The sequence below is a fragment of the Ruegeria sp. HKCCA5763 genome (genome assembly GCF_013034545.1).
Lineage (GTDB): Bacteria > Pseudomonadota > Alphaproteobacteria > Rhodobacterales > Rhodobacteraceae > Ruegeria.
This window is the reverse complement of record NZ_WQGF01000006.1, coordinates 1-115,343: the sequence shown is the minus strand read 5'-3', so window position 1 is coordinate 115,343 and position 115,343 is coordinate 1. Positions and strand designations below refer to the sequence as shown.

Here is a 115,343-nt window from a genome sequence, read left to right as displayed (position 1 = left end):
AGTTTGGCCCCAATCATGCGGGGTCATCCCTTCGGGTAGTGACAGGAACTTGGACTGGCTAAGTAATTCGACATAATCCGAAAACCCGAGCCCGGGGTTCATCCGGTCTTGAATGTCGGGCATATGTGAACCGAAACGGCTGTTGCACAGCACAAGTTGATCATCCCGATTGAACAGAGCAAAGCCTTCCTGAACCGTTTCGATTGCGTTGGCGAGGTCGGCCCGCGCCGCCTCGGTTTCCTGATTGGCCTGCGCCAGCCTTGCGTTTGACTCGTTCAGCAGCTCAAGTGCGCGTTCCAAATCGTCTGTTCTGGCTCGAACCTCTTGCTCCAAAACAGCTGCACGCTGGAACTGCGCATATGCAGCTCCTGAAGCATCTGTCGACTCTTCGACCCGCCGCATAAGAGCTTCGACAATTTTGCGTAGCTTCTCGTTTTGACGCTCTATCGTGTCGGAGGGGTCCGTCAGGTGCTCGATCATGAGTTACTCATCCTCCGGCTGATAAATCGCAACACCGGTGAGCGTCTGGTTCACATGGATTGAATTGTATTGTTCGCCATAGGTCGAAAACCCATACACATGATTGCGCGCCAGAATATCCGAGATGTCGCGCGTCTTCTGCTTTTCCTGCGCCTCTAACCGGCGCAGGATGCAGTCACAGCCCAAAATGGTATCCGGTTGGTGCTTTTCGTTCAGCGCACTAATTTCTGTTTGCAGATGTTCGACCATGTCACGAGGTTCAGCCAGCGTCAGAACCAAACCTTCATCAATGGCCGAGAAAAAAACCAGATCCCCATTGCCAGCCACCTGTTGGATCGCGCGGACGTGATGCTGCCCGCCAATTTGCACGACCACTGGATGGGCGGCAAAGGTGAATGTTGTCAGTTGCTCGGGGTCTTTTCCAAGAATGCGCGCATATTCGCGCGCGGCTGGTTCTGCGTTGATCTCCTGTACAATCCGCTTTGCCGGATCAGCCTTGGTGACAACCATGCGCCGTTGGGCCGGCACTAGGTGATCGGTTTTGAACACTTTGATCGGACAGCGGGTACGAACCTGAGCCAGAATGGCCGCATTGCTGAGCGCACGACCTTCATGCAACACAAAAGTTTGCCCAAATCGCGTTCCATCCCCGGCCGAGCCGCCAAACAAAGGCACCGGCCCCAAGCCAACTGCAAGTTCAGAGGTCAGTGCATCTTCTTTGGTCGACAACCCGTCGATCATCAGGAATGTGAATTCATGCGCCCAGTCAGGCGATGACTCCATCATGGCATGACGATTATTAATCATCTCGTTAATAATGCTCTGCGCATCAATGTTGTTCAGATCGGAAATAAGGACAGTGCGGGCTTCAAAGTGGCTTTGCGGCATGGCAATCGCGACGATTTTGCCTTCACAATAGCCATCATTCGCCAACTCTCCGGCGGTGGTGCAGCCGACAACAGGTGTTGGCGCAAAAATACGCTGAGCTTCGGAAATGACGGCAGACGCATTTGACTTGGAGCTTACGAAAAGAATGACAAGCGCAAAAGGCCCATCACCCAAATCGCGTTCAAGTGATTTGACCGCCTGGGTGCTGTCATAATGTACAAATGCCGTTTTAACGATGCCTGGCGCACGGGCCTGAGCTGTCGCACACCCGACTGCTTGGTCCATCGTGCGTCCTCCCTCAAAGCGCGACGGTTGAATGAGACTATGCCGCTTAGCCCTGCTCTTGCAAGACGCTGGCAAACGACGCTTTCTTGGCGATCAAAACCGCCTGCGTGCGGCTTTGCACACCCAATTTCCGCATGATTGCAGTAACATGCGCCTTTACCGTGGTCTCGGCAATTGAAAGGTCATAGGCGATTTGCTTATTCAATTTGCCTTCGCAGATCAGTTGCAGTATTCGCGATTGCTGATTTGTCAGCGTCGCCAGCCGGTTTACTGCATCGCTGTGTTCGTCGTCTTCTTCCGCCTCGATCAACACGCAGCCTTCGGGCACAAAGATGTCACCTGCTTGCACCGCTTCTATTGCTGTTCGAAACACATCCCGCTGACTGTGCTTGGGCACATAACCAGACGCTCCGGCTTGAATAACTTGATTGACAACACGGCTGTCCGTCAGGGAAGACACCACAATGACCGGCACATTGGCAGCAGCTTTAAGACGCACAAGCCCGTCCAACCCGTCCACATCCGGCAGGTTCAGATCCAGCATGACCGCATCCGGTTTTAATCCTTGCGCCAGTAGATCCATGGCACCTTCCAGCCTGTCCACAGTGTGGATGTCGCCAATCTTCGCCACCGTCTGTAAGGTCATCGACAGAGCGTCGCAAAACAAAGGATGGTCATCAACAATCAGCACATTCTTGAAATCTGTCCGTCGGGCGGAATCGGCAAGCATTTGGTATCGCCTTTTGTAATCCATTTGGTCCCAGCCTAACCAATCCTAACACTCAATGAAAACCGTCCCTACTGGCCGATGGTCGTAGACAACAAATGGTTTGCTTACAGGGAAATGCAGCGTCACAGTGGTCTATATTGGCTGCGCGCAGGGCGGCGACTACACCCAAGGTCTTATAGGCAGGGCAGCCAACACCGCGTAGCGTAACAAAAAATGGTTGGAGACATTGAATGGAACTGAGTGACAGCCGCGTCATAGCTGCGCCACGATCCAAGGTCTGGGATGCGCTCTTGTCGGCGGAGGTTCTGAAAGACTGCGTTCCGGGGTGTCAGGAGATGACAGGCTCGGTTGAAGACGGGTTCGAAGCAACGGTTGTGCAAAAAGTGGGGCCTGTCAAAGCGACCTTCAAAGGGGCCGTCACTCTTTCCGATCTCGTGGCGCTTGAAAGCGTGAAGCTCTCGGGTGAAGGTAAGGGCGGAGCAGCAGGGTTCGCCAAAGGGTCTGCAGATGTGAGTCTGGCAGACGCCCCCGAAGGTACTTTGCTGACATACAGCGTCGACGCTCGTGTTGGCGGCAAGCTGGCCCAGTTGGGAGGACGGATCATCGACGGCGTTGCCAGAAAACTGGCTGATCAGTTCTTTGAGAATTTTCAGAACGCGGTCGAACCGCAACCAGCGCCCGAGGCGGAAACTTCGGATGACGGTGAGGAAAAGGAAGAAAAGAAAGGCTGGTTCAAACGCGTATTGGGCGATTGAACCAAGGGAATTCAGGGAGGAGAAATTCATGAAGATTTCAATGACCGTGAACGGCAAGGCCGTAAGCGGAGACGTTGAGGGCCGGACATTGCTGTCCGGTTTTCTGCGTGAGCATCTGTCTTTGACGGGCACCCATGTCGGTTGTGACACTGCGCAGTGTGGCGCCTGCGTCGTGCATGTGAACGGTGAGGCGGTGAAGTCGTGCAACATGCTGGCGGCTGAGGCTGACGGGGCCGACGTTGGTACAATCGAAGGCCAGGCCAATGCGGATGGATCGCTGAACGTGATCCAACAGGCGTTTCAGGACCACCATGGCCTTCAGTGCGGCTTTTGCACGCCAGGCATGGTGATGAGTGCGGCAGCACTGCTGAAAGAGAACCCGCGCCCAACCGAGGCTGAAATCCGGAAATATCTGGAAGGCAACCTGTGCCGATGCACCGGGTATCACAACATCGTCAAAGCGATCATGGCCGCATCTGGCCAAGACGTTTCCAGCATCGCCGCCGAGTGAGGCGCACAAGAATTTTCGCCGAAAATTCTTTTCCAGGGAGGAGAACAAGCAATGCCCAAAGACAGTGGCATCGGAGCCAGTTCCAAGCGGCGCGAGGACGTGCGCTTTCTGACCGGAGCAGGTAATTACACCGACGACATAAACGTACATGGCCAAGCTTATGTGCATTTTCTGAGATCTGACATTGCGCATGGTCGGATCAAATCAATAGACACCTCTACCGCCGAAGCCATGCCCGGCGTGGTCAAGGTGTTCACCGGCAAGGATTTTGAAGGCGTCGGCGGGATGCCTTGCGGATGGGAAGTGACCGACAAGCATGGCGCTCCGATGCAGGAACCTCCGCATCCTATTCTGGCGCAGGGCAAAGTGCGCCATGTGGGCGATCCGATTGCCGCAGTTGTGGCCGACAGCCTTGAGCAGGCGCGTGACGCTGCCGAAGCCATCGATCTGGACATCGAAGAGCTGCCCGCTGTAATCGACATGAAGGCTGCAGCGCAGGATGGCGCAACGCTGGTTCATGACGATCTAAAGAACAACATCTGTTACGATTGGCAGTTGGGTGAAACTGACGACGCCAAGGTCGATGAAGTCTTTGCCAATGCCGCGCATGTGACGACGCTTGATCTGGTCAACAACCGTCTGGTCGCGAACCCAATGGAACCGCGTGTCGCCGTTGGCGAATACAAGCGTGGAACGGACGAGTATACGCTTTATACCACGTCGCAAAACCCGCACGTGATCCGCCTGTTGATGTGCGCTTTTGTTCTGGGCTTACCCGAACACAAGGTGCGCGTTGTGGCCCCAGACGTTGGCGGTGGCTTCGGCACCAAAATCTTCCACTATGCGGAAGAGGCATTCTGTACCTTCGCTGCCAAAGCTTGTGGCCGTCCGGTCAAGTGGACTTCAAGCCGGTCCGAGGCGTTCATGTCAGATGCCCATGGCCGTGACCATGTCAGCAAGATCGAACTGGCGCTGGATGCAGATAACAATTTCATCGGTCTGCGTACCAACACCTTTGCCAATCTGGGTGCGTATCTGTCGACCTTCTCAAGCTCGGTTCCAACCTGGCTGCATGGGACTCTGATGGCAGGCAACTACAAGACGCCGGTCATTCAGGTGAATGTGAAAGCGATGTTCACCAACACGGTTCCGGTGGATGCCTATCGCGGTGCGGGTCGTCCCGAAGCGACGTTCCAGTTGGAGCGCGTAGTGGATAAGGCAGCGCGCGAGTTGGGCGTCGACCCGATAGCGCTGCGCCGTCAGAACTTTGTCACTCAGTTCCCCTATGACACACCAGTAGCGCTGACCTATGACACCGGGGATTACAACGGAACGATGGACAAGCTTGAGGCCGCTGCTGATCTGGCAGGCTTTGCCGCGCGTCGTACGCAAAGCGAAGCCAAAGGCAAGCTGCGGGGCTTGGGCATCAACTGCTACATCGAAGCGTGTGGCATTGCGCCATCCAACATTGTTGGGATGCTTGGGGCCCGCGCGGGTCTTTATGATGCAGCCACTGTTCGCGTGAACGCCACCGGTTCAATCAGCGTCATGGTCGGCGCACACAGCCACGGACAAGGGCACGAGACCGCCTTCCCACAGGTTGTGGCCGACATGATCGGCATTGATGAGTCGTTGGTCGAAATCGTACATGGCGATACTTCGAAGATTCCGTTTGGAATGGGCACATACGGCTCTCGTTCGTTGGCTGTCTGCGGCTCGGCTATGGTCAAGGCAACTGAGAAGGTGATCGAAAAAGCCAAAAAGATCGCCGCGCACCTGTTGGAAGCGTCCGAGGCCGATATCGAGTTGAAAGACGGTCAGTTTAGTGTAGCAGGAACCGACAAATCGGTGGCCTGGGGCGATGTAACCCTGACGGCCTATGTTCCACACAACTTCCCGCTAGAAGTGGAGCCAGGGCTGGAAGAGACTGCGTTCTATGACCCGGCCAATTTTACCTTCCCGGCTGGTGCCTACGCCTGTGAGGTTGAGGTCGATCCGGATACCGGCCAGGTCAGCATCGAAAAGTTCACGGCGGCGGACGACTTTGGCAACATCATCAACCCGATGATCGTCGACGGTCAGGTGCATGGCGGTATTGGCCAGGGCATCGGCCAGGCTCTGCTTGAGAACTGTGCCTATGATGAGAACGGCCAACTGCTCAGCGCCTCGTACATGGACTACGCCATGCCGCGCGCGGATGATGTGCCGTTTTATGGTGTTGACCATTCCAGCCAGACGCCCTGTACGCACAATCCGCTTGGAGTGAAGGGTTGTGGTGAAGCTGGTGCAATTGGCTCGCCACCTGCAGTGGTCAATGCGGTGCTGGATGCGTTGAACTCGGGCGGGAAGGCGGTGGATCACATCGACATGCCGATGAGCCCGGCTCGCGTCTGGTCGGCGATGAACAGCTGAGGTGTTGGGGTGCGAGGGGCCAGCCCCTCGCGCTCCCCGAGATATTTATAGCCAGATGAAGGGCGGATCCGCGCCTTTCGGAAAGGAAGACGAAATGTACAGTTTCGATTTTGAAAAACCCTCGACCATCGCCGATGCGGTTGCCGCGTTGGGGGCTGAGGATGCGCAGGCTTTGGGAGGCGGGCAGACACTGATCCCGACACTGAAGCAGAGACTTGCCGCGCCATCCAAGCTGGTGTCGATGAGTGGGATAGCCGAGATGCAGGGCGTTTGCGCTGAGGATGACGGGTCCGTCTCGATCGGTGGCGCGACAACGCATGCCACTGTGGAGCGTGACGCTGCCGCTACGTATCCAGCCCTGGCGGCGCTTGCCGGTCAGATCGGTGATCCTGCAGTGCGCAATCGGGGCACCATTGGTGGCTCTGTGGCCAACAATGATCCGGCAGCTTGCTATCCAGCGGGGGTTCTGGGGTCCGGGGCAACCATCGTGACAAATGCGCGTCAGATCGCTGCGGATGCGTTCTTTGAGGGCATGTTTACAACTGCGCTTGACGAAGGTGAAATCATCACCTCGATCCGTTTCCCCGTACCGCAGGCAGCGAGCTATCAAAAGTTCCTGCAGCCCGCGTCACGGTTTGCGTTGGTCGGCGTCTACCTGGCTCGTTTTGCGGATGGCGTGCGCGTTGCTGTGACGGGTGCAAGCGAAGATGGTGTCTTCCGTTGGTCCGAGGCCGAAGAAGCCCTGGACAAGGAATTCCGCCCAGATGCTTTGATGGGCCTTCGGATCAATCCGGCGAACATGATCGCCGATTTGCATGGCAGCAAAGAATACCGCGCGCACCTTGTATCGGTCATGACAAAGCGCGCAATTGAAGCCTGCATGTAAGCATTGTTGAAACGAGAGTCCGCTAAGCCCCGGTTCGCCCCGGGGCTTTTTTTGCGGAAACTCAAAGCTGGCGCGGGAACTTACGTAAAAAGTCAGGCCGCCCGTGACAGAGCGGCCTGACCAAACGATCTACAAATCGTGGGCTTACTCAGCAGCCTGTGTGCTTACAGTGCCGTGTTTGTCGCGCTGGCTGTCGCGGAACAATGCCTTGCCCAGCGAAACGCACATCAGACCCATCACCATTGTGAACGGCAGCGCGCCAATGATCATGGCATTGCGCAATGCATCCATCGGGTTGTTTTCACCCGCTGCCAGGATCAGCGCACCGATCACTGCCGTCAGGATCACGCCCCAGATAATGCGGTGCTTGACACCCGTTTCCTGGCTGCCACCGGACATAATGGTGTTCATCACCAAAATACCCGAGTCAGCAGACGTGACCAGAAAGGTCATGATCAGGATCACGCACATGACGTTCAGCATAGACAGCAAACCACCGTCGATCATGTAGGACAGCGTCACGAACAGCTTGTTGGTGTTCGATGCCCCGATGATCGCACCTTCAGCGGCGCCTGCCAGTTCCAAATCAATCGCAGTACCGCCCAATACGGTCATCCATGCAAAGCAGACCAGTGCCGGTGCGAACACGCAGCCCAGGATGAACTCACGGACAGTGCGACCTTTGGAGATACGCGCCAGGAACAGGCCCACAAAGGGCGAGAACGCGATCCACCAGGCCCAGTAGAAGGTAGTCCAACCAGCCTGCCAACCGAACTGACGGCCTTGCTCACCGGCTGCATAAGCTGCGGCCAAGGTCGCTTCGTCCAACTCGGCTGCTGCGCCTTCCAGCCCGCCCTTGAAGCCGTCAAAGCTACCCCAGGCGTTGGTTGCACCACCCATCAGGTCTGCTGCGTGAGCTTGCGCCTCGGCGGGTAGAGCCGCAGCAAATGCTTCGGCCGACAGGGGGCCGTAGGCATTAAAGCTAAGCGACAGGAAGTGAAGGATGTAGTCGATCATCGCTGAGCCATATGTGGTCATGGCAAAGACAAACGAACCGAATACGATAAATGTGCCCAGCAGGATTATCGACAGGACGAGGTTCAGGTTCGACAGGTATTTCACACCCCGGCCAACACCCGATACAGCCGAGATGATCGACAACGTCATGATGACGATCAGACCGGTGATCAGGCCAACTTTGCTGGGAGTCGGAACTTCTCCGCCCAAATCCATGACCCAGCCCATACCGGTGATGGCGTAGACGCCGTCAATAAACTGGCTGACCCCGTAACCGATAGTAACGGACACACCTAGGATCGTTGCAACAACGCCCAAAACATCGACCACATGGCCGAAAAAGCCGTTGACGAAACGACCAAACAGCGGTGTCAACGCCGAGCGGATCGTGAGCGGCATGTCGCGCGTGTATGCGTAGTAGGCCAGCGACAGACCAGTCACGACGTAGATCGCCCACGCATGGAAGCCATAGTGCAAGTAGGTGAAGCGGTAAGCCGATTGCAGGGCTTCAGGCGTGTTGCCTTCAACCGCTCCAGACACGACCACGGGGTTTGATCCCCAAAGGCCCAGCGGTTCTGCTGTGGCGAACACCATCAGGCCTACACCCAGACCGGCTCCAAACATCATGGAAAACCATGAGAAATTCGAGAATTCAGGTTTTTCTCCAGGAGTACCCATGACCCGGCGACCCGTTGCCGGAATGATGGCCACGATGGCAAGGAAGAAGAAAAACAGGCCTACAATTACGACATAGAAACTGTTGAAAACTTCGAGCAACTGTCCGTTCAGGCTGCCCAGCGTGCTATTCGCATTTGCGGGGAAAACCAGAGCCCACAAAACCAAGCCAACCATGATCGCCTTACTGATAAGGGCAATCGGGACGCTGTAGTTTTCATAGAAACCGGCATCCGCCGTTTCTATTTCAACGTCCGTAAAAGGTTCAGGTATCGACATGTTGGGTGCTCCTCCTTGCGTATGCCGTTTTGGATTATGTAACTGAGCAGGTTGATTTCCCGGGTCACTAAGCGAAACGCTCTGCTCCACAGGCCAGATCAACTGAGAACCTTGCACAGTTCAGATTTGAGCTACGGTCAATTGACCACGCTTGGCTGCATGGCTTACCGTTTATCTTCTCCCGGTTTTTTAACCACTTGCATACGCCCCTGGATTTTCCGGCATACGTTGAAGCCGCTTGACCAAAGCGCGCAAGCACAAATATTTTTGCGTTTTTCAACTTGGAATAAATATATGCTAGGTGAGGGTAGCTCAGTCAAAAAGGCGACACTTACACCTCAGTATACGACTAACACATTCGCTCATTTTAGTGTTAGCGACACCATCAAGCGCTGCAACGCGTCACTGAGGTTTTAGACAGTTGTTGTTGGGCTCTCAGTGGCGCCTGGTATTCCTTGAAGAGCATGAGAACACTTGGACACCGGGCCTTCTTGTTTTCGCGACATAGGTTTTCAGGGTGAAATTCCTGTTTAACCCCGCATGCACAGTTATTAATTGGTATTACAGGCCGCGCGCAATGAGGCGAGTACAGCGCTGGCATGGAAACGCCTGGTTCAGTCTGATCGGGCGCAGGCGCGTTTAGGCGCGACCCAAATCCGTTTCACGCCCTTGCGAGCAAGCATCCCAGCACGCCGCCTACAAAGCCTTGGATACTTCAACCAACGCGTGGTGAACTGAGATCGCATAGCTGCGCGGCGCGTACACCGAAAAGGCCATCCCAGCCTCATTGCAACGCAGCAAGCATCCCACGTGGTGAATGGCGGTACGACTGAAAGCCCCGGCGAGCATCTGTTCAACATCCAGGACGGTCAGGCGTTGTAACAGATCGACTACGCCTTGACCCGATACGTCCATCCGCACAAAGGCATCCGTCTGATCAGTGACCGAGGCGACACCTGCCAATTCATCCACGAGCCGACGGGCCAAGACCAACGGGCCGGAAAGCGCTTCTTCACACAGGTATTGATCAGCACCCAACCAATGCAAGCTTCTGTTTTCGCCTTGTTCGCTGCGCCCCGGCTTTGGAGCGACAACGGAACACACGGTCTCTAGCCTGGCTTTTAGCGCTTCTTCCTGACCCAAACGGGCAGAGATTGAAGCCAGGGCGATATCATCTCGTTCCTGAAGGGTAAGCGATCCAATCACATCTTTGCGGGGCTCAATGCCGCCTAAGGCAGTCTTGGCAACAAAATCACGCACGGAGCCTGTCTCCTTCAGGGTCAACGAAATGGGCACTGACAAGGGTTGCTTTGATGTTCGAATTGTCTACCGGGCTCACAACCTGAACAACTTCACCCAGACGTTGCGATCCGCGTTCCACAAAGGCAAGACCGATACTGCTGGACAAGTGTGGAGAGTATCCTGCTGAAGTGACATAGCCCTGATCGTTCTGCCGCAAATGCGGTGCACCCTCGGCAAAGACATGCGCCCCTGCCAACACAGTGTCAGAGTTCTCAACGGGTTGAATGCCAACCAGCGCCAGACCCTCGGGATCAACCAAAGCCGCGCGCGCGCTGAGCGGCGCGCCGATACTGTCTTTTTTGGTCGAAACCATGCGCCCCATACCCAGATTATGGGCGCTGATGGTTCCGTTCAGTTCATTCCCCGTGACATGGCCTTTTTCGATCCGCAATACGCCCAAGGCTTCCATCCCGTATGGGGTTACACCCAAGGGTTTGCCAAGTTCCATCAGATGCCGGATCAATGCGTCGCCGTACCGGGTGGGAACCGCCAGCTCAAACGCCAACTCGCCGGAAAACGAGATGCGGAACAGTCGGGCGGGGACACCGCCTGCAATGGTGATTTCTGCACAACCCATAAATGGGAATGCCTCATTGCTGATGTCAAATGTGTCATCAACAACTTGCTGCAACAGCTCTCGAGATTTCGGGCCCGCCACGGCAAACTGAGCCCAGGCGTCTGTGGTCGAGATCAGCTGCACGTCCATGTCCGGGAACAGGCATTGATGCACAAATTCCATATGGCGATAAACACCAACGGCATTGGCCGTCGTCGTAGTCACCACAAAATGGTCCTCGGCCAAACGCGCGGCGGTACCGTCATCCATAACAAGACCATCTTCGCGTAACATCAGCCCATATCGGGTCTTGCCCACGGGCAGCTTGGCAAACCCGTTGCAATAGACCTTGTTCAGAAACGCCGCTGCATCGGTGCCCTGTACGTCGATTTTACCCAGCGTGGTCACGTCACAAACACCGACGCCGCTGCGCACGGCCAGAACCTCGCGGTCTACCGATTGACGCCAATGGGTTTCACCGGACTGCGGGAACCATTGTGCGCGCAGCCAGGGGCCAACTTCGACAAACACCGCGCCCTGTTCTTCAGCCCATTGGTGGCTGGGCGTCAGACGGGTGGGCCTGAATTCCTTGCCGACCGAGCGCCCGGCCCAAGCTCCCAGCGACACCGGAGAATACGGCGGGCGGAATATGGTAGTACCGGTTTCTGGAATACTCTTGCCGGTGATCTCGGCCATCACGGCCAAAGCACCCACATTAGCCGTCTTGCCCTGATCGGTCGCCATTCCAAGCGTGGTGTACCGTTTCAGGTGTTCAACGCTGCGAAACCCTTCCTGTTCGGCAATTCTAACGTCCTTAACAGTCACGTCGTTCTGGAAATCCAGCCAGGCGCGGCCTTTGCCAGGCACATGCCATAGCGGCGTGATCCGAACCGCCTCGTCATTGCTCTTTGGCAGATCGATTGCGCTGGCTTTAAGCCCCAGCCCCTCCAGCGCCGTAAGCGCTGCGTTGCAGCCCGAAACTAACGCGCCAGCTGTGGTAAGATCACCGGCTGCTGCCCCTGCCACGTTCATGCCCTGTGGCAGATCAGCAGAAGGCACGAAAGCCGCAAGTTCCTCGGACCATTGGGGACGACCGCGCTGGTGGCATGTCAGCTGTACATTTGGGTTCCACCCGCCCGAGACGCCCAATCCACTTACTTCAATCGGCCGGGTTTTACCATCAGACAGCTGCACGGTGATCATTTTCAGGCCCAGTCGGCCCTGCGTATCCGTGACCTGTGCACCCGCCAGCAACTCGCATTCTGCAATGCGCGTGACATCGCGACGGGGATCAATCACGGCGACAACCTTAACACCGGCGCGGATCAGGTCTTGCGCAACAAAGTGGCCTTCGTCGTTATTTGTGAAGATTGCAACGCGCTGACCCGGCGTCACTGCCCAGCGGTTTGCGTATTCACGCATCGCGCCTGCCAGCATAATGCCCGGACGATCGTTATTCGCAAACGCGATGGGCCGCTCGGTCGCACCGGCGCACAGCACCGACCTTTTTGAGTAGATCCGCCACAGGATCTGACGCGGCTTGCCCACCTCGGGCGTAGCAAGGTGATCCGACACGCGCTCGAGCGCGCCAAAGATGCCATGGTCATACACACCAAACACGGTGGTACGCGTCAGCAGGCGGACATTGTCCATCGACGCCAGCTCGCCCAGAACCTGCGCGACCCAATCGGAATTCGAAACATCCTCGAACCTGTCGCTATCGGCTAGCAAGCGACCGCCCATCTGACTGTCTTCATCAGCCAGAATGACCCTTGCTCCAGCACGAGCCGCCGTCAAAGCGGCGATCAAGCCCGAAGGTCCCGCCCCGATCACCAGCACGTCACAATGCAGATACCCTTTATCGTAAATATCCGGGTCATCCTTTTGCGACAGGCTGCCCAGACCAGCGGCCCGGCGGATCATCGGTTCGTAGAGCTTTTCCCAGAACGCTTTGGGCCACATGAACGTTTTGTAGTAGAACCCCGCCGTCAGAAAAGGAGACAACCGGTCATTGATAGAGAGTACGTCAAACGCCAAAGAGGGCCAACGGTTTTGCGAGCGCGCCTCAAGCCCGTCAAACAACTCAACGGTCGTTGCCCGCGTATTGGGTTCCTGTCGGTCGCCCGTGCGCAATTCGACCAGCGCGTTGGGTTCTTCAGAACCCGACGCCAGAACACCCCGCGGTCGGTGATATTTGAAAGATCGGCCAACCAACCGCACATCATTGGCCAAAAGGGCCGAGGCAAGCGTGTCGCCCTGATACCCTTCGTATGACTTCCCATCGAAGGTAAAACACAGCTTTTTCGAGCGGTCGACCAAGCCCCCTTGCAAGCGATTTTTCTGAGTCATTTCCCGCGCCCCATCTTGCGGGCAACATCCCGCGCCAGTTCCGTTGCCAGAATTTCATGCGTCATTGTATTGCGGGTAACCACCAGCCAGGACCGGTCCCCCTGCTCATGAAACCAAAGCTCGCGATGCGTCCCCGCAGGGTTGTCTCGCAAGTAGACATAGTCGTGAAATTCGTCTTGCGCCGTTTCTGACTGCCAATCTGGCCGTTCGATCAACGCGGCATCGCCCAGATAGGTGAACTCGGATGCATCACGCGGGCCAAGCAGTGGGTGATTAATGATCATGTCCTGGCTTCCTCAGTGCAGATTCGGTTGCGCGCCCGCGCCTCTTTCGTCGATCATTCGACCCGTTCTGAAGCGGTCGAGACGATACGCGGTGGCGACTTCATGCGGGCGATCTGTGGCCATCAAATGCGCAAAGCAAAAGCCCGAGGCCGGCGTTGCCTTGAAGCCGCCATAGCACCAACCGCCGTTGAAATAGAGACCGTCTACACCGGTGTGGTCAATAAACGGCGACCCGTCCATCGACATGTCCATCACTCCGCCCCACATGCGCAGCAGGCGTGTTCGGCCGATCATCGGCATAAGGGACATACCCCCTTCAACGACATCTTCGACCACCGGCAGGTTGCCGCGTTGTGCATAGGTGTTGTAGCCATCGATATCGCCACCAAACACCAACCCCCCTTTGTCAGACTGGCTGATATAGAAATGCCCGGCCCCATAGGTGATCACACCGTCCAAAACTGGTTTCAGCCCCTCGGACACAAAGGCCTGCAGCACATGGCTTTCGATCGGCAGACGCAGTCCCGCATGGGCCATCACCCGGCCGGACGAACCCGCAACTGCAACGCCCACTTTCTTGGCGCCGATGTAACCCCGCGTGGTTTCAACACCCAGAACCTTGCCGTTCTCGATGCGAAATCCAGTGACCTCGCAGTTCTGAATAATATCGACACTGCGTTGGTCCGCTGCACGGGCATAGCCCCAGGCCACTCCGTCATGCCGCGCTGTACCACCGCGGCGGTGCAGCAGTCCGCCGAGGATCGGGAAACGTGCATCATCAAAATTCAGGAACGGATACATCGCACGCACACCGTCGGTGTCCAGCAATTCGGCCCCCGAGTCGGTGAACATCATCGCATTGCCCCGACGGCGATACGCATCGCGCTGTGAATCCGTGTGGCACAGGTTCAGAATGCCACGCTGACTGACCATCGCGTTGTAGTTAAGGTCCTGCTCAAGGTTCTCCCAGAGTTTCAGCGACAACTCATAGAACGGCTGATTGCCGTCCAGCAAGTAATTGGCTCGAATGATCGTGGTATTCCGGCCCACATTGCCACCACCGATCCAGCCCTTCTCCAACACTGCAACGCGGGCTGCATTATGTTCCTTCGCCAAATAGTAAGCCGTTGCCAGACCGTGACCGCCGCCACCGATGACGATAAAATCATAGTCCGATTGCGGCTCGGGATCCCGCCACGCGGGGCCCCAGCCCCTGTGTCCGTTCAGAACCTGTCGCAAAATAGCGAGCGCCGAATACCGCATGTGGAAGTGTTCCTAACTTTCTGTGCACCAACGCATCGTGACGCACTCCAATCGCCTCTGTCAGTGCATATTCCGTCATGCACTTTAACAACAGCGACAAATTTAGGATGTTCAGGGAACGTTCGCCGCAGAAATTAAAACGCAAGTCCTTCTTTTCGCCAAATAGTTCATTAGCTCAAAGAAAGAAGCAGAAGAGCTGGTGTCTTAGCACCACCTGACGCCCGGAAAGCCCTGCGCTTCACGCCCCGGACTTTTGCACATTCGCCGCAAAGCAATATCCGATACCGTGAACCGTCTTGATATATGTGGGGTCGGTCGGGTCGGGCTCGATCTTCTTGCGAAGACGCAAAACATGAACGTCTATTGTTCGGTCGCCTACGACAGTGTCCCGGCCCCGCGCCTTGTCCAGCAACTGATCACGGGAAAACACAATATGCGGGCTTAGGACAAACGCCTGCAAAACATCAAATTCCGTTGTGGTCAAAGGCGTTTGCTGACCACTGTCTTTGGATGTCAACGTCCGTTCATAAGGGTTCAGAACCCAGTCGCCGAACATGATCAGTGGAGACCCAGACCCATTTGCAGAGCTCACGTCCTCGTCCCCGCGGCTTCGACGCAACACAGTCCGGATGCGTGCCAGCACTTCACGCGCTTCGAAGGGCTTGGTGATATAATCGTCAGCACCAAATTCCAATCCTACAACGCGGTCAAAAATGTCGTCGCGGCCCGACAAAACGATGATCGGAATATTCGATTCGACCCGTAACTGGCGGGTAATGTCAAAACCACTGCGTCCCGGCAGGCCAATGTCCAACAGGATCAAATCCACGCCACCTTGCGCCAGGATCGCATCCATCGCATCGCCGTCCGCCGCACAGGTGACCTGACAACCCTGCTTCTCCAGATACCTCTGCAAGAACGAGGTGATCTGGGGATCATCATCAACTACAAGAATATGTTCTTTGACCATAATGGCTTTCTAGCGTTTTTTACAGGCTGGCGCTGATCCGTTGTACCGGCGGCCACCTGGGTCGTGCAAGCCGCGAACGGTAACAGAATTCCTCGCAACAAACGGCATCAGAACCGCAAAAAATGCAGCCCCTGCCCCTCGGGCATGGCTTCGATCTCTGCCGGAATTATGGCTAAACCGTCGGCTTGCGCCAACAGTGCGACGCGCCCGCTGTAGGATGGGGCCATTAACCGAAGGCGGGGCGCACCTTCTACGGACACGCCTTCGATCTGGACCGGGCGATACTCCTGACGACCCGCGCGGCGCTGAAGCGGCTCGGCCAGAACCGCCTGCTCTGGCATTTGAGGCGTGCGATGCAGCCCGGCCCGCCGCGCCATCATCTGCGATCCAATGATCTGCCAGGTCACATAGGCAGACACCGGGTTACCCGGCAGCCCGATATATAAAGCACCCTCTCGCCGTCCGAACATGATCGGTTTTCCGGGTTTCATCGCAACCTTCATCACATCAGTCTGGCCGCCTATTTCCGCGAATAGGCGTGGCATATGATCTTCATCCCCGACAGATACACCACCCGTGGTAATAATCAGATCAGAGGTTTCACAGGCTTCACGCAAGACCTGTTCCAGCAAGACCGGGTTGTCTTCAACCGGGCCCTTGTCGGTCAGCTCGATCCACGGCTTGTCCAACAATGCCAACAGCATATAGCGGTTCGAATTGTAAATCTGGCCGGGGCCCAATTCTTCGCCCGGCTGCTTCAACTCGCTTCCTGTCGAGAAGATTGTAACTTTCAGTTTGCGGACCACTTTCACCGCTCCGTACCCGGCCGAGGCCAAAGCGGCTGCTTCACGCGCCGTGATCTCGCATCCCCGGCGCAAGATCGGGGCACCTGCTTTCAGGTCCTCGCCCACGCGGCGGATATGCTGCCCTGGTTTCGGGCGGCGGGTGAACCGGATGCCGGTTTCGGTCGTCTCGCAGTCCTCCTGCATCAGCACCGCGTCGAAATCATCAGGAACCGGAGCACCAGTGAAGATGCGCAGTGCACTGCCTGCCGGGGCCGAATGCGCGCCGCTGTCGCCAGCTGCAATACGTCCAGCGACGGGCAAATCGAACAGTGGGCCATCGCTCAGATCCTGAGTCCGAACCGCATAGCCGTCCATCGCCGAATTATCAAAGGCTGGCATGTCGACCTTGCTGACACAGTCCTCTGCCAGAACCCGTCCAATCGCTTGAATCAACGGCAATGTTTCCGTGTCGGTCAACGGATCAGAAACGGCCAAACCGCGGTTCTGTGCCTGATCGACAGATAGGTACATGTGAGCGTGGCGGTCACAGGCGCATCCATCAGCCATTTTTGTTCTCCAATTGTTCGAACAGCGCTTCAAATCCAGCCTGCTCAGCCTCGCCGAGTTTGGGCAGATAGGCGCGCGCTTCTTCCAGGTTCGAGTTGGGATCGCCGACAACCAGCAGCATGACCATGCCATGGCGGCCATGCACGCGGCAGCGGATGCCATACACACCCTCTTTCTCGAAGGTCAAGTCCATCTCGGGCTTGCCTCTGATCTCGAAACTACGGGCTCTGACGGGGATCATTCGGATAATCGACGTTACCGTGTGACGCCCAGTAGACCCTTTGAAACGCACGGTTGCCCCAGCGGGGACACGCAACAGGTTCGGTTCAAACCGAAAGGTATGCGCCGGGGTATCGGCGTTCAAATCGATGATCTGATGCACAACGGCAACCTCGGGAACATCCGAGGCCTTCGCGACAGGAGCAAATGCCAATACCCCTGCCAAAATCGCTGCACATGGTTTCAGCGAAAATACCATCTGTCCCTCCGGGTTCAGGCCGCCCGTGAAGGTTCCCCCAACAAATCGGCCAGCGCGCTTATCATTACCGGCCATTCGGCGCGGTGGTCTTCGTCGCGCAACTCGGTCAGCAATTGGCGACCAATGGACATCACTGCAGGGGCGTCGTCTTTGACATAGGTCAGGATTCGTTGCTCGGGGTTGGCCAGAAGGAACGGCACAATAGCAGCGCCTGCCTGATCCGGAGCAGTTACCGACAAAAGACGCATCGCTGCTTGCCGCACCGGGGCCGAAATGTCATCCAGCAGGCTACGCGCCACGTCGGGGGTGCCATCCCATTGGGTCAGGACGTGCATGGCATCGATGCGAAAGGCGGTGTCTCCGGTTTTTACCATCGCCCGCAACTTACCTCTCAGCGCGTCTTGCGGTGGCAGATCGGCCTTTTGCAGCAATTTCAATGCTTGCAGCGAAAGTGTTGAATCTGTGTGCGAAAGCCCCTGAGTGATCAGATCGATCAGTTGCGCTTCGCCCAGCTCTAGCCCGTTGCGCACAATTGAAACGCCAAGCGCTGCAAAGGCTTGTTGTGCTATATCGCTTTCGGGGTCCTTGGCGATCTGAGCAAGCATGATCTGCATCCCGCGAATTTCGCCCAACAGGCGGATGGCGGACATGCGGGTCTCTCTGTCCAGCGCTTCGGCGTCGTCGTCCAGCGCGACGCGACGGCGCTTGGGATGACGGGTTGCCTTGGCCAACAGCGCCTGCTCGCGCGGTGTCAGGGGTTGAACCGTGTCTTCCTCGGCCTCTTGTGTCATCTCAGCGGCGATAGCGTCATGGCCGAGGATTGCACCGAGGCTTGATGTTGGACCATTCTCGCCCCCTTCTGAGACGTCCAGCCCAGCATCTTCCAGCGCGGCGATATCGTTCTGCGGGGCGTCTTCCTCGGTCTCCTCTTTTTCCGAGGCCACTGGCATCGGGGCCAACGCAAAGGACAGCAGCAACTCTCGGCCCTGTTGTTGGTTCACATGCGGGCGATCCACATCAGTAACAATCAAGGCAAGTGACGCCACAGCCTTGAGCCGAACGGACCGGAAGGGTGAGCGACATGCACGCTGCAACCATTCAGCCGCTTCGCGCAGGGGAGAAGTTGCAAGAGCATCTACGATAGCCCATTGCAGGCGCTCAGCCTTGAGGTCATCGCTTTCAACAGAAAAAAGCGCATTCAGGCGATCCGCCACCAAAGTCGGCGCCAAAGCTGACAACAGGCCCAACGCCTGCGCCGATACCTCGGGCTGTTGACCGGTGGCAAGGAAGTCCAGCACTTGCCAGCGCAAGTCTTCCTGATCCGCGATAGGCTGGCTACGATCCAGTCGATCGATCAGCGCCATTTGAACCTTGGCGCCGGGGTCACGCATCATACGGTCCAGCAGTTCGGGTTCTGAAAAACCGGACTGATTGAGCGCGGCAATCCGAATTTCTTCCACTGAGTCCGTCAATGCTTGCTCGACCAAAACCGGATCGTTGGGCATCAGTGCCTCATGGGCAATCAAACGAACAGCTCCATCCTTATCATTCAAAGCCTTGCGCAGAAGACCTTCGGCTTCGGCACCACCAATCGTTGCCAGGGTACGTAGGGCGCGGTGGCGCAGGCGGCGGTTTGAAGACTGTGTGAAAACGCCCAGAGTTGGCACGGCTGGTACGCCAATCCGTCCCAAAGCCTCGCAGGCAACATCGCCCAACTCCTGCCCGTCTTCGTCCATCAAAGCAATGACAATGGGCTCAATCGCAGTCGCATCCGCCATCTGCCCCAGCGCCCTGATCGCAGCGATCTGGGTGTCGAGCCAGTCATCCCATTCGTCCTGGTGCAACTCGTCTTCATCCCATGTAATCTCATCCCCGCGTCCGGTGACGAGGGTGCGCAGGTAAGGCGCGGCATCTTCGGCCTTAAGCTCGGCCAGGGCCGTCACGCAGGCCAGTTTGACCTCGCCACAGGGATCGTGAATCAGATTCTCAAGTAGCTGCGGGGCTGCTTCTTTCACACCCAATGCCCCCAGAGCTTGGGCGGCATCCTGCCGGACGTCCTCATCGTCGTCCAGCAGCGCTTCGATCAGGGCCGGGCTGTTGCTGGCGCCTATGGTGGTCAGGGCCTGAATCGCTCGCAGACGAATGACGTCATATTCGGATTTTGCATATTCGGAAAACAGGCCGGTGGCCTCATCTCGCAGGGCGGTATTGGTCTGAATGTTCATATCAAGCTGCCATGTTTGTGTTGGGAGGGTTGGGAAGTGGAAGGCAGGTTTCCCAACCGATACCTGCCTTCCAGGTGGTCCCTTCTGCAGTGGGACCGAACCAGAGGGGCGGCATGGCGTCCGCCCCCCGGCATGCTTTCATCAGGCGATATCGCGCGGCGCAAAGGACATCGTGCGGAACGAGGTCTTGTAGGGGCTCGGCCCCAGTTTGCGCAGCTTGGCAACGCCCATCTTGTAATTGTAGTTGCCGCTGATCCAGTCGACGATCCGGCCCTCAAGCGCGTTCGCAGGCTGCTGCATGTGCAGGAAGTCCATGTAGACCACGCTTTTCTTGATGGCGGGCGTGACCATGGCCACGGCGGTGATCGCCGCTTTGGTCAACTCGATATGCCCGTTCTCCATTAGTTTCGAGAACTGAAAGTCATCGCCCTCCACACCCAGCAGCGTGTGTTTGTTGCCCGGAACGCGTTCCGAATACACCATCACATAGTCGCCGCTTTCGATGCCGCGTTCAGCCGCATCGTCGGGATGGATTTCGACCCAGTTTTCCGGCCAGCGCTGCACGATATACGGGCGGCGACGGTCGTCGAAGCCGGACTGCCAGCGTTCGTTAATACGACCCGAAGTGGCCCAAAGCTCGCCTTCGTCCTTGTTGGGTTTCAGCCATTCCCAATAATCCGAGAACAGGCCCCACGGCGATTTCTGAATGTTGCACTTGCCGGTTTGGCTGTTGAAATGCGTCAGCTTCTTGTTGAACACATCCGCGCCGGCTGCACCGGTATCGGGCAGCGTGCGGGTTGTGTCGTGCAGACGCTTGGTTTCAATCAGCGTTACGCCATCGGCATCCAGCATGACCGGGCATTGCACACCATCAGTGCCAAACTCACGGACCTTCTGGTGCAGGCTTTTGCCCTCTTTCTTGGCCAAACGATAGACAGCGTGGAAGTCCTTGCGCGACCCGCGGGTAAAGCGCACGGCTTCTTCGGCGACTTCGTTCGAGCTCTGCCAGTCGAACCCGTCAAAACCCATCCGCTGTGCCAGTTGCGCGATGATCCACCAGTCGGGTTTTGCCGCACCGGGAGCATCATAGAACTTCTGATAGAGACGCAGACGGCGTTCACCATTGGCGCGCAAGAAGTCCTCTTCACCCCAGGTCGCTGCGGGGAACACGATGTCGGCGTAGCGGTTGCCGATCGGGTCCTGCAGATAGATGTCCTGGTTGATCACCACCATGCCACCGCTGTCGGCGCGGGCCTTCAACGTGTCGATCATCTCTTGCTTGTCGAAAGAGGCGATCTGGTGCGGGTTGCGAACGGTTAGTTCCTCGAACTTGTCGGCCAGCTGTTGGCTGCCGCACATGGCCTGGATCCATGTGGTGCCGATCACGTGGGCCATACGGGTATGACCTGCGATCAGGTACCGGTCGGTATCCATGGCGCGGCGACGGCGACCCGGCAGCTTCTCGGGCGATTTGTTGCGCGGATATTTCCCGCCCTTCACGCCGCCACGCTGGTGTCCACCGGCCCGGCCAATGACCTGACCCGGACGACCACCACAGCCACAGATGATGCCTAGCGCGGAAATCGCCTGTGTGTTGCCGGTGTTGTTGGACCAGTAGAACCCTTTCTCGATCATGACCGAGGTTTTGGGCCGCGTGCCATCCGCCTTGGGTTTGGCAAGCCATTCGGCGGCAGTATAGATTTTCTGCACATCGATTTCGGCCATGGCGGCTGCGTTCTCGGGCGAGAACTCGTCTTGCGACAGCAGCCACTCTTTCCAGTCTTCAAAGCCTTTGGTCTGGAACTTGCCCCAGGTCGTGCGCCACTGCCATGGCGTGTTCCGGGTGCCCTGACCAAAGCCGGAGGAGCTTTCCCATTTGTTGTTGACCCATTTCTTGATCCAGTCGCTGTCTTCCCAGCCATTTTCCACGATGACGCGGGCGATGGCGTTGACGACCAGCAAGTCGGTACCGGGCAGAACATCGATATGCAGACCACCCATCTTGACTGCATGGGCCACACCGGCCGAGCTACGCGGGATCAGATAGATCTCTTTCTGGCCGTTCTGCATCCCCTTCATCATCCACTGGGTATAGAGGATAGTCTTGGTCTCATATGGATCAGTGCCGCAGACCAGCAGGGTTTCCGCGTCACGCCAGTCCTCATAGGAGGGGCCAAAGTTGTCAAAGCCCGCATCCCTGAAACCGGGGGTCGAGGTCACATCGGACGGCGTGTCGTGGAAAGTGAAGTTGGCGGTGTTGATATGGCGCAGCGCGTATTTCGAGATCGCATAGGTGTTCTCGATATACTGATAGCTGAAGGTTTTCACGCCATAAGCGTTGGTGCCGTGCTTGGCGATGACGTGGTTGCCCACCTCGGCCGCCACATCCAGCGCCAGATCCCACGGAACTGGCATCAATGTGCCGTAGATCCGCATCAGCGGTGTCTTCAGACGGTCGCGTGTCGGTGTCTGCGGGTTATAGCATTTCTGCGCGATACACCCGCCCCGCAAGGAACTGTCGCCGTCAGTGTTGACGTATTGCGTGTCCTTGTCAGGAATGATCACCACATGGTGCGGCTGGCCTTTGTGCAGCACGATATTGTGCTGGTTCGGCGCGACCCAGGCACCCAGAGGTGCAACAGGGAAATCCTCGCCAAACGCGTTTTCGTCCGCAGTTGGGCCACCGGGTTTGGCCGTCACGGGCCAGCGGTAGACTTTGTAACCACAGGCCACGATGCAGTAATCACAGGCGGTCGAGATGACCTCGGCGCCTTTGGGCGGCAGCGGGACGTTTGTTTCGGGTACGTAATACGGGGTTGCCATGATACCGTCTCCCCTTATGCAATCAGGTTGTCGTAACGGCCATAGATCAGGCCGAACATGCCAACGGCGTAGATGTCATCACCGTCCAGTTCCAAAAGAACCTGCGGTAAAGACTGGTAGGCTTGCCCCGAAACGAGGATGCCGTGCCGTGTCACGTCATAGGTGGACAGGTGCAGCGGGCACGGGCCCAGCACCTTATGTTCGGGCTTGTAGCTGTCATACATCGACCCGCCCTGGTGGGTGCAGGTGAGGTTGAAGGCCACAACGTCCTTTTGCGGACCGATGCCACCGCCGCTTTCCACGCCGGTCTTGACCAGGATCGAGTCCGAATAATCGCCCTCATCCGGGTAGTAAAACTCGACCGGCTCATCCTGTTTCAGTTCGGACAGTTTGCCGATCAGCTTGCGCGGATAGGTGGATACAAGGGCGGGAACCTGTTCGGCCTGGCCGTGACGGGTGGGCATGGCCACCATCACGGCAAAGGTCGTGGCACCCGAGGCGAACAGGAACTGGCGGCGGTTCACGGTGCAGGCCTTTTTGGCCTCACCCGAACAGCTGCATCCGGTTGCGTTATGATCTTTCATGACGCTTACTCCTCTGCTGCCGCGGGAAGCGGCTGGTAATCCGGCAGATCAGGTTCTTCGACCAGAATCTCGTCACCGGACAGGGATTTCAGGAAGGCCACCAGATCCGCTTTTTCCTGATCGTTCAGGCCAAGCGGCTGGATCAGATCGGATTTGGTTGCTGCGAATTCATTTTCGCCGCCGCCCTGATTGTAGAACTCGACCACATCCTCGAGCGTCTCCAACATGCCGTTATGCATGTAGGGTTCGGTGTAGAGGGTGTAGCGCAGGGATGGTGTACGGAACTTGCCCAGATCGGCCTTTTCCTTGGTGCGGAAATAGAAGCCGGGGTCGTCTTTGGTGTGACGATAGAAATCCTCGGTCGAGCCTTTGGCATAGAGCTCATACCGGAAGGTCACTTGTGCCAGACCATCATCTTCCCAGCCGCTATAGGGCGGCACGCCGGTGTTGTAGTATTTCTCATCCGACAGCAGCGCGCCGTTGTGGCATTCGGAACATTGCGCCTTGCCGGTAAACAGCTCAAGCCCGCGTTTCTGTTCCTCGGTCAGCGCCGCATCATCCCCGCGCAGATAGTTGTCGAAGGGCGTGTCGGTCTGAACAATGGTCCGCTCAAACGCGGCGATGGCCCGCCATGCGTTGCTGATGCGCGGCCATTGATCACCGAAGACATCGTTAAAGCGTTCGACATATTCGGGAACAAAGGCCAGACGCGCCTCCATCATGTCGGCCTCGCCGTTGCCTGCTACCGCACCGCCTGCGGCGGATTTGGCCTGGCTTTCAAGGCTTTTGCTTGAGCCCGCCCAGAACAGTTTGCCGTAATAGGCCGAGTTCACGATGGTCTGGCTGTTGCGCCAGTGGGTCGTGCCCGGATAGCCGAACGAGATCGGGGCTTCGACATCCCAGCCCACATCCGGCAGATGGCAGGACGAACACGGGGTCGATGGGTTACCGCCCAGACGGGGATCGAAAAACAGCATCTTGCCCAGTTCGATCTTGGCCTCGGTCTGGGGGTTGTCCAACGGGATTGGGGGCTCACCCAATGCCACAAGCGGCGCATCAGGGTCGGGGTCTGCCCCACCGATGCCGGCCTCAATCTCCATGCTGGTTTCCGCGATAGCCTGCGAACCAAGGACCGCAAACAGGGCAGCGGTGGCGATTGTGCCTGAAAGGTAAGACTTAAGGTCTTTCATGGGTCCACTCCTCAGTTTGTTGCGTCTTGCCAGTTTTCGATCGGCGCATAGTCCGTATCGATCTCTTCGGCGACGAAGTCGGGGCCGGTCAGCGGATCGCCGGACAGTGCCTTGAGGAAGGCCACCAGCTGTGCTTGCTCGGTCTCGTTCAGGTTCAGCGGTTTGATGCGCGGATCCTTGTTTTCGTCGTCACCACCACCTGCGTTGTAGAAGGCCACCACATCTTCAAGCGTCGCGATCGAGCCGTTATGCATATACGGAGCTGTATAGGTCAGCTCGCGGAGCGTGGGTGTCATGAAGGTGCCGAACGTGTCGGCGGTGTGGGTACGGATATACGCACCAGGATCGGCGCGCAGGTTCATGTAGTTCTCGACGCCGAGGAACTTCATCATGGTCACGAAAGTGATGTGACGTTCCGGAGTTGCCCAGATATCGGGATTGTCGCCAACGCCGATATTGTGCGGCAGGTCATCGGTGAAGCGCTCGCCCGAGTGGCACGAATTACAGCCGCTCGCGTTGAACAACTCGTACCCCGCTTTGGCCTCATCCGACATCTCACCGGTGTCGAAGGGTGCCCCGCGCGAGATCAGCGTTTTTAAATATTCCGGAATCGCATTGCGGACACCGCCGTTCGAAGGCTCGCCAAAGCCGGCGGCTTCGAACATCTCGACATAGACGGGGTCCTGCTTGATGCGTTCTTGCATCAGACGCATGTCCATATTCATCGAGTATGTCTCGGTGATGCTTTCGCGGGTCACGTCGTTGAGGTTGGTGCCTATGCGCCCGTCATGGAACCACGCTGCCCGCTTGGCGCTGTTGATCAGCGTGGGAACATTGCGGAAATGCAAGCTGCCGGAATAGGCATCCGACAGGGCCTGCCCGTCGGTAAACCCGTTTTCCGGCTGGTGGCAGCTGGCGCAAGACAGCTCGGTGTCGCCGGACAGGCGCGGATCAAAAAACAAACGTTTGCCAAGGGCCGCCTTGGCGGGGTCGAACTCTATGGCTTCTACCGGTCCCGGCTCATCCGCCAGGGCCTGGTGAACCGGGAACGCGACGCTCATCGTCAGCAGCGAAGCTGTCGAAAGCGCCGAGAACCATGTTCTGGCTTTGGTCATCATCTAAAAGCCCCTTTATCGCTAATCCGATCTCTCCGGGTGATTGGGGATCGGTATGGCGAACACTAAGGGTCAGTTGTTTCGTGAGAATTTGACCTTTGTTAAGTTTTAAGAAGAGATGTTAAATAATGTTACAAACTCAGGTCATCTGAGACCGGATAATTCGGGCAAGTGACTGAATTTCAAGCGGCTTTTGAACCATGATTGGGGAAGCCCCGGCAACGGACACCTCGGCATCATCGAAATAGCTGCTGATCAGAATAGCAGGCAAGTCTGACCGGATTGCGCGCACGGATTCGATCAGGTCCGTCCCCCGCAGGCCGGGCATCATCAGGTCGCTGATCAGGATGTCATAGCTTTCCGGAGCTTCACGAAACGCCTCGCGCGCTTTCAACGGATCGGAATAAGCTTCGACACGATATCCGTATCGCGTCAGCAGCCGCCGCGTCACGTAAAGGATGTTCTCGTCATCGTCGACCAACAGGACATGTTCGTCCCCTGCCACTGCTTCGACCTCAGCCTGATCTTCGGGGCTGAGCGCGGGCATCAACGGATAGAACAAGCTGAAACATGTGCCCTTGCCCGGTTCTGAATGCAGTTCGACACGACCATGACATTCCTCGACGCTGTTGTGCACGATGGTCAGACCCAGACCTGTGCCTTTGCCGACGGGTTTTGTGGAAAAGAAAGGTTGGAACACTTGTTGCTGCAAATCCTCAGCAATGCCAGGGCCGGTATCGCTGACGTCTAAACGGATCACCCCAATAGCGCCGTCCGGCAAATCGTCCAACGCACCCTTGTCGACCAGGCCGATACGCAACGCAACCTCACCTGGCTGATCGCCCATAGCCTCAAACGCATTGTGACACAGGTTCAGAAGGGTCTGAAAGAACAGTGTGCCATCAAAATCGGAAAAGGCAGTTTCGACCTCGATATCAAAGCGCGTCTGAACGCTAGGCGGGGCAGATACCCGGATCAGATCCAGCGCTTCTTGCGTGGCTTTGACCATATCGCCGCGACGGGGGTTGCGCGGTCTTTGTCGGGCGAAGGTCAGCATCTTGCGAACCAATGCCTGAGCCCGGCGCGCAGCGATGCGAATATGGTTGACCGAGGTCTGGATGTCGTCAATCCCTTCCGCATCCAGTTCGATCAAATCGGCGTTTCCAGTGATACTCATCAACACGTTGTTGAAATCATGCGCGACCGAGCCTGCCAGAATACCCACAGCTTCCATCTTCTGCACTTGGGCAAATTGCTCATGCGTGCGCCGGGTTTCGGTAATGTCTTCGCCAATCCCGATATAGTGCGTGACTTTGCCGTTCTGATCGACCAGCGGGAAAATCGCAGTTGAAACCCAATAATGGCTGCCATCCTTGCTGAGATTCCGAAACACGCCATACCAGCTTTTACCACGTTGCAATTTCTGCCTTAGATCGGCGTAAACCCCCTGTCCCGAATGTCCCGATTGCAGCATTCTGGGCGTGTGCCCATAGACCTCATCCGCCTCATATCCGCTGAGGTCAAAGAACTTGCGATTGGCATATTCTATCTTCAGCTCGGTGTCTGTGATGATGATCGAAGCCGGACTTTGTTCGACAGCCCGCGCAAGCTTGCGCTCGGCCAGTTCCACTTGCTCGCGCAGTTCCAACTCAGCCTTCAAACGACGATTGGTCCGCAGGATGTTTGAGATCAGCAACGTGGTCAGGATGGCAATAACCCCAACCACCGCTATTAAACCGACCAGCAGAACCGAGAAGCGGCGCACCAGCTGTTCCCCTTCAGAGAACGCCTGAACCATGTCCGACAAGCTTTGATCGCGCTCGGTGATCCACAGTGCCTCCAGCGTAGAAAGCGCCGCAAGCGCGTCACTGTCGTCGACCCGCACCAAAGCATCTATTTCTTCGGCACGCAGGCCGGCTGCTATGCCCGCCTCAATCTTGGGAATATTCCCGATATATTCCAGCGCCACCCGTTCGATGCGTTGCAATGCATCCAATTCAGTCTGCGACGGCGCGGCGTTGCGGTAGGTTTCGATGGTTGTCAGAAGGTTCTGCGACTGGGATTTTAAGGTCGGCGAGTATTCTGCGTCGTGCCGCAGGACGTAGTTTTTGAAGTTGTGAATCAACCCGCCATAGCCGAAATATCCCCGGATTTCCGATATCCAATAGCCGCGAGGGGTGGTCTCGACTGAATAGCCCTGCCAGACCTTTCGCATTTCACCGATCCGGTCTGTCGTTTCGCGCGACATGTACAGGAACACCGACAGGATGAAGACCAACGCGACCCCCATGGCGATGGCCACTCCAAGCGGTGCGGCCATAGATCTTTCGGATGTTTCACCTGTGGCCGTCGCGGGAAGGCTGTGCCTGAAGACCATGATACCTCCGACCTGATCCTTGCAGTGTGCGTTTACCCTTGGTACCCGCTTCAAGCGAGTATTGCGAAGAGCCTATAGCGCGGCAAATCGCGCAGAAGTCGGGTTGCGGATTCTCTCAGACGATGCCAGCCGAATGCCAGACGTGTTTGACCGTCATGTAATTCTCAAGCCCCTCTGTTCCGCCTTCACGGCCAGAACCACTGGATTTCACACCGCCGAAAGGCGTTTCCGGCATCGACGCTTCAAGCGTGTTGATCGACAGGTTTCCTACTTCAACCTCATCGATCAATCGGTCGATGTAATCCGCCCTGTTGGTAAAGGCATATCCGGCCAGACCGTAAGGGACAGAATTTGCCTGATCGATTGCCTCATCCAATGAGGCCACGGGGTTTATGACCGCCACGGGACCAAAAGGCTCTTCCTGCATGATCCGCGCGGTATCGGGAACGTTCAACAAGACTGTAGGTTGAAAGAAATAGCCCTGATTGCCTATCGGCGCGCCTCCCGTGGCGACAGTTGCCCCTTTGGCCCGTGCATCCTCGACCAATTCGGTCAGGGCAGGCACGCGGCGTTCATTGGCCAGCGGGCCCATCTCGACCCCTGACTCCAAGCCGTTGCCGACAACTGTGGCCGCTGCCCGTTTCACAAAGTCATTGGCGTAGAGATCAAAGATGCTTTGGTACACGAAAAAGCGGGTCGGCGACGTGCATACTTGCCCGGCGTTGCGCATTTTTCGCACCGCACCAGATGTCGCCGCCGCCTGAACATCCGTGTCTTCACAGACAATGACCGGCGCGTGGCCGCCCAACTCCATCAGCACACGCGTATCATGCTGGGCCGCAAGGGTGGTCAAATGCCGCCCAACACCTGTTGAACCGGTAAAAGCCACCAGACGCACGGGGTCTTGTGGTATCAGATATCCGGACACTTCTGCTGGCTCCCCAAATACCAGGTTCAGAACGCCCGGAGGCAATCCCGCATCTTCAAACGCTTTGGCAATATGCAACGCCCCAGCAGGGGTTTCTTCCGCAGCCTTAAGGATCACCGAACAGCCCGAAGCCAACGCACCAGCGATTTTCCTTGCCGGTTGGCTCATGGGGAAGTTCCACGGGGAAAATGCTGCGACAACTCCGATTGGCAGGCGATGCACCGCGAATTTGTGACCCGGAGCCGCCGGAATGATCCGCCCATAAGTCCGCATGGCCTCGCCAGCGTCCCATTCAAAAAACTCGGCCCCGCGGATCACTTCCAGCCGGGCTTGCTTCAGGGGTTTGCCGTGCTCCAACGTCATTGAGTGCGCAATCGTGTCGATACGGTCCCGCATCAGGGCTGCGGCGCGCAGGATTGTATCCGCGCGCTCACGCGGAGACGTGCGGCTCCAAACGCGGAAACCTTTGACAGCCGCCTCCAACGCATCATCCAGATCCTTCACCGATGCGCAGGGCAACCGCCCAAGCTCTTCTTCGGTTGCCGGGTTGATCACCGGGATATCGCGGTCGGTTTTTCGCCACGTGCCATCAATGAACAGTTTAAGCTCTGGATACATGAAGCTAACACCTCTTTTAGCGTTGTTTTCAGATCGCTCGATGCTTCGCATTACTTCAAGTGAATTGAACAAATACGGGTATCACTTTGGCGAATAGCTGGCTTGTTTACCCTGCGCTGCCTTGTGCAGTGCCGTTTTAAACGCCCGCCCGGCAGGTGACAGATCATCGTCAGCACGAAAAGAAACACCGATCGGCCCCTGACCGAAGGGCACGTTCCAATCAACTTTGGCAAGGTGACCATGTTCGATATCCTGCGCAACAACCTCGGCTGGCATAAGACCAATCAGGTCGCGCGACTGCAGCAAGGCGCGGTTCGTCAGATAAGACACCGACTCGATCATGACCGGTGGCACATATTGCTGCTGCCCAACAAAGAAATGATCGACCTGACGCCGCAACGTAGTCTCTTGCGGGGGCAGTATCCAGCCAAAGGGTTTGGTTTGAGCAAACGTCACGTCTTTGCGACGGACAAGCGGATGTTGAGGGCCAACAACCGCTAAGATTCGATCCTCGAACAGTTTTTCCTGCCGAATCTTGTCGCGATGCCGGTGTGACGGCAGACGGCCAACAACCATATCGATCTCACCCGACAGAAGTCGAGGCATCAGAACTTCGTTCGTGCCCTCGTTGATCTTGACCGCAACATTCGGACGGTCTTCCAGCAACAGTTCAATGCCTGCAGGCAAGAGACTGGTTGATGCAGCAAGCAATGTACCCACAACGACACGACCCGAGTTACCCTCGTTCAGATCATCCAATTCCTGCGCGGCATTCGAAACCTGCGCAAAGATCAGTTTGCCGTGACGGATCAGGGTCTCTCCGAAAACGGTTGGCACCACCCCACGATTGGTGCGAGTGAACAGTTTGACCTCAAAATCCAGTTCAAGATCTTGGATCATTTTGGTGGCCGCAGGTTGAGAAATGCCCAACTCTCGGGCCGCGTTTTGAATGTTGCCATGCGCACCCACGGCAACCAGCAGACGCAGTTGACGCAGTTTCAGGCGTGTCAAAGCACGATCAACGATGCGAGAGTGACGCCCAACCATGGTTAAAGCACAATCGGATTATTAAGCTGGTTCAGTTTGGACAGCACACTCATCGCTGCAAGCGCCGAGCTTCTTGGATTGTCAGGCAGTGCTGTGCCACTGATCCGAAACTGAAAGGTGCCAAAATCGCCTTCAGCCTCGATCTCGTGAATGTTCTTTTGGATCGTTGGGTCTGCGATCAGACGAACTTGTGTGTCATCAAATCCCAATCCTGCCAATGCCACGGCTGCCGCGACATTTGCATTCTTTGGGTAAGACAGCGCCGCCTCGCGGGCAGAACCCTGGAAATGGGTTTTTGCGTCACTCAACTTGTCGAGATCCAGGCTGTGTTCGGCAAGCGATCCTTTCCACCCCGCTGGCGGCTTACGCCCAACATAGGTAACAGATGTGAGCGAACCGACCGCCGCTGCGCTCAGGCAATCCAAAGCGCCGATGGCACCACTGGCCAGATGCAAGTGTCCCCCACCCTGCCGTGCCGCGCTTTCCAACCGATCTGCGGTCTTCCGGTCCGCCAGTGCACCGACAGAAACACTGATGATGTCGATACCTTTAGCAAGTATGAGCGGCCCCAAACCGGCCAAGGCCTCATGCCCGGCGCAATCCAAAACCATGTCGGTGCCGTCTGGCAAGTCATCAACCGAGCCAACAAATAAAGGCGTTTTTGACTCAACACGATGTGGTCTGACGAGAAACGCCACCACTTCGTGCTCATGCTTTGGTAAGGCGCGCTGAACATATTGCGCAATTGCGCCGGTTCCAATGATTGCTATTTTCATACCTGAATCCTAGACCAGCACAGAAGAAATCTGAATTGGTAAGTTTGCGGTATAATTTTTTCAGATAACCATTTCCCCGAAATCGGGCTGGATCGACTGTCGCAGTGTGCTTTTCATGGGGCCAAAGCCACTGGGACTGCATTCTATGAAATACACCAAACACGACGCAAAAGCTTATGCCCGCGAGAACATGACAGGGATCTGGGCTGCAGCATTGAACCCGTTCAATGAAGATCTGTCCTTGGATGAACCCGGGCTGCGCGCGAATATCCGGCATTGGATAGACGATCTGGACATTCAGGGCCTGTTCTTCGCCGGCAAACAGGGCGAGTTCTTTTCGATGAGCATCGAAGAACGCAAGCGCAACTTCGAAATTGCAGTCGAAGAATGCGCGGGCAAGGCCGGGGTGATTGTCTCGGTCTCGGATCAGAACATGAATACGGCGTTGGAATTGGCCCACCATGCCCAGAACTGCGGCGCGGATTACATCGTGCTGCACGCGCCGGTTCTGAGCTTTGTGCAGGATCGCGGTGAGGTTCTTTACCAATATTACAAGCGGTTCTGTGACGAACTGGACATCGGCATCGCCATGTGGAGCCATCCGGACAGCGGTTATCTGATGCAACCCGAAGAATGCGCACGCATAGCGGACTTGCCGAATATCGTGGCCATCAAATACTCAGTCCCTCGTGAGATGTATGTGAAGCTGACACATATGGTCGGAGACAAGATCCATGTCTCAACCTCAGCCGAACATGAATGGCTGGACAATATCCTGGAACTCGACTGGAAGCTCTATCTCTGTTCCTCCCCGCCTTATCAGCTGCAAAGCAAGGTCGATCAGCGGATGAACGAATACACACATTTGGCTTTTGCCGGAAAGGCGGATGAAGCGCGACGTGTGTTTGACAGCCTCAACCCTGTCCGGGATGCCATGAAACGCACGCGCCCGGCGGGTAAACCCACGGCCTTTGGAAAATACTGGCAGGAATTATTGGGTCAGGTCGGTGGCCGTGTGCGCCCACCAATGCTGGAACTGACCGAGGCCGAGAAGACGATCATTCATAAGGCATTCGACGAATGCGGCCTTCGCGTCTGACAAGGCTGCGCACTGAGCTGTATAAAGAAATCTGATAGCTAGATCCTGAAAATTTCTTTGCCGTTGTGGAAAAACACATCAAACTTTCGACGATAGGGAGTGGGACATGTCGAAACTGCAAGCATTTAACTTCAAGGCCTGGATCGACGAACACCGCCATCTGCTCAAGCCGCCTGTGGGCAATCGTCAGGTTTGGGAAGATGCCGATCTTATGGTCACGGTTGTTGGCGGCCCGAACAAGCGAACGGATTATCACGACGACCCGGTCGAAGAGTTCTTTTATCAGCTGGAAGGCGACATGGTGCTGAAAATCTTTGATGGAGAGGAGTTCTATGACGTTCCGATCCGCGAAGGTGAAGTGTTCCTGCTGCCACCGCATGTGCGCCATTCTCCGCAACGCCCACAAGAAGGCTCTATCGGGCTTGTTATCGAACCAAAACGCCAGACGGGTGAGCTGGACGCCATCGAATGGTACTGCTTCGAATGCGGATCACTGGTGCATCGCGCAGAAATGCAGCTAAAGTCCATCGTTGATGACCTGCCTCCGGTTTATCAGAAGTTCTATGCCTCGGAAAAAGATCGCACTTGCCCAAATTGTCAGGCGGTGCATCCGGGCAAGGAACCACCCGAGGGCTGGGTTACATTGTGAAATAAGATCAAAACAGGGGAAGTCATGAAACATATTGTAAAAATTGCCGCCTCTGCGGCTGTGCTGGCAATGTCATCCGTTGCCGCTCAGGCCGAAGAGTTCCGGTTGGGCCTGATCACGCCGCCACCGCATATCTGGACCAAAGCCGCAGAGGCCTTTGGGGCTGAGTTGAATGAGGCCAGTGGCGGCACGCATTCAGTGTCGGTTTTCCCGGCGCGCCAGCTGGGGAACGAAGCTGAAATGCTGCAGCAATTGCAAACCGGCGCGTTGGACATGGCCTTCATGACAGTCGCGGAAGTGTCGAACCGCGCGCCCGAGTTGGGGGCTTTCTACGCTCCTTATTTGGCAGATGACATTGGGCACGCAGGGCGCATTCTTCGGTCTGACACAGCCAAATCCATGCTTGAGCCGCTACCGGGTCAAGTTGGCGTCGTGGGCTTGGGATATGGTATGGCCGGGCTGCGTCAGATCGTCAGCCGAGGCGAAGTTTCATCCGCCGACGATCTGTCTGGCCTGAAGCTGCGGATCACGCCGTTTACACCTATCCTCGACTTCTACAACGCGGTAGGGGCAGCGCCTACGCCGATGCCATTGCCTGCGGTCTATGATGCTTTGGCCAACGGCCAGGTCGATGCCATCGATATGGATGCCGAGTTGATTTGGGTTCTGAAGTATTATGAGCACGCTGACACCATCGTGCAGTCGGATCATATGATGTTCCCGATGGTTGGTCTGGTATCGGCCAAGGTCTGGGCGGGTTTGTCGGAAGAAGACCGGGCGATGATTTCTGAGCTGATGGCCAAACACGTCGACAGCACCATCGACGCCTATGTCGAAAACGATTCTAAATGGCTGGAGCAGATCGAAGGCACGGGCAAAGCCTACAAAAAGGTCGATGCCTCGTTCTTTGGCGATGCGATTGAAGAGTGGAACGGGATCTGGTCCGAGAAGACCTCTTCCCTTGACGCTTTGCGGCAGACTGCGGCAGAAACAAAATAACGAAAACGGCATGACGGAAAGGGCGCAGGTCGATCCTGCGCCCTTTTTCTCGGGAGAACAGCGATGTTGTATCGGCTGTCGGCTGGCTTGGCGCGGGTCGAATTGTGGTGCGCTGCCTTTCTGGCGGTCTGCATAACCGTTTTGATTTTGCTGAATGTCGTCACCCGCACGGCGGGTAACGCCCTGTTCTGGGTCGATGAACTGGCGATTTACGCGATGGTCTGGATGACCTTTCTGGGCGCGTCCGCCGCGTTGCATCATCGCAGTTCGGTGTCGATTTCCATTCTCTCCGACAATGTGCCGGATCACGCAAAACGGGTAATCCGCAAGACGGTCGATGTCGTTGTGTTCGCCTTCTCCGTCACGATGCTGTGGTTCTGTTGGCTCTGGTTTCTGCCGCTGGACATCGCGCTCAGCGGCTTTGACACCTTGGCTTTTCAAGGACAGACGTTCAATTTCATCTATGCCGAGCCGACACTGACCCTGGGCCTGCCAAAATACCTGTTCTGGCTTGTCATGTGGCTGTTTGCGCTTGGTGCAACTTTGCATTCCACCATGCACTTGCTGAGCGCCCCTACGAAGGGAACGCTAACATGAGTCCCATCGTCTTTCTGGCGACCCTGCTTCTGTCTGTCCCAGTGGCAATCGTGCTGGCCATCACCGCCATCTGGTACATCTGGGAAAGCGGCAACACTGTTCTTTATGACAGCTTCGCGCAGAAAATGTTCGGGGGTCTTGAGAACTATGGCCTTTTAGCCATTCCGCTTTTCATGCTGACCGGCGAGCTTATGAATGAGGGCGGAATGACCCGACGCCTTGTCGCGCTAGCGCGGGTGTTTGTCGGCGGGTTTCGTGGCGGGTTGGCTTATATCAACCTGCTGGCCAATATGTTCATGGCGGCGATCATCGGCTCTGCCACAGCACAGATCGCGGTGATGTCGCGCGCTATGGTCCCAGCGATGGATGAAGAAGGCTATGACAAAGGCTTTGCCGCCGCGACCACAGCCGCTGGTGGCTTATTGGCCCCGGTCATTCCGCCATCGATGATGTTCGTGATCTTTGGTGTGCTGGCCCAGATCCCCATAGGTGATATGTTCATTGCGGGTATTTTGCCGGGCTTAATTCTGGCTGGTGCTTTCGCGCTGGTCATCACTTTGATTGGTTGGCAGCAACAGTTTCCCAAAGGCCGCTGGATGACGCGGGCCGAGGCTTTCCGGTCCCTTATCAGCGCCGCTCCGGCCTTGCTGATCCCGCTGTCGATCATCGGCGGCATCCTGTTCGGGATCGCCACCCCGACCGAGTCCGCCGCGATTGCGTCCCTGATCGCCTTTCTAGTGGGCTGGTTGGTGTATGGCGATCTGAAACCGAAAAACCTAGCCGAGATGTTCAAACGCACCGCTGCCAATGCCTCGATGATCCTGTTCATGATTGCGGCCGCCAGTGTGTTTGGTTGGGTCATTATCTACGAAGAGATACCGCAGCATCTGGCCGGTTTGATCACATCCGTCACCTCGAACCCCTTTGTATTTCTGCTGATTGTAAATCTGGCTCTGTTGCTGGTTGGAATGGTGATCGACGGCATAGCAGCGATTATCCTGATCACACCTATCCTTCTGCCCATTGCAACCGGGTCCTATGACATCAGCCCCTATCAATTCGGCATAGTTGCCTGTTTGAACCTTGTGCTTGGCCTGCTGACACCGCCTGTCGGGATCGGATTGTACATCGCCTCATCTATGAGCGGTACCACACCGGGCTCAATCCTCAAATCGCTCTGGCCCTTCCTGATCGCGGTGACATTGGTTCTGCTTTTGCTCAGCTATTTCCCCAGCCTGTCGACACTGCTGATCTGAGGGGGAACCAAACGCTCATCTTCGCGACAGGAAAAACTTGCGCTAAACTTTACAAAAGTTGTCCGCTAGATTGAACCTAACGCCGTTCTTAGCACTCGCAGGGAAGAACATGCTGCTAGACACCCCAATCTGCAATTTTGGCTGGAAGGCCCCGGACTTCACGCTGAAGGATCCCAACGGCCAACTTTTCACGATGTCCGATCATCTGCGAAACGGACTGTTGATCGCCTTTATTTGCAATCATTGCCCATATGTTAAAACGCTGGCAGATCGGCTGACGCAGGACATGGACCTGTTAATGTCAAAGGGGATTGGAGTCTTGGCGGTGATGTCGAACGACTATCGCGACTATCCTGAAGATGCACCGGATAGAATGTTGGAATTCGCGCGCGAAAACGGGTTTAACTTCCCGTATCTGGTCGACGAAGAACAAACCGTTGGCCGAGCATATGGCGCAGTCTGTACACCCGATTTCTTTGGACTGAACGCAAATGGCTTGCTGCAATACCGTGGACGTCTGGACAATCTGCGCCGCGGCGAAACCGGAGCGCGCGTGCCGGAACTTGTCGATGCGATGCTTCGAATCGCCGAAACCGGCCAAGGCCCTCAGGATCAGACACCATCGATGGGTTGTTCGATCAAATGGACCCACGGAAGCGTTTAGGAGCAACGCGATGAACGTGCAGTACCTTGTTGCCACAACACACTCTTGACCCGCGCGGCCCTGTCGTTCTTGATAAGATCAATCGTCCCGCGCGGCCCAGACGCCGATCTTAGGGATCATACGAAAACGCGAAGAGCTTGGCATCGTCGCGTCTGAGTCATTCGCGAGGTCACATGGCAGATATCTCAGACTGGCTGAGCAAGCACGGCTTATCCAAATATGCCGACGCCTTTTCCCGGCATGAGATCGAGTTGAGCGATCTCTCGGAACTCAACGATGACGACCTGATCACAATTGGATTGCCGTTGGGTCCAAGACGGCGCTTTTTGAAGGCCATCCGCGAAGGCACGCAGGGACGTTCAGTTCCCGAACGCAATATTGTCGCCGAACGCAGGCAGCTGACGGTGATGTTCATAGATCTTGTGGGCTCGACGCCGTTGTCGCAACAGCTCGACCCCGAAGATCTGGCCGAAGTTTTAAGGCTGTTCAAGGAAACCTGCGCCGCAGCCGTCGCCGCATATGACGGACATATCGCCAGCTATTATGGCGACGGCATCATGGTGTTCTTTGGGTTTCCTCACGCGCATGAGGATGATCCCGAACGCGCGATACACGCGGGCTTGCGGATCATTCGCGAAATCCCCAACTTGCAGACCCACGCACAGCTTCAGGTGCGTATCGGTATCGCCACCGGCCTGGTCGTCGTTGGCGATCTGCGTGGTGAAAAGATGTTCGAGGATGGCACAGCGATGGGCGAAACCCCAAACCTCGCCGCGCGATTGCAATCCATGGCCGACCCAGGCGCCCTAATCATTGCGCCAACGACACACGAGCTTGCGGGCGATACGTTTGAATATGAACGTCGCGGTACATTTCAGTTGAAAGGTTTCGCCAAAGAGGTTGAAGCCTGGCAGGTCACCGGTACGCGCCAAACTCTCAGCCGGTTCATGGCCTCGGATGACACAGCGATGAGCTCGCTTGTCGGTCGAACGCTTGAATACAAAACCCTGCACAGCAAATGGGATTTGGCCCGGCAAGGGCATGGTCAAGTGGCGCTAGTGTCAGGCGAAGCAGGGATCGGAAAATCCCGCCTGATCGAAGAGCTGAGCCGATCGATTCCCGAAACCAAGTTCCAGCACATCCGGTTTCAATGCTCACCTTATCACGATGCCAGCGCACTGTACCCCGTCATTCGCCAGCTTGAGGCCGCGGCAGAATTGCGAGTGGACGACAGCGCGACGGAGAAACTGGACAAGTTAAAGCGCTTGTTTGGCGCACCGTCTGACCTCACGCTGAAACTGGCTGCATTACTTCTGTCGGTTCCATTCGAGGATCAGTTGGGTCCGCTGGATCTGACGCCTGATCAGTTGATGAAACAGACGCTGGACATGCTGGTGGATCATCTGCTTGAAACAGCCGGGAAGACTCCGCTGCTTGTGCTGTTCGAAGATGCGCATTGGATCGACCCAACAACAAAATTGATGCTCGACCTTGTTGTTGAACGCCTCGCTGATGCACCTGTGCTGATGGTGATGAGTTATCGCACGGGCTTTGATCCGGGTTGGACCTTCACCTCAAATCTAACTCATGTCGACTTGAAGCAGTTGGGTTTTGAACAAATCAAAGAAATCGTGGACGGCGTCGCCAATGGCAGACCTGTTCCAAAAGCGGCTTATGATGTAATCGCGGCCCGTTCCAACGGCGTTCCACTTTATGTCGAAGAAGTCACCAAGGACCTTATTGAGACCAACTTTCTGATTGATGGCACCGACACCTTAGCGGCTGGCGGTGCGTCGGCCTCATCTTCCGTTCCCAAGACACTGCATGATGCCTTGATGGCCCGGCTAGATCGACTGAGTTCGGCCAAAGAAGTGGCCCAGATAGGGGCGGTGATCGGACCAAATTTCTCGTTTCCTCTGATCGCCCAGGTTGCGCGGTTGGACGAAAGGGCGTTGCGGGCAGGTCTGGATTTGCTGGTGGAGGCAGACATCGTGAACAGCTCGGGCACGGTTCCAGAGCAGACCTTTACCTACCGTCACGCCCTCATTCGCGACACGGCGTATAACAGCCTTCTGAAACGCGAACGGCGAGGGCTGCACGCCCGCGTGGTCGAAGCATTGAAACAGACCAAACATCAAGACGCAGCAGTCGGCCCCGAGATACTTGCCCATCACTACACGATGGCAGACATGCCGAAGGAGGCGATCGATCATTGGTATCTGGCTGGGCAACGCTCTGTCGAACGGTCGGCTGCGGTCGAAGCGGTGACACAATTGGGCCGGGCCGTCGCCTTGCTTGAAAAGATGGACGACTCTGTCGACCGGGATCGAAACGAGACCCGCATTCAGGTTCTGCGAGCAGGCGTTCTCCGTTCGACTGCAGGCATTGCGGCCGATAAAACGGGCGCCGCTTACGCGCGAATACGCGACCTGTGCAACCGGCTGGGCGAAACCGAACAGCTTTTCCCGGTTCTCAATGGCCTTTACGCTTATCATTTGGTGCGGGGTGAATACAATCTGGCCAAGGACACTGCAGCGCAATTGCTGGATCTGGCAAAACTTGACGAGGAATCGCATCACACCATGATCGCGCATCGGGCCATGGGCGCCGTGTTGCTGCATATCGGGCATCTGGAATCTGCTTGTGATCACCTAAAACAGGCGCTGAGTTTGTATGATCCGGAACAGCACAGCCGACTGGCCTATGTCTATGGCACTGATCATGCCGCCATTACGTCCTGTTTTCTGAGCATAGCGGTCTGGCTTCGCGGCGAGCCAGACCGTGCCCTTGACATTCAGCTTCAGGCTGTGTCGGCGGCACAGGATTTGAAACATGCACACAGCATGGCGCAGACATTGACCTATCTTTGCATGCTTCATTTGCTGAGGCGCGACCCCCAACAGGTCTATCCTGTTGTGGCACAGCTGGAAGCGTTGGCTGTCAAACATGCGTTCCCGTTTATGACTTTAACAGCCAATGTCTGGCGCAGTTGGGCAGACGCACAGACAAATCCCAACCCAGACACCCTCAGCGTGATGCGCGACGCAGCCGAGGCTTGGTGGGCCAGTGGGGCCGGAAACTACAAACCCTTGTTTCTGACCGCGATGGCCGAGGTTGCTTTGAACGCGCAAGATTCAAGGTCCGCGCTGGACCTGCTGAACGAAGCACGTGCGCAGCAAGATTTAACCAATGAAGGGTGGGCGCAGGCTGAAACAGATCGAATCGAAGCGCTGTTACAGTCCTCGGACAAGCCAGCCGACCACCTGTTTTCGCACGCCCTGCAATCTGCGCGCGATCAGCAAGCCAGAATGTTCGAGCTTCGCGTGGCCGTAGATTATCTGCGGACCTGTCAGCGCTGCGGGCGTGCGCCCAAGGTTCCCCCTGACATCGAAGGCATACTAGACGCGATTACCGGCAGCACGCAAAACAGAGATGTCGCAGACGCCTTGGTTCTGCTCGAAAATACGCGACCTTCATAAGATCTGGCACCTGCTTTTTGCGTGAAGATGCTTGCGAAGGAGTGGCCCCGACCGAGAATAATCAGTCACTACTGTCACCAAAAGACAGACCTGCCGCCACACGGTTGGATCACTGATCCATGCGTCCTGCATTGTTGTGAACAGAGCCGATCAATCAATCCTATCCGGGTTGGCGCTATCTTTCGCTCGGATCGTTTTCAGCATAATCACGCAGAACGTCGATGTCCGCGATATCGGCGTGGTTCCTGTTGATCTTTACGCCAACTGTTTTCAAACGCGAAAACGCGCGGCTCAGACTTTCGGGTTTCATACCCAGACGCCCGGCAATCAACATCTTGTCATAGGGCAATTCAACTTCGCAGGTGCCACTTTCGACTTCACACAAATTCAGCAGGAACTCAGCTACGCGCTGCGCGCCTGTCTGCGCCTTGAGTTGCTCAAGCTGAGCGACCAGTGAATGCAGATGCGTAAAGGTAGCCGCCAGAATTGAGACACCTATTTCCGCGTCCTCTCGCATCAACGACAGCAACACGGGGCTTGGGATGTGCATAACTTCACAGGGGGACACGGCCTCGGCGGATACAGGGTATGGCACATCACGCAGGGCCACGGCCTCACCAAAGCTGTCGCCTCTGGTGAACACGCTCACCACCGCTTCGGCACCTGTCGGAGTAACCCGGAACAGTTTGACCCAACCGGCCAGAACAACATGGACTGCCTTTGCTTCTTCTTCCTGAAGAAAAATTGTCTCACCCCGGTCGTATTGTCGCCAAACGGCCTGACGCAGCAAAGTGTCGACATGCTGCTCAGGCAGGCTGCGCAAAAGCAGTGACTGGCGCGCAATTGCCTTTTGAGCCTCATGTGGCATGCAGGCGTCCCCCTGTTTGTCCGTTCCGGGCAGCGCCCGAATGATCAACCTTGACCAATGCTATGCCAAAGCCCGTTGCGGCGTACCACCCCTATTCTTGTCCCCAAACTTGACAATTGTCATGTCACGACCAGATCAGCTGACTTAAGCTCTGCTCAAAGCCAGTTATCCCGGGAGATGTCAGATGGACTTCGAGCGATTTTTCAGCCAGAGCCTCGATACTTTGAAGAACGAAGGCAATTACCGGGTTTTTATCGATTTGCAACGGCGTTGCGGGGCTTTTCCGAACGCCCGGCAGACCGACGGGCCAGTCCAGCGGGATGTGCGGATCTGGTGTTCAAACGACTATCTGGGCATGGGCCAGCATCCGTCGGTAATCACGGCTATGCACGATGCGCTGGACCGCTGCGGTGCTGGCGCGGGCGGAACGCGCAATATCTCGGGGACCACGCATGACCACGTGCTTCTGGAAGCTGAATTGGCTGAACTGCATGGCAAAGAAGCTGCGCTTCTGTTTACCTCGGGTTATGTTTCCAATTGGGCTGCGTTGGGAACGCTGGCTGCGAAAATTCCGGATCTGATTGTTTTCTCCGACGCGTTGAACCATGCCTCGATGATCGAAGGCATTCGCCACTCACGGGCGCAGAAGGTGATCTGGAACCACAATGACCTTGAGGATCTGGAGGCTAAATTGGCCGCCGCCGACCCCAACGCGCCCAAGATGATCGCATTCGAGTCTGTCTATTCTATGGATGGCGACATTGCCCCGATCAAAGAGATTTGCGATCTGGCCGACAAATACGGCGCAATGACCTATCTCGACGAAGTCCACGCCGTCGGTCTTTATGGCCCTCGCGGAGGCGGCATTGCCGAGCGCGAAGGGCTGATGGATCGGCTGACCGTTATTGAAGGCACATTGGGCAAGGCCTTTGGTGTGGTGGGCGGCTATATCGCGGCCTCTGCCGCGCTGTGTGATTTCGTCCGCAGCTTTGCCAGCGGGTTCATCTTCACCACCGCATTGCCGCCGTCGATCGCGGCTGGGGCTGCGGCCTCGATCCAGCATCTGAAACAATCGAGCGCGGAACGAGACTTGCAAAAACAGCGGGTGGCGCAGGTTCGGGCCCGTCTGGATGCCGAAGGCATTCCTCATTTGCCCAACCCCAGCCACATCATCCCGGTGATGGTGGGCGATCCGGTGAAATGCAAGTTCATCTCGGACACGCTGCTGGAAGAATTCGGCATCTACATTCAGCCCATCAACTATCCCACGGTTCCCAAAGGCACCGAACGCCTTCGGATTACGCCGTCTCCGGTTCATACGGACGAGGATATCGACCATCTGGTCGGTGCGCTTTCAGCCCTGTGGCAGCGCTGTCAGATCGCGCGCATGCCAATGGCCGCACAATAGTTCAAAGCACCCCTTTGCTTGAAAAACTGCCGCCCTTCGGGGCGGCACATTTTTGTTCAGAGCAGATAGAGGACGAAGACGATCAACGCAAAGCCCGTCAGAACCCCGGAAAACCCACGCAGCAAGGCCGGGCTGGTCGCGAGATCCAGATACTGCGCCAGAATGATGCGGCACTTGAGCAGCGCAAGACCCAGAATACCAGCGCCGACGATTTTAGGTCCAAGCGGAAACAGCGTCAGCAGCGCCGATGTTAGGCTGAGCGCCAACAGGGTGAACCACGCGCGTGTGAGCGCGTTTGGGAGCCTCCGGCGGGAGTATTTGTGAAAAGATGAACACGCAGGCATTTTAATTACCCAAGCAGGTAGATCACGGGGAACAGCATGATCCAGACCAGATCGACCATGTGCCAGAACTGCGCGCCTGCTTCGATATTGCGTGGATCGTCGCGCCAGGCCACCACGAGAAGGATTCCGACCCCGGCCAGAACATGGGCGGCGTGGAAGCCCGTCAAAAGGTAATAGAACAGAAAGAAGGGGTGGGTTTCATAGGTGATGCCCTGTGCGGCCTTTCCTGCGTATTCCACACCTTTGATACCCAGGAATACGATCCCCAACGCAACTGCAGCCACTAGAGCAAACCGTGCCTTGAACCGTTCCGCGGCGCGACGCCAGTGCAGAGCTTGCGCGGCCAGGTAACCCGACGTGACCAGCACCGCAGTGTTGAAGGCAGCTCCGGTGCGATAGAGATGCGATTGCGCCTCGGCAAAGCCCACAGGATCGGTCAGTCGCACGCCCATAAAGGCAATGAGGCCAGCACCGAAGACCAGCAGTTCCGATATGATCAGAACCCACATCAGCAACTCGCCAGGTAATTCGTCGATCAAGGAAGCGTTGCTCATGCCCCGACCAGCTGGCGGTAGATTTGAGGCAGGGCCATGGTCAGGCGGTGCGGGTCGGGGATGACAGCGAAACCGCCCTGCCCGAACATGCGTGGGAACCAGCTTTTGCCAGTTTTGTCGATGGTGACGCCAAAAACCGATTGCCCGGCACGGCGCGCCTCACGTACCGCCATGCAGGTGTCTTCAATACCGTGGCGGCCTTCGTAATGGTCGAGGTCGTTGGGCTTGCCGTCTGTAATAACCAACAACAACCGACGCTTGCGGGATTGGCTGGCCAGATCGGCAGAGCAATGGCGGATCGCCGCGCCGAGCCGGGTGTAGTGACCCGGTCGCAGTGAGGCAATACGTTGCTCGACCTTAGCCCCCATTGGTTCATCGAACCGCTTGCAGCGCTGCACATAGACACGTTGACGTTTCAAAGAACTGAACGCGTGGATGGAAAAGTCGTCGCCACAGGCGTTTAGACCCCAGGCAAGCGCGGCCAAAGCCTCGCGTTCGATGTCGATCACGGCGCGACCTGTGACCGCGCTTTCGGTCGAGCGGCTGACATCCAACAGAATCGACACCGCCAGATCACGGGCTTCCGGGCGCGATTGCATCCAGATGCGCTCGTTTGCTTCGCCGCTCGCCATTCGCTCAGTTTCGGCCCGTACCGCAGCTTCGATGTCCAGCTGGTCTCCGTCCAGATGGCCTCGCGTCATCACCCTACCAGGGCGCAGAGCCTCGAACTGGCGTTTCACAGCACGGATACGGCGGGCAGTTGCGGGATCCTTGCCAAACTCGGCCGCGTCTTCGCGGATATCGGCATCTGAAAGCAGAACATTGACGTGATCCGGCAGATATTGCCCGGTCCGCACGTCCCATTCAGGATAGAGAATCCGACCAGATAAGCGTTCGCGATTCACATCCTCTGGCGCAAGGTCCAGATGCAGTTTCAATTTGGTTGGCGGCGCTTTTGAGATCTGACCCAAGCCGATCTCTTCCTGATCGTCAGCGGCTTTCTTGGCATTGTCAGGATCGTCGTCATCGATGCGGCGGTTGATATTCAGGAACTCGGCCCAGCTGAGGATCGCTTCGAATTTGTGCAGTATGAAACTGTCACTGCGCTCGGCCTGATCGGACTTTCGGCGGCGGGCCCGGTGAGTTTTCTCACCAGACTCTTCAGGTTCGCCCTCAGTCTCGGGGTTTTCCACCTCGTTATGTTCGGAAAACCCAACCGCCCGCAATTCGGGCCACAGGGGAACCGGGCGGAAATGTTGATAGCCCCGCGGCGCAGACAGGTCGTTATCTACTGCAGTCAAAAGCTGTTCGGCTCTTGAAGACAGAGGGGCAGGGTCGCCCAGCATATGACGGACAAGCTCTTCTACTGCTGCCTCATCGGGCGGCAGGTCGGGAACGTTACGGTGATGCAGAACGCCCTTGCACAGCTCGGTATAAAGCGGACGGAGCCCGGGGGCGTTATCTAATGTTGCATCGACCATGTGTTGAGCAGCGATCAGGGCGCGCAGGTCAGCGCGTAATGCGTCATCTTCGTCGATGCGGGTTCCGGCATGAGCCGCAGCGGCGGCCAGCCAGACATAAAGCGCGCCATTTGCTTCACGCGCAGGGAACACAGCCAGGCGATCCGGTAGCCGAAGCACTTCACCGTCAAACGATGCGCGGGGCATCAGTTCGACCTCAGTCGCCAATCGGCGCCGCCAGCTTAGGCGGTGGCGCGAAACCTCGGGTGAGACCGGGCGCAATTCAACGCCCGGACTACCCCCAAGTCCTCGAAAAAGGACAGCCAGCCGCCCCGCGACCTGAGACAGGTCAACCGCGGCTCCTTCATGCACCTGGGGTGCATCGAGGCGACTGGCTAGGGTGTGCCACAGTTTCCCGATCGTTTCTTCGGGTTCCCATGGCTCAAAGTCGATCTTGACCATCGGCCGGCCTCACCCAAAGACAGCCGTGACAAGATCGAGGAGCCCGCGTTTGATGTCCTCGTCATCTGTCAGAGGTTCAACCATAGCGGCGAGGATGGCGCGGTCGGTGGACATGCCTTGCGCAATCAGCGTCGCGGCATAAACGACCAGACGGGTGGAAACGCCTTCCTCAAGGTCCTGACCCTTGAGCCCGCGCAGCTTGTTCGCCAGTCGCACCAGCGGTTTGCACCGCTCCAGCGGCAACCCACTTTCCTGAGCGACGACCTGCGCCTCCATTTCAGGCGACGGGAAGTCGAACTCGAGCGAGATAAACCTCTGACGGGTCGAGGGTTTCAGGGTTTTCAGGATATTCTGGTATCCAGGGTTATATGAAGCCACCAGCATGAAGCCGGGCGCAGCCTCAAGCTCTTCACCTGTGCGGTCAATCGGCAGGATACGCCGGTCGTCGGTTAGCGGGTGTAGGACGACGGTGACGTCCTTACGGGCCTCGACCACCTCATCAAGATAGCAGATCGCGCCTTCGCGCACCGCCCGGGTCAGGGGGCCATCGACCCAGACGGTTTCGCCACCTTTCAGCAAATAGCGCCCGATCAGGTCGGCTGCGGCCAAATCATCGTGACAGGCCACGGTGTAAAGCGGGCGGCCGAGTTTGGCCGCCATATGAGCGACAAAGCGGGTCTTTCCGCAGCCTGTTGGACCTTTCAGCAGAACCGGCAGGTCGTTGTTATACGCGGCGCAGAACACATCGCATTCATCGCCTTGGGGCAGGTAGAAGGGGGCGTTTGCCGCCCCCTCATTCAGTTTCATGGAGCCGTCCATATCCATCACTCCGCAGGGGTTTCGGCTGCGCCGGGTTCAATGACCTCTTTCCGGGGCACCCAGATCGAGTAGATGAACAGCAGCGCACCAAGAACCACAACCACACCGGAACCAAGACGCATCCAGTAGAAGACCGCGATCTGGTCCTGCACGTCCATGAAGTAGTCACCAACCACGCGCTGCATGTGCGTTTGCACGGTTCCGCCAAAAGTCAGGACGAAGGTCATAAAGACCATACCGCTGGTCATCAGCCAGAACGAGCCCATGTTCAGCACCTGGTTATACGGATCGCGGTTTTTCAGGATCGGCATAGCATAGGTGAAGATCGCCAAGTTGAGGCAGACATAAGCACCGTAGAAGGCCAGATGGCCGTGTGCGGCAGTGATCTGCGTGCCGTGGGTATAGTAGTTCACCCCATGCAGCGTATGCAGGAAACCCCAGACACCGGCGCCGAAGAAGGCAAGCGTGGCACATCCCAACGACCAAAGCAGCGCGGCTTTGTTGGGGTGGTCACGGCGGCCCTTCCAGACCATGACAAAGGCAAAGGCCATCATTGCAAAGAACGGGATCACCTCGAGGCTCGAGAAGATCGACCCGATCCACTGCCAATAGGCTGGCGTACCGATCCAGTAGTAGTGGTGCCCGGTCCCCAGAATGCCCGAGAACAGCGCGGCGGCGACGATGACATACAGCCATTTCTCGACCACCTCACGGTCCACACCGGTCAGCTTCAGCATCAGGTAGGCCAGGATCGAAGCCATAATTAGCTCCCAGACGCCTTCCACCCACAGGTGGACAACATACCACCAGTACTGCTTGTCGAGGGACAGGTTGCCGGGGTTGTAGAAGGCAAACAGGAACAGCAAGGCCAGACCCCACAGGCCCAACAGAAGAATGTTGGAGATGGCGGTCTTTTTGCCCTTCAGGACGGTCATCGACACGTTGTAAAGGAACATGAGCGCGGCCACGACGATGCCCGCCTTGACCCATTTGGGTTGTTCAAGGAACTCGCGCCCCTCTTTGCCCAGCAACCAGTTGCCTTCGAACAGGTTGAAGACATAGGTGACGACGACACCCAAGGTGCCGACCACAAGAATGATCAGCTGAAGGTAGGCCAGCGTTGGCGAATGGATTTCGCGTTCAGTCTCTTCCGGGATCAGGAAGTACGCTGCACCGAAGAAACCGAGCAGCAGCCAGACGATCAGAGAGTTGGTGTGCAGCATCCGCACGATGTTGAATGGCAGAAGCTCACTCAGGAAGTTTGGGAATACATAGATGAAACCGGCCAGTAGGCCGCCGATCACCTGTATTGCGAACAAGGCCATGGCTACAGCGAAGTAGGCGTAGGCGATTTTTTGGGATTCGTATTTCATTGCTCCGTTCCCTTTCTCAGCCTGCCTCGTTGGGCGGCCAGTCCTGAGCGTCGATATTGTCCGTCCAGATCAGGAAGTTGGTCAGATCACGGATTTCTTCGTCGCTGAGGTTGAAATTGGGCATTTGTCGGCGGCCGGGAATGCCGGTCGGTTGTGCTTCCATCCAGCCCTTGAGCGATTCAAAGGCCGATTCCGGGTCATCCAGAACGCCCCAGCGGGTCATCACATTGCCCACTTCGGGAGCATAGTAAGCCCCTTCCCCAAGGATAGTGTGGCAGTTGATACAGGCGTGTTTTTCCCAGACATGCTTGCCGCGGATCACGCTTTCATCAAGTTTGGCGGCGTTTTCCGAGTTAACGATATACAGGTGCGAATGGGCCGACAGGGCCAGAAAGATGAGGATGAAGAACAGTGACCCGCCATAGAATATGTTGCGAGCCATGCTCTTTGTCATGACTTCTCGCATCGCGCTCTCCTTTGCGCAGATTAGCTAGTATTTGCACAATGGCGGGAGGTGCGCAGCGGTGCCTTAACGAAAGTCAAGACCACGAAACTGAGCGCGCGCAGGTGGCTGAAATTGCTGACAGGAAACCAAAATACGCCCTAAAATGACTTAAATTCATACAATGATAACAGGTACGGCGCGAAATGGCGGAAGTGTGAATCAACGCTTCTGATCAGCAGTAATAGGTGACGGGTTAATCAATGGCGAACTATTCATATATCGGCTACGATCCGGGGGTCATTTCGGTCAATTTTACCGGTTTCAGCACTGGCACTATTACGCTTTCCGGGACCTATGATGCTGCCACGGACCGTCGGGGCTTTGACGTAACTGACACGGCCGGTGGCACACTGGTCAATGGCGACCCAGACAACGGAACCGACTTTAACGGCGATCGATTCAACAACGAATTCGGCGACGACCTGACCCAATCCGGGGTCGTGACCAACCTTGATGGGTCAGTTACGATAGATTCGGGCGCTATCTATCTTGAGGAATCTTATAGCCTCGCCAAACCCGGCGGCGGCACCATCGATGTATTTCGGGTCGAAGTTGAAGGTAATCTGGTTGGATACATCACCTCAGAACCGCTGGTCCCCGGAACGAACTATTCCTTTGTCAGATCGAACGTCACCCCGACAAACGCACCGGATACGTCTGACCCTACGGCGATTGTCGATGTTCCCTGCGTCGCAGCAGGAACACAGATCACGACACAGGACGGACCTGTCTCAATCGAAAATCTAAGGGTCGGCGATCTGGTCGCAACTGCGGATAACGGATCGCAAAAAAAATCGCTGGATTGGAGCGCGTAAATTGAATGCTGCGGATCTGGCCCCGCGTCCCAAGCTGAAGCCCATTCGGATTGCGGCAGGAAGCCTTGGCAGTGGCTTGCCCAAACGAGATCTCGTGGTGTCACCACAACACCGCATGATGCTGCGTTCACCAATTGCAGTGCGTATGTTTGACAGCGCAGAGGTTCTGCTTCCGGCGCACAAACTTGTTGGCATTCCCGGCATCACGGTTGAGACAGGTGCGCAAGACGTTGTCTACTACCACATTCTTTTCGACCGGCACGAGATCGTCTTTGCCGAAGGTGCACCTTCCGAAAGCCTGTTTACCGGCACACAAGCTTTGGCCAGCATCCATCTAGATGGTCGCGCCGAGATCCTTGAACTGTTTCCGGAGCTTGCGCAACCGGGTTACGTCCCTCAACCAGCCCGTCACATTCCAGAACAAGGCAGACGCGCACGCGCGCTCGTTTTCCGCCATATCAAGAATGAACGCCCACTGATCTCTGACAATTAGGTCGGGCCGGATCGGGTTTTTCAGCTTGGCCTGGATACCCGAGGTCCTGTCAATGCAGGCCACATCGCAAAGACATACAGCCCAACAGCTGCAATCCAAAGGCCATCAGCCGCCAGCATGGCGGCCATGTAGCCGCCTGTAAGCTCTGACCCCAGCCAGCGCACCAGAGCCGCCGCCGCCATAAGACCGTATGCGACCACCATCGGAGAAGGCGCAACCAGAGGACGCCCGCTGTGACCCAAGGCGGCACGACTCATAACGGCCAAAGTCATACCGCCAACACACCCAATTCCCAGAATGTGAAGCGCGCCGATCTCGTTGCCAAACCCGACCGTTGCCAGACCCCAGAGAATCAGCCCCAATGCCAGCATACTCAGTCCCAGATGTAACGCGATAAGGATTGGCCTACGCAGAGCCCAGCCAACCCTCCAGCGCGCCATGCGCACCAGTTGAACACAGCCCAGCAGAAGGGCAACACCACCCGCCACCGGGCTTATGTTAAATGTCAGCACGAGCAGAGGCAAAAGCAAGGCCAAGATCATCACCGCCTTGTCGACTTGCGGCACGGAAACGGGCCAGGACGCCTCGGGCTGACCTTCCCGCTTCATTGCGTTGCGAGTAAAAGCAGGCGTAATCCGACCCCCTAAAATCGCAATCATCGAACATATGGCAAGCAAGCCCGCCCGAACGCCTGTGATCAAGGTGTCCGAAGTGACCCCGATCCAATCCAGATGGATCAAAAGATTGGCGGTCCAGATCAAACCGAGAAGATACAAAAAGACAATGTTCTGCGGCTTGGGACGTCGGATCAACTGGCTTGCAACCTTCAGCGCCAGAATAGGCACGAAACTCAGATCCACCAAAGCGACGGTCACGGGGGACAACGAACCGGAAAACCAAACTGCAATCCGGCCAGCAATCCAGAGTAACGCCACCACAGTGATAAAGCGTGCCCGCGCCTCGGGCGCTCCGGTCCAATTTGGGACGGCTGTCAAGAAAAACCCGCCCAATGCTGCCGTTGCATATCCAAAGATCATCTCGTGCGCGTGCCACATAACAGGTGGCATGGCATAGCTTTGGTTTACAAACGGCAACAACCCGTCCAGTGAAGCCAACCACACGCCCCAGGCAACGCCGGCGAATACACCGTAAAGGCCCGCTAATAGGAAAAAGACACGAAAACCCTCACTGAAAACGCGTGTAATTACGGAAGACATCCCTGCTCTCCATAGCCTCGCTTGCCGTTGATCAAGCTCTATCGCAGCAGCAGGTGCACGGACTTAACAGAAATCAAGACCCCCTTAAAACATGTGTGAAAATGTCAAGTTTTATTGGCGTTTCGACGCTTTAATTTTACCTGGAAGTCTCAGTTTGCGCTCTTGCCGTTGACTTTGGTCAAGGATGACATCTCCGTGATGGCTCAGTCTCTCTCCTGCCTCACCACGCAAATGGAGAGTGATCATGTCACTTGGAATCAGCTACAACAAAACTGGCCGCACATTGGGGGTCGGATTGGCAATGTTGTTGGGCAGCGTCGCTGCTCCAACCTTCGCCGAAGAGCCAACTCTCAGCAAGGAAGCCTTTGAATCATCCAAACAACTGTACTTTGAACGCTGCGCCGGCTGTCACGGCGTGCTGCGCAAAGGGGCGACAGGTAAAAGCCTTGAGCCATTGGTGGAAACCAAAAACGCCGACGGTACCGTAACCGAATCCGGCACCCTGAAGCTGGGTCAGGAACGGCTTGAAAAGATCATCGCCTGGGGGACCGAAGGCGGGATGAACAACTTTTCGGACGTTATGTCCGAAGAAGAAATCCGCGATATGGCAACCTACATCCAGATGGAACCGCCCCAGCCACCGGAAATGTCGCTTGAACAGATGATGGCGACACGCAAGGTCTATGTTGAACCCGAAGACTACCCGACCGAGCCACTACATGGCCGCAACTGGGAAAACTTCTTCGTGGTCATCGAACGTGACGTGGGCAAGGTGGCCGTGATCGACGGTGACACCAAGGAAGTTCTGGCGCACATCCCGACGGGTTACGCCGTGCACGTTCTGAAAGCCTCCGAACACCATAAACTGGAAGAACCGGAAAACCCGGGCCGCTTCTGGTACACGATGGGTCGCGACGGCAAGATGACCAAGATCGACCTGTGGCAGAACCCCGAGAACATGTTGGTGGCCGAAGTGACCATTGGCTATGACGCCCGCGACGTGGCAGTTTCGGGCGACGGTAAATACGTGATCGGTGGGGCCTACTGGCCTCCGCACTTCGCCATTGTCGACGCCGAAACCATGGAGCCGAAGAAGGTTGTCTCGACCCGCGGCTACAACGTCGATGGGGACTATGTGGAAGAGGCCCGCGTGGCTGCGATCTACACCACTCCAAACGAACCCACCTGGATCGTTGCCGTGAAAGAACTGGGTCAGTTGTGGCAGGTCGACTACACCGATCTGGAAAACCTGCGGATCGACAAGATCGACAGCGCCAAGTTCCTGCATGACGGGTTCTTTGACCCGACCGGCCGTTACTTTCAGATCGCCGCGAACGCGTCGAACAAGATGGTTGTGGTCGATACCGAAACCCACAAGCTGGAAGCTCTGATCGACACCGCGCCGCTGCCGCACCCCGGCCCGGGCGCCAACTGGGATGATCCGAATTGCGGCCCTGTTGCCGGTACAACCCACCTGGGTGAAGGCACCGTGACCGTTTGGAGCAACGACCCCGAAGGTCGCCCGGATGATGCCTGGAAGGTCTGCTACGAAGTCGAAACCGACGGACCCGGTCTGTTCATTCGGACACACCCGGAATCAGACTACATCTGGGCTGACCAGACCAAGCACCCCGAGCCTGAGATCCAGCAATCGGTGCAGGTCATCGACAAGGCAACCGGTGAAATCGTGAAAACGATCCAGATCACTGAAGAGGAAGGCAACGTCGCCGTCCACTTCGAGTTCAACCAGGATGGGTCTGAGGTCTGGGTTTCCAAGTGGAACCGCTCGACCTCGAAAGAACCAAACGGTGAGATCGTGATCTTTGACGCCAAGACGCTGGAAGAAATCGGCCGCGTGAAGGGTCTGTTTGCGCCCACCGGCAAGTTCAACGTCTACAATCGGTCAAACCACGTCACCTGACGGATTTACACATGAAACAGAAAGGGCGGGCCCCTCGCCCGCCCTTTCTTCGTTTTCCCCATCAGCTAAACGCGTCGGCCTAACACGCCGCGCCAGTCAAGACAGCCAAGACGGAGCCCGGATATGACCTCCGAACCTGATAAAAAACCACCGATCTGGCGCCGGTATTTCCTATGGGGGATGCCCGTGGCCGGCATTGCCGCAGCCTTTGCTGCCGGTATCATCTTCTGGGGTGGGTTCAACACCGCCATGGAAGCCACGAACACCAAGGAATTCTGCGTCTCGTGCCACGAGATGCGCGATTTCGTCTACGAGGAATACACCGGTACGATCCACGATGTGAACCGATCCGGCGTAGGGGCTGTATGTTCAGACTGCCACGTGCCCAAGGACTGGACCCACAAGATCATCCGCAAGATAAAGGCCTCGAAAGAGCTCTATGGCAAAATGGTCGGCACCATCAACACCCGAGAAAAGTTCGAAGCCAAGCGCGTGCATTTGGCGATGAATGAATGGGAGCGGATGAAAGCAACCGACTCTCGCGAGTGCCGAAACTGTCACGATTTTGAATCGATGATGCCAGAATTTCAAAAACCCCGCGCCCGGCAGCAGCACCTAAACGCGATGTCCGCTGGTCAAACCTGCATCGACTGCCACAAGGGCATCGCGCATTCCGACGCACGTGACCGGGCCGACGAAGAGTATCTCGAAAAACTTGAAGCTCCGAATCCTGATTTCATTCGCGAAATCCCCGCCGAATACCTGGCCAGCCTTGAGCGGGTCGAAGCCAAGGAGGCAGCCGAAGCCGAAGCTGAAAAAGCCGCACGTGTGGCGCAGCAAGAGGCCGTTCAGGCCCAGATCGCCGCGGCTATGGATGCCGCCGTGGCCGAAGAACGCGCCAAAGCAGCAGGTGAAGAGGCCACAGCCCCCGCAGGTGGAGGCAGTGATGTCGGGACAGGCATCGATTGGGCGGCTGTTCCAGGTGCGGACATGAAACTGTTCTATCCTGGTCAGGCTTCGTTTGAATGGGTTCAGAACGGCAGGTCCCACGGTGGCGCGCGGCCGTTGACCAAGGGTGGCGATCAGTGCACCACATGTCACGCTAAGGAACTGGATGCGATCGGCAACAAGATCGTTGCGGGAGGCGAACTGGAGCCTACTCCGATCCCTGGCAAGCGCGGTGTGATCGACGCAACCGTCCAGGCAGCGCATGACGACGAGAACCTGTATATCCGCTTGCAGTGGCCGGATGCTGGTCACAACCCTGCCCCGTTTGTCGATGGTGGCAAGATGGACCCCGACAACCAGATCAAAGTCGCCATGATGATCACCGGTACAGGAATCGAGCTGGGCGATCAGGTGGGCTGTTGGGCATCGTGCCACGCGGATAACTCTTACATGCCGTTTGATCCCGGTGCCGAGGCAATTGCCGCCAATGCGGATGCGGCAGGCCGACTTAACACTCAGGACACCGTGACCAAATACATCAGCGAAAGCCGAACCGAGGTCGAAATCAAAGGCCGTCGCGGCAAGGCGCTGGGCGGTTGGGACAAGCTGCAGGCTGCGGATCAGATCGAGCAGTACTTGGCCGACGGCACCTATCTTGACCTGATGCGCGTCTATGCAGACGGCAGTGCCACCAATGGCTACTTGCTGGAGCAACGCGTGGTCAATGACGGCGAAATCACGGCCTCGGCCAGCTTGGACGCTGGTATATGGACCGTGGTTTTAACCCGCCCTCTGAATTCGGGCGCGCCAGGAGATGTGCCGCTGGAGGCAGGCCAGACCTACACTGTTGGGTTTGCCATCCACGATGACTTTGCAGCCGCAAGGTTCCACCACGTGACGCTGGATACCAGCTTGGCACTGGACGACGACAGCGCGTTCATCAACGTGGTCAAACAGTAAAGAAAAAGGGCCGGGCGATCCGGCCCCTTCCACCAAGAAGAGGAGACTTGGACGATGAAACCCCCACGCCTTCTTCCCGCGTTGCTGCTCCTGGCCGCGCCTGCTTGGGCGGGTGAGACCGCCGAGCTGTGTGCCGAGGCAGAAGAGCGTTATGTCGAGCTGTTTGGTCAGCCTTCATCTGCCGTTGAGGACGCCGAAGTGGTGCTGATGTATAAATATAACTTCTGCCCGTTTGAGCTGACCGTGAAGGCAGGCACAACTGTCCGCTGGGTGAATGTCGACAAACGAACCAGCCACTCAGTTCTTTTGAAAGATGGCAGCGAACCGGAAAGCGACCGTTTGTTCCCTGAGGAATCGGTTGATCTGACGTTTCTCACACCCGGCCCGCAGGAATATTTGTGCGGCCCGCATTGGGAAACACAGAACATGATCGGAATGATCACCGTCGAACCCTAAGGCAATAAAATACAGGCAAAAAAGACAGGAGCGTGGGCGCAAATCCCGCGCTCCTTAACTTTTGTCAAGGAGGTTGGTTTGCGATTGCGCCACCTTGCTCTCATGACACGCCCGGCAGGCCCAGCGACGTCCCTATTGCGCAAGGCAGATTCGGGTTTCGATGACATTCAGACCAAGCGAGTTTGCACATGAGCGGTAAGGTTTTTCTGATTGGCGCAGGCCCTGGCGATCCCGAGTTGATGACCCTACGTGCACTACGGATGCTGCAAGAAGCAGATGTGGTGGTCTATGATCGGCTGGTGTCTGCCGACATCCTGAACCTTCACGCGGAAGGCGCACGGCTGATCCCGGTTGGCAAAGCCCCCAAGTGCCATACGGTTCCACAAGACCGCATCAACGACATTCTGCTCGAAGAGGCCAGTGCGGGTCACACGGTTGCCCGTCTCAAAGGCGGTGACCCGATGATCTTTGGCCGCGGCTCAGAGGAGGCCGCCTATCTGATGGCCCACGGTGTTGCTGTCGAATATGCGCCTGGCATTACGGCGGCACAGGGTGCGTCCGCTTCTACCGGCGTTCCGCTGACCCATCGCGGGCTGGCGACCTCGGTGCAGTATGTCACCGGGCACCGTCAAGCTGACAAGGTGCTGGACCTCGACTGGAAACGTCTGGCCGATCCGGATTCGACGCTGGTGGTTTACATGGGGGTTGCCAATATCGGCCAGATCGCCATGGGCCTGATGACTGAAAACCTTCCCGGGTCCACACCGGTTCTGGCTGTGGGCAAAGCGACCACACCGGATGAAAGCCGCATGGTATCTCGGCTGGACCAATTGGCTACCGACGTGCGCGAGGCCGGGTTGAAAGCACCCACGCTCTTCATAATTGGCAAGGTTGTGTCGCTTTACGCAGAACGGCCTGTGGCCGAGCTTTTGGAGCAAGCCAATGGCTAAGCTGGGGTGCAGAACAGGTGCGATAAGCTGTGGCGTACAGCGCCCTGTCGCGCGGCGGCACTCGGTGCCTTCGGTGTTGCTGACAACGGCTGTTCTCATTGCGACATCCGCCTTCGCCGCTGACACCCTCGACCCCAACGCCCTGAAACGCCTTGTCCACCAGGACTGCGGCTCTTGCCACGGTTTGTCGCTTAAAGGCGGTCTCGGCCCCGATCTGCGCAGCGAGACGTTGAAACATTATGATGCGGACGTCCTGACCGGCGTCATCCTTGACGGCATCCCAGACACCGCGATGCCCCCCTGGCGGCCCCTGATCAGCGAAGAAGAGGCCGAATGGATTGCCCGCTACCTGCTGGAACAGGAGGCACAATGAAACATCTCATACTCGGCCTTGCAGCCTCATTGATGTTGACCACCGCACATGCCGAACCCACAGCGACCGGCGATCTTGGTCTTGTGATCGAACGCGCCAAGGGATCGGTCCTTTTGGTCGATCAATCCGACCGTGCAGCTCTGGCCCGTATCGAAGGCTTGGGCGATTTGTCCCATGCCTCGCTGGTCTATTCGCCCGATGAACGCTTTGCCTATGTCTTTGGCCGTGACGGCGGGCTGACCAAGCTTGACATCGTCACCCGCCAGATCGTGAACCGCGTTGTTCAAGCGGGCAACGCCATTGGCGGTGCCATCTCGGACGACGGAACACTTGTTGCCGTGTCGAACTACGAACCCGGTGGTGTGCGGGTGTTTGATGCTGACACGTTGGAAATGGTTGCGGACATACCCACCGACAGCAAAACCATCGGTCTTGTGGACGCGCCAGGACGTCGGTTTGTCTTCACCATGTGGGACACGGGCGAGACATGGATTGCCGATTTCGCCAAAGGCGAGCCCGCGATCACCAAGATACCTGACATGGGCAAGAACCCCTATGACGCGCTGATCACCGCCAATGGCCGCACCTATATCACCGGCCTGTTTGGCGAAGACGGCCTGACCGCGCTTGATCTGTGGGCCGACACCCTGGAACCCATCCGTGTGCTGCCTGACTATGGGCGCGGGCAAGAGGAAATGCCCGTCTACAAGATGCCTCATCTGGAAGGCTGGGCGCTGACCGGGCGCGAATTCGTGCTGCCTGCAGTGGGTCATCACGAGGTGCTCTGGGTCGATGCCGACACTTTGTCGGAAACCGGGCGTACCAAGACACACGGCCAGCCGGTCTTTGCCATGGCCCGCCCTGATGGACGGCAAGTCTGGGTGAATTTCGCCCACCCGTTGAACGATACCATTCAAGTGATCGATAGCGTCAGCAAGGAGATCATTCACGAATTCAAACCCGGCCCCGCCGTGCTGCATATGGAATTCACGCCGCGCGGGCATGAAGTCTGGATCAGCGTGCGCGATGCCAACAAGGTGATGGTCTACGACACGCAAACGTTTGAGAAATTGCGCGAAATCGATGCCGACAGCCCTTCGGGCATCTTCTTCACGGCCCGCGCGCACAAAACGGGGCTTTGACGGATGCAGCATATCACCGACCCAATCGATTGCCGCCTGTTGGACGACTTTCAGCGCGATTTCCCGATCACAGAGCGCCCTTTTCAAGTGCTGGGAGACGCGCTGGGATTGGACGAAACCGAAGTACTTGACCGGCTGACCCGGATGCGTGCCACCGGCCGCATCACGCGGGTTGGCGCAACCATCACGCCCGGCGCGGTGACGGCCAGCACTCTGGCAGCTGTGTCCGCCCCGGAAAATCGGTTGGAAGAAGTTGCCGCCCTGATCGATGCCGAACCTGGGGTGAACCACAATTACCAGCGAGAGGATGCCTGGAACCTTTGGTTTGTCGCAACAGGCCCGGACCGGGAACATGTCAACGAGACACTGGCCCGGATCAGCCGGACCTCGGGGTTGCAGGTGCTGGATCTGCGTCTTGTCCGGCCGTTCAACGTGGACCTTGGGTTTCGCATGACTGCTGGCGCCAAGAACGTCCCTAGTGCGCGCAAAGTCGACGCATCGGCCATGCGCGACGGAGATCGTTGCTTGCTGCAGACACTCAGTTCGGGCCTGTCACTGGTCGCAGAGCCCTATGAGGCTCTGGCTCGTTCATTGAACCGGAACGTGAATGATGTGATGGCGCGGATCGTTGCCTTGCACTCCGCCGGTATCATTTCACGGCTCGGCGTTATCGTGCGCCACCGGGCACTGGGGTGGTCCGCCAACGCGATGGTCGTTTGGGATTTGCCAGCGGAACAAATTGACACGGCCGGTCCGGCGCTGGCCGCCTATCCCGGTGTCACGCTGTGCTATGAGCGAAATCCGGTTGAAGATGTCTGGCCCTATCGCCTCTATTCGATGATCCACGCCCGGACCCGGAACGAGGCTCTGGGTGTGCTGGCTGGCGCGATGGAGTTGCCCGAGTTGGCCGGCGCGCGGAACAAAGTTTTGTTTTCGACCCGCTGTTTCAAGCAGACCGGAGCCTTGATTCAAGCGCGGGAGGTTGCCGCATGACTCTGGACGACAAAGACCGCGCGATCCTGAACCGGATGCAGGACGATCTGCCGCTCACCTCTCATCCTTATGCGGCAGTGGCCGACGAGCTTGGCCTGTCCGAAACCGAGCTGCTGGAGTGTCTGACACGGCTGAAGGAAGACCGTGTCATCACACGCTTTGGTCCGTTTTTCGACGCTGCTGCTATGGGCGGGGCCTTCTGCCTTTGCGCCATGGCTGTTCCGGCTGAAAATTTCGAAACCGTCCTGACGAAAGTCAATGCACACCCGGAGGTCGCCCATAATTATGAACGTACGCACCGGCTGAACATGTGGTTCGTGCTGGCCACCGAAACACCTGCGGGGATCGAGGCCGCCGCCGATGCCATCGAACGGGAAACGGGGATCGATGTTCTCCGTTTCCCCAAACTCCAGGAATTTTTCATTGGCTTCCGGGTGGCAGCATGATCGATGCAACCGACAGACAGATTATCGAGGCGTTGCAAGGGGGCTTACCCTTGTCGCCGACCCCGTATGCGCAGGTTGCCAAGGATCTTGAGCTACAGGAAACCGATCTGCTTGAACGGCTGACAGCCCTGAAAGCACGGGGTGTGATCCGTCGCATTGCTGCGGCACCCAATCACTACAAACTGGGCATGACCTCGAACGGCATGACGGTTTGGGATGTGGACGATGCCTGCATCACCAAGCTGGGTGCACAGATCGGTGCGCTGCCCTTTGTGACCCATTGTTATGAACGGCCCCGCGCCCTGCCCGACTGGCCTTACAACCTGTTTGCCATGGTGCATGGCACCAACTGCGATGAGGTTGAACAAAAGCGCGCCGAGATCGCCGCAATTCTGGGCGACGCCTGCCGGGCCAAGGATATCCTTTATTCCACGCGCATCTTGAAAAAGACCGGGCTGCGCCTGAAAAAGAAAGGCTGAGACATGTTCCGCCTGACAGAGTACATGCACCAACTGGTCAACCCGACCCCGGTGCGCAAACGCCGCCCGGGCCCAGTGAAGCCGGTGGTGATCTGGAACCTGACGCGACGCTGCAACCTGAAGTGCCGCCATTGCTATACCGTCTCAGCAGATGTGGCGTTCCCCGGTGAGCTCAGCCATGAGCAAGCCATGGTAACCCTTGAGGATCTTGGCCAGTTTCGCGTCCCGGCCTTGATCCTCTCGGGTGGGGAGCCGCTTGACCGGTTCGATTTCTTCGACATCGCCAAACGTGCCCGCAATCTGGTGCCTATGCTGGCTTTGTCGACCAACGGCACGCGGATTTACGAGGAATCCGCCGATATGATTGCCGATGTGGGGTTCAACTATGTGGGCATCTCTCTGGACGGAATTGGAGCAACGAATGACTGGTTTCGTGGCGTCGAAGGCGCTTTTGCTGACGCCTTGCGCGGTGTGCGTGAATGCAAGAAACGTGGCATCAAGGTCGGCCTTCGGTTCTGCCTGACCGAAGGCACGCAGCATCACTTGCCTGACTTGCTGAAGCTCTGTGATGAAGAAGGGGTCGACAAGTTCTACTTGTCTCACCTCGTCTATGCCGGGCGGGGCGACAAGAACCGAGGCGAAGACGCCGCACATCAACTTACTCGCAAGGGATTGGACCTGCTGTTGGAGCGCGCGTGGGAAGCCGCGTCAGGCGGGCGACCGTTGGATATCGTGACGGGCAACAATGACGCCGATGCAGGGTATTTCCTGAACTGGATCCGTGCGCACTTTGATGCCGAAAAGGCCGCGCATGTGCGTACGCATCTGGCCGCATGGGGTGGAAACTCCAGCGGGTTGGGAGTCGCCAATATCGACAATCTGGGTCGGGTTCATCCGGACACCTATTGGTCCGATTACACGGTCGGCAACGTGAAAACCAAACCGTTTTCCGAGCTTTGGACCAGCGATGACCCGATGCTGGCCATGTTACGGACCCGTCCTCGCCCACTGAAAGGTCGCTGCGGTGCGTGTGAGCTGAAGGACGTCTGCGGTGGCAACACGCGTATTCGCGCCTTGCAACTGACAGGCGATCCCTGGGCCGAAGATCCGGCCTGTTACCTGTCTAACGAAGAAATCGGCGTGGATGACACAGGAGAGCGCCTGCAGGTCACGCCGTTCCGGGGGAAAAGCCATGATCCGGCGCATCAGTTCTTTGGATAACCCCTCCCTGTTCCGGCAAATCGTGCCACCTGTGGAGCCTGCGGGAGCCTCCGGCGGGAGTATTTGGAAAAAGATGAAGATCGGACTGTTGTGTTCCGTTCTGACGGCTGGTTCGGCATGGGCCGACGCGCCAGCGGATTACGCTGAGCACTGCGCGTCATGCCATGGCGAGAACCGCTTAGGCGGCGTTGGGCCAGCTTTGATCCCCGAGACGTTAAAGCGAATGCGGGGACCGCGGGTTGCAGCGGTGATCGCCGAGGGCCGCACCGCGACACAGATGCCTGCGTTTTCACATGAGCTCGACGCTTTGCAGATCGAAGAACTGGCGGGGTGGCTAAAATCTCCGCTCGAGAGCGACCCGGAATGGGGTGAAGCTGACATCATGGCCAGCCGTATTCTGGACGAGGATTACACCCCGGTCGAAGCACCCGTGTGGGATAGTGACCCGATGAACATCACGCTGGCGGTGGAGACCGGTGATCATCACGTCAGCGTCCTGGATGGCGACACGTTTGAAGTGCTGGACCGGTTCGAGACCCCTTTTGCCGTTCATGGCGGGCCAAAATTCAGCCCAGATGGCCGATACGTTTTCATCATGTCCCGCGATGGCTGGGTTCAGAAATACGACATCTGGGCGTTGAAGCAGGTTGGACGCGTTCGCGCGGGCCTCAACAGTCGCAACATCGCCATGTCAGGCGACGGAAAATGGGTGGCCGTTGCAAATTACTTGCCCAACAGCCTGTCCCTGCTGTCGACCGCGGACCTCTCGGTTGCCACTGTCATTGAAGTCAAAAGCAAGAAAGGCGTGCCCAGCAGGGTGTCTGCCGTCTATCAGGCTCCACCGCGGGAGAGCTTTGTTTTGGCCCTGAAGGACGTGCCCGAAATTTGGGAGGTGTTCTATGGTGCCAATCCGCCGCAATTCGGAATCGGGCATGATTTCCGCATTGAAGGCCAGTTCAAGAATCCTAATCCTTTCCCCGTGCGCAAGATCACCACGCCAGACTATCTGGACGATTTCTTTTTCGATCAGAGCTATGAGTTTGTCATGGGGGCGTCCCGTGGTGGCAAAGGCGGTCAGGTGATTGATCTGGTGATCGGGCACAAGGTCGCCGATCTGGATCTACCGGGGATGCCGCATCTTGGTTCTGGGATTACATGGAAGCATGGTGATACGACCGTGATGGCAACGCCGCACCTGACCGACGGCACAGTTTCCGTGATCGATATGGAAAGCTGGGAAACCGTCAAACGGATCAAGACAGAGGGACCCGGGTTCTTCATGCGCAGTCATGAAAACTCGCCTTATGTCTGGGCCGATGTGTTTTTTGGCCCGAACAAGGACGCGATGCACGTGATCGACAAGCAGAGCCTTGAAATCGTGAAAACTCTGCGCCCCGCGCCAGGCAAAACCGTGGCTCACGTGGAGTTCACCAAAGATGGTAGCCACGCGCTGGTTTCGATCTGGGAAGATGATGGCGCAGTGATCGTCTATGACGCGCAGACGCTGGAAGAAGTCCGTCGCCTGCCGATGCGCAAACCGTCTGGAAAGTACAATGTCTGGAACAAAATCACCTTCTCGGAAGGCACCAGCCACTGACGGCAAATGGCCGGTTTGGAAACTTGCCATTCTGCTCTATCCCGCCACGGCTCTGACCGTGGCTATCAACCTGTTTTTGTTGGGTTTAATCTCACACGGCATCGGGTTCGGAGCGATTGAACCAGTTCCCGCACTTCTGTGGTCCGTCCCTTTGGGCATTCCAGCGACATGGCTGGCAGGCCGCTGGGTACGCGGTTTGATGGACGAAGCAGACGGCTGAGCAAAGAGTCCGTCTGCCTAACCAAAGTCAAGTATCGGCAAGCAGGAATCCCATACGGTTCAGGAAAGACTTCCGAGTTGGATTCTCCATGTCCGCCTATCACTTTCTCCACATCCTCCCTGACCGCGTCTTGCGTGCGGTCTGTGGAGTGGCGGGCGCCCTTCTTCTGTTGTTGCAAATGCTTGGTCCTGTGCTGGCGAGTCCCGGACAAAGCATGTGGGTAGAGATCTGCTCGGAGGCAGGCGCGGTTTGGGTTGAGGTGGACCTTGAAGAGGAAAACACCGATCCAACCGCGCCCTGCCCGAAATGCGCCGACTGTGCGCTATGCGCGGTAACAACAGCCGGACCTGTGCCAGACACTCCGCTGCTGGTCGCGGACCGCGCCCAGCAAATTGTACTCCCTGGGATTGGTGATCCGTGTAATTACCATAACTCGAAACGACTGTGGCCCGAAACCCGAGGGCCCCCGTTTACGACCCAAGAAGAATCTGAACGCGCCCTGCGCGCGTCCATGGCGTCCACCCAAATATTCGGAGGTGCGCCGTGGTCGTAAGTCGCGCAATCCATTTCCTGCTGGCTTTCTCCCTGTCCTGCCTGATGGCGATCAGCGCCCATGCCGACAGTCTGGCCAGTTTCCTGCCCGAGATTGAACCCGCCGATCTGGCCCCCGGTGCCGATTCCTTTGGCCCGGTACGTGACGACGTTCCGGTAGCGCCTGTCCTGAAGGATGGCGAAACTGTCGCCTGGGCATTCTTGACGTCTGACTTTGTGGGCACGACAGGGTATTCCGGCAAACCCATCCATGTGGTCGCCGGTATCGATGAGGATGCGGTGCTGACTGGCGTGCAACTGGTCAAGCATTCGGAACCCATCGTTCTGATCGGGATCCCCAATTCCCGCATGGTCGAGCTGACCGAAGGCTATGCCGGTCTGGACCTTAGGGTCGAGGCCGAAACCGGTGGCGAGGGGCATGACCTCGACATCATCTCGGGCGCGACGGTCACGATCATGGTCATCGACGACAGCCTTGTGCGCGGCGGCATCAAGGTGGCGCGGGCGCTGGGGCTGGGTGGGTTGTCTCCGCTGCAGGCCGATGGACCGAAGCGCGAGGTCGATCTGGCGCAGGATGCGGTTTACGACTGGACCACCCTGTCGGGCGACGGCTCGGTCCGGCGGCTGACGCTGGATATCGGGCAGGTCAACGCGGCGTTCGAGGCCACTGGCGATCAACGGGCCATCAAACGCCCGGAACCAGGCGAACCGGATGACACCTTCATCGACATGCATATGGCGCTTGTCTCGGTTCCGTCGATCGGCAAGTCGCTGCTGGGCGAGGCCGAATATCATAACCTGTTGAACTGGCTGGATGAGGGCGAGCAAGCCATTCTGGTGCTGGGACGCGGGGCTTACAGTTTCAAGGGATCGGGCTATGTGCGGGGTGGCATCTTTGACCGGATTCAGCTGATCCAAGGCGACAGCTCGGTGCGCTTTTTTGACAAACAACAGCGCCGTTTGGGCAAGGTTGCCGCGCCGGATGCACCCAGCTTTACCGAACTCGACATCTTCAAAATCCCCGCCGATGCCGAGTTTGATCCGGCTGAACCGTTCCGTTTGCAACTGCTGGTGCAACGCGCGATTGGTGCTGTCGAAAAGACATTCTTAACCTTCGATCTGGGTTACAAGCTGCCGGAACAGTACCTGCTGCCGGTCGCCGCGCCCGTGGTGGTCGATGACGCCACCGGTGAAGCCGCCGCCAAAGCCGCACTATGGCAGCGCATCTGGAAGGACCGTACTGTCGAGATCGCGGTTCTGGGTGTGATGCTGTTGGTGCTAACAGCGACGTTCTTCTTCCAGTTCCATGCCACCATGGACGCGCGTGTCTTCTACTGGTTCCGCATCGGATACCTGACCATGACTCTGTTCTTCATCGGCTGGTACGCCAATGCGCAGCTGAGCGTGGTGAACCTGATGGCGCTGGCAGGCAGCCTGCGCACCGGTTTCAGCTGGGATGCCTTCCTGCTGGATCCACTGGTGTTCATCCAATGGTTCGCCGTGGCCGCAGCGCTGCTGTTTTGGGGGCGCGGGGCCTATTGCGGCTGGCTGTGCCCGTTCGGCGCGCTGCAGGAACTGACCAACAAGATCGCGCGGGCGTTCAAGGTGCCGCAATGGACTTTGCCCTGGGGTCTGAACGAACGGCTCTGGCCTGCGAAATACATGATCTTCCTTGGCCTCTTTGGCCTAAGCTTTGTGTCAATCCCGCTGGCAGAAACCTATGCCGAGATCGAACCGTTCAAGACCGCGATCATTCTGAAATTCATGCGCAACTGGCCATTTGTGGTCTTTGCGCTGGCTCTGCTGGGGATCGGGCTGTTCATCGAACGGTTCTACTGCCGCTACCTCTGCCCGCTGGGCGGGGCGCTCGCGATCCCAGCCCGTATCCGCATGTTCGACTGGCTGCGCCGTTACAAGGATTGCGGCAGCCCCTGTCAGACCTGCGCCAACGAATGCCCCGTTCAGGCGATCCACCCCACAGGCGAGATCAATCCGAACGAGTGCGTCACCTGCCTGCATTGTCAGGTGCTCTACCAGTCCGAGGACAAATGTCCCGTCGTTATCCGCCAGTTGAAACGGCGGGCCAAGACAGGGTCGGTCACACCTAATACCCCCCTCGGGCAACCACCGGCGAACCATCCGAACGCCAAACCGCAATCCGTTTCCTAAAAAGGAGGAACGATCATGTCGGAACATGACAAGAAACTAAACGTCACACGCCGCGGGCTGCTGGGTGCATCTGCAACTGGCGCCGTGCTGGCCGGGACCGGTCTGGGCAGCACCCTGATGACCGCCAAAGAGGCCAGCGCCGCCGCTAATGCTCATCTGGAGCCCGGCGAGTTGGACGAGTACTATGGCTTCTGGTCCTCGGGCCAGACCGGTGAGCTGCGCATTCTGGGCGTGCCCTCGATGCGTGAGCTGATGCGGGTGCCAGTATTCAATCGCTGTTCGGCCACCGGCTGGGGTCAGACCAATGAGTCGCTGAAAATTCTGACCGAAGGCCTGCTGCCCGAAACCAAAGAGTTCCTAGCCGCGAACGGCAAGGTCACCTATGACAACGGGGACCTGCACCACCCACACATGTCTTTCACCGATGGCACCTATGATGGTCGTTACCTGTTCATGAACGACAAGGCCAACACCCGTGTGGCTCGCGTACGCTGCGACGTGATGAAATGCGACAAGATCATCGAGATCCCGAACGCACACGATATTCACGGCCTGCGTCCGCAGAAATATCCACGCACCGGCTATGTCTTTGCCAATGGCGAACACGAGGCACCGCTGGTCAACGACGGCCAGATTCTCGACGATCCGTCGCAATACGTGAACATCTTCACCGCCATCGATGGTGATACGATGGAGATCGCGTGGCAGGTGATGGTCTCTGGTAACCTCGACAACACCGACTGCGACTATCAGGGCAAATACGCCTTCTCCACCTCATATAACTCGGAAATGGGCATGAATCTGGCCGAGATGACCGAGAATGAACTGGACCACGTGGTCGTATTCAACCTGAAAGGCATCGAAGAGGCCGTTGCTGCCGGCAACTATCAAGAGTTGAACGGCGTCAAGGTCGTGGACGGGCGCAAAGAGGCAGGCGGCAACCTGACCCGTTACATCCCGATCCCGAACTCGCCGCATGGTGTGAACGCCGCGCCCGACAAGAAGCATATCATGATCAACGGTAAGCTTTCGCCGACCGTGTCCGTGATTGATGTCGAAAAAGTGGACGCGCTGTTTGCAGACAACGCTGACCCGCGTTCCGCGATCGTGGCTGAACCGCAGCTGGGTCTTGGCCCGCTTCACACTGCGTTCGACGGTAAGGGCAACGCCTACACCACCCTGTTCCTGGACAGCCAGGTGGTGAAATGGGACATCGCCAAGGCCATCGATGCCTATGGTGGTTCGGACGTTGATCCGATCCTCGACAAGGTGGATGTGCAGTATCAGCCCGGCCACAACTCGACCTCGATGGGTGAGACCGCCGAAGCCGATGGCAAGTGGCTGATTTCGATGAACAAGTTCTCGAAAGACCGCTTCCTGAACGTGGGTCCGCTGAAGCCTGAAAACGAGCAGTTGATCGACATCTCGGGCGACAAGATGAAGGTAGTTCATGATGGCCCGACCTTCGCGGAACCGCACGACTCGATCCTTGTGCACCGGTCCAAAGTGAACCCGGTCAATGTCTGGGATCGAAATGATCCGATGTGGGAAGATGCCCGCAAACAGGCCGAGGCCGATGGTGTTGATCTGGACGAAGGTGCCGAAGAGCCCATCCGGGACGGCAATAAGGTCCGCGTCTACATGACCTCGACCGCGCCAGTTTTCAGCATGGAGAAGTTCACAGTCAAACAGGGTGATGAAGTAACCATCTATGTCACCAACCTGGATGACGTGGATGACGTGACCCACGGGCTGTGCCTGTCGAACTTCGGTATCGCAATGGAAGTGGCACCACAAGCCACCGCGTCTGTCACCTTCATCGCCGACCGTCCTGGTGTACACTGGTATTATTGCCAGTGGTTCTGCCATGCGCTGCACATGGAGATGCGCGGCCGGATGTTTGTTGAGCCGCGGAGCGCATAAGCAATGCGCTGGTCCCTGCTCATACCGCTCCTGCTCGGCTCGCCCCTTTGGGCGGCGGACTGGGATGTGCCCAACCGGGCGGGGGCCATCAACGAGATACTGGCGCAGGCGGCGGATGGAGACACCCTCCGCCTGAGCCCCGGTGTTTATACTGAAACGTTGGTTCTGGACCGGCCCGTCACCCTTGACGGGCTGGGACAGGCCACCATCGACGGACAAGGCCAAGGCAGCGTTATCACCGTGACCGGGCCGGGCGTGACGGTGCGCGGGCTGACGGTGATCGGCTCAGGCTCGGACCATGACGGGATCGACAGCGGAATCCAGCTGACCAAGACGGCATTCGCACCGGTGGTCGAGGATAATGTCCTGCTAGGCAATCTCTATGGCATCGACATCCACGGTGCGAAAGACAGCATCGTGCGGCGCAACCGGATCGAAGGACGACAAGACCAGCGCATGAACGACCGCGGCAATGGCGTCTATGTCTGGAATGCGCCGGGTGCGCGGGTTGAAGACAACGACATTCGCTATGGCCGCGACGGGATCTTTGTGAATTCGTCGAAGAAGAACACCTTTACCAGCAACCTGTTCCGCGATCTGCGTTTCGCGGTGCATTACATGTACGCGGACAATTCAGTGGTCAGCGACAATGTCTCGATCGGTAACGATCTGGGCTACGCGGTGATGTTTACGACCAATGTGACCGTGGCCAACAATGTCTCGATTGGCGACCGCGAACATGGCGTGATGCTGAACTATGCCAACAAGAGCGTCATCACCGGCAACGTTGTGAAAGGTGCGAAAGAGAAATGCACCTTTCTGTATAACTCGAACAAGAACGAATTCACCGACAACTGGTTCCAGGGGTGCGGCATCGGCATCCATTTTACCGCTGGTAGCGAGCGCAATCGCATCGTTGGAAACGCCTTTGTCGGCAACCGGACACAGGTGAAATACGTCTCGACCAAGTGGGTCGAGTGGTCTGAGGACGGGCGCGGAAATTACTGGTCCGATTTCGCCGCCTTTGATGTGGACGGCAACGGCATTGCCGATGCCCCCTATCGCCCCAATGACTCGATGGACCATGTGCTGTGGACCCAACCCGCAGCCAAACTGCTGCTCGGCTCCCCTGCCGTGCAGCTGGTGCGCTGGTCGCAATCGGCCTTCCCGGCGCTGCTGCCGGGGGGTGTGATGGACAGCAATCCACTGATGCAAGCCCCTGAACCCCCAGCAATGAAAAAGGTGCCTCATGACGGATAAGGCCCTGTCAATCGACCATGTTCTCAAGGACCGAGGCAAAACCCGCGTCCTTGACGACATCACCCTGTCTCTTGCCTCTGGACAGCGCGTTGCGCTGCTGGGCCATAACGGCGCGGGCAAGTCGACGCTGATCAAATCCATCCTCGGCCTGACGCCGATCAACGGTGGAACAATCCGGATCGGAGAGGCAACCCCGGGCAGCGCGCAAGCGCGGCGCGAGACGGCCTACCTTCCCGAGGCAGTGTCGTTCCACCCTGCCCTGACCGGACGCGAGCAACTGACTCTGTTTGCGAAACTGTCCGGCGCAAAAGCTGATGTGCCCGGCCTTCTGGAACGCGTTGGCCTGAGCGACGCGCTGGACCGCCGGATTGGTGCCTATTCGAAAGGCATGCGGCAGCGATTAGGTCTGGCGCAGGTGCTGCTGGGCCAGCCAAAAGTGGCGCTGTTAGATGAGCCGACAAGCGGCTTGGACCCGATTTCCCGGCAGGATCTTTATGCCATCATCGACGAGCTGGCTGCGCAAGGCACCGCCGTACTGATCGCATCCCACGCGCTCACCGAGGTCGAGGCTCGCACCGATCTGATCGCTATCATGCGCAAGGGTCAGATGGTCGCCGACGACACGCTGAACAATCTGTCGGCTTTGGCCGGTCTACCGATCCGCTTGAAAGTACGCGCCAGCGTCAATGCTGATGCCTTGGCCGCCGAATTGGGCGGCAGCCGCATCAACGGCGCGTCGGTGGAACTACTCTGTAGCCCAGCCGACAAGATGGAAGCCCTGCGCCGCATCGCTGGCATGGGCGACGCGGTGGCGGATGTCGAGATGACACCGCCGAAACTGGAAGACCTCTATCGCCATTACGCACAGGAGGAATTGAAATGACCCGCTTCCTCGCCGTCACCCGCACCGAAATGCTGATCCTGAGCCGCAACCGCTGGCTGCTGGTTGCGACATTGATCATGGTGCTGTTCGCTTTAGCCCTTACATTTGCGGGCAGCGCACCAACCGGCACACTGGGCGTGGACATGCTGACCGTCTCGGTCGCGTCGATGACCACCTTGTCGGTCTATCTTGCGCCCTTGCTGGCCCTAATGATCTCGTTCGACGCGATTGCAGGCGACTTGGATCGGGGCAGCCTGTCGCTGCTGTTGTCCTACCCGGCGGGTCGCGGGGAAATCCTGTTGGGTAAGTTCACCGCCCATCTGGCGGCGCTGGCCTTTGCCATGGCCGTCGGCTTCGGCACCGCAGGCGCGGTGGCCGCGTTCTTTGGCGGCGCAGGGCCCGAAAGCCTAATGGCACTGGCGCGCCTCATCCTCACTTCGATCCTGTTGGGCGCCGTGTTTTTGGCGCTGGGATACCTTCTGTCTGCCCTGGCAAAGGGGGCCACGGCGGCGGCGGGTTTGTCGGCCGGGCTCTGGCTGGTTTTTGTCGTCCTCTATGATCTGGGCCTGTTGGGGGCCGTCGTCATGGACAAGGGCGGCACCTTCACCCAATCCGTCTTTCCATGGGTGATGGTGGCCAACCCGGCCGACGCATTCCGACTGTGGAACATCGCCGCGACCGAAGGCGTGGCCATGGCATCCGGCATGACCGGGGCTGCGCAAGCCCTTCCCGTCTGGGCCGCGCCTGCGTCTCTGCTGATCTGGCCCGTGTTGGCCTTCGCCCTCGCCCGGCTTGCATTCCGGAGGGTTGAACCATGAAACGTCTCGCGCTGATCGCGCTGGTCGCGCTGGCGGCTTGCAAGGAAGAGGTCGCCGAAGCCCCCGATCCGGTCGATCTGACCCCAGATGCGCTGAGTTTCTTCTGCCAGATGAACATCGCCGAGCATGGCGGACCCAAGGGACAGATTCACCTGGAAGGCTACCCAGCCCCACTGTTCTTTGCGCAAGTGCGGGACATGGTGGCATATCTCAAAAGTCCGGAACGTGACGCGAAAATCACGGCCGTTTATGTCAGCGATATGGGAATTGCGCCAAGTTGGCGCCAGCCGGGGATATCCAACTGGATCGCCGCAAATGACGCGACCTTTGTCGTCGGCGGCAATGTGGCCGGGGGCATGGGCGCGCGCGAGGTGGTGCCGTTTGCCAATCCCACTGACGCTCAGACATTTGTTGACACTTACGGCGGGACGGCGATGCCCCTTCCAGACATCCCCGATGCAGAAGTGCTCGGCCCTGTTGATCTTGATCTGTCGTTGGAGACCCCTGTATGACCGCCCTATCCCGCCGTCGATTTCTGTTTATCTCAGCCGCGTGCGCGGCGGCGAACCCGGCATGGGCCTCGGACGCGCGATGGAATGGAACGGCGTTGGGTGCTGCTGCAAGTTTGCGGCTGGTTGGTTTGTCGAACACGGATGCCGCACCGATCATTGCTGCTGTTGAAGCGGAAATTTCCCGACTGGAAGACATCTTTAGCTTGTACCGCCCAGACTCGCAGCTGAGCCGGTTGAACCGGGACGGTGTACTTACTGCTCCGGCTCAGGAATTGTTGAATGTGTTGAGCTTGTGCACAGCCCTGCACCAAGCTTCGAAAGGTGCGTTCGATCCAAGTATTCAACCGATGTGGTTGGGTTTGGCGAACGGGGCTCGCCCCAAAGACTTGATTGAGGCTCAACGCCTGGTTGGTTGGGAAAAAGTGTCTTTTGACGCGTCTAATGTGCGCCTTCCGGATCCGGGCCAATCGGCCTTGACGTTGAACGGCATCGCGCAGGGTGCCATCACCGATCGCATCGCTGCTCTGCTACGCGACTTTGGCTTGCGAGATGTTCTGGTAAACATGGGAGAGGTCGCCGCTTTGGGCACGCGAAGCGATGGAACGCCTTGGAAAGTTGGGTTGGCCAAACCGGATCAAAGGGTGTTGAAACGCATTGCGTTGCGGAACCGCGCCGTTGCTACGTCGTCATCCTTGGGCACACAGCTAGGTCACGGGATTGGACATATCCTCACCTCTGCAGGGCCAGTGCGCCGCAACAGAACAGTTTCGGTTTCAGCACCGAACGCAAGCCTAGCAGATGGGCTTTCAACCGCCATATGCGCCGCCCCAGACAGTCACGCAGAGGAAATTGTTCAACGGTTTCCCGGCACCCGGATTGAATTGAACGCCTAAGAAAGCCGCCAAAGTGTCAAAGTGATCAATAAAATTTCTGAACGAATATGACTTGGATCAAGTCAGATTCGCGACTTGGCGGTTATCAAAACAAACACGCGAACAAAAAATGTCCACATTCGAGTCACCAGCCATGAGCCAGATGACGAGTAGACGCGCTTTTCTCAGCGCGCGCATACTTAGGGAAGATCGCGATGCGATCCGCCCGCCGGGCGCGGCCGTTTCGGACTTTGCAGATCTGTGCACACGCTGCGAGGATTGCGCCTCGGCTTGCCCCGAAAACGTCATCACATTCGATGACGGTGGTTTTCCCACTCTCGACTTTTCCGCAGATGGTTGCACCCTATGTGGAGACTGCGCCCAAGCGTGCCCAACACTTGCGCTGTTGCCCGAACGTGTGGCCCAATGGCCGTGGCGTGCACAAGTTGATGCGGCAAGCTGCCTGTCAATGAACGGGGTCAGCTGCCGCGTATGCCAGGACAATTGCGAGCAAGACGCCATCCGCTTTCGTCTGCAACTGGGCGGACGGGCGGAGCCTGCGCTTGATACCGAAGTCTGTATCGGTTGCGGAAGCTGCTCTGCTGCCTGCCCCGCCGGGGCCATCTCGATGCACCGCCCCACCCCACAACACCCGGAGGTGACCTAATGAATATCTGTGGCTGTCTCGTCCACATCGCCCCAGATCACACCGACGCCGCGCGTGCGGCAATGACTGGAACCCAAGGCGTCGAGCTTCATGCCGAAGCCGAGGATGGCCGGTTTGTAGTGGTTGTCGAGGATACCGCTGAAAAGCTGGCCTCGGACACCATTATGGATCTGCACCAGATCCCCGGCGTGATCTCTTTGTCGCTGACATATCACCATTTCGAAGATCCGGCGGAGACATCTCCGCAATCAAATGCCCAAAGCCAACCGACCAGCAGGAGGCCCATGCAATGACTGTTTCTGAATCCCGTCGTACTTTTCTAAAGGCATCCGCCGCTGCCGCAACGGCCTCGGCCGCTGGCATTCCGATGGCCGCCGGTCAGGCCAATGCGCAGGCCGATGCGCCCGATATTCGCTGGGACAAGGCCGCTTGCCGTTTCTGCGGCACTGGATGCTCGGTTCTGGTTGGCACCAAGGATGGCCGCGTTGTCGCCACACAAGGCGACCCCGACGCACCCGTGAACCGGGGTCTGAACTGCATCAAAGGCTATTTCCTGTCCAAGATCATGTACGGCAAGGATCGCCTGACCACCCCACTGCTGCGCAAAACCAACGGCGAATACGACAAGAACGGTGAATTTGAGCCCGTCAGCTGGGATGAAGCCTTTGATGTCATGGCCGCCAAATGGAAAGAGGCCCTGGCCAAGAAAGGCCCGACCAGCGTCGGCATGTTCGGCTCGGGCCAATGGACCGTCTGGGAAGGTTACGCTGCGGCCAAAATGATGAAAGCAGGCTTCCGGTCAAATAATATCGACCCCAATGCACGCCATTGCATGGCCTCGGCTGTTGTGGGTTTCATGCGTACCTTTGGCATCGACGAGCCGATGGGGTGCTATGACGATCTGGAACACGCCGATACCTTCGTGCTGTGGGGTTCGAACATGGCCGAGATGCACCCGATCCTGTGGTCGCGCCTGACGGATACGCGCCTGACAAAACCGGGATGCGAAGTGCATGTACTGTCGACCTTCGAGCATCGCTCGTTCGAACTGGCCGACAACGGAATGGTGTTCGAACCACAGACAGACCTGGCAATCCTGAATTATATCGCCAACTACATCATCCAGAATGGCGCGGTGAACGAGTATTTCGTGCGTAACCACGTCAATATCACTAAGACCGCAACCGATATCGGTTATGGCCTGCGTGAAACCAATGCGTTGCAGCAGGAAGCCGCGAACCCGAACTCGGGCAAGCTGGAAACCATCAGTTTCGAGGAATACGCCGAGGCTGTCGCACCCTACACGCTGGAGTACACTTCCGAGCTGTCCGGCGTCCCTGCGGATAAGCTGGAAAAACTGGCGCAGCAATATGCAGACCCAACACGCAAGGTCATGAGCCTGTGGACCATGGGCTTCAACCAGCACACACGCGGGTCCTGGGTGAACTCTCTGATGTACAACGTGCACCTGCTGGTGGGTAAGATATCGGAACCCGGCAACTCGCCCTTCTCGCTGACCGGTCAGCCCTCGGCCTGTGGCACCGCGCGTGAGGTCGGCACCTTTGCCCATCGCCTGCCCGCCGACATGGTCGTCGCGAATGATGAGCACAGGGAAATTTGCGAAACCGCTTGGAACATTCCGGCTGGCACCATCCCGCCAAAGCCCGGCTTCCACGCCGTGTTGCAGCACCGCAAACTGAAAGATGGTGAGCTGAACGCTTACTGGGTTCAGTGCAACAACAACATGCAGGCTGCGCCCAACATCAACGAAGAAGGCTATCCCGGTTACCGCAATCCGGAAAACTTCATCACCGTATCTGATCCTTATCCGACAGTTACGGCGGTGTCTGCCGACCTGATCTTGCCCACCGCGATGTGGGTCGAGAAGGAAGGTGCATATGGCAACGCGGAACGCCGCACCCAATTCTGGCGTCAACAAGTCAAGGCGCCGGGCGAAGCGAAATCCGACCTGTGGCAGTTGATGGAGTTTTCGAAACGCTTCACCGTCGAAGAGGTCTGGGGCGAAGAGCTGCTGGCCAAGATGCCCGAACATCGCGGCAAGACCATGTATGACGTGCTGTTCGCCAACGGCAAGGTTGACCAATTCCCGCTGTCCGAAACTGCGGAAGGCTTCGACAACGACGATGCCGAGCATTTCGGTTACTACGTCCAGAAAGGTTTGTTCGAGGAATATGCCGATTTCGGGCGTGGTCATGCGCATGACCTTGCTCCGTTCGACATGTATCATCAGGCACGCGGCATGCGTTGGCCGGTCGTGGATGGCAAGGAAACGCTCTATCGCTTCCGCGAAGGATATGACCCCTACGTGCCCGAAGGCGCGGATGTGAAGTTCTACGGTCACAAAGACGGTAAAGCCAAGATCATCTTTGCGCCGTACGAACCTGCCGCCGAAGTGCCCGATGAGGAGTACGATCTGTGGCTGTCAACGGGCCGCGTTCTGGAGCACTGGCACTCGGGCTCGATGACTCGCCGGGTTCCGGAACTGCACCGCGCTTATCCGTCGGCTGTGGTGTACATGCACCCAGAAGACGCGCGTGATCGCGGCTTGCGGCGCGGGCAAGAGATTGTCCTGTCCACCCGTCGCGGGGAAGTCACCAGCCGAGTGGAGACCCGAGGCCGGAACAAGGTGCCGCGTGGTTTGGTCTTCATGCCCTGGTTCGACGAGCATCAGTTAACCAACAAACTGACGCTGGACGCCACCTGCCCGCTTTCGAAAGAGACCGACTTCAAGAAGTGCGCCTGCAAGGTCGAGCGCGCGTAACCAGCAAGGATTGTACGGGTAATTCCCATGCCTCTTGTCGACACACCCCTTTCGCCGCAACGGCGCCGGTTCCTGCAGGACTCGGCCCGCGCGGCGGGCGGCTGCGTTGTCGCCGGGTCGGTGCTGGCCTATCTGGCCCGCGACGCCCGCGCGCTGCCAGCCGAGGCTTTGCGCCCGCCCGGCGCATTGCCGGAAAAGGAGTTTCTGTCGGCCTGCATCCGCTGCGGTCTGTGTGTGCGGGATTGCCCCTACGACACCCTGAAGCTGGCCGAACTTGGATCGGATGCGGTAGCAACCGGAACGCCGTTTTTCACCGCGCGGGATATTCCCTGCGAAATGTGCGACGACATTCCTTGTGTGACCGCATGTCCAACAGGGGCATTGGACCCCGGGTTGGACAATATCGACGATGCCAAAATGGGCGTCGCGGTGCTGGTCGATCAAGAGAACTGCCTGAACTTCCTCGGCCTGCGTTGCGATGTCTGTTACCGCGTTTGTCCGGTGATTGATGAAGCGATCACGCTCGAGACCGAGCATAATACTCGATCCGGTCATCACGCGCTGTTCATTCCGACCGTCCATTCCGATCGCTGCACTGGCTGCGGCATGTGCGAAAAAAGCTGTGTTCTACCCGAAGCAGCCATCAAGGTTCTGCCTACGCGGCTGGCGCGTGGTAGTTCGGCAGAACACTACCGGAAAGGCTGGGAAGAAAAGGCTGCCAAGGGCGCGCCGGTTGTCGAAGGGATCATTGATTTGCCCGACCGTTTGCCAGGACCTGGCACCGACAACTTGGTTTCTCCGGGCGGGTTTGCCCCCGGATATGAACTACCCGGAGTCGGACAATGAGCGCCCGCACGCATATGCCTGTAGGTCACGAGGCAGTCGAAAGCAAAGGTTGGATCGGCGCACATCGCTATCTGTTATTGCGCCGCGTAAGTCAGCTGTTCTTTCTGGTTCTGTTTCTGCTGGGTCCGTGGTTCGGCATATGGATCGTGGAAGGAAACCTGGCGGGGTCGCTGACGCTGGGCGTGTTGCCCCTGACAGACCCTTTCATCCTGTTGCAAAGCTTCGTTGCGGGTCATTTGCCTGAGGTGACGGCACTGATCGGCGGGCTGATCGTTTTGGCGGTTTATGCGCTGATCGGCGGTCGGGTCTATTGTTCCTGGGTTTGCCCTATCAACCCGGTGACGGATGCCGCGAACTGGCTGCATCGCAAGCTGGATCTGCCCAAAGGTTGGCAACCCAAGCGCAGTTCGCGCCTGTGGGTTCTGGCAACTGTCTTGCTTGTGTCGGGCCTGAGCGGTGTGATCGCGTGGGAGCTGGTAAATCCGATCACCATGCTCCATCGCGGACTGGTTTTCGGCATGGGTTTTGTTTGGGCCATGATTGCCGCGATCTTTATCTTTGACGTGATTGTCTCACGTCATGGCTGGTGTGGTCATCTGTGTCCAGTCGGTGCGTTCTATGGCCTGATCGGGTCAAAAAGCCTGCTACGTGTAAGCGCCACCAATCGCGCCGCCTGTGACGACTGCATGGATTGCTATGCGGTCTGTCCGGAAAATCAGGTGATCTCACCCGCGCTGAAAGGCAAGTCGGGACACACGCCACTGATCCTGTCACCCGACTGCACAAACTGCGGACGTTGCATCGATGTCTGCGCAGTCGACGTTTTTAACTTTACTCACCGGTTTGACGACCACGTCGTTCAACCTTCCGATCCAGTTGCCGCGCCTGAACCGCGCGCTGCCAGACCTATCTAGGGGAGTGCCAAGATGAAAAGATCAATCGTTACAGGCGGAATTGCCCTTCTACCCGTATTGTTGCTGAGCGGATGGGCCCTCGCGCAATCCGTACAAGTTGAAACCCTGCGAGGCGCGGACGTGGACGAACCGATCCCGCTGGATCAAATCCACAAAAATGTAGAAGGACGGATGCAGCGCAATTATCGCCAGCAGCCGCCGCTGATCCCACACTCGATCGAACAATATCAGATCGATGTGCGCACCAATCAGTGCCTGTCCTGCCATGACTGGTCCAAAGCTGGCGAGAGAAATGCACCGACCCTTTCGATGACCCACTATCTGGACCGCGAAGGCCGCGAGTTGGATCGCATCGCAGGAACCCGGTATTTCTGCAATCAGTGCCACGTTCCGCAAGCGGACGCGCCGCCGCTGGTCGATAACGTGTTCCAGCCCTCAACTGGCAACTGATTCAACTCAAGACTGAAAGGAGCAGCGACATGGCAGACTCCCCCGAAAAACGCGGCTTTTTAGGTCGACTGTGGAACGCGATCTGGACACCGGCGGTAATGTTCAGCTCGGGCTTTCTGATCCTTGCAGGATTTCTGGCCGGTATCCTGTTCTGGGGTGGGTTTCACTGGACCCTGGAATTGACCAATACAGAAGAGTTTTGTGTTTCGTGCCACACCATGGAAACGAATCTGGGCGAATACCGCGAGACGATCCACTACAACAACCATTCCGGTGTGCGTGCGATCTGTTCCGATTGCCACGTTCCGGATGAGTGGAACCACAAGATCAAAGCCAAGATCATGGCCGTGAAAGACGTCTATCACGAGCTTGCCGGAACCATCAGCACGCCCGAGAAATACGAGGATCACCGGCTGGCAATGGCCTCGGCGGTGTGGAAAAAGATGAAAGCGTCCGACAGCCGCGAATGCCGCAACTGTCACAACTTCGACTATATGGACTTTACCATTCAGGAAACCCGCGCCGCGTCGGAACACCAGCGCGCTATCGACACAGGCATGACCTGTATCGATTGCCACCAGGGTATCGCGCACAGCCTGCCGCCGAACTACCTGGAAACATATGAGAATGTGACCGCGGGACTTGAAGGCGAAGTTCTGGAAGAACATGCGACCGCATCTGGCGACGATATCCGTGACTTCCTGAACAACAGCTCGAATTGAAGGGGGAGCGGAGATGCTAGAGATACTGGGAACGATAGGCGGCAACATCCTAAGCCTGCCCGGCATTCTGGGGCTGGCCCTTGGCATGATGACCCGCAAGCTGTGGCTGGGCGCGGCATTGGGTGGCGCAGTCGGTATATTCGAAACGCTGGTGTTTGCTGGCTTTCAATTCGCGCAAGTCGAAGGTTTAGAGCTTGTCATCGCCGTCGTGGTCGGTGTCTGCGCAGGCAGCTTGGGCACGGCCATTCGACTCAAGGGTTCTACGGCCTGACATAGATCCGGTTCCGCCACCCCGGCGGGACCGACACACGCCAACAGACCTTAGGGCTCAATCTGGATTCAATCCAAGGAAGTTAAACAGTTCAGGAAACGGGTAGTCCTGCCTGTCGGCATCCGCCCCAAAAGCAAGAATGCCGGATTGGCGGTCTGCAAATGTGCCGTCTGAAAAGTAGGGCAAGCTTTTGTCGTATCTGGACAACGTTTTCTCCGAAATGCCATGCGTTCTTTTCATGTAGTGCGTCAGACGTTTCTTCGGAAAATTCTCAGCCGCGATTTCATTATGCACATCATCAAGTCCGAAGTGCTTTAGAAAAGCCAAAAGGGACAGGGTATAGATCTCTTCTATTTCGCGGGTCGTGTTGGCCCAGGGTTTGACTGGTCCTGTAAAGTGAACGTAACGGGGGTTCAGCAAAGCTATGATCTTGCCCGGCAGGTATGAGTGCTGCCAATTCCACGATGGCGACAACTCTAGCCAGTTTCCGTCCACAGCAATGTTAAGTGCGCTTTGGTCGGCCAAGGGCAGAGGATCACTCGCACCAGTCAACGCGCCAAGCGCCTTTTCAAAGATGTTTTCCGCAATCAAAGCCCTGCTGTTGACGAACAGCATACCGGCATTGAAGTACTTTTGCTGCGCGCCTGCAGGTAATAAATTGAAGTCTGCGTTTTTCCAGAACCGGCCCTGCGTCCAGCGGGTGTTATCGGCCACGGCCGCAATGGGCTGTTCAAAACCCTGCAACTGCATCAGGTCTGACGGCGACCCCCAACGTTGCACGATGTCATTATCAAGATACAGTACAAATTCGTGCAAATGAGACAGATCGCCTAGTGCTTTTAGCCTGAGCAAAGTCGCCTGGGACACGTAACCATGCGACTTGAATTTTTCGGGCGGGACAATATCGTCCAAACAATAGACGATCCTGAAATATCTTGAAAACAGAGTTTCCAACCGCGGATCTACCTGAGCCGAGACATAAAGGTAATGCTGAATCTCGTTGGTCGTGTCGAGCAAGAATGATCGCACCAACGCATAGGCCGCCTGCCAAATCTGGTTTTCGTCCGTGCACAGCACGACAGCCATTTTTTTGTCGCTGGTCATCCGACACAATCCTGCGGGTCATAACTTGAACGCAAAAATGGGCCGAAAGGTATCGAGAGCGATAGGCTATCAATCATATTGACCAAGTACTTTTTGCATCGCTAGGATTTTGGGTGCGCCGCGTCGCTTGAACTTGTCGGGGAAGACGAAGGCGAACCCGATTTCATCCGCAAGAGCGTTCAGATCGCGCTCGATCTCCTGATCAGAGTGCGCAAACCTACGGGTACGTTGGAAGTCATGGAATAGATCTCCCGTCTTGGGAAAATCCGGGTTCTCAAACGTGCCCGGTTGCCAGTGGAGGTCCTCGATAATGTAAATCCCACCATCCTTGAGTTTTGGCCACATCTCCAAAAGCGCGAATTGCTGATGATGCGAGGCGTGCGAAGCGTCGTCGATGATCACATCAAAGGGCTGTTCAAACTGGGCCGCTGCAGCTTTGATGTTCTCACGCTTTTCCATATCGCATTGGACGAAATCAAACCTAGGCCCCTTGCGCCAAGAAAAGTCCGAGATATCCAGACCCGTGACATGAGCATGTTCGAAATATTCCAGCCACATATCAACCGATGGAACGCGATCCGTTTCACGGTCTGCCCGACGCCCCCGCACCTCGGGGCCACCGCGCAACAACCCCATTTCAAGCAACCGAATAGGCTTGTCCCGAAGCGGGTGAAACAGAAGCTCGTACAGCCGCGTGTAACCATGAGCCAGATCCGTCAGTCCCTTGTCGGTACCGTGTTTTTTGGCCAGCTGGGTGAGATTGGGCATTTTTGGGGCCGCGCTCCGTGAATTCAGACTTGTGATCATCCCTACTGCATTGAGCGAGGGCCGGGTATTTGTCAATCAGCGATCCTGTTGGCCTTGAACGCTGTTTGGGTCGAGTACCTCGTAGCGTTCTAATTCAACACGCGGCCTCGTTCTTTGTCATCGGGTTGCTGCAATTCATTTCTTAACCGATTTCAATTGGCAAGCTGAGCAGCAAAAACGAACCTGTGGAACGGGATTCCCCCTTTCCAATATCGCTTTGATACCCTGACTCACTATTCCCAACTGAAGGCAGCAAAGGCGGGTTGAAATTTCAACAGGATTTCTTCAAACAAGATAACTCGTTAACGAAGTTGCCCTTGCGTCAAGCGCCTTCTAAAAAATCCTCTCTATTTTTGCCTATGCAAATACAATATAAACTGTGGGGACTATGAGGGGAAAAATATGGGCGGGATCGCAAGACTATGACGCGGGTCCTTGAGGCAAAACGTATTTCCAAAGTTCTAAATCTGGCCGGTCTGACGGATCATTTATCGATGTTCCGGCAAGAAGGCGTGGACGACCAGCTTTTGGACGATCTGACCGACCCGGAACTGCGCGACCTTGGGTTGAGCGTTGGGGAAAGAAAAAGGTTTCGCAAAGCTCAGGCGGAACTCAAAAGCAAAGACGCGTCAAGCCGAGATGGAGTAAAGTCCGAGGCCGAACGAAGGCAACTGACTCTGGTCTTTTGCGACCTCGTCGGATCCACGCAGCTTGCACAGCGCTATGATCCCGAAGACCTGATGCAGATCATGAATCTGTACTTGGATACAGCCATCGGCACCTTGAAACAGCATGGCTGTCATCTGGCCTATCGTCAGGGCGATGGCATCATGGTGTATTTTGGGTATCCCAAAGCAATGGAAGACGACGCTGAGCGGGCTGTAAGGGCAGTTTTGGAAACCATTGAGGCTGTTCAAAACCTGGACAACAAATTCGGTGAAAAACTTAATCTGCGTGCAGGAATCGCAACCGGAATGGTCGTTGTTGGCATCGTGTCCTCGAAAAGCCTTGGGTCTGAGGAATTTTTGGTTGGCGAGACGGCGAACCTTGCGTCCCGGTTGCAAGGGCTCGCTAAGCCTGGGGAGGTGATCGTCTCATCAGAAACAATGCGGCTGACACAGGGAACGTTCGAATTCGAGCCGCGCGGTAGCCATGATTTGAAAGGGTTCGAAGACCAGCGCAAAGTCTTTTGCGTGCTCAAGGAAACCGTATCTGCCAGTCGATTTGAGGCCCGGACCGGACAATCTGCAGTCAAACTGGTGGCACGGCACGACGACCTGTCGACTTTGACTCAGCTTTGGTCTGCAGCACAGGAAGGGGCCGGCAGAATGGCACTTGTCGGCGGCGCGGCAGGTATAGGCAAGTCGAGACTGATCAAGTCGCTGTCTGAAACGGTCGGGGTCAAACCGCTTACCCTACAATGTACGCCACACCTGACCAGTCTACCTCTACACCCTATAATAAACGAGTTACGACGTGTGTCAGGCGACCAATCCGACGAAAATATCCAGGCTGCGGTAACAGGTTTTGTTCAATCCGCCTCGCGTGTGAACGAAACGGACTTGCCCGTCCTGCTGGATTTGGCAGGTGTCGACTCGGGCGCGCCCGCCGAACCTGATCCGCTGAAAAAGGCGCGGAAATCCATGGATGTGCTTCTGCGCAGCCTTGCCAGCATATGCGACAGGCGCGGCACGTTGCTGTTGGTTATAGAAGATGTTCACTGGGCAGATGCCACCACATTGGATTTTCTGGACACACTTGCTGCCAATCTGGCAGGTTTCCCGGTACTTATGGTTCTGTCACACCGGCCTGAATACGAGCCGCCAGAGCATTACCTGGACAAGGCGGCAACCGTCGATCTGTCACCGCTTGCAAGGACAGAGGCATCCGAGTTGGTACGCCGTGTGGCCGAGCCCTTTAGTCTGCCAGTTATTCTGATCCGTCAGATCATTGAAAAAGCGGATGGGGTTCCTCTGTTCATTGAGGAAATAACAAAGGCGGTTCTGGATCAGCTACCCGCCGACGCGCCGATCAATGCCGAGGTGCTGGATGCGCTGAGCGTTCCATCCACGCTGCAGGATTCGTTGATGTCACGCCTTGACAGAATGGAAAACGCCAAACCTGTTGCGCAGTTGGGATCAGTCATCGGGCGCAGCTTTTCAGCACGCATGATCGACGCGGTCGCCCAGGACAGCATGGATGTCGACAAAGCCTTGCTGGAATTGATGGCGGCCGGTGTACTGTTGGCGACCAGCGACGAAGGGTCCGCCACCTATACGTTCAGCCACGCGCTTGTTCAGGATACCGCCTATAACTCTCTGCTACGCGACGATCGTCAAAAACTGCATCTGAAAATTGGCAAAGCCCTACTTGAAAAGCACAAGGCCTTTGGCAACCCAGCCCCTGACACCATCGCGCATCACTGCGATTTGGGTGGTTTAAAGGACGAAGCTGTCGCCCACTGGTTCACCGCAGGCGAGCAAGCCCTGTCCCGACTCGCGAACTTGCCCGCGATCTCAGCCTTTCGGGCGGCGCTGCGCAATCTCGGGTCCATGCCCGCAACTGCCGAACGTGACGGGTTCGAATTGCGCGTTCAGATGAACATTCTGCCCGCTTACATGGCGATCTATGGCTGGTCTGCTGATCAGGTCGGAGAGACAGCCGCGCGCGCCATGGAGCTTGCCCAGTCTCTGGGTGATGGAGAGACGCTTTTCGCTGCAACCTTCTGCCGTTGGACCAATTTCTTTGTTGGTGGCCAAATGAATCACGCAATGGAGATGGGACAGGCGCTGGATGCGATGGCTGGAATGACCGGGGATCCGGTTGCCAACGTTCTCACCGCCCGCGCGCTGAGCTTCACCCATTACTTCCGTGGTGAGTTCGCCGAATGTGAGCGTCAGCTTGACCGGGCCTTTGCCCTGATATCGCCAGAACTTGATATGGCGATGATGCCGATGACGCAGTCTTCGACCATGGCTTCGCTGTTGGCGATTCAAGGATGCCTGCTATGGCAGCAAGGTAAGTTCGACAAAGCTGAAACTGCGCGTCTTAAGTCCATTGAAGTCAGCAGGGCGCTGAACCACGCGCCCAATCTGGTCTATATCATGGGTGCCTGCTGCATGTTCCTGCCTTACGCTGGTGAGTGGGACAGGATGGACGTAACGATGAAGGAAGCCCGCAAGATCGCAGATGAGGAAGGGTTCCTGTATCTGCACGCCATGCAGGACATCTATATGGGTCTTGCACAGGCCGGGAAAGGCGACCTTGCTGATGTGCCCGAACAGATCGAAGCGCGCATGAACCTGATTTCGAAATCAGGCGGCAACTTCACTTTCCCGCAGAATCAGATCGTATTGTCGGAAATAATGATCGATCATGGTGACCTCGATAGGGCGATGGACCGGCTCGAGGCGGTCTGCGCACCCGGCTGGGAACGCGGAGAAACGCTAAACAAGCCTGAATATCACCGCGTGCGAGCCAAGGCCTTCGCGGCAAGCGGGAAAATAGATGCAGCCAGGGCTGAAGCCGTGCAGGCACTAACGCTGGCGCGCAGCATTGGGGCTATTGTGCAGGAAGATCGGGCCAGACAATTTCTGGACCAACTGACCGAAAAAAAATTGAACAAAACCAAGTGAACCGCCAAATATGGCGGCAAAACCAAGAGGGATTTGACATGACCGATGCATTGGACTGGGGCGACGCCCAGTGGAACGCCGTGAACAAAGCCGTCCATGATGAGGCGCTCCGCGCGCGGGTGGCCGCAAGTTTTCTGCCACTATACGGGCCGCTCCCCGCTGATACACAATCGGTCCCGCTGAACCGGCTTGAACTGGTCGACAACGAAAACGGCACTGCAAAACGCCTTGGTGTCAACGACTTTGACACCACGCGCCTGACCACTGTGTCTGTGAACGTCTATCTGAAAAGCGCGCAGATGGCCGACCCCGAGCTGTCCGCGGCGTTGATCATGTTCCGCCGTGCGGCTGCGATTGTGGCACGGGTCGAAGACGACATCATCTTCAACGGCCAACCGGGCACCGGGCAAGGTCCCAAACCCAACTCTAGCGCGCCCACCTCTTTGCCACCGATCTATACCGTCAGCGGCGGCGGCAAATACGAAGGCTTGCTGGAAGCGGGTGAGACATCTTCTGGTTCGTCGTCAGCAAAGAAGACAACCTACACCGGCACCAAAGTGTTCGAAGCGGTGGTTGCGGGTATCAATGAACTGGAATCGCGCGGGTATCTGGGCCCCTATGCCTGTGTGATGGGCAATGGCCTGTTCCAGGCCGTGACGACGCCGCTGGAAAACTCGATGGTGCTGCCGCGGGACAGCATTCTGCCGTTTCTGGATGGTCCGTTGCTGCGTTCGGGCACCCTGCCCGCGAATAACGCAGCGCTTGTGTCGCTGCAAGGCGCACCTGTTGAAATCGTGGTGCCATCTGAAATCGCGGTCAAGTACTTGCAGACTTCGTCGGAAGGTGAGCATGTCTTCCGTGTGCAACAGAAATTCCGCCTGCGGATCAAGGAAGAACAGGCCATCTGCACCCTCACCTGCTGACCGGAGGCTTGGCTGTGCGCGAGTTTACAGACCGGGGTGTAACCCTGCGCTGGTCAGAAACGATCAGTGCAACCGGTGACAAGCGAGCTTTGATAGAAGCTGGACCATCCGTTTCGCCTCATGACACAATGCGGCTGATCTGTTCACCGGATGGCGGCCCCGAGCGGGCCATTCGCGGCTGGCCTTTGAGCTATGATAAGAAAACCGGGCTTCAGCGCTTTGCGGCAACCCTTCCCTCGGCAGCACAGGACAAGACACTTTGCTGGCGTCCGGTATTGACGTCTGGCGGCCATGAGTATGACCCAGGACCGGACACTGCCCCCAAGACAGCACCGGTGCAAAAGCCAAACCCCGCGCCACAACCACCGGTTTTGGACCATATCGCCAAGTTCGTTGTCCCCTTCGCCAGCGATTTCCACCCTTCGGGCGAGACGCCGGACGGGGTTTGGTTGCATTTCGCCATCAAGGAAGGCGGTACGGTCGAAGGCCCTCATTTGAATGGGGTGATTGAACCGGTTGGAGGCGACTGGATGCGTGTGCGTCCTGACGGCGTGGGGCTTCTCCATGCCAAAGCGCTGATCAAGCCAGCGGACGGCGGCGCTCCGATCCTGTTTGAAGATACCGGCATGTGTGAGTTTGGCCCCGATGGTTATGCCGCACTGTTGAAGGGGAACCTGCCTGCGTCGGCCCCTGTGCGGGTGGCGTCGCGCTACCTGACCTCGAACCTGCATTACAGCTGGATGAATCGGGTGCAGGGGTTTGGCATTGGCGAAGCCAGCCTGTCGGACATAACCCTGCGCTTTGACGTCTATTCCGCGAAAGGAACATCAGATGGCTGAAAAGGTTGTCATTCTTGGGGGTGGCGTGGCCGGCATGAGCGCCGCGCACGAACTGATCGAACGCGGTTTCGAGGTTGAGATCCACGAACGCCAAATGATCCCCGGCGGCAAGGCACGCAGTATCCCTGTGATGAAGGGTGAAGGCGATCACGGCTCGAAGGCAAAGCATATCAAAGCGCTGGAGAATTGGGCCGAGATGGACGGGGCCAGCTATCCGCCCGGAGTGAAACGCCCATGGTTGCCAGGCGAGCATGGGTTCCGGTTCTTCCCGAACTTCTATCGACATATTACCGACACGATGGCCCGTACGCCTTATTACGACAAAGGCACGTGCTTTGATAATCTGGTGCCGACCACTCAGGTTCTGGTCAGTCAGTTCGACAAGCCCGGCATCATTGTACCCGAGCGATTTCCTCGCACCCTCAAAGACGTGGCGGATGCGTTCAAGACAATTGCCTTCGCGCTCTCGCCAAGGGACCAGATAGCATATGAGGATGTCGAGCATTTCGTTGCCTGCATGTGGCGGATAGCGACGTCCTGCAAGGAACGCCGGTTCGACGAATATGAACGGATCGGATGGTGGGATTTCATCGGGGCGGAAGACCGTTCGGAAGCGTATCAGAAATTTCTTGCCATCGGCCTGACACGGTCTCTGGTGGCCGCTAAAGCCACGACTGCCAGCACCAAGACCGTTGGCGACATTGCCGTGCAGCTGCAGTTGGGCATTGCCACGCCTGAGCCGCATTGCAACAGGTTGCTGAACGGACCGACCAACTTAGTATGGATTCAGCCCTGGCTGGATTACCTCAAAAGCAAGGGGGTCGTTTACAACTTCGAGTCCAAGGTAACAGGCATCGAATGCCAAAACGGGCGGATCACCGGTGCGACGGTTGAACAGGATGGCAGAGAACAGAACGTAACAGGCGACTGGTTCATCAGTGCCATGCCGATCGAGCGCATCGCGCCACTTCTCACGCCCGAGATGATGGCAGCCGATCCGGCGCTTGCCAAACTGCCACTGCTAGCAAACGACGTTCAGTGGATGAACGGTATTCAGTTCTATCTGACCAAAGAGGTCACACTTACAAACGGGCATGTGATCTTCATCGATAGCCCGTGGGCTCTGACCGCCGTGTCGCAAAAACAGTTTTGGCCGGGGATCAACTTTGACAACTGGGCTGAAGGCAAAACCAAAGGCCTGCTTTCAATTGATATTTCGGAATGGGACAAGCCGGGCTTGAACGGAAAGACCGCGCGCAATTGCACCCGGGAAGAGATTGCAAAAGAAGTTTGGGAGCAGCTCAAACGCAGTCTCAACGTGGATGGCGAGACTCTGCTGCGGGATGAGGATATGCACTACTGGTTCCTTGATCCCGACATCGTGCAGGACCCCGAAGATCCCAAACGCCAAAGCAATGTGGAACCTCTGCTTGTCAACCGCATCAACAGTTGGCGATTGCGGCCAGATGCGGCCACGCTGATCCCGAATTTCTTTCTGGCATCCGACTATGTGCGCACCTTTACTGACCTTGCCACAATGGAAGGGGCGAATGAGGCCGCGCGCCGGGCAGTCAACGCGATCCTGCAACGCAGCGGATCGGATGCCGAGCCCTGCCAGATCTGGGACCTGCACGAGCCTGATATCCTGAAACCGCTGCGCGCCTATGACTACGCGCGTTATCAAGCGGGTCTGCCGTGGGACAACAGGTTTGCTGTCGCGGTCGAAGCTGCACTGAAAATGGGCCAAGACACCGCAGGGATTGATCGCGGTGGTGACGGGCCATTGGCAGCCATCGGTGAACCGGCTGCAGAGTATTCAAAACCCGGCGGTATCATCGAAGACCCGGCCATTGCCGAAGCGCTGCGCATGATTTGCCCGCCAAAAGAACTGTTTGATCTGATGGCCAGCTATGAACCAACGGCAGATCTTCCGATACCCGGAGATGAGGTTGCCGAAGATGTGGCCTATGATCTGGGCCGGGACAGCGGTCAGTCTGATGTGCTGTCCAGAGCCCTGCCGATAACGGATGCACCCTTTGCCTCTGCTGGAACCGGGTTTGCCCCCGCCAGCGCGCAGAGCAGCAAACCTCGCGTGATCATCACGCAGAAGGGTTAACCTTTGAAACCCGGAACCGCGCATCTGGACCCTGCGGCACAGCAGGAGTTTCTGAAACAGCTGACCTCTTACGGGGATCGCGCGCGCGAAACTCTGTTGGGGCTTTTGCCAACGGGTGAACCCCAGGCTTACCTGTATGGTCCGATACGGGATTACATCGAAACATCAGGCAAAGGACTACGGCCCGCGCTATTGCTGGCCACATGCGAAGCCTTTGGCGGCAACACCGAGGAAGCACGAGTGTCCGCAGCTGTGCTGGAGCTTTTGCACAATGCCTTTCTGATCCACGATGATATCGAAGACCAAAGCGATTTCAGGCGTGGGCGTGCATGTATGCACCAGCGGCTTGGGATCCCTTTGGCCATAAATACAGGCGACGGGATGCAGGCGCTGGCCCTGCGGCTGTTGCGGCAAAATCTGGGGTCGCTTGGACTGGAAACCGGGATGCGTGTCGTGGACGAGTTCGACCATCTGCTACAGCAGTCCATCGAAGGTCAGGCGTTGGAGCTGGGTTGGATACGGGACAATCGGCTAAACGTGGGCGCCTCGGACTATCTGCGGATGTGTCTCAAAAAGACCTGCTGGTACAGTTTCATTCACCCCATGCGGATCGGCGCATTGATTGCACGGCCGCAGGATGTCGCCTCGGGCACACTGAATTTGGATGACTTCAACGCGTTCGGTTTCTTTCTGGGCGCGGCGTTTCAAATTCAGGATGACGTTCTCAACCTTGTTGGTTCGCAAGATAAATACGGCAAGGAAATTGGCGGCGACATCTATGAGGGCAAGCGTACGCTGATGTTGGGGCAACTTGGTCTGCACGCAGATGAGCCGGAACAGAAGCGATTGGCCGAACTGCTATCAAACCCGCGCGAAAATCGCTCAAGTCAAGATGTTGAATGGGTGCTTGAGCGTATGGATCACTATGGCAGCATCCGATTTGCGCAAGATGCGGCCAACGATCTTCTTGCTTCCGCCCTTCAGGAATTTGCGCAGGTATTTGCAGGCACCCAAGACGCCCCGCGTGCATTTCTCGCGCAGTTCATGGATTACCTCGTGACCCGTCAGGTCTGAGCACCTGCAACCTCAAACACCACAACGATCGAAGTCTGCTCGGTCCCGGTGCAGGCGATCCGACCATGATAAGCGCCCGGTTCCGTCAGGTCCGGTACAGTGACAACTACCGCTACATCTGTGGCCTCACCTGCGGCCAATCGAATCTGGGGCGGAATAACGTTGACGCGGTTCGCAGGCAGAATATCCCCATTCGGATTGGTCAGATCACCAGGTTCGAACTGCATTTCAACCGGCTCGTCACCTTCAGCCGCAGCAAAGGACAACAAGATTGTGGCCGTACCGCCGGGATGGCAGATCTTGCGACAGGTAAAAGGCCCTTTGAGGTGTTTTTGGTTGCCGCGCTCTGTCTCAAGCACGCGGCGCGCGATATCCGAAATCGGTTGCGTGTCCGGCTGCGATGCAACAGAGCTAATTACGCGCGACGGGTTTTCGTAGGGTTTACGCTCGAAATAAGGCATAACTTAATGTGCACCCGCAGCGTGGATCAGTAAATGGCAAATTCACCTACTGATCGCCGGGTTTGTTTATTTCCCTTTCCACACCGGATCACGTTTTTCGGCAAAGGCGCGGGCACCTTCCAGTTGATCTTCACTGGCATAGAGTACGTCCACAGTGCGCAGCTGACGTTTGGTGATATGGTTCATCGCATCCTGGAACTTGGAATCTTCCGCATCGCGCACGATCTCTTTGATTGCGGCGTAAACCAGGGGCGGTCCCGACGCCAACAAACGCGCCAGTTCCGACGCGCGGTCCATAAGTTGATCTGCGGTGACAATCTCATTCACCAAACCCCAGCGATTAGCTTCTTCAGCATCGAACCAGCGCCCGGTCAAAAGCAGTTCCATGGCGATGTGATAGGGAATGCGTTTTGGCAGCTTGACACTGGCTGCATCAGCCACAGTGCCTGATCGGATTTCCGGCAAAGCAAAAGTGGCGTGATCAGCGGCAAGGATCATGTCCGCTGACAGGGCCAGCTCTAGCCCGCCCCCGCACGCGATGCCGTTTACGGCTGCGATCACAGGCTTGTTCAGGTCGCGCAGCTCTTGCAGACCTCCAAACCCGCCAACGCCATAATCTCCGTCCACCGCGTCACCATCAGCAGCAGCTTTCAGATCCCAGCCGGGGCAAAAGAATTTCTCGCCCGCGCCGGTCAGAATGGCCACGCGCAGGTCCGGGTCATCGCGGAACTCGGCAAAAACCTCACCCATTCTGCGGCTGGTGGCCAGATCGATGGCATTGGCCTTGGGTCGGTCTAGCGTCACTTCAAGGATCGTTCCATCACGTCGGGTTTTGATCGGGTCCAATTCTCAGGCCTTTCTTATCAAAGCATCCACAGCAACCGCCTTTTCAGGCGTGCACAGAAGCGGGTTAATTTCGACCTCGCCAAGCGCTTCGGCATTTTGCGTGACATAGGCCTGTACGGCCTGGACTGCGGCAATGATCGCATCCATATCAGCCGCAGGTTGACCGCGATAGCCTTCTAGCAAGGGTGCTATCTTCAATGTGCCAAGGGCGCTGCGGATCTCCGCAGGAGAGCTGGGCACCAACAACGAAACCGTATCGCGCAGCAGTTCGGTCAACACGCCCCCTGCCCCCAATGTCAGCACAAATCCATGCGCTGGGTCCCGAAAGACGCCAATTAAAAGTTCGGCGACAGTGCCGGTGATCATCTCTTCTATCAGAATGATTTCCGTGCCGATTTCAGCGGCAACAGCGGCAACATCTTCCGCCTGAATGCCCAACCGAACGGCGGCGTGTTCTGATTTGTGAGCAAGCCCCACGCCTTTTACAGCAAAGGGGCCGTTCATGTCCTGAGCCGCCGCGCGGGCCTCTTCCCTACCTCTGACCGAACGGTTTTGCGGGATACGTAAACCAAACTTGGCCAGCGCCTGTTTCGACTCACCTTCGGTCAGGGTTCGGGACACCTCGGCACAGCCCGGCAGCAAAACAGGCTGTACACAAGGCGCACAGATCTGACCCGCTGCGCGTGTTGCGGCCAGCGCTTCGCGCAAGCCCATAAATGGCACCACTCCGCCAGCCATCAAGTCTTGCGCGACATCCTCCGGCAGCAGTTCTGGCAATGTAGCGACAACAGCAAAACGCGCTCCAGTGTCAGCGCGCACCTTCAAAGCCGCTCGGGTCGCGCTGGCCCAGTCAGTTGGATCGGTGGTCGGGTAGTCGACAATAGAAAACGTCAAATCGATATCCGCGCCAGTCATACCTGACCATGCCCGGGCCATCGCCTCTTCATCGCGCCAGATATAGGTGTGATAGTCCAGCGGGTTATTCAACGCGACCATCGGACCGAGCGCGTCTCGCAAGCGAACCTTTTTATCATCGCTTAACATTGGGAAAGTCAGGTCAGTGCCAACCGTCATGTCTGCAATCAGGCTTGCTTCCCCGCCGGAACAGCTGATCGAAGCGATACGGCCGCCGGGAAGCGGCCCGTAGCAATGCAGAAGTTTGAGCGTTTCGAGGAAATCCGGAAGCGCAGTCAGGCGCGGGATGCCAAGCCGGTCCAACAGCGCCTGCGCGCCTGCATCACTGCCCGCCAAAGATGCCGTATGAGAGACAGTCGCTGCCTGCGCCTGTTCCGATGCACCGACCTTGAGGGCAACAAGCGGGATGCCCTTTTCATGCACCTTGACGGCCAGCGCCTCCCACTCGCGGATGTCCTTGAAGCCTTCGATATGCAGGCCCACGGCTGTCACGCGTGGATCATCTAGCAGGGCCGCAGCAATCTGCGCCTGGCTGGTCTGAGCCATATTTCCGCAGGCCACCATATAGGCAATCGGCAAACCGCGTTTCTGCATGGTCAGATTGATCGAGATGTTCGAACTTTGCGTCAGGATCGCCACGCCTTTGTCCACCGGCGTCGCCCCGTGCTGGTCAGGCCACAGCAGGGCTCCGTCTAGCGCGTTGATGTAGCCATAGCAGTTAGGGCCAAGAATGGGCATTTCACCGGCTGCGGCGATCAGCTGCGCCTGCAAGTCCCCGCCGCTATCATCTTCAGCGACGGCTTCGGAAAAACCCGAGGCGAAGCAGACCGCCCCGCCCGCGCCCATGCTGGAGAGGACCTGAACCGCCTCAATCGTGGCGTGGCGGTTGATGCCAATGAACACCGCATCCGGGGCTTCAGGCAGGTCTTCGATGTGGCCATAAACCTTGTGTCCCGCGATCTCGTTGGCTTTGGGATGCACTGGCCAAATCTGCCCGGCATAGCCCATACGTTCGGATTGCAGAATGACCTGCTGGCACCAGGCACCACCGCCAATGACAGCGATGGTTTTGGGGCGCAGCAGCCGAGTTAGGTCTTTGTTCATGGTCAGGCGCCCAGTGGACGCAGAAGATCACGACTGATGATATGGCGCTGAATCTCACTGGTGCCGTCCCAGATGCGTTCAACGCGCGCATCGCGCCAGAACCGTTCGATCGGGAAGTCGTCCATAAGGCCCATACCACCATAGATTTGCAGCGTCACATCCGTCACCCGCGCCAGCATTTCCGAGGCGTAAAGCTTGGCCGAGGCAATTTCACGGTTCGATGGCAGGTTCTGATCCAGCCGCCAGGCGGCGGCGAGGGTCAGCCAGTCGGCGGCGTCGATCTCGGTGATCATGTCTGCGATCTGGAAGCCGATGCCCTGAAACTTTCCGATAGGCTGGCCGAACTGCTTGCGCTCGGCCGCATAGTTCAGCGCATAGTCAAAGCAGCGCCGCGCGCGCCCAACCGAGAACGCCGCAACCGTCAGGCGGGTTGCGTAGAGCCATTCGTTCATCACGGCAAAACCACCATCGACTTCGCCCAGAACCTGCGCATCCGGCAGACGGCAATTATCGAAATACAGGATATAGTTCTTGTAGCCCTTGTGGCTTACCGAGTTGTACCCTTCGCGCACTTCAAAGCCCGGGGTGCCGCGATCCACCAGGAAAGTAGTGATGCGCTTTTTGGGGCCCTTGGGGGTCTCGTCCACGCCTGTTGCGATAAAGACGATGAAGAAATCCGCGTGTTCCGCGCCCGAGATGAAGTGTTTCGAACCGTTTACAACCCAGTCACCACCATCGCGCGCCGCCTGACATTTCATACCGCGCACATCCGACCCGGCATCCGGTTCGGTCATCGCCAAAGCATCCATCTTTTCGCCGCGCACGGCGGGCAGCAGATAGCGTTCGCGTTGCTCTTCGTTGCAGGCCATCAGGATGTTTTGAGGGCGTCCAAAGAAATGCGTCAGTGCCATCGAGCCTCGGCCAAGCTCGCGCTCAACAAGGGTGAAATCCAGATGAGATAAGCCCGCGCCACCGACCTCTTCAGGGAAGTTACAGGCATAAAAACCCAGATCGATGCATTTTTGTTTGATTTCGTTGCCCAGCTCCAGCGGGACCGTACCGCTGCGTTCGACGGCCTCTTCATGCGGGTAGATTTCGTTTTCAACAAAGCTGCGGACGGTCGAAACGATCATCTCTTGTTCTTCGGACAAACCAAACTGCATAGCGCGCATCCCTTGGATCAGTTGTTGACCCAAAGAACGTCATCCTCCAAGTATTCGGCATGCAGACTTGGTCGCATTTCATGCAGGATTCGAAATTTTTGCCACAGCACTACAATATTCTGCTTTTCAATGGGTTCTCGAACCATTGTCTTGCGAACATGGTCGAACCATTGCGGGCGGCGAACAACATGTCACGGCAAACGCTCTATGCATGGAGGTTCTGTTCGCTTGATGGGGCGCCCGTACGCAGTTCCAGCGGCCTAAGCGTAACCCCGGATTGCGCCCTCGAAGGTCAGAGCGGAGATGTTTTGGTGGTTATGCCATCTTACGGCTTTCTGAAACTCGATACCCGGTCGACTGCGCGGGCAATTCTGGCCGCATCAAAACGGCACCAGCAGATCGCAGGATTGGACACCGGAAGCTGGCTTCTGGCACGAGCCGGTTTGCTCGATGAATGCCAAGCGACCATTCATTGGGACGAGCTTTCGCGGTTCGAAGAAAGCTTCCCGGCCGTCGATACCGTGCGGGAGCGATTTGTGATTGATGGCAATCTGCTGACCTGTTCCGGGGCAATGGCGGCGTTCGATTTGGCCTCTGCCCTCATTCAGCGGGATCATGGCCCGCTTTTGTCCATGGAGGTAGCGCACCTGCTGATGGGCCGTAAGGGGCGCGACGCTTATGCTCTTCCGTTGAAATCCAAAGACACACTGGTCAATCGGGTACTGGACGTGATGCAGGCGCATATTGAAACGCCGCTTTCAATCGCTCAGGTTGCACGACGCATTGGATGTTCGCAAAGACGGATCGAGGCTCGCGTCCGGGCGGAACTGAAAACAACGCCGCAAGCATTGTACCGACGTCTACGCCTAACGCTTGCGCGTAATCTGGCGGAGGATACGGAACAGTCCATTGCGGAAATCGCCGGGCGTTGCGGGTATGATAACGCCAGTGCGATGACACGGGCATTCAAGGCGGAATTCGGCCAGACCCCGACCGCGTTTCGAAAAATGAACGCCTAATACGCGTTTCAATCTGCCTAGGCAGATCATGTTGGCGAGGCTGCCAATTTCGTCATCGCAAAAAGGCACCATTATCTAGGGCGACAGACACTGGCCTGGCATACTCGTGCTGCGTTCAGCCAAGGGCAACGAAATTTCAAGCCTCCGGTTTCGGCAAGGCTCAGAGCATCGCACGAAGGCCCAACCAGAATGCAATCCAGCATAGACCCACGCTGAGAAGGATATTTCCTGCCGCCATAAGGATGGTGCGCTCGCGGTGCAGTTGCAGAGACTGGTAGGCAAAGCTGGAAAAAGTGGTGAACCCTCCGCAAAAGCCGAACACCAGGCGGCGTTCCTCGTCCGGCAGAACCTGGGGATCGCCCAGATAACCGACCCACAACCCGAGCAGCAAACAACCTGCCACATTCACGATCAGCGTCGACAGCGGTAGTTCGTGCGTGATCACGCGGTTGAGCATGTGCCGTGCGACTGCGCCCAGACCGCCGCCAAGAGCAAATGCTGCGTGTAAATAGAGATCACTCATCCGGGTGCTCTCCGGCGTGGTACTTGCGCCCGATCGCCTCACCCAAGATAGCGGCGGCAAGGCCCAAAACAACCTCAAGGGTCAGAGCTGCGACCATATAGGTGACATCTGCTTGGTGCAGCCGGTCAAGCTCGGCCACGAACGAGGAAAAAGTCGACAACCCGCCGCAAAAGCCAACCGCGCCCAGGTGGATGACATGGGCATGAACCCTGTGCCGCACCGCATAAAGCCAGCCGATGAACAGACAGGCCGCGATGTTGATTCCGAAGGTCGCAGTCACGAAGGGCACACCGGGTATCTCAAGCGACAGCACTTCGCGCAGCAAGGACCCAAGCGCGCCGCCGACAAAGACGGCGAGGTACATGAGTGTTCTCTGCAAGCCCTTGGCCCCCCTGATCAGAATCGTATTCTTCGATCTATTTCCATACAGGCTTGGGTGGTAAAACGCCAATGATCGAGCCGTCGGTACTTCAGAACCGTTGGGCCGATGCACGCTCCCAATCGCTTGCAAATCCCGCAGGGACACTGTCTGCCAGCAACCCACCTTCCGGAAGCCGTTCATAAAGGTCCGCGTATGTAAGCTCTTTTTCGTCCGTTGAGCGGCGCAGAATGTCCGAAGGGTGCAACTCCGTGACCTTTTCATAGCCCATTGCACCCAGAATTTCGCGGAAGCTTTCCAGCGTCGCATCATGATAGCGATGCACCCTCTGACGTTTTTGAGGTACATTCACAGCCTTGGCGCGTTCCTGATCCTGAGTGGCGATGCCCGTAGGACAGCGGTTGGTGTTGCAATGCAGCGACTGGATGCAGCCCACGGCAAACAACATCGCGCGGGCTGAGTTGCACATATCAGCGCCCAAGGCGAGTTTCTCGATAACGTCATAGCCCGTCGCCACCTTGCCCGAACAAATGATGCGGACCTTGTCGCGCACGCCGATGCCACGCAAGCAATTGTCGACAAAGATCAACCCTTCGTTCAGGGGCATCCCCAGCCTGTTGGAGTATTCCACTGGTGCAGCACCGGTACCACCCTCAGCTCCATCCACGGTAATGAAATCGGGCAAAATCCCGGTATCCAGCATTGCCTTGCAGATACTCATGAACTCGGACCGTTTACCGATGCACAGCTTGAAACCCACTGGCTTGCCGTCCGACATCTCACGCAGATGTTGCACAAACTCCATCAGCCCGGTGGGGGTCTCAAAGGCCGCATGTGCAGGAGGTGAGATCACGTCTCTATGGGGTTCAACACCGCGAATTTCAGCGATTTCTTCATCAACCTTAACCGCAGGCAGCACGCCGCCATGAGCGGGTTTTGCGCCCTGGCTCAGCTTGATCTCAATGGCCTTGACCACGTCCTTTCCGGCTCTTTCGGCAAACTTGTCCTTGTCGAACCCACCTTCGGGGGTGCGACAGCCGAAATAGCCGGTACCGATCTGCCAAATGAGATCACCGCCTTCCGCCAGATGATGCGGGCTTATCCCTCCTTCACCGGTGTTGTGGGCAAAGCCACCGTCCTTGGCCCCACCATTCAAAGCCCGGATCGCGGTATGGCTCAACGCTCCGAAGCTCATCGCTGAAACGTTCAGGCGCGACGCATCGTAAGGCTGAGAGCATAGAGGACCACCCAGCGTAACACGCTTCTCGCTTTCCCCCACCTCTTTCGGCACCAACGAATGATTGGTGCGGTGATAGCCCACCTGCGTGATGTCGTACTGGGTGCCAAACGCCTGTGTATCCTGTTGACCCTTGGCACGGGCATAGACCAGACTGCGCGTAATCCGGTTGAAGGGCCGTCCGCTTTCGTTTGTTTCAACAAAATACTGGCGTATTTCTGGGCTGACGAATTCCAGCATGTAACGAAAATGGCCCAGAACCGGATAGTTATTAAGCACATTGTGTTTGGTCGTCATCAGGTCATAAGCCCCGATCGCGATATAGGGCAGCACGATCACCAACAGCCACAGCGCTGGGGTCCAGAACCAGCCAAGCAACAAGGTCAATGGTAGACCAAAAAAGGCCACCGCGTAGTATATATTGCGTACAATCATGCGTCCGATCTCCGGTTACTAGCTTGGATTGGCACCTGCACTAAAGCTGCGCCTTGAGTTCTTTGACCCAGTTGTCCCACTGCGCGTGGTCGCCCTTGGCCAGAAGGATGCCCTCTTTCAGTTTGGATATGCCAAATCCCCAGGCCATCTTTGTGTCCACATGAGGTGGCATGACCAACTCACCCGGCGTGACCATGGCGTCGATGATGAACGGCTTGGTGCTGGCTTTGGCCTGTGCCACGGCTTCTTTGATGTCAGCGGCATGTTCCACGCGCACGCCATCACCACCGCAGACCTTGGCGTATTCGGCAAAATCCGGGTTCACCAGATCCGTTGCCATAGGGTTCACAGCATAGCCCGCGACCTCCATCTCCATCTTCACGAAACCCAGTGTCTGGTTGTTGAACACAATCACCTTGATCGGCCAGTGGTAGCGCACGGCGGTCACGAAATCCTGCATGGACATACCAAAGCCGCCGTCGCCACAGAACGTCCAGACCTCACGCGAGGGATCCAGCGCAGCCGCGCCGAGCGCCGAAGGCAAGCCAGAGCCCAGAGAGGAATGGTTGAATGATCCCACCATACGCCGCCCACCCTTCATTCGGGTCTGCCGCGCCACCCAGACAGTGCATTCACCTATGTCCATCGCAAAAACCGCATCTTCTGCGGCCTGATTGGATATCTCGCGGGCGAATAACTGCGGGTGCAGCGGTTCGCTGGCACGTTCAAGGCTGGCCTCTTTGTCCTGTTGCGCCAGCCACTTGTTGCACAGTTTGACCTGATGATCAGCGAAGCTTCGGTCTTCTTTTTCGGCTATTTGAGGCAGCAGCCGGTCCAGCGTTGCACCGACATCCCCCAACAAGCCCGATGCGATAGGCGCACGGCGACCCAGATTTTCAACGCTGCGGTCGATCTGCACGATCTTGGCCGCTTCTGGCAGGAACCATTCATAGGGAAAGTCGGTGCCCAGCATCACAAGCACATCGCAATCGCGTACCGCATAATAACCACCGGGGTTGCCGATGAGACCAGTCATACCAACCACATTCGGGTCATCGTAGTCGAAGATGTCCTTGCCCTTCAACGTATGCGCAAGCGGAGCGTTGAGCTTTTGCGAAAGGGCCAAAACCTGATCTTTGGCCTCGCGGCAACCTACACCGGCAAAAAGCGCCACCTTCTTGCCTGCGTTTATGATCTGCGCAGCACGGGCAATCTCAGCTTCGGGTGGGATCAGGGTAGAGGGCTGTTTCAAAAGCGGGTGGAACTGGTGCAGGCTGGGCACCTTTTGTTCGGATACATCGATGGGCAGTTCAATCCGCACCACCTCGCGGTTGATGAGCGCACGTTGCACGGCGATCTGGGCAAGACGCGGCATCTGATCCGGCGTGTGGATCACCGCCTGATAGTCGCACACATCATCAAATGCCTTTTCCAGGTTCACTTCCTGATGATAGCCAGTGCCGCGCTCGCGATGGGCGACTTGGCCAGTGATCGCCACCACGCCCGCGCCTTCGCGTTTGGCATTGTAGAGCCCGTTAATCAGATGCAAAGCACCGGGACCAACCGTGCCGGCACAAATGCCGATACCACCGGTCAGATGCGACTGCGCATAAGCCGCGTAGGCTGCGTTTTCTTCATGCCGCAAACCCTTCCATTCAAAACGGTCGTCCCCGCGCATGGCTTCGAGAAACGGGTTGAGCGCATCGCCAACCACGCCAAAGATCTGGCAACCACCTGCATCCGACAAAATGTCCAGCAGGACCTCACACACGTTTTTCGCCATGTCTCTCTTCTCTCGTTTCGAGCAAATTCAACAAGATGTAGCCAACATCCTGTCCGCCTTTAATTCAATAGCCATCCTAAAAATCAAAGTCGCTTCACCGACTTTTCAAATCACACAAGGGTCAATTGGATGTGACGGACACAAACACAGTATGATCCTGTAGGCTTGTGGATTGCCACAGGTTCCAAGTGTTTTTGACAATAAACCAGCCGGGGCAGGCGAATGCAGTTACTAAGCTGCACATAACCTCAAACAAAACACGTTGCGGTTCAGGAGTTGAAACCGCAACGCGTGCTTGAAAAGCTATCGGCAGTGTATTGGGTTATTCCCGACCCACAGCTTGACCATCTTCATCAAAAAAATGCAGCTTGCTGGTCGGAAAATGCAAACCGATATGTGCGCCCGGTTTGAGGTCCGTGTCTCCATTCAAACGCACAGTGACGTTTTCTTCAGCACCGACATCGACGATCAGGAACGTATCAGCACCCAGGTATTCGATCACCTCGATCACACCGTCCGTCTGGCCCTCGCCCGCTGCAACCACTTCAATGTGTTCAGGACGAACACCCAATCGGTTGGCTTCGCCGGAAAACGCAAATTGGCCCCCTCTGCCGTGTGCCAGCGTATAACTGCCGCCTTGAGCGGAACAGGTCAACACGTTCATTTTCGGGCTTCCAATGAACTGCGCCACAAACAGATTGGCCGGACGTTCATAGAGCTCGCGGGGCGTACCGACCTGCGCGATCTTGCCGTATTCCAGAACCACGATCCGGTCGGCCAGCGTCATGGCTTCGACCTGATCATGGGTCACATAGATCATCGTGCGCTTGAGGCTTTGGTGCAGCTTGGCGATCTCGTATCGCATCTCAACGCGCAGCGCCGCATCAAGGTTCGAAAGCGGCTCGTCGAACAAAAAGGCCGTCGGGTCGCGCACGATGGATCGGCCGATGGCCACACGCTGGCGCTGCCCGCCTGACAAGTCTTTGGGTCGGCGTTCCAGAAACGGCCCGAGTTTCAGAACCTCAGCCGCTTTGTTGACCTGTTCTGCGATTTCAGCCTTTGGCACCCCGGCCACTTTCAGCGAGAACCCCATATTTTCAGCAACAGTCAGATGCGGATACAGCGCATAAGACTGAAACACCATCGTCAGGCCGCGTTTCGAAGGCGGATGATCGGTGACGTCATTGTCGTTTATCAGAAGCGATCCGCGCGAAATATCCTCAAGCCCGCCGATCATGCGAAGCAGAGTGGATTTTCCGCAGCCCGACGGACCGACAAAGACAATGAACTCGCCTTCTTCAATCTTGAGGTCCACACCTTTGATGACCTGGGCGGACCCAAACCATTTTTCGACGGACTTCAGTTCGATGCTGCCCATTAGCTCCTCCCTGCCCAGTGTAGCCAGACCGCGGCTGTCCAGGTGAAGGCAGTGCCGCCAGCAGCGCTGCCTGTGTTGGGGTCAAAATACTCGGCGAAGCCGTAGGTCGAAATCAGCTTTGCTGTTTTCAGGCGCAGGTCTTCTGCCTGCCGCGTGTGTCCCATATCAGCCAGACCGAACCCAATCATCATGTTCATGATCGCCCAGGTCGGACCACGCCAATAGCGGCGCGCATCAAAATTCGGCATCGACGTATCATAGCTTGGAACCGGATAAGGAACGGTGTCCAACACAGCATCCAAACGCTTCAGCATCTGTTCCGACTGGATGCCTGCGTACCAGCACATATATGAAGCGTTCGAGATGCTGCCGGCCCATTCATCTGTACGAACGTCACGGGAATCGAAACTACCCAGATCCTCATTCCACAAGGATCGCGCACCATTTTCGAGCCTCTCAACATCCGAATGCAACCCTTCGGCGTCGACGCCCAGCTGGTCGCTGATCGCCAGCAGATCCCGCGCAGCGCGCAAGGTCGTGAATGTCATTGTCGGGTCGGCGACCCGAAACGGGTTTTTCTCCAACAGAGCCTGTTGGTTCCATCCGGCCTCTCGGCCAATCTGGACCAGTTTGATGTAACGATCATAGTCAAACTTGGTAGGGCGATCGTCGCTGTTCACATGCGCGATGTCCCTGCGCTGGTATTCCCCCACGTCAGAGGCGTCCATGCGCGCCATGGATTTATCCCAGTCAGGGGCATTGTCGCGACCTGCCTCCCAAGGGTGCGTCGTACAGACAGCGTCCTTTTCATCAAGCCGCCACTTCATGATCCAACGATGCCAGGCCAAAAGCTTTGGAAAGAGGGCACGCAGGCGCTGGTCGCCCACCTTTTTGTCCTGCTCCCAAATTTTGCGAACCATCGTTGCTGCGATGGGTGGCTGAATAATACCCGACGACGGGATCGGGCCGTTGCAACCCCATACATCCGGGCCTGGAAAATACCCGTCGTCTTGCTTGTGGAACAGGATATGCGGCACCATGCCGTCCGCCCATTGGCCCGAGAAAAGCGTCTCGACCTCAGTCCAGGCGCGGTCGATGTCGAATTCGGCAAAGCCCACGGCGGCAATCGCGCTGTCCCAGTTCCACTGATAAGGATACAGCCCCTCGGTCGGGATTGTGTAACCCCCGCGATCATTGGCAATCAGGATATTGCGCGCTTCGCGGTTGTGGTTCGTATGTTGATTCATTTCTGTCATCCTTTGACGGACCCCGCAGTCAGGCCTTTGGTCATGAAACGTTCAAGCCCCAGGAACAACGCCATGATCGGCAAAGTGGCGATTACCGCGCCAGCCATGAGATGTTGTCGGGGAATTTCCGAGGAGTTCAGCATCGTGACGCCTCGGGTCAGGGTAAATTTCGACGGATCGTCCAGCAGCATGAAGGCAAGCAAGAATTCATTCCAGGCGATCATAAAGACATAGAGCGAGACCGAGGCCAGCGCAGGCAGGCTGAGCGGCAGGGTGATCTTCCAAATCACGGCCAGACGCGACAGACCATCCATCAGACCAGCCTCTTCCACTTCGGTGGGCAGACCACGGAAATAGCCTTGCAGCATGTAAAGCGCGACGGGGATCGTCGTGACCGGGTAGATCATGACAATGCCGAGGATCGAGTTCCGTAGGCCCGTAAGCGAAAACGCGATATAAATCGGCAGCGCCAGAACGATCATCGGAACCATGTAGATCAGCAGGATCGACCGCGAAAACGCCTTTTGCCCTTTGAACCGGAACCGCGCCACCGCGTAGGCACCGGGGACACTGAACAGCAACGTGATGAATACTGTCAGGACCGAGACGTAGAAGGACGTCCAGAGATAAGTGCCGAAATTGAAGTCGCGGAACAGCTCGGTATAGCTGCGGAACAGTGCAGTGCCCTGGCTCAGATCAACGGAAAAATCCAGCGGGTTCTGCAATAGCGCCTGCTGAGATTTCAGGCTGGTCATCACCATCACATAGAAGGGGATGACGACAATTGCCGTGAAAAAGATGTACCCGAATCCGGTGCAAAAGCGGATCACCGCATCTTCGAATTCATGGCGTGTCAGTTCGGTGAAGGGCAGTTCCTTAAGGATCTCGGCCAATGACAGGTGCATGACAACCGCAACAGCGATGACAGTAGTTAGGCTTGCCTGCAGCGTCGTATCCGGACCAATCAGAACGGGACCCAAACCGCTTAGGCAAGACAAACCCAGCAGCACAGAGATCGCCAAACGCGCCGGAGCATGACGCGCCGGAAACGCAACATAGGTAAGACCTGCCACCGCGCCCCAGATCAGGCTCAACCCCACCTGCGGGCGAAACGCTGCGCCCGTGGCGAAGGACATGGTGACGGAAACGGTGGTTGAAATGATGACCAACCAGAGTGCGCCCAGAACCGGGCCAGTGATGAAACCTTTGCGCATCACAAACCCTCCTCACGGCTGATGAAGCGGAAGAAGACAAAGCTGAAGGCGATCAGGCACAGCAGGATGACCACGGCCACCGCCGCGCCTGCCCCGATGTTTGAGATCGCAAACGCCTGCTCATAGACATTCACAGTCAGTGTGCGGGTACCCGCATTACCACCGGTCAGCAGGAAAATGTCGTCGAACTTGTTGAACGTCCAGATAAAGCGCAGAAGGAACAGTACCGACAGGATGCCCAACAATTGCGGGATGCTCAGCAACCAGAACTTCTGGAAGGGCGACGCTCCATCCATATCAGCGGCTTCATACATGCTGCTATCAATGGATTGCATCCGCGCCAGAATGAACAGGAAAGACAGCGGGAAATAGCGCCAGATTTCGAACACCGTGACCATGATCAGTGCCAGAGGGCGTTCGCCGAAAAAGTTGATCGGCGCACTGGTCAGACCCATCTGGATCAAGAGCGCATTGGCTGAACCCGAAAACGGATCAAACAGCGTGACCCAGGTAAAGGCCACCGCAATGACAGGAGCGACATAGGGAAACAAGTAAAGGCCCCGGATGACCCCCTGCCCTTTGAAGCTCTTGTTCAGCAAAAGCGCTGCAAACAGGCCCATAACCAAGGCGCCAATGGTCCCGAACACCGTGTAAAACAACGTTACCCAAAGCACGCCCCAGAACTCAGCTCCGTCAAAGACGCGAGCATAGTTTTCGAGGCTGAATTCAAAGTTGGTCAGAACGTTCGGTCCACTACCAGTCAAACGCGGTTCTGACGCTTCGACCACGTCTTCAAAGGCATCGGGATCGCCGTCGACGGCAACAGGAATGCGGATACGCTCACGCTGGCCCCCTTCCAGAGTGCCGAAGTCACAAAACAGGTCCTGCCCGTCCAAAACGCAGGGGGCGGCAACGTCCCCCGCAACGACACCGTCGGGCAGAACGTCACTAAGGGTGACGCCGTCGATTGCGATCTCCTGACTGGAGTTGCGCAGACGGTATTCAATCCGCAGATCGTCGCCCGATCCGCGCAGGCTTTCACGCACAACCGGTGCGGGTGGGCGGAGATCGGACAGGGTAAATGGCTTGAAGCTGATCCAGAAGATTGCCAGCAAAGGCAAGATCACCACAAGCGATACGCTGATCACGGTCGGAGCCAGCAGCGTCCAGGCCAGACGCGCCTCGCGTTTGGCTAACGCCCCGGTTCCGGTCGGTGGGGTGGCCGAAGTCATGGGGTACCTCGAAGGGTTAAGTGCAGCGGCGCGCACGCCGCTGCAGATGCCACTTGATTACTGAACCTTCGCCAGTTCTTCGTTCATGGCTGCAACCGCTGCGGCTGCGTCGATCTCGTCATCAATGTACTGACGTACAACACGATTGATGGCCTGAGAGTTGATCATTTTCGACGCCAGCGCCAATTGACCCTCGGCTACGCCCCAACGCTGCGCCACGTCCAGACCACCGACGATCTCATCGATCATCGCCTGTTCATACAACTCGCCCAGAGGGGCCTTACGGTCGACACCGACAGGCAGTTCCGCCCAGGCTTCAGAGAATGCAGTCGGATTGTCTGCATTACCACGGCGCACGGGGAACTTACCCTCAGGCGCAATGGCCAGCGTCTGGGTATAGCCGTCATCCATGGCAAACCTTACGAATTCCATGGCCGCGTCGGTGTCCGCATCATTGGTGATACCGAAATACCGCACGTCGCCCCAGGCCGCGCCATCGGGGTTCGACGGGCCCGACAATTTGGTCACGATACCGGTCTTGCTGGCCAGATCGCGCGATGTCGGGTCGTCGTTGATGGTCGGAGGGGCGCTGTCCCGCAGACCGGCCAGTTCATCAAGAATGAAAGGCGACCAGATGATCATCGCGGCTTTACCGTCGAAATACAGCTCACGCGATTGCTTCCAGAAAAGTTCACCCGGAGGCGAGGCTTTGGAAATGGCCTTGTAGAAATCCAAAACCTCGGTGGTCTTGGCCTCATCAAGCGGCTGGAAGCCATCGGGGCCAACCGGGCTGACGCCGTTTGCCAGGAATACATGCTCCAGCACCTGGCTCATGAAGTTCTCGTCAACTTTTGTGGCCGAGACAAAGCCATACATTTCTGGCGGGTTGTGCAGCGCCTCAAGTGCGGCCTGAATATCTGCAAAACTGTCGGGCGCTTCCAGACCGGCCTCTTCAAAAAGGTCCTTCCGGTACACAACCATTTGCGTCCAGCCATCCACCGGAACCGAGGCGGTTTCACCATTGAACGCAGCCATGCCCAAAGCACCCGGAGCGAAAGTATCAGCGCCCAGTTCTTCGATCACTTCGGTCGCAGCTTCGGTGTCCAGAATGCCAGCTTCGGCCCACGGCAGGGCGTACTGCAACGGGTGGTAGACCACATCTGGCAAGTCACCTGCGGCAAAAGCTGCTGTCGCGCGGGTGCCCAAATCTGTTTCTGTGACAGGGATCACCTCAACGGTCGTGCCGGTCTGCGCCTTGAACTGGTCGGCCATTTCCTGTTGTTTCGCCAGACGCTCGGGCTGCTCTTCGGTCGTCCAGAAACGGATCGTGTCCGCCTGTACCGACATTGCCGTCAGCGCCATTGCCAACGAAGAGCCGAGCATCAGCTTGGCTGCTTTTGGTGTAAGTTTCATGGTCGGTTTCCTCCCCGATTGTCTTCCATGGATCGTTTGATTTTTTTCGCCAACTCGTTCGAGGTCAGCAGCGGCGGTCCGTCAGAGTCGCGTTCAATCAGCACCGCCTGACTGAGTTCGCGCAAAGTTGCGGGTTCTTCTCCTCGGGTCTGACGTATCAGCATCGTAGCAAGGCGTTCACCTGCCCGTTTAGAGTCGACGCTGAACGTCGTTAGCCCGGGGCTGGCGTATTGGCATTCCGGGACCCCGTCATATCCAAGAACCGAGACATCGCGCCCGATCTCAAGGCCAAATTCTGCGCAGACAGAGTAGCTTCCCAGTGCCGCTTGGTCTGTCGCAAATACAATCGCGGTCGGCGGGACAGGAAGACGCAATAAAGCGCGCGCTTCAGCGGCCCCTTCTTCGCGGGTGCGGGCCCCTTCGCGTATCAATTCGGGATCAACTGGCAATCCTGCGTCCCTAAGCCCGTCGACATAGCCATCCCGACGCAGGTGGCTGTAGTTGAACTTTGGATCACTGCCGACAAACCCGATACGGCTGTGACCAAAACGGGCCAGACGTTCGACCGCGTCGCTCATGGCTGTTTCGCCGGAAATATCAAACCACGACGTATCGTCCTGAAACCCGACCTGACCATAGCCAGTCCGCCCATAAAGGATGAACGGCACCTGCAAGTCCTTCAGGTATCCAACGCGCGCATCATCGACTTCGGCTCGCGGCAGTATAAATCCGTCGGCCTTACGTTCTTCAACCAAACGGCCCAGCATGTTCAGCATGTCCTGTTTCGACTTCGCGGTCGAAATTGTCATCGTCCAGTCAGACGCACTGGCAGCTTCACAAGCCCCTGCCAGAAAGTCTTGGAAAAACGGATTGTGCCGATCCGGTTCTTCACTGTTGATGACCATTGCAATGGCACGCACGCGCCCCGTTCGGATGGCCTGAGCGTGGCTGAGCGGGCGATACCCCATCTTGCGCGCCGTCACCTCAACCCGCTTTCGCGTTGATTCTGAGATGTCGGAATACCCATTCAATGCCCGCGACACCGTGCTTTTCGAAAGGCCGAGTTGATCGGCCAGTTCATCAAGCTTCACCCGTCCAGTCGCCGAGGCGCGCCGGGATCGGATTTGTCGCTGTCGCGTGTTGAGATTCGCTGTCATTCCATCATTTTGCGTTTCCGAAACCGGTTTCGGCAATGGAAAAGTCCAATTTTTGTGCGTATTGTAAATTTCTGGTTTCACAAGCCGGGATACTTATGCTTCGGCATCAAATCTGAGGTCACCGCACTGATTGTCAGACAGTGACACTGATCACCTCTATGCACCGAGCCGCAACTACACGGCAGAAACACCTTATTGAAATTCGGTATTGCCCTAAGCGATGCCGCAAACGAGAGTTGACCGTGTACAAGTTTTTCTGCCATCAACGCGCCATGTTCGGTTCCGGGGACTCACCCGGAGGCAATAGGGAATGCAGTGCGGCTTTTTCTTCGCCAATTCTGCAACTGCCCCCGCAACTGTAAGCGGCGAGCGCGGCTGATCGTGCCACTGGGATATGCCCGGGAAGGCCAGCCAAGCGTTTTGACCCGCAAGTCAGGAGACCTGCCGAACATGCGCCCTCGGAATGGGCGTTGATCGTCGGCGACGGGGTGTGCGCCGAAACTGTTTGCCTATTTGAGCAAATGGTTTCGCATTCCCCAATGTCAAAAACCAATGCGTGCCGGGGAAGGCGCGACGTGAGAAGGACTTGTTTGTGAAACACTTTTTGTTGGCGGCAACAGCTGCCATTGCATTGCCTGCGATGGCTCAGGCTCATTTCCTGCTGGAATACACCGAAGATACCATGATTGATCGTCCTGGTGACGTTCCGGTCAAGTTGGTCTTCTGGCATCCGTTTGAAGCCGGGCACGTGATGACCCTGGAAAAGCCAGAAGAATTTTATGTGATCCACAACGGCGAAAAGACCGATTTGTTGGGTACGTTGGAAGAAACCACGTTCGAAGGCCCCGAGAACACGGCCAAGGCCTTTTTGGGCTCGGTTCCAGTGAAACGTTCTGGCGATTACGTCGTGGTAACGGTACCTGCGCCTTATTACGAGGAATCTGAGGATATCTATATCCAGCAGGTCACCAAGGCATATCTGAACCGAAACGAGCTGCCCACCGACTGGGACCAGCCGCAAGGTTTGGCTACCGAAATACTGCCGCTGAACAAGCCCTATAACATCATCGCTGGCTCGACCTTCACGGGACGTGTATTGAGCGAGGGCAACCCAGTGGCTGGCGTAGAGATTGAAATCGAATACATGGCCGCGGAACCCGACTTGGCCGGAAACGGCGCAAAAAACGCAACTGCTTCCCCACTGCCAGGCGGCGCACTGGTCGCAATTTCGGACGAAAACGGCTATTTCACCTTTGGCGTGCCAAAAGCAGGCTACTGGGGTTTCGCAGCGTTGGGTTCGGGCCCGAAGACTGAACATGAAGGCAAAGAACTAAGTCAGGACGCTGTGATCTGGATCCGCGCCTGGGATCTGGAGTAACCCATATGCATATTGTGGACGGAGCCCTTTCGAACCCTGTTGTGATTGGCGGCGCAATCGCGGCAGCAGGCGGGATCGCCATGGGGCTGAAATCGCTGGACCTGGATCGCATTCCCACTGCCGGGGTGTTGTCAGCCAGCTTTTTTGTCGCCTCACTGATCCATGTTCCGATCGGCCCGTCCTCTGTGCATTTGATCCTGAACGGTCTGGCCGGGCTTTTGCTCGGCTGGGCGGCCTTTCCGGCGCTTTTTGTTGGCTTGCTGCTTCAGGCTGTGTTCTTCGGCTTTGGAGGACTGACAGTGCTTGGGATCAACACAGTCAACATCGCCCTTCCGGCGGTGCTTACATGGATAATCTTCGGTCGTCTGATCGCCAAGGGCACGCCTGTTCAAGGAGCAGTTTGGGGCGGCATAGGCGGCGCTTTCTCAATCGCAGCTACGACGGCTTTTGTCGCAGTATCGCTGGCGCTGTCGGGCGACGAATTCCTGCCGGCTGCGAAGCTTGTGTTATTTGCTCACGTCCCTGTCATGGCCGTCGAAGCGGTTCTGACCGGGTTCGCCATTTTACTGGCTCGTCAGGTTAAACCAGAACTCTTTTATAAAGGCGCATCGGCATGAGGCAACTGCTCGTTGTTATTGCGTTGTCACTGATGCCGCTTCCTGCGCTGGCCCACAAAGTTATCGCAGGGGTCTTTCCTGCAGGCGATGCAATCGAAGGCGAATTGGGCTTTTCAAACGGCGATATGGCGCAAAACCAAAAAGTCATCGTGTACGGGCCCGATGGTGCTGAGTTGGGACGAACACTGACCGATACAGATGGTTTCTTCCTTTACACCCCGACCAACCCGGTAGAACACACGTTCAAAGCAGACTTGGGCGCGGGGCATGTGGCAGAAGTCACCATGCCTGCTGCCGATGTCGCGGCGATAATGGGTGTTGAAGCTGACGTGGTCGAAACTGCCGCAATGATTGCCCCTAAGGAAGGTGGGACGCAGGTGACTGTCGCATCATTGACGAACGAAGAACGCGCCGCAATTGCTCAGGCGGTCCGAGACGAAACCCGCCCGCTGCGACGCGAGATTGCCTCCTATCGTGAACACAATGATCTGCAAACGATCCTGGGTGGCATCGGTTACATTATTGGTTTGTTCGGAATCGGCTTTTACATCGCCGCACGCAAGAAGATGACCTCCTGATGGCCCACGCCCTGGAACCCCAGGCCAAGACATTGGCCGAGACTGGTACGGGTGCATCCTTTTGGGTGATCCAAGGCTTGGATCCTCGGATGCGGATCGTGGTGGCGAGTGTTTTTTCCATTGTCACGGTCTCGCTCAGCACCATTCCAGGGCTGATTGCGGCATTGGCTGTTTCTATCGGAGTGCTGCTGATGTCTCGCCTGCCCATTCGCCGAACGCTCAAACGTATGGCGATGATGGACAGCTTTATCATCTTCATGTTGGTACTTTTGCCATTTACCACGCCCGGGGATGCGATGTTCAACTTGTTTGGGTTTCCGGCCAGTTGGCAAGGCCTTTGGAAAGCCACTGAGATTGCGTTGACAGCTAACGCCGTCATATTGTCCCTGATGGTTCTGGTTGGAACGATGGAACCGGTTACGCTTGGCCACGCGTTGCATAAACTGCGCTGTCCCGAAGCACTCGTCCACCTTCTGATGTTTACCATTCGCTACATCGAAGTTTTACGCGAGGAATATATGCGCCTGCGCGCGGCGATGAAGGTCCGTGGGTTTCGACCGGGCACTAATTGGCACACGTATCGCAGCTTTGGCTATCTGGTTGGCATGATGTTGGTCCGCGCCATCGAACGGTCCGAGCGAATCTTAGCAGCGATGAAATGCCGAGGGTTCTCTGGACGGCTTCTCTTGCTGCAGGAATTTAACCTGACCCTGCGCGACTACGTGTTTGCGGCGACTCTATGCATAGTGTGCATTGGGCTTCTTTGTCTGGATTTCGCATGACGATCCTCAAGCTGGAAGACATTCATTTCGCCTATCCCGGTCAAGCACCCGTACTGGACGGCGCCTCGCTTACGCTTGAACCAGGGCAACGCTTGTCGATTGCAGGACCTAACGGAGCAGGGAAATCCACCCTGTTTGGAATTGCGCTTGGTTTGCAAAAGCCAACCTCGGGTAGTGTGATCGCCCTTGGAAAAGATCGGCGCACCGAGGCCGATTTTCACGAGGTTCGCCGCGAGATCGGACTGGTGTTTCAAGACCCTGACGATCAGCTGTTTTGCCCCACTGTGGCAGAAGACATCGCGTTTGGGCCTCTCAATCTAGGGCGCAACAAGGACGACGCTCTCGCCATCGTCGACAGAGTTCTCTCTGATCTAGACTTGATGCACTTGCGTGATCGCATAACACATAAATTGTCGGGGGGCGAAAAGCGTCTTGTGACCCTTGCCACCGTATTGGCGATGGAACCCCGGGCACTGTTATTGGACGAACCAACAAATGCGCTCGATATCCAGAACGAAGCCCGCCTGCTGGAGATACTACAGGGTTTGCCACAGGCCATTTTACTGGTCAGCCATGCGCCATCCTTCCGTCAGGCATTGGCCCCGGACACGCTTGAATTGAGAAACGGTAGACTTGTCGCCGCGGGATTTTGAACTGCTGCGCTTTGCCGACGATTGGTCAACACATCGGCCCCCTGCCCCTCATCAGGCGAAACGGTATACGGAAAAGGCCGGTAAGCCCGCGCAGTGGTGCCCATGGATGTCGTTTCAGCTTCGATAGCGCTGTCCAGTGCTTTGCGGAACAGTTTTGCGCCCTTATCCAGACCAAGATCAATATAGGGTGTCTTGGCGTGCTTAATACCCAGATGCACCTGCTCCAACACCCCTTTGTCTTCGAGAAACGCCATCCGCATGCGTCATTCATGAACTTTAAAACCTCTGCGTTATCGGGGTCTGTGTTTCGGTGCTGAAACCAAAAGTACCGGGTTCGGTCCTCGTCAAACGGCGTCATGAAATTGTACGAGATATTGACTTAGATCTTGTCGAATGGGGGTTGCCATAGCCACCGGTTCCAACAGGCGCGTAAACGGATCTGTTCAGCGCGATAGCAGGCAGGCACATCTCGTAATGCTGAAGCCGGTCGCAATCGCTCGGAAACGACACCGGGGTGCCATCTTCCTGCCGGAAGAAAACGATGTTCTTAGCCAGAAACGTTTCGGCCTTCAGCACGCGCCCGATATTTTTTCTCAAGGCCACAACTTACCAGCAATTTCTCAGAAACATCGATTGCCCGCCAATCCATCATTTGGCTTGCTAAAGTATGGGCGCCCAAACGCCGCCATGCCATGTCAGAGTAGTAATGGGTTGTATAAGCCTGACTAATTTCAAACTGAAGCCGGCGGAGGGATGTCAGGTTGCGCAGCAACCTCGGAATGAATCCAGCTCAAGAATTCGGCAACCTTTTCGCTACCCTTGGTTTCGTGCGGTCGGACCAGCCAATAAGACAACGGCGATTGGGTCATTTCCGCAAAGGGTCGGACCAAACGCCCGTCTGCCATCATGTCAATGACCAAAGGCTCGCGCCCCAGTGCCACACCTAATCCTTCAATCGCCGCCTGAACAACCATGTTTGACTGCCCCAGTCGCCGTGTCCGCAGCGCGGCTGGCAAGGTCAGGCCACAGCGCCGCGCCCAGAATTCCCATGTGGGGCTCGCCGCTCTGTGATGTAGATTCTCGTCCACCAACATCGTGTGACGTGCGAGGTCATCGACCTTGCGAAGGTCCGGCAACAACGACGGCGCGCAAACCGGAAACAGCTGCTCTGTCATAAGTAAATCGACCTGACAGCCCGGAAAATCGCCCAAGCCATAGCGAATTCCGATATCCGCATCCGCACCGGAAAACGGGAATTGTCCGGTATCGGTTGCTATCGATATCGACAGGTTCGGGTGGGCCATGTCAAAGCGTAAAAGTCGTGGAAACAACCAGTTGAACGCAAAACCCGGCAGACATGAGATAACGATTGTCCGATCCGAGCGTGTTTTATCCCTGAGTTGTGCGCATACATCCGAGATGCGCCCCAGTCCTTCCGAGATCGCAAGGGCCAACAACTCTCCTTCACGGGTTGGGCGCGACTGACGTGCGCCCCGCACCAAAAGCTCGCGCCCCAACCATTCCTCAAGGCTGCGCACATGCTGACTGACAGCGCTCTGGCTGACGCCCAATTCGGTAGCAGCGGGTGAAAACCCCGAATGTCGGACGACGGCCTCGAACGCTCTTAGTGCGGAATAGGGCAAGTTCAAGATCATATTAGTAACTCTAATGTCACTCATTAATACTTTCAAATAGATTGGCTGCAAGCCCCTGGCGTAACCTTGACCAATTCGATCCTATGGGAGACGCGAATGTCGGACATCACGCCGGAACGTGGCGCGCAAAACCTGTTGGCAAACTGTGCCCATGCAACGGCCGGAGACCGGCTGCTGATCGTCTACGAACCGCCAGAGTACGGGTATTTCGACGCGGACAGTGTCGAAATCGTCTCGCGTGTTGCCAAGTCCATGGGCCTGTCCGTCGAAACGGTTGATGTGGGGTTCAACCCTGACACTCCGCATCTGCCTGTGGACTTGCTTAAAAGGTTCGAAACCGCCGATGTTATCCTGTTTCTGGCCCGCCTCGGAGATCAGCTACGGTTTTCGCAAATGCCCAAGGGCAAAAAGATCATCGTCAGCTTTGCCCTCAGCCGCGAACAATTCGGGTCGGGGTTTTCGAACGGGCACCACGACGCCTTCATGGAACTCAAGGCCGAGATCAACTCTGTACTAAATACCGCGCAGGAAGTGCGTTTCACGTGCCCCCTTGGCACGGATGTGCGGGGGCGGCCTGAAATGAACCTGGACCCTTCGGGTGATACCTCCATCCTGCGCTTCCCGATGTCGGTTTTCACGCCTGTCCCTGCACACAGCTTCTCTGGCCAAGTGGCCCTGACCTTCCTGACAGGGACCGGATCAAAATACTATGAAGGTTACACTACCGAATTCACTCATCCCGTTCTTGCGCGCCTAGATCAAGGCCGCCTGACCGGGTTCGAGGGGCATCCTTCAGATGTAGCGCGGGCAGAGACTCATTATGATCGGGTGGCCGAACAGTTCGAAATTGACCGGAACTTTGTGCATTCCTGGCATGCTGGCATTCATCCCGGATGCGGCTACCCCTGGGACATGCGTGAGAACTATGAACGGTGGGGCGGGGCGGCATTCGGCAATCCGCGCATCTTGCATTTCCACACATGTGGTGCTTACGCTCCCGGTGAAATCAGCTGGAACGTGATCGACCCGACCATTGTCATCGACGGCACAACCTATTGGCAGAGCGGGCGTTTTTACGCCGATCGTCTGCCGCGCGGTTCAGAGATACTAAGCCGGTATCCTTGCGCCGCAGGGCTATTTGCCCATCCCGACACAGATATCGGGTTGCGCAAAACAGGTTAATCATACTGACACTAATGCGCGCGCTCTACATTGGTACACCAAGATACGGAATTCGCCAAACAAACGTGGCGTGACACCAACGATCGCTCAAAACCTGGGCTATGAATACAAGGAAGGAACCAAATTTGTCTGCCTGGATCAGGATGATATCTGATGAAGAGGCCGAAGCGCCGCTTAAGGCCGTTCTGGACCTTGCGCGAACTCCGCATGGAACGGTGGACAACGTTATGCGCGTGCATTCCCTGCGCCCCAATACCATGAAAGGGCATGTGGTTTTGTATCGCGCCTGCTTGCACGATGACAGCAACACGATCCCAATGTGGTTTCAGGAAGTGGTCAGTTCTTATGTTTCGACGTTGAACACATGCCCGTATTCCTACGCAAATCACTGGGCCAACGCGCGGCATCTGATCGGGGATGACGCGCGGGCGGACAAGATCGAGGCCGCGCTCAAGGCGCAACGACCGCAGGATGCGTTCGACGGCGAACATCTAGAGGCCTTGATCTACGCCGAAAAGCTCACTGTGTCGCCTGGCACTATGGTTGAATCCGACGTCACCGCACTGAGACACGCAGGTTGGGACGACGGCGAGATTCTCGAAATCAACCAGATCGTCGGCTATTTCAATTATGCCAATCGATTGCTCAACGGATTGGGCGTCACAACGGATGGCGATGTCGTAGGGTACTATGCCGGCGAATGACCTGAGCGCGACGCGTGCTGGTTTCATTGTCAATCGACAACCATCCTGATTTCGCCGAAGACCTTGAGTGAGGCGCTCTTGGTTCAACCTTTTACGCCACGGAAACTGGCAAACGCTCAGAGAAGAAGACTTCAGTTTTCACGCGTTTTGCCAATGGCGGGATTAGCCAGCCAGACCAAAGCGCATACGCTCGGTTTGATCTGGCCAACTTGCTCTGATGTCCTCGCTCCAAGCCAATGGAAGAAACGCACCTCAGGATAATTGTCGTCCTTGGCGATCAGCTGACCCCCCAAGATCGCCGCGCTGCGTCGGGGCATCGCCGCGCGTGATACCGTTCTTGTTTGCCGCAACACGGGACAACGCGCTGGAGCACTTTGTGCAGACGGCCTTACCGCATTTCGGTGACTGTCAGGACGCGATTTAGATGGGTGAACCGTTTCATTATTATTCGGTCCTAGCTCAGTATCTGAACGCCGGGCTGCTGTATCCACTGGAAATCTGCCGACGGGTTAAACGCGCCTATTATGACGGTCATGCCCCGCTGAACGCGGTCGAAGCCTCCAATGTCATTAGCTTGAGTCAGTTTGCCGACTGAGGATTGCTGGGATCGAAACCCTATGCGGCCAGCAGCAATTACATCAACAAAATGTCGGATAATAGCGACACGTGCCGATATGATGTAAAGCAAAAAACCGACCCGAAAGCTAGCCCGTTCAATCCGCTGTATTGGGATTTTTCGTTGCGCAACGTAGAAAAACTGCGCGGCAATCCTCGCCTCAGCCAAGCCTAACGAACGTGGGACCGGATGAGCCAAAAGAAAAAATCAGGGCTATCTTGAAAGCGCGGCGAGGGTGTTGGACAACCTATGGCTCATCGGTGGGCGTACCACAGCAGCGCGACAACTATGGCTAAAATCAACGAAAGAGGCGGCAGCAGAAAACCTCGGAAAAGGTGTGCCATTGGTCAAAACTGCTGTCCAAATTCTTGACGTAAATGTCCAACAGGAAACGCCGCGACAGGGCAGTAATAATACAGCTTGTTGAAAACGGCCAAGTCATCGGGACAGCTACCCTTGATCCGGCCACAGCACCTATCGCCCGTACCGCTAGATCGCTGGAAACCCGCAACTGCTAATTCAAGCAGACATGTGTCCAAGAAACCGTCCGTTCCGAACCTGTTCTGGGCGTAATTTGTAACGTTTAATAAAGGCCCGCGACATTGCCGTTCGGGACGAAAAACCAGTTGCAGATGCGACCTCAACAAGTGGCATGTCAGTATACTTCAAAAGACTGTTGGACCTCTCAAGGCGGAGTTCCTTATATGTGTCCAAAAGAGTCATGCCCGTTTTACACAAGAACCTTCGCTGAAGCTGCCGGATGGACGTCCCGACCAGTTCAGAAAGCTCAGAAATCCTGAGCGGGTCTTCGATGTTATCCAGCATTGTATCCACGGCAAGGCTCACAAGCCTGTCTCCATTGGACTTTCGAATGAGGCGATTTGCGACCTGGCTTTCAGTTGCACCCTTGGGTTCGGCCAGCCCGACATACCGCCGCAACGTGTCTGCCAAATGCTCACCATGATCCATTGACACAAACTCGGCCAGCAGACGTAGGGCGCTGATCCGTGTGTTTGCGCTGTGCGTGCGCCCATCTGGGGGAAAATGGATCGAAGTTCCGCTGTTTCCAATCCCCAGTTCCAGCGCTGCGGCTTCGAAACCCGAATGCACGGCTGCTGTGCTTCTGTCAGCACTTCCGAGTTGGGCCAGCAGCATCACCGCCCCCCCTACAAGAACAGACCTGGGGGACAAGTTCAGCACCTGATTCACCCAGGACCTTTCAGCTGCAGTGGGGCACCAGGCGCGTTCAAAATCCCCCCAAAAAATCGCGGTACGTCCGGCCCAATACAGCGGACCTCCTACTGGCTCTCTAGCAAGGACACGTAAATTCACAACATAGGTGTGTTTTTCCACCAAAGTGTTCAGCGCCCGGTAAAACTCCATAATCAGTTCAGCAGAGGCTTTGTCAGAGTTTCGGTACAAAACGACATCGATGAATTGTAACCGATCTGACACCGGGGCAGAGCCTTTGGCAGCATTCTCGTGATCATTCGTGACAACGTAGTGTTTCATTGGATGTACCAACCTTGGTTTGGTCAGTGCCAAATTGTTTGGGAAGTTTCCGATTGGCGAAAACCCCGCCTATGTTTTGGCGGGGTTTTGTTATGGGAT

103 protein-coding genes and 1 riboswitch (1 of these 104 running past the window's edge) are annotated in these 115,343 nt (G+C 56.9%); of the genes, 56 read left to right on the top strand and 47 right to left on the bottom strand.

Annotated features, from left to right (window positions below):
- The 3 genes in view from GOV89_RS12060 to GOV89_RS12050 are tightly spaced (at most 46 nt apart) and all read right to left on the bottom strand, a layout consistent with a single transcriptional unit that may run on beyond the window.
- Window positions 1-480, bottom strand: partial view of a PAS-domain containing protein gene (locus tag GOV89_RS12060; RefSeq protein ID WP_171177077.1) — the 5' portion only. The gene continues 1,734 nt to the left of window position 1, outside the view; only the first 480 of its 2,214 coding nucleotides appear in the window; the start codon lies at window positions 478-480; its stop codon lies off the left edge, out of view.
- A 3-nt stretch (window positions 481-483) separates the two neighbouring features.
- On the bottom strand, window positions 484-1,653 hold the full coding sequence (locus GOV89_RS12055) for an FIST N-terminal domain-containing protein (protein ID WP_171177079.1): 1,170 nt from the start codon (window positions 1,651-1,653) through the stop codon (window positions 484-486).
- A 46-nt stretch (window positions 1,654-1,699) separates the two neighbouring features.
- Entirely contained in the window at window positions 1,700-2,383 is a 684-nt protein-coding gene (locus tag GOV89_RS12050) for a response regulator transcription factor (protein WP_171177081.1), read from the bottom strand.
- 230 nt (window positions 2,384-2,613) lie between these two features.
- Here GOV89_RS12050 and GOV89_RS12045 point away from each other — a divergent pair, with 230 nt between their 5' ends.
- The 4 genes from GOV89_RS12045 to GOV89_RS12030 all read left to right on the top strand — a co-directional run bounded on the left by GOV89_RS12045 (window position 2,614) and on the right by GOV89_RS12030 (window position 6,947).
- The gene (locus GOV89_RS12045) at window positions 2,614-3,138 is read left to right on the top strand and encodes a CoxG family protein (RefSeq protein WP_171238297.1); all 525 of its coding nucleotides are present in this window, start codon (window positions 2,614-2,616) and stop codon (window positions 3,136-3,138) included.
- A gap of 28 nt (window positions 3,139-3,166) precedes the next feature.
- Window positions 3,167-3,649, top strand: a complete 483-nt coding sequence (locus tag GOV89_RS12040; protein ID WP_171177085.1) for a (2Fe-2S)-binding protein — start codon at window positions 3,167-3,169, stop codon at window positions 3,647-3,649.
- Window positions 3,650-3,700: 51 nt separating this feature from the next.
- Window positions 3,701-6,061 (top strand): xanthine dehydrogenase family protein molybdopterin-binding subunit, encoded by a 2,361-nt coding sequence (locus GOV89_RS12035; protein WP_171177087.1) that lies wholly within the window; start codon window positions 3,701-3,703, stop codon window positions 6,059-6,061.
- A 94-nt stretch (window positions 6,062-6,155) separates the two neighbouring features.
- Entirely contained in the window at window positions 6,156-6,947 is a 792-nt protein-coding gene (locus tag GOV89_RS12030; RefSeq protein WP_171177089.1) for a xanthine dehydrogenase family protein subunit M, read from the top strand.
- A 144-nt stretch (window positions 6,948-7,091) separates the two neighbouring features.
- Here GOV89_RS12030 and GOV89_RS12025 read toward each other — a convergent pair whose 3' ends face one another.
- The 17 genes from GOV89_RS12025 to GOV89_RS11945 all read right to left on the bottom strand — a co-directional run bounded on the left by GOV89_RS12025 (window position 7,092) and on the right by GOV89_RS11945 (window position 31,155).
- Window positions 7,092-8,918 carry a BCCT family transporter gene (locus GOV89_RS12025; RefSeq protein WP_171177091.1) on the bottom strand — a complete coding sequence of 609 codons (1,827 nt, stop codon included), beginning with the start codon at window positions 8,916-8,918 and terminating at the stop codon, window positions 7,092-7,094.
- A 696-nt stretch (window positions 8,919-9,614) separates the two neighbouring features.
- A complete protein-coding gene (locus tag GOV89_RS12020) occupies window positions 9,615-10,178 on the bottom strand; it encodes a sarcosine oxidase subunit gamma (protein WP_171177093.1) in 564 nt (187 codons plus the stop codon).
- Complete coding sequence (locus GOV89_RS12015) at window positions 10,171-13,125, bottom strand: sarcosine oxidase subunit alpha family protein (RefSeq protein WP_171238296.1); 2,955 nt, start codon at window positions 13,123-13,125, stop codon at window positions 10,171-10,173. The genes GOV89_RS12020 and GOV89_RS12015 overlap by 8 nt, the downstream gene beginning before the upstream one ends.
- Window positions 13,122-13,409: a sarcosine oxidase subunit delta gene (locus tag GOV89_RS12010; protein WP_171177097.1), complete on the bottom strand. Its 288-nt coding sequence runs from the start codon at window positions 13,407-13,409 to the stop codon at window positions 13,122-13,124. The genes GOV89_RS12015 and GOV89_RS12010 overlap by 4 nt, the downstream gene beginning before the upstream one ends.
- Window positions 13,410-13,421: 12 nt before the next feature.
- Window positions 13,422-14,672 (bottom strand): sarcosine oxidase subunit beta family protein, encoded by a 1,251-nt coding sequence (locus tag GOV89_RS12005; RefSeq protein WP_171238295.1) that lies wholly within the window; start codon window positions 14,670-14,672, stop codon window positions 13,422-13,424.
- 238 nt (window positions 14,673-14,910) lie between these two features.
- On the bottom strand, window positions 14,911-15,642 hold the full coding sequence (locus tag GOV89_RS12000; protein WP_171235114.1) for a response regulator: 732 nt from the start codon (window positions 15,640-15,642) through the stop codon (window positions 14,911-14,913).
- Window positions 15,643-15,749: 107 nt separating this feature from the next.
- Window positions 15,750-16,994 carry a gephyrin-like molybdotransferase Glp gene (gene glp, locus GOV89_RS11995; RefSeq protein WP_171177103.1) on the bottom strand — a complete coding sequence of 415 codons (1,245 nt, stop codon included), beginning with the start codon at window positions 16,992-16,994 and terminating at the stop codon, window positions 15,750-15,752.
- Complete coding sequence (locus GOV89_RS11990) at window positions 16,987-17,472, bottom strand: hypothetical protein (protein ID WP_171238294.1); 486 nt, start codon at window positions 17,470-17,472, stop codon at window positions 16,987-16,989. Before GOV89_RS11990 ends, glp begins: the two co-directional genes overlap by 8 nt.
- A 14-nt stretch (window positions 17,473-17,486) precedes the next feature.
- Window positions 17,487-19,697: a HEAT repeat domain-containing protein gene (locus GOV89_RS11985; protein WP_171177107.1), complete on the bottom strand. Its 2,211-nt coding sequence runs from the start codon at window positions 19,695-19,697 to the stop codon at window positions 17,487-17,489.
- Window positions 19,698-19,838: 141 nt separating this feature from the next.
- Window positions 19,839-22,520 (bottom strand): arsenate reductase (azurin) large subunit, encoded by a 2,682-nt coding sequence (locus GOV89_RS11980; RefSeq protein WP_171238293.1) that lies wholly within the window; start codon window positions 22,518-22,520, stop codon window positions 19,839-19,841.
- Window positions 22,521-22,534: 14 nt separating this feature from the next.
- Complete coding sequence (locus tag GOV89_RS11975; protein WP_171177111.1) at window positions 22,535-23,104, bottom strand: arsenate reductase (azurin) small subunit; 570 nt, start codon at window positions 23,102-23,104, stop codon at window positions 22,535-22,537.
- A 5-nt stretch (window positions 23,105-23,109) separates the two neighbouring features.
- Entirely contained in the window at window positions 23,110-24,294 is a 1,185-nt protein-coding gene (locus tag GOV89_RS11970; protein WP_171177114.1) for a cytochrome-c peroxidase, read from the bottom strand.
- Window positions 24,295-24,305: 11 nt separating this feature from the next.
- A complete protein-coding gene (locus GOV89_RS11965) occupies window positions 24,306-25,412 on the bottom strand; it encodes a cytochrome-c peroxidase (RefSeq protein WP_245223287.1) in 1,107 nt (368 codons plus the stop codon).
- A 136-nt stretch (window positions 25,413-25,548) separates the two neighbouring features.
- The gene (locus tag GOV89_RS11960; protein WP_171238292.1) at window positions 25,549-27,786 is read right to left on the bottom strand and encodes a PAS domain S-box protein; all 2,238 of its coding nucleotides are present in this window, start codon (window positions 27,784-27,786) and stop codon (window positions 25,549-25,551) included.
- Window positions 27,787-27,901: 115 nt separating this feature from the next.
- A complete protein-coding gene (locus GOV89_RS11955; protein ID WP_171238291.1) occupies window positions 27,902-29,332 on the bottom strand; it encodes an NAD-dependent succinate-semialdehyde dehydrogenase in 1,431 nt (476 codons plus the stop codon).
- A gap of 81 nt (window positions 29,333-29,413) precedes the next feature.
- Window positions 29,414-30,379, bottom strand: coding sequence for a LysR substrate-binding domain-containing protein (locus tag GOV89_RS11950; protein ID WP_171177120.1), 966 nt, complete (start codon window positions 30,377-30,379; stop codon window positions 29,414-29,416).
- A gap of 2 nt (window positions 30,380-30,381) precedes the next feature.
- Window positions 30,382-31,155, bottom strand: coding sequence for an aspartate dehydrogenase (locus tag GOV89_RS11945; RefSeq protein ID WP_171177122.1), 774 nt, complete (start codon window positions 31,153-31,155; stop codon window positions 30,382-30,384).
- A gap of 145 nt (window positions 31,156-31,300) precedes the next feature.
- Here GOV89_RS11945 and GOV89_RS11940 point away from each other — a divergent pair, with 145 nt between their 5' ends.
- The 7 genes from GOV89_RS11940 (at window position 31,301) to GOV89_RS11910 (ending at window position 39,898) form a co-directional block, all read left to right on the top strand.
- A complete protein-coding gene (locus tag GOV89_RS11940; RefSeq protein ID WP_171238290.1) occupies window positions 31,301-32,254 on the top strand; it encodes a dihydrodipicolinate synthase family protein in 954 nt (317 codons plus the stop codon).
- Between the two features lie 106 nt (window positions 32,255-32,360).
- Window positions 32,361-32,903 carry a 3-hydroxyanthranilate 3,4-dioxygenase gene (locus GOV89_RS11935; RefSeq protein WP_171177126.1) on the top strand — a complete coding sequence of 181 codons (543 nt, stop codon included), beginning with the start codon at window positions 32,361-32,363 and terminating at the stop codon, window positions 32,901-32,903.
- A 24-nt stretch (window positions 32,904-32,927) separates the two neighbouring features.
- Window positions 32,928-33,902, top strand: coding sequence for a TRAP transporter substrate-binding protein (locus tag GOV89_RS11930; RefSeq protein ID WP_171177128.1), 975 nt, complete (start codon window positions 32,928-32,930; stop codon window positions 33,900-33,902).
- 63 nt (window positions 33,903-33,965) lie between these two features.
- The gene (locus tag GOV89_RS11925) at window positions 33,966-34,499 is read left to right on the top strand and encodes a TRAP transporter small permease (protein WP_171177131.1); all 534 of its coding nucleotides are present in this window, start codon (window positions 33,966-33,968) and stop codon (window positions 34,497-34,499) included.
- Complete coding sequence (locus tag GOV89_RS11920) at window positions 34,496-35,755, top strand: TRAP transporter large permease (RefSeq protein ID WP_171177133.1); 1,260 nt, start codon at window positions 34,496-34,498, stop codon at window positions 35,753-35,755. The genes GOV89_RS11925 and GOV89_RS11920 overlap by 4 nt, the downstream gene beginning before the upstream one ends.
- Window positions 35,756-35,864: 109 nt before the next feature.
- Entirely contained in the window at window positions 35,865-36,419 is a 555-nt protein-coding gene (locus tag GOV89_RS11915) for a thioredoxin family protein (RefSeq protein WP_171238289.1), read from the top strand.
- Between the two features lie 173 nt (window positions 36,420-36,592).
- Window positions 36,593-39,898 carry an adenylate/guanylate cyclase domain-containing protein gene (locus tag GOV89_RS11910; RefSeq protein ID WP_171238288.1) on the top strand — a complete coding sequence of 1,102 codons (3,306 nt, stop codon included), beginning with the start codon at window positions 36,593-36,595 and terminating at the stop codon, window positions 39,896-39,898.
- 175 nt (window positions 39,899-40,073) lie between these two features.
- Here GOV89_RS11910 and GOV89_RS11905 read toward each other — a convergent pair whose 3' ends face one another.
- Complete coding sequence (locus GOV89_RS11905) at window positions 40,074-40,766, bottom strand: Crp/Fnr family transcriptional regulator (RefSeq protein ID WP_171177140.1); 693 nt, start codon at window positions 40,764-40,766, stop codon at window positions 40,074-40,076.
- Between the two features lie 184 nt (window positions 40,767-40,950).
- Between GOV89_RS11905 and hemA the strand changes: the two genes are divergently transcribed.
- Window positions 40,951-42,174: a 5-aminolevulinate synthase gene (gene hemA, locus GOV89_RS11900; RefSeq protein WP_171235100.1), complete on the top strand. Its 1,224-nt coding sequence runs from the start codon at window positions 40,951-40,953 to the stop codon at window positions 42,172-42,174.
- Window positions 42,175-42,230: 56 nt separating this feature from the next.
- Here the strand turns inward: hemA and GOV89_RS11895 are convergent, their stop codons facing one another.
- The 6 genes from GOV89_RS11895 to GOV89_RS11870 form a co-directional block, all read right to left on the bottom strand.
- On the bottom strand, window positions 42,231-42,440 hold the full coding sequence (locus GOV89_RS11895; protein ID WP_245223281.1) for a nitric oxide reductase F protein: 210 nt from the start codon (window positions 42,438-42,440) through the stop codon (window positions 42,231-42,233).
- 83 nt (window positions 42,441-42,523) lie between these two features.
- A complete protein-coding gene (locus tag GOV89_RS11890; RefSeq protein ID WP_171177146.1) occupies window positions 42,524-43,072 on the bottom strand; it encodes a cytochrome c oxidase subunit 3 in 549 nt (182 codons plus the stop codon).
- On the bottom strand, window positions 43,069-44,994 hold the full coding sequence (locus tag GOV89_RS11885) for a nitric oxide reductase activation protein NorD (RefSeq protein ID WP_171177148.1): 1,926 nt from the start codon (window positions 44,992-44,994) through the stop codon (window positions 43,069-43,071). Before GOV89_RS11885 ends, GOV89_RS11890 begins: the two co-directional genes overlap by 4 nt.
- 9 nt (window positions 44,995-45,003) lie before the next feature.
- Window positions 45,004-45,819 carry a CbbQ/NirQ/NorQ/GpvN family protein gene (locus GOV89_RS11880; RefSeq protein WP_171094613.1) on the bottom strand — a complete coding sequence of 272 codons (816 nt, stop codon included), beginning with the start codon at window positions 45,817-45,819 and terminating at the stop codon, window positions 45,004-45,006.
- Entirely contained in the window at window positions 45,819-47,186 is a 1,368-nt protein-coding gene (locus tag GOV89_RS11875) for a cbb3-type cytochrome c oxidase subunit I (protein ID WP_171177150.1), read from the bottom strand. The genes GOV89_RS11880 and GOV89_RS11875 overlap by 1 nt, the downstream gene beginning before the upstream one ends.
- A gap of 16 nt (window positions 47,187-47,202) precedes the next feature.
- The gene (locus GOV89_RS11870; protein WP_171094608.1) at window positions 47,203-47,652 is read right to left on the bottom strand and encodes a cytochrome c; all 450 of its coding nucleotides are present in this window, start codon (window positions 47,650-47,652) and stop codon (window positions 47,203-47,205) included.
- Window positions 47,653-47,891: 239 nt separating this feature from the next.
- Here GOV89_RS11870 and GOV89_RS22840 point away from each other — a divergent pair, with 239 nt between their 5' ends.
- Together GOV89_RS22840 and GOV89_RS22835 are read left to right on the top strand one after the other, a co-directional pair.
- On the top strand, window positions 47,892-48,506 hold the full coding sequence (locus GOV89_RS22840) for a Hint domain-containing protein (protein ID WP_253282816.1): 615 nt from the start codon (window positions 47,892-47,894) through the stop codon (window positions 48,504-48,506).
- Window position 48,507: 1 nt separating this feature from the next.
- Entirely contained in the window at window positions 48,508-48,999 is a 492-nt protein-coding gene (locus GOV89_RS22835; protein ID WP_253282814.1) for a Hint domain-containing protein, read from the top strand.
- A gap of 20 nt (window positions 49,000-49,019) precedes the next feature.
- Here GOV89_RS22835 and GOV89_RS11860 read toward each other — a convergent pair whose 3' ends face one another.
- A complete protein-coding gene (locus GOV89_RS11860) occupies window positions 49,020-50,216 on the bottom strand; it encodes an NnrS family protein (protein WP_171177152.1) in 1,197 nt (398 codons plus the stop codon).
- A gap of 244 nt (window positions 50,217-50,460) precedes the next feature.
- Here GOV89_RS11860 and GOV89_RS11855 point away from each other — a divergent pair, with 244 nt between their 5' ends.
- From GOV89_RS11855 to GOV89_RS11720, 28 genes are all read left to right on the top strand, one after another.
- Entirely contained in the window at window positions 50,461-52,137 is a 1,677-nt protein-coding gene (locus tag GOV89_RS11855; protein ID WP_171177154.1) for a cytochrome D1 domain-containing protein, read from the top strand.
- Between the two features lie 123 nt (window positions 52,138-52,260).
- Window positions 52,261-54,045 (top strand): NapC/NirT family cytochrome c, encoded by a 1,785-nt coding sequence (locus GOV89_RS11850; protein WP_171177157.1) that lies wholly within the window; start codon window positions 52,261-52,263, stop codon window positions 54,043-54,045.
- Between the two features lie 54 nt (window positions 54,046-54,099).
- On the top strand, window positions 54,100-54,501 hold the full coding sequence (locus tag GOV89_RS11845; protein ID WP_171177158.1) for a plastocyanin/azurin family copper-binding protein: 402 nt from the start codon (window positions 54,100-54,102) through the stop codon (window positions 54,499-54,501).
- A gap of 188 nt (window positions 54,502-54,689) precedes the next feature.
- Window positions 54,690-55,451 (top strand): uroporphyrinogen-III C-methyltransferase, encoded by a 762-nt coding sequence (gene cobA, locus GOV89_RS11840; RefSeq protein WP_171177160.1) that lies wholly within the window; start codon window positions 54,690-54,692, stop codon window positions 55,449-55,451.
- Window positions 55,444-55,824, top strand: a complete 381-nt coding sequence (locus GOV89_RS11835; protein ID WP_245223280.1) for a cytochrome c — start codon at window positions 55,444-55,446, stop codon at window positions 55,822-55,824. Before cobA ends, GOV89_RS11835 begins: the two co-directional genes overlap by 8 nt.
- Window positions 55,821-56,966, top strand: coding sequence for a cytochrome D1 domain-containing protein (locus tag GOV89_RS11830; protein ID WP_171238287.1), 1,146 nt, complete (start codon window positions 55,821-55,823; stop codon window positions 56,964-56,966). Before GOV89_RS11835 ends, GOV89_RS11830 begins: the two co-directional genes overlap by 4 nt.
- Before the next feature lie 3 nt (window positions 56,967-56,969).
- The gene (locus GOV89_RS11825) at window positions 56,970-57,959 is read left to right on the top strand and encodes an AsnC family transcriptional regulator (RefSeq protein WP_171177165.1); all 990 of its coding nucleotides are present in this window, start codon (window positions 56,970-56,972) and stop codon (window positions 57,957-57,959) included.
- A complete protein-coding gene (locus tag GOV89_RS11820) occupies window positions 57,956-58,405 on the top strand; it encodes an Lrp/AsnC family transcriptional regulator (protein ID WP_171238286.1) in 450 nt (149 codons plus the stop codon). The genes GOV89_RS11825 and GOV89_RS11820 overlap by 4 nt, the downstream gene beginning before the upstream one ends.
- Window positions 58,402-58,884: an AsnC family transcriptional regulator gene (locus tag GOV89_RS11815; RefSeq protein ID WP_171177169.1), complete on the top strand. Its 483-nt coding sequence runs from the start codon at window positions 58,402-58,404 to the stop codon at window positions 58,882-58,884. Before GOV89_RS11820 ends, GOV89_RS11815 begins: the two co-directional genes overlap by 4 nt.
- Before the next feature lie 3 nt (window positions 58,885-58,887).
- A complete protein-coding gene (nirJ, locus tag GOV89_RS11810; protein ID WP_171238285.1) occupies window positions 58,888-60,105 on the top strand; it encodes a heme d1 biosynthesis radical SAM protein NirJ in 1,218 nt (405 codons plus the stop codon).
- 73 nt (window positions 60,106-60,178) lie between these two features.
- The gene (locus GOV89_RS11805) at window positions 60,179-61,702 is read left to right on the top strand and encodes a nitrite reductase (protein ID WP_171177173.1); all 1,524 of its coding nucleotides are present in this window, start codon (window positions 60,179-60,181) and stop codon (window positions 61,700-61,702) included.
- Window positions 61,659-61,922: a hypothetical protein gene (locus GOV89_RS11800; protein WP_171177174.1), complete on the top strand. Its 264-nt coding sequence runs from the start codon at window positions 61,659-61,661 to the stop codon at window positions 61,920-61,922. Before GOV89_RS11805 ends, GOV89_RS11800 begins: the two co-directional genes overlap by 44 nt.
- Before the next feature lie 88 nt (window positions 61,923-62,010).
- Window positions 62,011-62,475 (top strand): DUF2946 family protein, encoded by a 465-nt coding sequence (locus tag GOV89_RS11795; RefSeq protein ID WP_171177177.1) that lies wholly within the window; start codon window positions 62,011-62,013, stop codon window positions 62,473-62,475.
- Window positions 62,476-62,519: 44 nt separating this feature from the next.
- Window positions 62,520-64,643, top strand: a complete 2,124-nt coding sequence (locus tag GOV89_RS11790; protein ID WP_217352162.1) for a NosR/NirI family protein — start codon at window positions 62,520-62,522, stop codon at window positions 64,641-64,643.
- Window positions 64,644-64,658: 15 nt separating this feature from the next.
- Window positions 64,659-66,566: a TAT-dependent nitrous-oxide reductase gene (gene nosZ, locus GOV89_RS11785; RefSeq protein ID WP_171238283.1), complete on the top strand. Its 1,908-nt coding sequence runs from the start codon at window positions 64,659-64,661 to the stop codon at window positions 66,564-66,566.
- 3 nt (window positions 66,567-66,569) lie between these two features.
- A complete protein-coding gene (locus GOV89_RS11780; protein ID WP_171177183.1) occupies window positions 66,570-67,826 on the top strand; it encodes a nitrous oxide reductase family maturation protein NosD in 1,257 nt (418 codons plus the stop codon).
- On the top strand, window positions 67,816-68,709 hold the full coding sequence (locus GOV89_RS11775; RefSeq protein ID WP_171177185.1) for an ABC transporter ATP-binding protein: 894 nt from the start codon (window positions 67,816-67,818) through the stop codon (window positions 68,707-68,709). The genes GOV89_RS11780 and GOV89_RS11775 overlap by 11 nt, the downstream gene beginning before the upstream one ends.
- Window positions 68,706-69,527, top strand: a complete 822-nt coding sequence (locus GOV89_RS11770) for an ABC transporter permease (RefSeq protein ID WP_171177187.1) — start codon at window positions 68,706-68,708, stop codon at window positions 69,525-69,527. The genes GOV89_RS11775 and GOV89_RS11770 overlap by 4 nt, the downstream gene beginning before the upstream one ends.
- Window positions 69,524-70,039 (top strand): nitrous oxide reductase accessory protein NosL, encoded by a 516-nt coding sequence (locus tag GOV89_RS11765; RefSeq protein ID WP_171177189.1) that lies wholly within the window; start codon window positions 69,524-69,526, stop codon window positions 70,037-70,039. The genes GOV89_RS11770 and GOV89_RS11765 overlap by 4 nt, the downstream gene beginning before the upstream one ends.
- Window positions 70,036-70,932: an FAD:protein FMN transferase gene (locus GOV89_RS11760; RefSeq protein WP_171238282.1), complete on the top strand. Its 897-nt coding sequence runs from the start codon at window positions 70,036-70,038 to the stop codon at window positions 70,930-70,932. The genes GOV89_RS11765 and GOV89_RS11760 overlap by 4 nt, the downstream gene beginning before the upstream one ends.
- 109 nt (window positions 70,933-71,041) lie before the next feature.
- The gene (napF, locus tag GOV89_RS11755) at window positions 71,042-71,578 is read left to right on the top strand and encodes a ferredoxin-type protein NapF (protein WP_245224427.1); all 537 of its coding nucleotides are present in this window, start codon (window positions 71,042-71,044) and stop codon (window positions 71,576-71,578) included.
- Window positions 71,578-71,871 carry a chaperone NapD gene (locus GOV89_RS11750; RefSeq protein ID WP_171177194.1) on the top strand — a complete coding sequence of 98 codons (294 nt, stop codon included), beginning with the start codon at window positions 71,578-71,580 and terminating at the stop codon, window positions 71,869-71,871. Before napF ends, GOV89_RS11750 begins: the two co-directional genes overlap by 1 nt.
- Complete coding sequence (napA, locus tag GOV89_RS11745; protein ID WP_171177196.1) at window positions 71,868-74,360, top strand: nitrate reductase catalytic subunit NapA; 2,493 nt, start codon at window positions 71,868-71,870, stop codon at window positions 74,358-74,360. Before GOV89_RS11750 ends, napA begins: the two co-directional genes overlap by 4 nt.
- 27 nt (window positions 74,361-74,387) lie before the next feature.
- Window positions 74,388-75,206, top strand: coding sequence for a ferredoxin-type protein NapG (gene napG, locus GOV89_RS11740; RefSeq protein ID WP_171238281.1), 819 nt, complete (start codon window positions 74,388-74,390; stop codon window positions 75,204-75,206).
- Window positions 75,203-76,120 (top strand): quinol dehydrogenase ferredoxin subunit NapH, encoded by a 918-nt coding sequence (gene napH / locus GOV89_RS11735; protein ID WP_171177200.1) that lies wholly within the window; start codon window positions 75,203-75,205, stop codon window positions 76,118-76,120. Before napG ends, napH begins: the two co-directional genes overlap by 4 nt.
- 12 nt (window positions 76,121-76,132) lie before the next feature.
- Entirely contained in the window at window positions 76,133-76,570 is a 438-nt protein-coding gene (locus GOV89_RS11730) for a nitrate reductase cytochrome c-type subunit (protein ID WP_171177202.1), read from the top strand.
- Between the two features lie 29 nt (window positions 76,571-76,599).
- Window positions 76,600-77,292, top strand: coding sequence for a NapC/NirT family cytochrome c (locus GOV89_RS11725; protein ID WP_171177204.1), 693 nt, complete (start codon window positions 76,600-76,602; stop codon window positions 77,290-77,292).
- A gap of 13 nt (window positions 77,293-77,305) precedes the next feature.
- Window positions 77,306-77,563, top strand: a complete 258-nt coding sequence (locus tag GOV89_RS11720) for a hypothetical protein (protein WP_171177206.1) — start codon at window positions 77,306-77,308, stop codon at window positions 77,561-77,563.
- Window positions 77,564-77,620: 57 nt separating this feature from the next.
- On the opposite strand, the gene GOV89_RS11715 is transcribed toward GOV89_RS11720, so the two are convergent.
- Together GOV89_RS11715 and GOV89_RS11710 are read right to left on the bottom strand one after the other, a co-directional pair.
- Complete coding sequence (locus tag GOV89_RS11715) at window positions 77,621-78,667, bottom strand: glycosyltransferase (protein WP_171177208.1); 1,047 nt, start codon at window positions 78,665-78,667, stop codon at window positions 77,621-77,623.
- A gap of 69 nt (window positions 78,668-78,736) precedes the next feature.
- Window positions 78,737-79,435, bottom strand: coding sequence for a class I SAM-dependent methyltransferase (locus tag GOV89_RS11710; protein WP_171177210.1), 699 nt, complete (start codon window positions 79,433-79,435; stop codon window positions 78,737-78,739).
- 461 nt (window positions 79,436-79,896) lie between these two features.
- On the opposite strand from GOV89_RS11710, the gene GOV89_RS11705 reads away from it, so the two are divergent.
- Genes GOV89_RS11705 through GOV89_RS11685 form a run of 5 tightly spaced genes read left to right on the top strand, consistent with a single transcriptional unit; the run spans window position 79,897 to window position 88,061 of the window.
- A complete protein-coding gene (locus tag GOV89_RS11705; RefSeq protein WP_171238280.1) occupies window positions 79,897-83,109 on the top strand; it encodes an adenylate/guanylate cyclase domain-containing protein in 3,213 nt (1,070 codons plus the stop codon).
- A 38-nt stretch (window positions 83,110-83,147) separates the two neighbouring features.
- The gene (locus GOV89_RS11700) at window positions 83,148-84,032 is read left to right on the top strand and encodes an encapsulin (RefSeq protein ID WP_171177214.1); all 885 of its coding nucleotides are present in this window, start codon (window positions 83,148-83,150) and stop codon (window positions 84,030-84,032) included.
- Window positions 84,033-84,046: 14 nt separating this feature from the next.
- Window positions 84,047-84,871: a DUF3237 domain-containing protein gene (locus GOV89_RS11695; protein ID WP_171238279.1), complete on the top strand. Its 825-nt coding sequence runs from the start codon at window positions 84,047-84,049 to the stop codon at window positions 84,869-84,871.
- Window positions 84,864-86,987: an FAD-dependent oxidoreductase gene (locus GOV89_RS11690; protein WP_171177218.1), complete on the top strand. Its 2,124-nt coding sequence runs from the start codon at window positions 84,864-84,866 to the stop codon at window positions 86,985-86,987. Before GOV89_RS11695 ends, GOV89_RS11690 begins: the two co-directional genes overlap by 8 nt.
- A gap of 3 nt (window positions 86,988-86,990) precedes the next feature.
- Entirely contained in the window at window positions 86,991-88,061 is a 1,071-nt protein-coding gene (locus GOV89_RS11685; protein WP_217352159.1) for a polyprenyl synthetase family protein, read from the top strand.
- On the opposite strand, the gene GOV89_RS11680 is transcribed toward GOV89_RS11685, so the two are convergent.
- The 4 genes from GOV89_RS11680 to GOV89_RS11665 form a co-directional block, all read right to left on the bottom strand.
- Window positions 88,052-88,522, bottom strand: a complete 471-nt coding sequence (locus GOV89_RS11680) for a hypothetical protein (RefSeq protein WP_171177220.1) — start codon at window positions 88,520-88,522, stop codon at window positions 88,052-88,054. The two genes, GOV89_RS11685 and GOV89_RS11680, sit on opposite strands and share 10 nt — an antisense overlap.
- Before the next feature lie 66 nt (window positions 88,523-88,588).
- A complete protein-coding gene (locus GOV89_RS11675) occupies window positions 88,589-89,368 on the bottom strand; it encodes a carnitinyl-CoA dehydratase (protein ID WP_171177222.1) in 780 nt (259 codons plus the stop codon).
- Between the two features lie 3 nt (window positions 89,369-89,371).
- Entirely contained in the window at window positions 89,372-91,387 is a 2,016-nt protein-coding gene (locus GOV89_RS11670) for an acetate--CoA ligase family protein (RefSeq protein WP_171238278.1), read from the bottom strand.
- Between the two features lie 2 nt (window positions 91,388-91,389).
- Window positions 91,390-92,550 (bottom strand): acyl-CoA dehydrogenase family protein, encoded by a 1,161-nt coding sequence (locus GOV89_RS11665; RefSeq protein ID WP_171177226.1) that lies wholly within the window; start codon window positions 92,548-92,550, stop codon window positions 91,390-91,392.
- 80 nt (window positions 92,551-92,630) lie between these two features.
- On the opposite strand from GOV89_RS11665, the gene GOV89_RS11660 reads away from it, so the two are divergent.
- The gene (locus tag GOV89_RS11660; protein ID WP_254451520.1) at window positions 92,631-93,569 is read left to right on the top strand and encodes a GlxA family transcriptional regulator; all 939 of its coding nucleotides are present in this window, start codon (window positions 92,631-92,633) and stop codon (window positions 93,567-93,569) included.
- A gap of 160 nt (window positions 93,570-93,729) precedes the next feature.
- Here GOV89_RS11660 and crcB read toward each other — a convergent pair whose 3' ends face one another.
- From crcB to GOV89_RS11610, 10 genes are all read right to left on the bottom strand, one after another.
- On the bottom strand, window positions 93,730-94,092 hold the full coding sequence (gene crcB, locus GOV89_RS11655) for a fluoride efflux transporter CrcB (RefSeq protein ID WP_171177230.1): 363 nt from the start codon (window positions 94,090-94,092) through the stop codon (window positions 93,730-93,732).
- Window positions 94,085-94,456 carry a CrcB family protein gene (locus tag GOV89_RS11650; RefSeq protein WP_171238276.1) on the bottom strand — a complete coding sequence of 124 codons (372 nt, stop codon included), beginning with the start codon at window positions 94,454-94,456 and terminating at the stop codon, window positions 94,085-94,087. Before GOV89_RS11650 ends, crcB begins: the two co-directional genes overlap by 8 nt.
- 106 nt (window positions 94,457-94,562) lie before the next feature.
- Window positions 94,563-96,143 carry an FMN-binding glutamate synthase family protein gene (locus tag GOV89_RS11645; RefSeq protein WP_171177235.1) on the bottom strand — a complete coding sequence of 527 codons (1,581 nt, stop codon included), beginning with the start codon at window positions 96,141-96,143 and terminating at the stop codon, window positions 94,563-94,565.
- 40 nt (window positions 96,144-96,183) lie between these two features.
- A complete protein-coding gene (locus tag GOV89_RS11640; protein WP_171238275.1) occupies window positions 96,184-97,926 on the bottom strand; it encodes a thiamine pyrophosphate-dependent enzyme in 1,743 nt (580 codons plus the stop codon).
- Window positions 97,927-98,248: 322 nt separating this feature from the next.
- Window positions 98,249-99,304, bottom strand: coding sequence for an ABC transporter ATP-binding protein (locus GOV89_RS11635; protein ID WP_171177238.1), 1,056 nt, complete (start codon window positions 99,302-99,304; stop codon window positions 98,249-98,251).
- Window positions 99,304-100,551: a hypothetical protein gene (locus GOV89_RS11630; RefSeq protein WP_348540134.1), complete on the bottom strand. Its 1,248-nt coding sequence runs from the start codon at window positions 100,549-100,551 to the stop codon at window positions 99,304-99,306. Before GOV89_RS11630 ends, GOV89_RS11635 begins: the two co-directional genes overlap by 1 nt.
- A gap of 5 nt (window positions 100,552-100,556) precedes the next feature.
- Window positions 100,557-101,765 carry a carbohydrate ABC transporter permease gene (locus GOV89_RS11625; RefSeq protein ID WP_171177242.1) on the bottom strand — a complete coding sequence of 403 codons (1,209 nt, stop codon included), beginning with the start codon at window positions 101,763-101,765 and terminating at the stop codon, window positions 100,557-100,559.
- A complete protein-coding gene (locus tag GOV89_RS11620) occupies window positions 101,765-102,997 on the bottom strand; it encodes a carbohydrate ABC transporter permease (RefSeq protein ID WP_171177243.1) in 1,233 nt (410 codons plus the stop codon). Before GOV89_RS11620 ends, GOV89_RS11625 begins: the two co-directional genes overlap by 1 nt.
- Before the next feature lie 57 nt (window positions 102,998-103,054).
- Entirely contained in the window at window positions 103,055-104,410 is a 1,356-nt protein-coding gene (locus GOV89_RS11615) for an ABC transporter substrate-binding protein (protein ID WP_171177246.1), read from the bottom strand.
- A complete protein-coding gene (locus tag GOV89_RS11610) occupies window positions 104,407-105,567 on the bottom strand; it encodes a LacI family DNA-binding transcriptional regulator (protein WP_171177248.1) in 1,161 nt (386 codons plus the stop codon). Before GOV89_RS11610 ends, GOV89_RS11615 begins: the two co-directional genes overlap by 4 nt.
- Window positions 105,568-105,827: 260 nt before the next feature.
- Window positions 105,828-106,031, top strand: a riboswitch (cobalamin riboswitch).
- Between the two features lie 128 nt (window positions 106,032-106,159).
- Here GOV89_RS11610 and GOV89_RS11605 point away from each other — a divergent pair.
- From GOV89_RS11605 to GOV89_RS11585, 5 genes are read left to right on the top strand one after another with little or no spacing between them, the layout of a single operon-like run.
- Window positions 106,160-106,945, top strand: a complete 786-nt coding sequence (locus GOV89_RS11605; RefSeq protein WP_171177249.1) for a DUF4198 domain-containing protein — start codon at window positions 106,160-106,162, stop codon at window positions 106,943-106,945.
- Window positions 106,946-106,950: 5 nt separating this feature from the next.
- Window positions 106,951-107,562: a cobalt transporter CbiM gene (gene cbiM / locus GOV89_RS11600; protein WP_171235057.1), complete on the top strand. Its 612-nt coding sequence runs from the start codon at window positions 106,951-106,953 to the stop codon at window positions 107,560-107,562.
- Entirely contained in the window at window positions 107,559-108,140 is a 582-nt protein-coding gene (locus GOV89_RS11595; RefSeq protein WP_171177255.1) for a cobalt ABC transporter permease, read from the top strand. Before cbiM ends, GOV89_RS11595 begins: the two co-directional genes overlap by 4 nt.
- Window positions 108,140-108,922: a cobalt ECF transporter T component CbiQ gene (cbiQ, locus tag GOV89_RS11590; RefSeq protein WP_171177257.1), complete on the top strand. Its 783-nt coding sequence runs from the start codon at window positions 108,140-108,142 to the stop codon at window positions 108,920-108,922. Before GOV89_RS11595 ends, cbiQ begins: the two co-directional genes overlap by 1 nt.
- On the top strand, window positions 108,919-109,575 hold the full coding sequence (locus tag GOV89_RS11585; RefSeq protein WP_171177259.1) for an energy-coupling factor ABC transporter ATP-binding protein: 657 nt from the start codon (window positions 108,919-108,921) through the stop codon (window positions 109,573-109,575). Before cbiQ ends, GOV89_RS11585 begins: the two co-directional genes overlap by 4 nt.
- Here the strand turns inward: GOV89_RS11585 and GOV89_RS22665 are convergent.
- Window positions 109,512-109,829: a hypothetical protein gene (locus tag GOV89_RS22665; RefSeq protein ID WP_174827342.1), complete on the bottom strand. Its 318-nt coding sequence runs from the start codon at window positions 109,827-109,829 to the stop codon at window positions 109,512-109,514. The two genes, GOV89_RS11585 and GOV89_RS22665, sit on opposite strands and share 64 nt — an antisense overlap.
- 477 nt (window positions 109,830-110,306) lie before the next feature.
- A complete protein-coding gene (locus GOV89_RS11575; protein ID WP_171177261.1) occupies window positions 110,307-111,230 on the bottom strand; it encodes a LysR substrate-binding domain-containing protein in 924 nt (307 codons plus the stop codon).
- Window positions 111,231-111,326: 96 nt separating this feature from the next.
- On the opposite strand from GOV89_RS11575, the gene GOV89_RS11570 reads away from it, so the two are divergent.
- The 3 genes from GOV89_RS11570 (at window position 111,327) to GOV89_RS11560 (ending at window position 113,711) form a co-directional block, all read left to right on the top strand.
- A complete protein-coding gene (locus tag GOV89_RS11570) occupies window positions 111,327-112,412 on the top strand; it encodes a hypothetical protein (RefSeq protein ID WP_171177263.1) in 1,086 nt (361 codons plus the stop codon).
- 125 nt (window positions 112,413-112,537) lie between these two features.
- A complete protein-coding gene (locus GOV89_RS11565; protein WP_171177265.1) occupies window positions 112,538-113,116 on the top strand; it encodes a carboxymuconolactone decarboxylase family protein in 579 nt (192 codons plus the stop codon).
- A 424-nt stretch (window positions 113,117-113,540) separates the two neighbouring features.
- On the top strand, window positions 113,541-113,711 hold the full coding sequence (locus tag GOV89_RS11560) for a hypothetical protein (RefSeq protein WP_171177269.1): 171 nt from the start codon (window positions 113,541-113,543) through the stop codon (window positions 113,709-113,711).
- Between the two features lie 540 nt (window positions 113,712-114,251).
- Here the strand turns inward: GOV89_RS11560 and GOV89_RS11555 are convergent.
- The gene (locus GOV89_RS11555) at window positions 114,252-115,244 is read right to left on the bottom strand and encodes a helix-turn-helix domain-containing protein (protein ID WP_171177271.1); all 993 of its coding nucleotides are present in this window, start codon (window positions 115,242-115,244) and stop codon (window positions 114,252-114,254) included.
- Window positions 115,245-115,343: the final 99 nt, after the last annotated feature.

Bases quoted from the DNA above. Each gene is read 5' to 3' on its own strand.
- GOV89_RS12055 (WP_171177079.1), bottom strand. From the start codon at position 1,653: ATGGACCAAGCAGTCGGGTGTGCGACAGCTCAGGCCCGTGCGCCAGGC.
- GOV89_RS12050 (WP_171177081.1), bottom strand. From the start codon at position 2,383: ATGCTTGCCGATTCCGCCCGACGGACAGATTTCAAGAATGTGCTGATT.
- GOV89_RS12045 (WP_171238297.1), top strand. From the start codon at position 2,614: ATGGAACTGAGTGACAGCCGCGTCATAGCTGCGCCACGATCCAAGGTC.
- GOV89_RS12040 (WP_171177085.1), top strand. From the start codon at position 3,167: ATGAAGATTTCAATGACCGTGAACGGCAAGGCCGTAAGCGGAGACGTT.
- GOV89_RS12035 (WP_171177087.1), top strand. From the start codon at position 3,701: ATGCCCAAAGACAGTGGCATCGGAGCCAGTTCCAAGCGGCGCGAGGAC.
- GOV89_RS12030 (WP_171177089.1), top strand. From the start codon at position 6,156: ATGTACAGTTTCGATTTTGAAAAACCCTCGACCATCGCCGATGCGGTT.
- GOV89_RS12025 (WP_171177091.1), bottom strand. From the start codon at position 8,918: ATGTCGATACCTGAACCTTTTACGGACGTTGAAATAGAAACGGCGGAT.
- GOV89_RS12015 (WP_171238296.1), bottom strand. From the start codon at position 13,125: ATGACTCAGAAAAATCGCTTGCAAGGGGGCTTGGTCGACCGCTCGAAA.
- GOV89_RS12010 (WP_171177097.1), bottom strand. From the start codon at position 13,409: ATGATCATTAATCACCCACTGCTTGGCCCGCGTGATGCATCCGAGTTC.
- GOV89_RS12005 (WP_171238295.1), bottom strand. From the start codon at position 14,672: ATGCGGTATTCGGCGCTCGCTATTTTGCGACAGGTTCTGAACGGACAC.
- GOV89_RS12000 (WP_171235114.1), bottom strand. From the start codon at position 15,642: ATGGTCAAAGAACATATTCTTGTAGTTGATGATGATCCCCAGATCACC.
- glp (WP_171177103.1), bottom strand. From the start codon at position 16,994: ATGGCTGATGGATGCGCCTGTGACCGCCACGCTCACATGTACCTATCT.
- GOV89_RS11990 (WP_171238294.1), bottom strand. From the start codon at position 17,472: ATGGTATTTTCGCTGAAACCATGTGCAGCGATTTTGGCAGGGGTATTG.
- GOV89_RS11985 (WP_171177107.1), bottom strand. From the start codon at position 19,697: ATGAACATTCAGACCAATACCGCCCTGCGAGATGAGGCCACCGGCCTG.
- GOV89_RS11980 (WP_171238293.1), bottom strand. From the start codon at position 22,520: ATGGCAACCCCGTATTACGTACCCGAAACAAACGTCCCGCTGCCGCCC.
- GOV89_RS11975 (WP_171177111.1), bottom strand. From the start codon at position 23,104: ATGAAAGATCATAACGCAACCGGATGCAGCTGTTCGGGTGAGGCCAAA.
- GOV89_RS11970 (WP_171177114.1), bottom strand. From the start codon at position 24,294: ATGAAAGACCTTAAGTCTTACCTTTCAGGCACAATCGCCACCGCTGCC.
- GOV89_RS11965 (WP_245223287.1), bottom strand. From the start codon at position 25,412: ATGATGACCAAAGCCAGAACATGGTTCTCGGCGCTTTCGACAGCTTCG.
- GOV89_RS11960 (WP_171238292.1), bottom strand. From the start codon at position 27,786: ATGGTCTTCAGGCACAGCCTTCCCGCGACGGCCACAGGTGAAACATCC.
- GOV89_RS11955 (WP_171238291.1), bottom strand. From the start codon at position 29,332: ATGTATCCAGAGCTTAAACTGTTCATTGATGGCACGTGGCGAAAAACC.
- GOV89_RS11950 (WP_171177120.1), bottom strand. From the start codon at position 30,379: ATGGTTGGGCGTCACTCTCGCATCGTTGATCGTGCTTTGACACGCCTG.
- GOV89_RS11945 (WP_171177122.1), bottom strand. From the start codon at position 31,155: ATGAAAATAGCAATCATTGGAACCGGCGCAATTGCGCAATATGTTCAG.
- GOV89_RS11940 (WP_171238290.1), top strand. From the start codon at position 31,301: ATGAAATACACCAAACACGACGCAAAAGCTTATGCCCGCGAGAACATG.
- GOV89_RS11935 (WP_171177126.1), top strand. From the start codon at position 32,361: ATGTCGAAACTGCAAGCATTTAACTTCAAGGCCTGGATCGACGAACAC.
- GOV89_RS11930 (WP_171177128.1), top strand. From the start codon at position 32,928: ATGAAACATATTGTAAAAATTGCCGCCTCTGCGGCTGTGCTGGCAATG.
- GOV89_RS11925 (WP_171177131.1), top strand. From the start codon at position 33,966: ATGTTGTATCGGCTGTCGGCTGGCTTGGCGCGGGTCGAATTGTGGTGC.
- GOV89_RS11920 (WP_171177133.1), top strand. From the start codon at position 34,496: ATGAGTCCCATCGTCTTTCTGGCGACCCTGCTTCTGTCTGTCCCAGTG.
- GOV89_RS11915 (WP_171238289.1), top strand. From the start codon at position 35,865: ATGCTGCTAGACACCCCAATCTGCAATTTTGGCTGGAAGGCCCCGGAC.
- GOV89_RS11910 (WP_171238288.1), top strand. From the start codon at position 36,593: ATGGCAGATATCTCAGACTGGCTGAGCAAGCACGGCTTATCCAAATAT.
- GOV89_RS11905 (WP_171177140.1), bottom strand. From the start codon at position 40,766: ATGCCACATGAGGCTCAAAAGGCAATTGCGCGCCAGTCACTGCTTTTG.
- hemA (WP_171235100.1), top strand. From the start codon at position 40,951: ATGGACTTCGAGCGATTTTTCAGCCAGAGCCTCGATACTTTGAAGAAC.
- GOV89_RS11890 (WP_171177146.1), bottom strand. From the start codon at position 43,072: ATGAGCAACGCTTCCTTGATCGACGAATTACCTGGCGAGTTGCTGATG.
- GOV89_RS11885 (WP_171177148.1), bottom strand. From the start codon at position 44,994: ATGGTCAAGATCGACTTTGAGCCATGGGAACCCGAAGAAACGATCGGG.
- GOV89_RS11880 (WP_171094613.1), bottom strand. From the start codon at position 45,819: ATGGATATGGACGGCTCCATGAAACTGAATGAGGGGGCGGCAAACGCC.
- GOV89_RS11875 (WP_171177150.1), bottom strand. From the start codon at position 47,186: ATGAAATACGAATCCCAAAAAATCGCCTACGCCTACTTCGCTGTAGCC.
- GOV89_RS11870 (WP_171094608.1), bottom strand. From the start codon at position 47,652: ATGCGAGAAGTCATGACAAAGAGCATGGCTCGCAACATATTCTATGGC.
- GOV89_RS22840 (WP_253282816.1), top strand. From the start codon at position 47,892: ATGGCGAACTATTCATATATCGGCTACGATCCGGGGGTCATTTCGGTC.
- GOV89_RS11860 (WP_171177152.1), bottom strand. From the start codon at position 50,216: ATGTCTTCCGTAATTACACGCGTTTTCAGTGAGGGTTTTCGTGTCTTT.
- GOV89_RS11855 (WP_171177154.1), top strand. From the start codon at position 50,461: ATGTCACTTGGAATCAGCTACAACAAAACTGGCCGCACATTGGGGGTC.
- GOV89_RS11850 (WP_171177157.1), top strand. From the start codon at position 52,261: ATGACCTCCGAACCTGATAAAAAACCACCGATCTGGCGCCGGTATTTC.
- GOV89_RS11845 (WP_171177158.1), top strand. From the start codon at position 54,100: ATGAAACCCCCACGCCTTCTTCCCGCGTTGCTGCTCCTGGCCGCGCCT.
- cobA (WP_171177160.1), top strand. From the start codon at position 54,690: ATGAGCGGTAAGGTTTTTCTGATTGGCGCAGGCCCTGGCGATCCCGAG.
- GOV89_RS11835 (WP_245223280.1), top strand. From the start codon at position 55,444: ATGGCTAAGCTGGGGTGCAGAACAGGTGCGATAAGCTGTGGCGTACAG.
- GOV89_RS11830 (WP_171238287.1), top strand. From the start codon at position 55,821: ATGAAACATCTCATACTCGGCCTTGCAGCCTCATTGATGTTGACCACC.
- GOV89_RS11825 (WP_171177165.1), top strand. From the start codon at position 56,970: ATGCAGCATATCACCGACCCAATCGATTGCCGCCTGTTGGACGACTTT.
- GOV89_RS11820 (WP_171238286.1), top strand. From the start codon at position 57,956: ATGACTCTGGACGACAAAGACCGCGCGATCCTGAACCGGATGCAGGAC.
- GOV89_RS11815 (WP_171177169.1), top strand. From the start codon at position 58,402: ATGATCGATGCAACCGACAGACAGATTATCGAGGCGTTGCAAGGGGGC.
- nirJ (WP_171238285.1), top strand. From the start codon at position 58,888: ATGTTCCGCCTGACAGAGTACATGCACCAACTGGTCAACCCGACCCCG.
- GOV89_RS11805 (WP_171177173.1), top strand. From the start codon at position 60,179: ATGAAGATCGGACTGTTGTGTTCCGTTCTGACGGCTGGTTCGGCATGG.
- GOV89_RS11800 (WP_171177174.1), top strand. From the start codon at position 61,659: ATGTCTGGAACAAAATCACCTTCTCGGAAGGCACCAGCCACTGACGGC.
- GOV89_RS11795 (WP_171177177.1), top strand. From the start codon at position 62,011: ATGTCCGCCTATCACTTTCTCCACATCCTCCCTGACCGCGTCTTGCGT.
- GOV89_RS11790 (WP_217352162.1), top strand. From the start codon at position 62,520: ATGGCGATCAGCGCCCATGCCGACAGTCTGGCCAGTTTCCTGCCCGAG.
- nosZ (WP_171238283.1), top strand. From the start codon at position 64,659: ATGTCGGAACATGACAAGAAACTAAACGTCACACGCCGCGGGCTGCTG.
- GOV89_RS11780 (WP_171177183.1), top strand. From the start codon at position 66,570: ATGCGCTGGTCCCTGCTCATACCGCTCCTGCTCGGCTCGCCCCTTTGG.
- GOV89_RS11775 (WP_171177185.1), top strand. From the start codon at position 67,816: ATGACGGATAAGGCCCTGTCAATCGACCATGTTCTCAAGGACCGAGGC.
- GOV89_RS11770 (WP_171177187.1), top strand. From the start codon at position 68,706: ATGACCCGCTTCCTCGCCGTCACCCGCACCGAAATGCTGATCCTGAGC.
- GOV89_RS11765 (WP_171177189.1), top strand. From the start codon at position 69,524: ATGAAACGTCTCGCGCTGATCGCGCTGGTCGCGCTGGCGGCTTGCAAG.
- GOV89_RS11760 (WP_171238282.1), top strand. From the start codon at position 70,036: ATGACCGCCCTATCCCGCCGTCGATTTCTGTTTATCTCAGCCGCGTGC.
- napF (WP_245224427.1), top strand. From the start codon at position 71,042: ATGTCCACATTCGAGTCACCAGCCATGAGCCAGATGACGAGTAGACGC.
- GOV89_RS11750 (WP_171177194.1), top strand. From the start codon at position 71,578: ATGAATATCTGTGGCTGTCTCGTCCACATCGCCCCAGATCACACCGAC.
- napA (WP_171177196.1), top strand. From the start codon at position 71,868: ATGACTGTTTCTGAATCCCGTCGTACTTTTCTAAAGGCATCCGCCGCT.
- napG (WP_171238281.1), top strand. From the start codon at position 74,388: ATGCCTCTTGTCGACACACCCCTTTCGCCGCAACGGCGCCGGTTCCTG.
- napH (WP_171177200.1), top strand. From the start codon at position 75,203: ATGAGCGCCCGCACGCATATGCCTGTAGGTCACGAGGCAGTCGAAAGC.
- GOV89_RS11730 (WP_171177202.1), top strand. From the start codon at position 76,133: ATGAAAAGATCAATCGTTACAGGCGGAATTGCCCTTCTACCCGTATTG.
- GOV89_RS11725 (WP_171177204.1), top strand. From the start codon at position 76,600: ATGGCAGACTCCCCCGAAAAACGCGGCTTTTTAGGTCGACTGTGGAAC.
- GOV89_RS11720 (WP_171177206.1), top strand. From the start codon at position 77,306: ATGCTAGAGATACTGGGAACGATAGGCGGCAACATCCTAAGCCTGCCC.
- GOV89_RS11715 (WP_171177208.1), bottom strand. From the start codon at position 78,667: ATGACCAGCGACAAAAAAATGGCTGTCGTGCTGTGCACGGACGAAAAC.
- GOV89_RS11710 (WP_171177210.1), bottom strand. From the start codon at position 79,435: ATGCCCAATCTCACCCAGCTGGCCAAAAAACACGGTACCGACAAGGGA.
- GOV89_RS11705 (WP_171238280.1), top strand. From the start codon at position 79,897: ATGACGCGGGTCCTTGAGGCAAAACGTATTTCCAAAGTTCTAAATCTG.
- GOV89_RS11700 (WP_171177214.1), top strand. From the start codon at position 83,148: ATGACCGATGCATTGGACTGGGGCGACGCCCAGTGGAACGCCGTGAAC.
- GOV89_RS11690 (WP_171177218.1), top strand. From the start codon at position 84,864: ATGGCTGAAAAGGTTGTCATTCTTGGGGGTGGCGTGGCCGGCATGAGC.
- GOV89_RS11680 (WP_171177220.1), bottom strand. From the start codon at position 88,522: ATGCCTTATTTCGAGCGTAAACCCTACGAAAACCCGTCGCGCGTAATT.
- GOV89_RS11670 (WP_171238278.1), bottom strand. From the start codon at position 91,387: ATGAACAAAGACCTAACTCGGCTGCTGCGCCCCAAAACCATCGCTGTC.
- GOV89_RS11665 (WP_171177226.1), bottom strand. From the start codon at position 92,550: ATGCAGTTTGGTTTGTCCGAAGAACAAGAGATGATCGTTTCGACCGTC.
- GOV89_RS11660 (WP_254451520.1), top strand. From the start codon at position 92,631: ATGCAGGATTCGAAATTTTTGCCACAGCACTACAATATTCTGCTTTTC.
- crcB (WP_171177230.1), bottom strand. From the start codon at position 94,092: ATGAGTGATCTCTATTTACACGCAGCATTTGCTCTTGGCGGCGGTCTG.
- GOV89_RS11650 (WP_171238276.1), bottom strand. From the start codon at position 94,456: ATGTACCTCGCCGTCTTTGTCGGCGGCGCGCTTGGGTCCTTGCTGCGC.
- GOV89_RS11645 (WP_171177235.1), bottom strand. From the start codon at position 96,143: ATGATTGTACGCAATATATACTACGCGGTGGCCTTTTTTGGTCTACCA.
- GOV89_RS11640 (WP_171238275.1), bottom strand. From the start codon at position 97,926: ATGGCGAAAAACGTGTGTGAGGTCCTGCTGGACATTTTGTCGGATGCA.
- GOV89_RS11635 (WP_171177238.1), bottom strand. From the start codon at position 99,304: ATGGGCAGCATCGAACTGAAGTCCGTCGAAAAATGGTTTGGGTCCGCC.
- GOV89_RS11630 (WP_348540134.1), bottom strand. From the start codon at position 100,551: ATGAATCAACATACGAACCACAACCGCGAAGCGCGCAATATCCTGATT.
- GOV89_RS11625 (WP_171177242.1), bottom strand. From the start codon at position 101,765: ATGCGCAAAGGTTTCATCACTGGCCCGGTTCTGGGCGCACTCTGGTTG.
- GOV89_RS11620 (WP_171177243.1), bottom strand. From the start codon at position 102,997: ATGACTTCGGCCACCCCACCGACCGGAACCGGGGCGTTAGCCAAACGC.
- GOV89_RS11615 (WP_171177246.1), bottom strand. From the start codon at position 104,410: ATGAAACTTACACCAAAAGCAGCCAAGCTGATGCTCGGCTCTTCGTTG.
- GOV89_RS11610 (WP_171177248.1), bottom strand. From the start codon at position 105,567: ATGACAGCGAATCTCAACACGCGACAGCGACAAATCCGATCCCGGCGC.
- cbiM (WP_171235057.1), top strand. From the start codon at position 106,951: ATGCATATTGTGGACGGAGCCCTTTCGAACCCTGTTGTGATTGGCGGC.
- GOV89_RS11595 (WP_171177255.1), top strand. From the start codon at position 107,559: ATGAGGCAACTGCTCGTTGTTATTGCGTTGTCACTGATGCCGCTTCCT.
- cbiQ (WP_171177257.1), top strand. From the start codon at position 108,140: ATGGCCCACGCCCTGGAACCCCAGGCCAAGACATTGGCCGAGACTGGT.
- GOV89_RS11585 (WP_171177259.1), top strand. From the start codon at position 108,919: ATGACGATCCTCAAGCTGGAAGACATTCATTTCGCCTATCCCGGTCAA.
- GOV89_RS22665 (WP_174827342.1), bottom strand. From the start codon at position 109,829: ATGGCGTTTCTCGAAGACAAAGGGGTGTTGGAGCAGGTGCATCTGGGT.
- GOV89_RS11575 (WP_171177261.1), bottom strand. From the start codon at position 111,230: ATGATCTTGAACTTGCCCTATTCCGCACTAAGAGCGTTCGAGGCCGTC.
- GOV89_RS11570 (WP_171177263.1), top strand. From the start codon at position 111,327: ATGTCGGACATCACGCCGGAACGTGGCGCGCAAAACCTGTTGGCAAAC.
- GOV89_RS11560 (WP_171177269.1), top strand. From the start codon at position 113,541: ATGGGTGAACCGTTTCATTATTATTCGGTCCTAGCTCAGTATCTGAAC.
- GOV89_RS11555 (WP_171177271.1), bottom strand. From the start codon at position 115,244: ATGAAACACTACGTTGTCACGAATGATCACGAGAATGCTGCCAAAGGC.